This is a genomic window from Vibrio sp. SCSIO 43135 (genome assembly GCF_023716665.1).
GTDB classification, from domain to species: Bacteria; Pseudomonadota; Gammaproteobacteria; order Enterobacterales; family Vibrionaceae; genus Vibrio; species Vibrio paucivorans.
The window spans coordinates 802,850-918,192 of record NZ_CP071859.1; the positions used below are offsets into that span (position 1 = coordinate 802,850).

The 115,343-nt window shown below is 44.4% G+C and carries 111 protein-coding genes, 2 tRNA genes and 1 riboswitch (2 of these 114 running past the window's edge); of the genes, 53 read left to right on the forward strand and 60 right to left on the reverse strand.

Annotation, left to right across the window (positions count from 1 at the left end; translation table 11 throughout):
* The 4 genes from ptsI to cysZ form a co-directional block, all read right to left on the reverse strand.
* A protein-coding gene (gene ptsI / locus J4N42_RS03795) for a phosphoenolpyruvate-protein phosphotransferase PtsI (RefSeq protein WP_252029791.1) crosses the window boundary here: on the reverse strand, positions 1-473 show its 5' end (the start). The gene continues 1,252 nt to the left of window position 1, outside the view; the window shows 473 of its 1,725 coding nt (coding positions 1-473); its start codon is at positions 471-473; its stop codon lies beyond the left edge, outside the window.
* A gap of 139 nt (positions 474-612) precedes the next feature.
* Positions 613-870 (reverse strand): HPr family phosphocarrier protein, encoded by a 258-nt coding sequence (locus J4N42_RS03800; RefSeq protein WP_252029792.1) that lies wholly within the window; start codon positions 868-870, stop codon positions 613-615.
* Positions 871-1,170: 300 nt separating this feature from the next.
* A complete protein-coding gene (gene cysK, locus J4N42_RS03805; RefSeq protein WP_252029793.1) occupies positions 1,171-2,139 on the reverse strand; it encodes a cysteine synthase A in 969 nt (322 codons plus the stop codon).
* A gap of 170 nt (positions 2,140-2,309) precedes the next feature.
* A complete protein-coding gene (cysZ, locus tag J4N42_RS03810) occupies positions 2,310-3,050 on the reverse strand; it encodes a sulfate transporter CysZ (RefSeq protein ID WP_252029794.1) in 741 nt (246 codons plus the stop codon).
* Between the two features lie 227 nt (positions 3,051-3,277).
* On the opposite strand from cysZ, the gene zipA reads away from it, so the two are divergent.
* The 4 genes from zipA (at position 3,278) to J4N42_RS03830 (ending at position 8,811) form a co-directional block, all read left to right on the forward strand.
* Complete coding sequence (gene zipA, locus J4N42_RS03815) at positions 3,278-4,210, forward strand: cell division protein ZipA (protein WP_252029795.1); 933 nt, start codon at positions 3,278-3,280, stop codon at positions 4,208-4,210.
* 60 nt (positions 4,211-4,270) lie between these two features.
* Entirely contained in the window at positions 4,271-6,280 is a 2,010-nt protein-coding gene (ligA, locus tag J4N42_RS03820) for an NAD-dependent DNA ligase LigA (RefSeq protein ID WP_252029796.1), read from the forward strand.
* 509 nt (positions 6,281-6,789) lie between these two features.
* Positions 6,790-7,836 (forward strand): porin, encoded by a 1,047-nt coding sequence (locus tag J4N42_RS03825; RefSeq protein ID WP_252029798.1) that lies wholly within the window; start codon positions 6,790-6,792, stop codon positions 7,834-7,836.
* 147 nt (positions 7,837-7,983) lie between these two features.
* The gene (locus J4N42_RS03830) at positions 7,984-8,811 is read left to right on the forward strand and encodes a DUF2057 family protein (protein WP_252029800.1); all 828 of its coding nucleotides are present in this window, start codon (positions 7,984-7,986) and stop codon (positions 8,809-8,811) included.
* Positions 8,812-8,854: 43 nt separating this feature from the next.
* Here the strand turns inward: J4N42_RS03830 and J4N42_RS03835 are convergent, their stop codons facing one another.
* From J4N42_RS03835 to J4N42_RS03860, 6 genes are all read right to left on the reverse strand, one after another.
* A complete protein-coding gene (locus J4N42_RS03835) occupies positions 8,855-9,031 on the reverse strand; it encodes a hypothetical protein (RefSeq protein ID WP_252029802.1) in 177 nt (58 codons plus the stop codon).
* Between the two features lie 288 nt (positions 9,032-9,319).
* Positions 9,320-9,772, reverse strand: a complete 453-nt coding sequence (locus J4N42_RS03840) for an NfeD family protein (RefSeq protein WP_252029804.1) — start codon at positions 9,770-9,772, stop codon at positions 9,320-9,322.
* Between the two features lie 8 nt (positions 9,773-9,780).
* Positions 9,781-10,704 (reverse strand): SPFH domain-containing protein, encoded by a 924-nt coding sequence (locus J4N42_RS03845; RefSeq protein ID WP_252029806.1) that lies wholly within the window; start codon positions 10,702-10,704, stop codon positions 9,781-9,783.
* A gap of 181 nt (positions 10,705-10,885) precedes the next feature.
* Complete coding sequence (locus J4N42_RS03850; protein WP_252029808.1) at positions 10,886-11,740, reverse strand: thioredoxin family protein; 855 nt, start codon at positions 11,738-11,740, stop codon at positions 10,886-10,888.
* Positions 11,741-12,123: 383 nt separating this feature from the next.
* The gene (locus J4N42_RS03855; RefSeq protein ID WP_252029811.1) at positions 12,124-12,951 is read right to left on the reverse strand and encodes an SDR family oxidoreductase; all 828 of its coding nucleotides are present in this window, start codon (positions 12,949-12,951) and stop codon (positions 12,124-12,126) included.
* A 13-nt stretch (positions 12,952-12,964) separates the two neighbouring features.
* Positions 12,965-13,879, reverse strand: coding sequence for a TIGR01777 family oxidoreductase (locus J4N42_RS03860; RefSeq protein ID WP_252029813.1), 915 nt, complete (start codon positions 13,877-13,879; stop codon positions 12,965-12,967).
* A gap of 219 nt (positions 13,880-14,098) precedes the next feature.
* Between J4N42_RS03860 and J4N42_RS03865 the strand changes: the two genes are divergently transcribed.
* The 5 genes from J4N42_RS03865 to yfcE are packed head-to-tail and all read left to right on the forward strand — an operon-like array spanning position 14,099 to position 16,961.
* On the forward strand, positions 14,099-14,833 hold the full coding sequence (locus J4N42_RS03865; RefSeq protein WP_252029815.1) for a DUF1538 domain-containing protein: 735 nt from the start codon (positions 14,099-14,101) through the stop codon (positions 14,831-14,833).
* A complete protein-coding gene (locus J4N42_RS03870) occupies positions 14,830-15,624 on the forward strand; it encodes a DUF1538 domain-containing protein (RefSeq protein ID WP_252029817.1) in 795 nt (264 codons plus the stop codon). Before J4N42_RS03865 ends, J4N42_RS03870 begins: the two co-directional genes overlap by 4 nt.
* The gene (locus tag J4N42_RS03875; RefSeq protein ID WP_252029819.1) at positions 15,614-15,964 is read left to right on the forward strand and encodes a P-II family nitrogen regulator; all 351 of its coding nucleotides are present in this window, start codon (positions 15,614-15,616) and stop codon (positions 15,962-15,964) included. The genes J4N42_RS03870 and J4N42_RS03875 overlap by 11 nt, the downstream gene beginning before the upstream one ends.
* Positions 15,961-16,368, forward strand: coding sequence for a CBS domain-containing protein (locus J4N42_RS03880; protein WP_252029821.1), 408 nt, complete (start codon positions 15,961-15,963; stop codon positions 16,366-16,368). The genes J4N42_RS03875 and J4N42_RS03880 overlap by 4 nt, the downstream gene beginning before the upstream one ends.
* A gap of 47 nt (positions 16,369-16,415) precedes the next feature.
* Positions 16,416-16,961 carry a phosphodiesterase gene (yfcE, locus tag J4N42_RS03885; RefSeq protein ID WP_252029823.1) on the forward strand — a complete coding sequence of 182 codons (546 nt, stop codon included), beginning with the start codon at positions 16,416-16,418 and terminating at the stop codon, positions 16,959-16,961.
* Positions 16,962-17,271: 310 nt separating this feature from the next.
* Here the strand turns inward: yfcE and J4N42_RS03890 are convergent, their stop codons facing one another.
* From J4N42_RS03890 to J4N42_RS03905, 4 genes are all read right to left on the reverse strand, one after another.
* Positions 17,272-17,550: an Rdx family protein gene (locus J4N42_RS03890; RefSeq protein ID WP_252029825.1), complete on the reverse strand. Its 279-nt coding sequence runs from the start codon at positions 17,548-17,550 to the stop codon at positions 17,272-17,274.
* 18 nt (positions 17,551-17,568) lie between these two features.
* Complete coding sequence (locus tag J4N42_RS03895) at positions 17,569-18,324, reverse strand: sulfite exporter TauE/SafE family protein (protein ID WP_252029827.1); 756 nt, start codon at positions 18,322-18,324, stop codon at positions 17,569-17,571.
* 72 nt (positions 18,325-18,396) lie between these two features.
* Positions 18,397-18,912, reverse strand: a complete 516-nt coding sequence (locus J4N42_RS03900; RefSeq protein WP_252029829.1) for a regulatory protein ToxS — start codon at positions 18,910-18,912, stop codon at positions 18,397-18,399.
* A gap of 11 nt (positions 18,913-18,923) precedes the next feature.
* On the reverse strand, positions 18,924-19,772 hold the full coding sequence (locus J4N42_RS03905) for a winged helix-turn-helix domain-containing protein (RefSeq protein ID WP_252029831.1): 849 nt from the start codon (positions 19,770-19,772) through the stop codon (positions 18,924-18,926).
* 263 nt (positions 19,773-20,035) lie between these two features.
* Between J4N42_RS03905 and htpG the strand changes: the two genes are divergently transcribed.
* From htpG to hemH, 3 genes are all read left to right on the forward strand, one after another.
* Entirely contained in the window at positions 20,036-21,940 is a 1,905-nt protein-coding gene (htpG, locus tag J4N42_RS03910; protein WP_252029832.1) for a molecular chaperone HtpG, read from the forward strand.
* 341 nt (positions 21,941-22,281) lie between these two features.
* Complete coding sequence (gene adk / locus J4N42_RS03915) at positions 22,282-22,926, forward strand: adenylate kinase (protein ID WP_252029835.1); 645 nt, start codon at positions 22,282-22,284, stop codon at positions 22,924-22,926.
* Between the two features lie 167 nt (positions 22,927-23,093).
* The gene (gene hemH / locus J4N42_RS03920; RefSeq protein ID WP_252029837.1) at positions 23,094-24,050 is read left to right on the forward strand and encodes a ferrochelatase; all 957 of its coding nucleotides are present in this window, start codon (positions 23,094-23,096) and stop codon (positions 24,048-24,050) included.
* Between the two features lie 67 nt (positions 24,051-24,117).
* Here the strand turns inward: hemH and J4N42_RS03925 are convergent, their stop codons facing one another.
* Complete coding sequence (locus J4N42_RS03925) at positions 24,118-25,506, reverse strand: peptide MFS transporter (protein ID WP_252029839.1); 1,389 nt, start codon at positions 25,504-25,506, stop codon at positions 24,118-24,120.
* A gap of 295 nt (positions 25,507-25,801) precedes the next feature.
* Here J4N42_RS03925 and rfaH point away from each other — a divergent pair, with 295 nt between their 5' ends.
* Positions 25,802-26,299 carry a transcription/translation regulatory transformer protein RfaH gene (rfaH, locus tag J4N42_RS03930; RefSeq protein ID WP_252029841.1) on the forward strand — a complete coding sequence of 166 codons (498 nt, stop codon included), beginning with the start codon at positions 25,802-25,804 and terminating at the stop codon, positions 26,297-26,299.
* A gap of 41 nt (positions 26,300-26,340) precedes the next feature.
* Here rfaH and asnB read toward each other — a convergent pair whose 3' ends face one another.
* The 4 genes from asnB to nagA form a co-directional block, all read right to left on the reverse strand.
* Positions 26,341-28,005, reverse strand: coding sequence for an asparagine synthase B (gene asnB, locus J4N42_RS03935; RefSeq protein ID WP_252029843.1), 1,665 nt, complete (start codon positions 28,003-28,005; stop codon positions 26,341-26,343).
* 265 nt (positions 28,006-28,270) lie between these two features.
* Positions 28,271-29,860, reverse strand: coding sequence for a cation:proton antiporter domain-containing protein (locus tag J4N42_RS03940; RefSeq protein WP_252029845.1), 1,590 nt, complete (start codon positions 29,858-29,860; stop codon positions 28,271-28,273).
* Positions 29,861-29,941: 81 nt separating this feature from the next.
* On the reverse strand, positions 29,942-31,156 hold the full coding sequence (gene nagC / locus J4N42_RS03945; RefSeq protein ID WP_252029847.1) for a DNA-binding transcriptional regulator NagC: 1,215 nt from the start codon (positions 31,154-31,156) through the stop codon (positions 29,942-29,944).
* Positions 31,157-31,158: 2 nt separating this feature from the next.
* Complete coding sequence (gene nagA, locus J4N42_RS03950; RefSeq protein ID WP_252029849.1) at positions 31,159-32,295, reverse strand: N-acetylglucosamine-6-phosphate deacetylase; 1,137 nt, start codon at positions 32,293-32,295, stop codon at positions 31,159-31,161.
* A 478-nt stretch (positions 32,296-32,773) separates the two neighbouring features.
* On the opposite strand from nagA, the gene nagE reads away from it, so the two are divergent.
* Both nagE and glnS read left to right on the forward strand, forming a co-directional pair.
* Positions 32,774-34,351, forward strand: a complete 1,578-nt coding sequence (gene nagE / locus J4N42_RS03955; RefSeq protein WP_252029851.1) for an N-acetylglucosamine-specific PTS transporter subunit IIBC — start codon at positions 32,774-32,776, stop codon at positions 34,349-34,351.
* A 205-nt stretch (positions 34,352-34,556) separates the two neighbouring features.
* On the forward strand, positions 34,557-36,227 hold the full coding sequence (gene glnS, locus J4N42_RS03960; protein WP_252029853.1) for a glutamine--tRNA ligase: 1,671 nt from the start codon (positions 34,557-34,559) through the stop codon (positions 36,225-36,227).
* Positions 36,228-36,339: 112 nt separating this feature from the next.
* Here glnS and fcrX read toward each other — a convergent pair whose 3' ends face one another.
* Positions 36,340-36,789 (reverse strand): ferric iron uptake transcriptional regulator FcrX, encoded by a 450-nt coding sequence (fcrX, locus tag J4N42_RS03965; protein WP_252029855.1) that lies wholly within the window; start codon positions 36,787-36,789, stop codon positions 36,340-36,342.
* Between the two features lie 205 nt (positions 36,790-36,994).
* Here fcrX and J4N42_RS03970 point away from each other — a divergent pair, with 205 nt between their 5' ends.
* Positions 36,995-37,492, forward strand: coding sequence for a DUF4442 domain-containing protein (locus J4N42_RS03970; RefSeq protein ID WP_252029856.1), 498 nt, complete (start codon positions 36,995-36,997; stop codon positions 37,490-37,492).
* Between the two features lie 50 nt (positions 37,493-37,542).
* On the opposite strand, the gene fldA is transcribed toward J4N42_RS03970, so the two are convergent.
* The 3 genes from fldA to J4N42_RS03985 all read right to left on the reverse strand — a co-directional run bounded on the left by fldA (position 37,543) and on the right by J4N42_RS03985 (position 39,217).
* Entirely contained in the window at positions 37,543-38,076 is a 534-nt protein-coding gene (gene fldA / locus J4N42_RS03975; protein WP_252029858.1) for a flavodoxin FldA, read from the reverse strand.
* Positions 38,077-38,126: 50 nt separating this feature from the next.
* Positions 38,127-38,348 (reverse strand): DUF2788 domain-containing protein, encoded by a 222-nt coding sequence (locus J4N42_RS03980; protein WP_252029860.1) that lies wholly within the window; start codon positions 38,346-38,348, stop codon positions 38,127-38,129.
* Positions 38,349-38,452: 104 nt separating this feature from the next.
* A complete protein-coding gene (locus J4N42_RS03985; protein WP_252029862.1) occupies positions 38,453-39,217 on the reverse strand; it encodes an alpha/beta fold hydrolase in 765 nt (254 codons plus the stop codon).
* A gap of 92 nt (positions 39,218-39,309) precedes the next feature.
* On the opposite strand from J4N42_RS03985, the gene seqA reads away from it, so the two are divergent.
* Entirely contained in the window at positions 39,310-39,852 is a 543-nt protein-coding gene (seqA, locus tag J4N42_RS03990; protein WP_252029865.1) for a replication initiation negative regulator SeqA, read from the forward strand.
* Between the two features lie 103 nt (positions 39,853-39,955).
* Positions 39,956-41,602 (forward strand): phosphoglucomutase (alpha-D-glucose-1,6-bisphosphate-dependent), encoded by a 1,647-nt coding sequence (gene pgm / locus J4N42_RS03995; protein ID WP_252029867.1) that lies wholly within the window; start codon positions 39,956-39,958, stop codon positions 41,600-41,602.
* Between the two features lie 87 nt (positions 41,603-41,689).
* Here the strand turns inward: pgm and J4N42_RS04000 are convergent, their stop codons facing one another.
* Positions 41,690-42,442 carry a DUF1853 family protein gene (locus J4N42_RS04000; protein WP_252029869.1) on the reverse strand — a complete coding sequence of 251 codons (753 nt, stop codon included), beginning with the start codon at positions 42,440-42,442 and terminating at the stop codon, positions 41,690-41,692.
* A gap of 119 nt (positions 42,443-42,561) precedes the next feature.
* On the opposite strand from J4N42_RS04000, the gene J4N42_RS04005 reads away from it, so the two are divergent.
* The gene (locus J4N42_RS04005; protein ID WP_252029871.1) at positions 42,562-43,320 is read left to right on the forward strand and encodes a Nif3-like dinuclear metal center hexameric protein; all 759 of its coding nucleotides are present in this window, start codon (positions 42,562-42,564) and stop codon (positions 43,318-43,320) included.
* Positions 43,321-43,405: 85 nt separating this feature from the next.
* Here the strand turns inward: J4N42_RS04005 and J4N42_RS04010 are convergent, their stop codons facing one another.
* On the reverse strand, positions 43,406-44,695 hold the full coding sequence (locus tag J4N42_RS04010; protein ID WP_252029873.1) for a citrate synthase: 1,290 nt from the start codon (positions 44,693-44,695) through the stop codon (positions 43,406-43,408).
* A 394-nt stretch (positions 44,696-45,089) separates the two neighbouring features.
* Between J4N42_RS04010 and sdhC the strand changes: the two genes are divergently transcribed.
* The 8 genes from sdhC (at position 45,090) to sucD (ending at position 54,724) form a co-directional block, all read left to right on the forward strand.
* The gene (gene sdhC / locus J4N42_RS04015; RefSeq protein WP_252029875.1) at positions 45,090-45,482 is read left to right on the forward strand and encodes a succinate dehydrogenase cytochrome b556 subunit; all 393 of its coding nucleotides are present in this window, start codon (positions 45,090-45,092) and stop codon (positions 45,480-45,482) included.
* Complete coding sequence (gene sdhD, locus J4N42_RS04020) at positions 45,476-45,823, forward strand: succinate dehydrogenase, hydrophobic membrane anchor protein (protein ID WP_252029877.1); 348 nt, start codon at positions 45,476-45,478, stop codon at positions 45,821-45,823. Before sdhC ends, sdhD begins: the two co-directional genes overlap by 7 nt.
* Entirely contained in the window at positions 45,824-47,590 is a 1,767-nt protein-coding gene (gene sdhA / locus J4N42_RS04025) for a succinate dehydrogenase flavoprotein subunit (protein ID WP_252029879.1), read from the forward strand. It abuts the gene before it with no gap.
* Positions 47,591-47,605: 15 nt separating this feature from the next.
* A complete protein-coding gene (locus J4N42_RS04030; RefSeq protein ID WP_252029880.1) occupies positions 47,606-48,319 on the forward strand; it encodes a succinate dehydrogenase iron-sulfur subunit in 714 nt (237 codons plus the stop codon).
* Between the two features lie 100 nt (positions 48,320-48,419).
* Positions 48,420-51,245: a 2-oxoglutarate dehydrogenase E1 component gene (gene sucA, locus J4N42_RS04035; RefSeq protein WP_252029882.1), complete on the forward strand. Its 2,826-nt coding sequence runs from the start codon at positions 48,420-48,422 to the stop codon at positions 51,243-51,245.
* Positions 51,246-51,273: 28 nt separating this feature from the next.
* Positions 51,274-52,479, forward strand: a complete 1,206-nt coding sequence (gene odhB, locus J4N42_RS04040; RefSeq protein WP_252029884.1) for a 2-oxoglutarate dehydrogenase complex dihydrolipoyllysine-residue succinyltransferase — start codon at positions 51,274-51,276, stop codon at positions 52,477-52,479.
* 206 nt (positions 52,480-52,685) lie between these two features.
* A complete protein-coding gene (sucC, locus tag J4N42_RS04045; protein ID WP_252029886.1) occupies positions 52,686-53,852 on the forward strand; it encodes an ADP-forming succinate--CoA ligase subunit beta in 1,167 nt (388 codons plus the stop codon).
* A complete protein-coding gene (gene sucD, locus J4N42_RS04050) occupies positions 53,852-54,724 on the forward strand; it encodes a succinate--CoA ligase subunit alpha (protein WP_005476019.1) in 873 nt (290 codons plus the stop codon). The genes sucC and sucD overlap by 1 nt, the downstream gene beginning before the upstream one ends.
* Before the next feature lie 150 nt (positions 54,725-54,874).
* On the opposite strand, the gene J4N42_RS04055 is transcribed toward sucD, so the two are convergent.
* Positions 54,875-56,200: a Na+/H+ antiporter family protein gene (locus J4N42_RS04055; RefSeq protein ID WP_252029888.1), complete on the reverse strand. Its 1,326-nt coding sequence runs from the start codon at positions 56,198-56,200 to the stop codon at positions 54,875-54,877.
* Between the two features lie 18 nt (positions 56,201-56,218).
* Positions 56,219-56,878, reverse strand: a complete 660-nt coding sequence (gene rnt, locus J4N42_RS04060; RefSeq protein WP_252029891.1) for a ribonuclease T — start codon at positions 56,876-56,878, stop codon at positions 56,219-56,221.
* 179 nt (positions 56,879-57,057) lie between these two features.
* On the opposite strand from rnt, the gene motY reads away from it, so the two are divergent.
* Entirely contained in the window at positions 57,058-57,939 is an 882-nt protein-coding gene (motY, locus tag J4N42_RS04065; RefSeq protein ID WP_252029893.1) for a flagellar protein MotY, read from the forward strand.
* Here motY and J4N42_RS04070 read toward each other — a convergent pair.
* From J4N42_RS04070 to J4N42_RS04115, 10 genes are all read right to left on the reverse strand, one after another.
* Complete coding sequence (locus J4N42_RS04070) at positions 57,936-58,370, reverse strand: DUF2753 domain-containing protein (protein WP_252029895.1); 435 nt, start codon at positions 58,368-58,370, stop codon at positions 57,936-57,938. The genes motY and J4N42_RS04070 overlap by 4 nt on opposite strands.
* Before the next feature lie 105 nt (positions 58,371-58,475).
* Positions 58,476-58,892, reverse strand: coding sequence for a lactoylglutathione lyase (gene gloA, locus J4N42_RS04075; RefSeq protein ID WP_252029897.1), 417 nt, complete (start codon positions 58,890-58,892; stop codon positions 58,476-58,478).
* A gap of 44 nt (positions 58,893-58,936) precedes the next feature.
* Positions 58,937-59,572: an endonuclease III gene (gene nth, locus J4N42_RS04080; RefSeq protein ID WP_252029899.1), complete on the reverse strand. Its 636-nt coding sequence runs from the start codon at positions 59,570-59,572 to the stop codon at positions 58,937-58,939.
* A gap of 24 nt (positions 59,573-59,596) precedes the next feature.
* Positions 59,597-60,289, reverse strand: a complete 693-nt coding sequence (locus J4N42_RS04085; RefSeq protein ID WP_252029901.1) for an electron transport complex subunit E — start codon at positions 60,287-60,289, stop codon at positions 59,597-59,599.
* On the reverse strand, positions 60,282-60,917 hold the full coding sequence (rsxG, locus tag J4N42_RS04090; RefSeq protein ID WP_252029903.1) for an electron transport complex subunit RsxG: 636 nt from the start codon (positions 60,915-60,917) through the stop codon (positions 60,282-60,284). The genes J4N42_RS04085 and rsxG overlap by 8 nt, the downstream gene beginning before the upstream one ends.
* A gap of 3 nt (positions 60,918-60,920) precedes the next feature.
* Entirely contained in the window at positions 60,921-61,967 is a 1,047-nt protein-coding gene (gene rsxD / locus J4N42_RS04095) for an electron transport complex subunit RsxD (protein WP_252029905.1), read from the reverse strand.
* Positions 61,967-64,666 carry an electron transport complex subunit RsxC gene (rsxC, locus tag J4N42_RS04100; protein ID WP_252029908.1) on the reverse strand — a complete coding sequence of 900 codons (2,700 nt, stop codon included), beginning with the start codon at positions 64,664-64,666 and terminating at the stop codon, positions 61,967-61,969. Before rsxC ends, rsxD begins: the two co-directional genes overlap by 1 nt.
* An 8-nt stretch (positions 64,667-64,674) precedes the next feature.
* Complete coding sequence (gene rsxB / locus J4N42_RS04105; RefSeq protein WP_252029909.1) at positions 64,675-65,265, reverse strand: electron transport complex subunit RsxB; 591 nt, start codon at positions 65,263-65,265, stop codon at positions 64,675-64,677.
* Positions 65,265-65,846: an electron transport complex subunit RsxA gene (gene rsxA, locus J4N42_RS04110; protein ID WP_252029911.1), complete on the reverse strand. Its 582-nt coding sequence runs from the start codon at positions 65,844-65,846 to the stop codon at positions 65,265-65,267. Before rsxA ends, rsxB begins: the two co-directional genes overlap by 1 nt.
* 257 nt (positions 65,847-66,103) lie before the next feature.
* Positions 66,104-66,179, reverse strand: a tRNA-Asn gene (locus J4N42_RS04115).
* Positions 66,180-66,745: 566 nt separating this feature from the next.
* Between J4N42_RS04115 and uvrB the strand changes: the two genes are divergently transcribed.
* The 3 genes from uvrB (at position 66,746) to luxU (ending at position 70,807) form a co-directional block, all read left to right on the forward strand.
* Positions 66,746-68,776, forward strand: coding sequence for an excinuclease ABC subunit UvrB (gene uvrB, locus J4N42_RS04120; protein WP_252029913.1), 2,031 nt, complete (start codon positions 66,746-66,748; stop codon positions 68,774-68,776).
* A gap of 292 nt (positions 68,777-69,068) precedes the next feature.
* Positions 69,069-70,463 carry a quorum-sensing sigma-54 dependent transcriptional regulator LuxO gene (gene luxO, locus J4N42_RS04125; protein WP_252029915.1) on the forward strand — a complete coding sequence of 465 codons (1,395 nt, stop codon included), beginning with the start codon at positions 69,069-69,071 and terminating at the stop codon, positions 70,461-70,463.
* 5 nt (positions 70,464-70,468) lie between these two features.
* A complete protein-coding gene (gene luxU / locus J4N42_RS04130) occupies positions 70,469-70,807 on the forward strand; it encodes a quorum-sensing phosphorelay protein LuxU (protein WP_252029917.1) in 339 nt (112 codons plus the stop codon).
* Here the strand turns inward: luxU and J4N42_RS04135 are convergent.
* Positions 70,793-71,683, reverse strand: coding sequence for a YvcK family protein (locus tag J4N42_RS04135; protein ID WP_252029919.1), 891 nt, complete (start codon positions 71,681-71,683; stop codon positions 70,793-70,795). The two genes, luxU and J4N42_RS04135, sit on opposite strands and share 15 nt — an antisense overlap.
* A gap of 192 nt (positions 71,684-71,875) precedes the next feature.
* Positions 71,876-72,018, forward strand: a riboswitch (molybdenum cofactor riboswitch).
* On the opposite strand from J4N42_RS04135, the gene moaA reads away from it, so the two are divergent.
* The 5 genes from moaA to moaE all read left to right on the forward strand — a co-directional run bounded on the left by moaA (position 72,007) and on the right by moaE (position 74,782).
* On the forward strand, positions 72,007-72,996 hold the full coding sequence (gene moaA / locus J4N42_RS04140) for a GTP 3',8-cyclase MoaA (protein WP_252029921.1): 990 nt from the start codon (positions 72,007-72,009) through the stop codon (positions 72,994-72,996). Its footprint overlaps the riboswitch before it by 12 nt.
* 77 nt (positions 72,997-73,073) lie before the next feature.
* A complete protein-coding gene (moaB, locus tag J4N42_RS04145) occupies positions 73,074-73,586 on the forward strand; it encodes a molybdenum cofactor biosynthesis protein B (protein WP_252029923.1) in 513 nt (170 codons plus the stop codon).
* Positions 73,587-73,603: 17 nt separating this feature from the next.
* Entirely contained in the window at positions 73,604-74,080 is a 477-nt protein-coding gene (gene moaC, locus J4N42_RS04150; protein ID WP_252029925.1) for a cyclic pyranopterin monophosphate synthase MoaC, read from the forward strand.
* Complete coding sequence (gene moaD / locus J4N42_RS04155) at positions 74,080-74,325, forward strand: molybdopterin synthase sulfur carrier subunit (RefSeq protein ID WP_252029927.1); 246 nt, start codon at positions 74,080-74,082, stop codon at positions 74,323-74,325. Before moaC ends, moaD begins: the two co-directional genes overlap by 1 nt.
* A 1-nt stretch (position 74,326) precedes the next feature.
* The gene (gene moaE, locus J4N42_RS04160; protein WP_252029929.1) at positions 74,327-74,782 is read left to right on the forward strand and encodes a molybdopterin synthase catalytic subunit MoaE; all 456 of its coding nucleotides are present in this window, start codon (positions 74,327-74,329) and stop codon (positions 74,780-74,782) included.
* Between the two features lie 11 nt (positions 74,783-74,793).
* Here moaE and J4N42_RS04165 read toward each other — a convergent pair whose 3' ends face one another.
* Complete coding sequence (locus J4N42_RS04165; RefSeq protein ID WP_252029931.1) at positions 74,794-75,762, reverse strand: sensor domain-containing diguanylate cyclase; 969 nt, start codon at positions 75,760-75,762, stop codon at positions 74,794-74,796.
* A gap of 381 nt (positions 75,763-76,143) precedes the next feature.
* Between J4N42_RS04165 and J4N42_RS04170 the strand changes: the two genes are divergently transcribed.
* From J4N42_RS04170 to udp, 4 genes are all read left to right on the forward strand, one after another.
* Positions 76,144-76,560: a CBS domain-containing protein gene (locus J4N42_RS04170; protein WP_252029933.1), complete on the forward strand. Its 417-nt coding sequence runs from the start codon at positions 76,144-76,146 to the stop codon at positions 76,558-76,560.
* Positions 76,561-76,653: 93 nt separating this feature from the next.
* Positions 76,654-78,105, forward strand: a complete 1,452-nt coding sequence (locus J4N42_RS04175) for an MATE family efflux transporter (protein WP_252029935.1) — start codon at positions 76,654-76,656, stop codon at positions 78,103-78,105.
* Between the two features lie 76 nt (positions 78,106-78,181).
* Positions 78,182-80,515, forward strand: a complete 2,334-nt coding sequence (locus J4N42_RS04180; RefSeq protein WP_252029937.1) for a zinc/cadmium/mercury/lead-transporting ATPase — start codon at positions 78,182-78,184, stop codon at positions 80,513-80,515.
* Between the two features lie 287 nt (positions 80,516-80,802).
* Positions 80,803-81,561, forward strand: a complete 759-nt coding sequence (gene udp / locus J4N42_RS04185) for a uridine phosphorylase (RefSeq protein WP_008077937.1) — start codon at positions 80,803-80,805, stop codon at positions 81,559-81,561.
* A 110-nt stretch (positions 81,562-81,671) separates the two neighbouring features.
* Here udp and J4N42_RS04190 read toward each other — a convergent pair whose 3' ends face one another.
* The 3 genes from J4N42_RS04190 to metG all read right to left on the reverse strand — a co-directional run bounded on the left by J4N42_RS04190 (position 81,672) and on the right by metG (position 85,345).
* Positions 81,672-82,151, reverse strand: a complete 480-nt coding sequence (locus tag J4N42_RS04190; protein WP_252029939.1) for a YehS family protein — start codon at positions 82,149-82,151, stop codon at positions 81,672-81,674.
* 117 nt (positions 82,152-82,268) lie between these two features.
* The gene (locus J4N42_RS04195; protein ID WP_252029941.1) at positions 82,269-83,081 is read right to left on the reverse strand and encodes a hypothetical protein; all 813 of its coding nucleotides are present in this window, start codon (positions 83,079-83,081) and stop codon (positions 82,269-82,271) included.
* Between the two features lie 203 nt (positions 83,082-83,284).
* Positions 83,285-85,345 (reverse strand): methionine--tRNA ligase, encoded by a 2,061-nt coding sequence (metG, locus tag J4N42_RS04200; RefSeq protein ID WP_252029943.1) that lies wholly within the window; start codon positions 85,343-85,345, stop codon positions 83,285-83,287.
* Between the two features lie 422 nt (positions 85,346-85,767).
* Here metG and apbC point away from each other — a divergent pair, with 422 nt between their 5' ends.
* The 3 genes from apbC to J4N42_RS04215 all read left to right on the forward strand — a co-directional run bounded on the left by apbC (position 85,768) and on the right by J4N42_RS04215 (position 90,010).
* A complete protein-coding gene (apbC, locus tag J4N42_RS04205) occupies positions 85,768-86,844 on the forward strand; it encodes an iron-sulfur cluster carrier protein ApbC (RefSeq protein ID WP_252029945.1) in 1,077 nt (358 codons plus the stop codon).
* A gap of 221 nt (positions 86,845-87,065) precedes the next feature.
* Complete coding sequence (udk, locus tag J4N42_RS04210; protein WP_252029947.1) at positions 87,066-87,707, forward strand: uridine kinase; 642 nt, start codon at positions 87,066-87,068, stop codon at positions 87,705-87,707.
* Positions 87,708-87,847: 140 nt separating this feature from the next.
* Entirely contained in the window at positions 87,848-90,010 is a 2,163-nt protein-coding gene (locus J4N42_RS04215; RefSeq protein WP_252029949.1) for an AsmA family protein, read from the forward strand.
* A 103-nt stretch (positions 90,011-90,113) separates the two neighbouring features.
* Here the strand turns inward: J4N42_RS04215 and cobO are convergent, their stop codons facing one another.
* Positions 90,114-90,719, reverse strand: coding sequence for a cob(I)yrinic acid a,c-diamide adenosyltransferase (gene cobO, locus J4N42_RS04220; protein WP_252029951.1), 606 nt, complete (start codon positions 90,717-90,719; stop codon positions 90,114-90,116).
* A gap of 101 nt (positions 90,720-90,820) precedes the next feature.
* Here cobO and J4N42_RS04225 point away from each other — a divergent pair, with 101 nt between their 5' ends.
* The gene (locus tag J4N42_RS04225; RefSeq protein ID WP_252029953.1) at positions 90,821-91,270 is read left to right on the forward strand and encodes a low molecular weight protein-tyrosine-phosphatase; all 450 of its coding nucleotides are present in this window, start codon (positions 90,821-90,823) and stop codon (positions 91,268-91,270) included.
* Between the two features lie 111 nt (positions 91,271-91,381).
* Here the strand turns inward: J4N42_RS04225 and J4N42_RS04230 are convergent, their stop codons facing one another.
* The 3 genes from J4N42_RS04230 to sodB form a co-directional block, all read right to left on the reverse strand.
* Positions 91,382-92,062 carry an SDR family oxidoreductase gene (locus tag J4N42_RS04230; RefSeq protein ID WP_252029955.1) on the reverse strand — a complete coding sequence of 227 codons (681 nt, stop codon included), beginning with the start codon at positions 92,060-92,062 and terminating at the stop codon, positions 91,382-91,384.
* Between the two features lie 195 nt (positions 92,063-92,257).
* On the reverse strand, positions 92,258-92,779 hold the full coding sequence (locus tag J4N42_RS04235; RefSeq protein WP_252029957.1) for a VC2046/SO_2500 family protein: 522 nt from the start codon (positions 92,777-92,779) through the stop codon (positions 92,258-92,260).
* Between the two features lie 122 nt (positions 92,780-92,901).
* Entirely contained in the window at positions 92,902-93,486 is a 585-nt protein-coding gene (gene sodB, locus J4N42_RS04240; RefSeq protein ID WP_252029959.1) for a superoxide dismutase [Fe], read from the reverse strand.
* A 266-nt stretch (positions 93,487-93,752) separates the two neighbouring features.
* On the opposite strand from sodB, the gene J4N42_RS04245 reads away from it, so the two are divergent.
* Both J4N42_RS04245 and J4N42_RS04250 read left to right on the forward strand, forming a co-directional pair.
* Positions 93,753-94,088, forward strand: a complete 336-nt coding sequence (locus tag J4N42_RS04245) for a Grx4 family monothiol glutaredoxin (protein ID WP_252029961.1) — start codon at positions 93,753-93,755, stop codon at positions 94,086-94,088.
* 95 nt (positions 94,089-94,183) lie between these two features.
* Positions 94,184-96,145 (forward strand): DNA topoisomerase III, encoded by a 1,962-nt coding sequence (locus J4N42_RS04250; protein ID WP_252029963.1) that lies wholly within the window; start codon positions 94,184-94,186, stop codon positions 96,143-96,145.
* A gap of 12 nt (positions 96,146-96,157) precedes the next feature.
* On the opposite strand, the gene J4N42_RS04255 is transcribed toward J4N42_RS04250, so the two are convergent.
* The 3 genes from J4N42_RS04255 to J4N42_RS04265 all read right to left on the reverse strand — a co-directional run bounded on the left by J4N42_RS04255 (position 96,158) and on the right by J4N42_RS04265 (position 98,288).
* Positions 96,158-96,943: an AraC family transcriptional regulator gene (locus tag J4N42_RS04255; RefSeq protein ID WP_252029965.1), complete on the reverse strand. Its 786-nt coding sequence runs from the start codon at positions 96,941-96,943 to the stop codon at positions 96,158-96,160.
* 14 nt (positions 96,944-96,957) lie between these two features.
* On the reverse strand, positions 96,958-97,491 hold the full coding sequence (locus tag J4N42_RS04260; protein ID WP_252029967.1) for a YbhB/YbcL family Raf kinase inhibitor-like protein: 534 nt from the start codon (positions 97,489-97,491) through the stop codon (positions 96,958-96,960).
* A 113-nt stretch (positions 97,492-97,604) separates the two neighbouring features.
* The gene (locus J4N42_RS04265; RefSeq protein ID WP_252029969.1) at positions 97,605-98,288 is read right to left on the reverse strand and encodes an SDR family oxidoreductase; all 684 of its coding nucleotides are present in this window, start codon (positions 98,286-98,288) and stop codon (positions 97,605-97,607) included.
* Positions 98,289-98,609: 321 nt separating this feature from the next.
* Between J4N42_RS04265 and J4N42_RS04270 the strand changes: the two genes are divergently transcribed.
* Together J4N42_RS04270 and J4N42_RS04275 are read left to right on the forward strand one after the other, a co-directional pair.
* Positions 98,610-99,536: a histone deacetylase family protein gene (locus tag J4N42_RS04270; protein ID WP_252029971.1), complete on the forward strand. Its 927-nt coding sequence runs from the start codon at positions 98,610-98,612 to the stop codon at positions 99,534-99,536.
* Positions 99,533-100,015, forward strand: coding sequence for an NUDIX domain-containing protein (locus J4N42_RS04275; protein WP_252029973.1), 483 nt, complete (start codon positions 99,533-99,535; stop codon positions 100,013-100,015). The genes J4N42_RS04270 and J4N42_RS04275 overlap by 4 nt, the downstream gene beginning before the upstream one ends.
* A gap of 78 nt (positions 100,016-100,093) precedes the next feature.
* Here the strand turns inward: J4N42_RS04275 and J4N42_RS04280 are convergent, their stop codons facing one another.
* From J4N42_RS04280 to J4N42_RS04320, 9 genes are all read right to left on the reverse strand, one after another.
* Complete coding sequence (locus tag J4N42_RS04280) at positions 100,094-100,993, reverse strand: DMT family transporter (RefSeq protein WP_252029975.1); 900 nt, start codon at positions 100,991-100,993, stop codon at positions 100,094-100,096.
* Between the two features lie 86 nt (positions 100,994-101,079).
* A complete protein-coding gene (locus tag J4N42_RS04285; protein WP_252029977.1) occupies positions 101,080-101,232 on the reverse strand; it encodes a hypothetical protein in 153 nt (50 codons plus the stop codon).
* A gap of 75 nt (positions 101,233-101,307) precedes the next feature.
* Positions 101,308-102,600 (reverse strand): sensor histidine kinase, encoded by a 1,293-nt coding sequence (locus J4N42_RS04290; protein ID WP_252029979.1) that lies wholly within the window; start codon positions 102,598-102,600, stop codon positions 101,308-101,310.
* Entirely contained in the window at positions 102,597-103,274 is a 678-nt protein-coding gene (locus J4N42_RS04295; RefSeq protein ID WP_252029981.1) for a response regulator transcription factor, read from the reverse strand. Before J4N42_RS04295 ends, J4N42_RS04290 begins: the two co-directional genes overlap by 4 nt.
* Entirely contained in the window at positions 103,271-104,173 is a 903-nt protein-coding gene (locus J4N42_RS04300) for a sterol desaturase family protein (protein WP_252029983.1), read from the reverse strand. The genes J4N42_RS04295 and J4N42_RS04300 overlap by 4 nt, the downstream gene beginning before the upstream one ends.
* A 16-nt stretch (positions 104,174-104,189) precedes the next feature.
* On the reverse strand, positions 104,190-104,717 hold the full coding sequence (locus tag J4N42_RS04305) for a hypothetical protein (protein WP_252029985.1): 528 nt from the start codon (positions 104,715-104,717) through the stop codon (positions 104,190-104,192).
* 398 nt (positions 104,718-105,115) lie between these two features.
* Positions 105,116-105,206: transfer RNA gene (locus J4N42_RS04310), tRNA-Ser, on the reverse strand.
* Between the two features lie 157 nt (positions 105,207-105,363).
* Positions 105,364-107,172, reverse strand: coding sequence for a DUF3413 domain-containing protein (locus tag J4N42_RS04315; protein ID WP_252029987.1), 1,809 nt, complete (start codon positions 107,170-107,172; stop codon positions 105,364-105,366).
* A gap of 24 nt (positions 107,173-107,196) precedes the next feature.
* A complete protein-coding gene (locus tag J4N42_RS04320; protein ID WP_252029989.1) occupies positions 107,197-107,424 on the reverse strand; it encodes a YejL family protein in 228 nt (75 codons plus the stop codon).
* Positions 107,425-107,509: 85 nt separating this feature from the next.
* On the opposite strand from J4N42_RS04320, the gene yejK reads away from it, so the two are divergent.
* From yejK to J4N42_RS04335, 3 genes are all read left to right on the forward strand, one after another.
* A complete protein-coding gene (yejK, locus tag J4N42_RS04325) occupies positions 107,510-108,508 on the forward strand; it encodes a nucleoid-associated protein YejK (protein WP_252029991.1) in 999 nt (332 codons plus the stop codon).
* Positions 108,509-108,609: 101 nt separating this feature from the next.
* On the forward strand, positions 108,610-109,884 hold the full coding sequence (locus J4N42_RS04330; RefSeq protein WP_252029993.1) for an Hpt domain-containing protein: 1,275 nt from the start codon (positions 108,610-108,612) through the stop codon (positions 109,882-109,884).
* 289 nt (positions 109,885-110,173) lie between these two features.
* Entirely contained in the window at positions 110,174-111,358 is a 1,185-nt protein-coding gene (locus J4N42_RS04335; protein ID WP_252029995.1) for a chemotaxis protein, read from the forward strand.
* Between the two features lie 63 nt (positions 111,359-111,421).
* On the opposite strand, the gene nhaC is transcribed toward J4N42_RS04335, so the two are convergent.
* The gene (gene nhaC / locus J4N42_RS04340) at positions 111,422-112,855 is read right to left on the reverse strand and encodes a Na+/H+ antiporter NhaC (protein WP_252029997.1); all 1,434 of its coding nucleotides are present in this window, start codon (positions 112,853-112,855) and stop codon (positions 111,422-111,424) included.
* A 418-nt stretch (positions 112,856-113,273) separates the two neighbouring features.
* Here nhaC and asd point away from each other — a divergent pair, with 418 nt between their 5' ends.
* Positions 113,274-114,389 (forward strand): aspartate-semialdehyde dehydrogenase, encoded by a 1,116-nt coding sequence (gene asd, locus J4N42_RS04345; protein WP_252029999.1) that lies wholly within the window; start codon positions 113,274-113,276, stop codon positions 114,387-114,389.
* Positions 114,390-114,502: 113 nt separating this feature from the next.
* The gene (locus J4N42_RS04350) at positions 114,503-115,036 is read left to right on the forward strand and encodes a prepilin-type N-terminal cleavage/methylation domain-containing protein (protein ID WP_503034215.1); all 534 of its coding nucleotides are present in this window, start codon (positions 114,503-114,505) and stop codon (positions 115,034-115,036) included.
* 29 nt (positions 115,037-115,065) lie between these two features.
* Here the strand turns inward: J4N42_RS04350 and J4N42_RS04355 are convergent, their stop codons facing one another.
* Positions 115,066-115,343: the end of an ion transporter gene (locus tag J4N42_RS04355; RefSeq protein WP_252030000.1), read on the reverse strand. The gene runs 580 nt beyond the window's last position; the window shows 278 of its 858 coding nt (coding positions 581-858); the start codon falls outside the window, past its right edge — the gene reads right to left on this strand; the stop codon is at positions 115,066-115,068.

Here is a 115,343-nt window from a genome sequence, read left to right on the forward strand (position 1 = left end):
AGAATAACTTCTTCATCGATATCGCTTAGCGAGACAATGTTGATGCCTAGTGCATTTTTTACAAAACGTGTACCGATATCGCGGATATCAGTTGCACGCTCTTTTAGGTATTCGTCGTCTAGAGACTCAAGTGCCGTCGCTTGTTCTTCGATAACTGTGTGAATCGCGTTATCAGCGTGCATCTTGTCTTTTTTGATCAGTGCTAGGATTTCTTCTTCTAGCTCTTCGTCTTCAAGAAGCATGATGTGACCTTCAAAGATCGCTTCTTTTTCTTCACCAAACGTCTCAAGAGCTTTCTGCTTGATTGTTTCTAGCTGTGCTGCGGATTTGTTACGCGCATCGAAGAAGCGTTGAACTTCTGCTTCGACTTGATCGTCTGAAATGGAGTTTGTATTTAGGACTATTTCATCTTCTTGAAGAAGTAGTGCTTTACCAAAAGCAATACCTGGAGATGCTAGGATGCCTGAAATCATAGCCTTACCTTAAATTGGTCAACTGTAAACGGGAGAGTGTGAACTAAAGTGCTAACGATAAGTTGTAGCTCAAGTTTTGCCCTATTTCCAACGAAGCCATTTTGCTTTCACAAAATGGCTTCGAAAATAGGAGACCGGATTAGTGTAGTTGGTCCATTAGAGCAACTAGGTGGTCAACAGCTTGTTGAGCTTGTGGGCCTTCAGCTGAAATAGTTACTTTAGTACCTTTTACAAGGCCAAGAGTTTGTAGCTTGAATAGGCTTTTCGCGCTAGCGCTCTTGCCGTTAGAAGTCACAGTGATGTCCGCGTCGAATGCTTTAGCTTCTTTAACGAACTGTGCAGCTGGACGAGTGTGAAGACCGTTTTCTGCAGTGATTTCTACTTGCTTCTCGTACATGTTATATACCCCAATTGATTTATTTTTTGTTAGTTTCTAAGCCAGAATTAGCTTAACTCCTTAAACACGTTTCTGCTAGCAGGGTAACGTTGTTTTCGTGTCAGAACTGATACTGGCTAAAAATTTAACAATCGCAAAGTCAGTCTATGCTGTTTTATGCCATTGTATGAAATTCGTTTTAACTTCTTTTATTTTGAAGCTAAAAATAAAACAGCCCTGATATTACCAAAGGTGAGGCAGGGATCAACAAAAAAGCCCCTGAATGGGGCTTTTTTAAACTAAAAATTGATTTGAGCCATATTACTGTTGGTTCTCTTTTTCAGTAAAAATGCCTGCAAATAGTGCTGTACTTAGGTAGCGCTCACCAGAACTTGGTAGAACAGTTACAATGGTTTTTCCTGCAAATTCAGGTAGTTCCGCTAGTCGGTTTGCTGCAACAACGGCTGCGCCTGAAGAAATGCCGGCTAAGATACCTTCTTCTTCCATTAGGCGACGAGCCATTTCAATCGCTTCGTCTGAAGTGACAGATTCAACTCGGTCTAGAAGCTCTAAATCTAGGTTGCCAGGAATGAAACCTGCGCCGATACCCTGAATTTTATGCGGAGCTGGTTGAATTTCATCACCCGCTAGCGCTTGAGCAATAACAGGAGACTCAGCTGGCTCTACAGCGACAGAAACGATGCTTTTGCCTTTCTCGCCTTTAATGTAACGACTTGTACCTGTAATAGTACCGCCTGTACCTACGCCCGCAACGAACACATCAATTTCACCATCTGTTGCTTCCCAGATTTCAGGGCCAGTGGTCTTCTCGTGGATTTCTGGGTTAGCTGGGTTGTTGAATTGTTGAAGTAGTAGATACTTGTCTGGGTTACTTGCAACGATTTCTTCAGCTTTTGCAATTGCACCTTTCATGCCTTTTGCAGCTTCAGTAAGCTCTAGGTTTGCACCCAGCGCTTTTAGAAGCTTACGACGTTCTAGGCTCATTGACTCAGGCATTGTAAGAGTCAGTTTGTAACCGCGTGCCGCTGCAACAAATGCTAGAGCAACACCAGTGTTACCACTTGTCGGTTCTACTAACTCAACACCAGCTTTTAGCTTACCGTCTTTCTCAGCTTGCCAAATCATGTTTGCACCGATACGACACTTAACACTGAAGCTAGGGTTACGAGCTTCGATTTTTGCCAGTACCTTACCTTTGCTTACTTTGTTTAAGCGGACAAGAGGTGTGTTACCAATAGTCAGTGAATTGTCTTCGTAGATTTTACTCATAGTGATGTTCCTTCATTACACGTTGTACGTGGTTTGCACGTTTGTGATTACGTTTAGAAGAATATTCGCTAACAGAAAAACCGAAAAGGATTAAAAAGTTATAACTTATAGAAGGGAAGGAATTAAGCGCTCTAGCTTATGAAAATGAGATCCCTAGAGCGCATAAATACCTATTTATCTTTGAACTCTGTCACCCACATAGCTGTGGCTCCACATACAGCAACAGGCATGATGATCAAATTGAGAACAGGAATTGTAGTGAATAATGCGACTAACGCACCAAAGCCATATGCTTTTGACTGTTTTTGTTTCAATTTGTATCGCATGTCATTAAAGCTCACTTTGTGATTATCGAATGGATAATCACAGTATTGAATAGCAAGAATCCAAGCCGTGAAAATGAACCACAAAATTGGCCCCACAGTTTGGCCGAGTGCTGGGATCAGTAGTAGCAAAAACAGACCAATGGCCTTTGGCAGTACATAGACTAATTTTCGCCATTCTCTGGCCATAATACGCGGCGTATCTTTGAGCGTGTCAAATAGGCTATCGTCGTTAATTCTGTTTCCTACTAGCTTTTCCTCTACTTTTTCGGCGAGCAATCCATTAAAAGGAGCGGCAATGAAATTGGCAAGGGTGCTGAAGAAATAAGAAAAAGTCCCTAAGATAGTGATTACCACTAACGGCCATAGCAAATAGCTTAACCAGCTTAGAAATTCTGGTAGTTGCCCCATCAATTGATCAATCCAAACCCCCATATTTGAGAAAAGATAAAAAAGCGCGCCACCCACTAATACGATGTTGGCCAATAATGGCATTAGAACGAAGCGCCTGATTCCTGGAGCAAGGGCAAGTTCAATCCCGTAGAAGAAGTAGCCAAACCCGGTGCGTTGCTTAAAACTTGAACTCATAACGGTGGTTTTCCTCATGTTGTGAAGTCATTTTGAGTACGCTTTTAATTGTACTTATCTAATTTGAGAAAAAAAGCGTGGTCAAAATCACATCATTATTGGAACTTCTAACATTAAGTTGTTCTAAAACAGTGGAGAGTTTTGGTAAAGTATCGATAAAGTCATATAAATTCACCTCGCAATAGAGCAAGGACATTGCGCTATCGGTGAGAGTTTGAGAGTGAAGCATGCAGGAATTGCGATTCGTACTTATTATTGTCGGCGCGCTAGCGATAGCCGCGTTACTGTTTCATGGTCTTTGGACAAGTAAGAAAGAAGGAAAAGCCAAGTTTGGTGATAAGCCACTTGGAAAGTTAAAAGTCGAGAACGACGAATCCCAAGATACACCTCAACGAGCGTTCGCTCCGGAAGATGATTTCGAGATTATTCGCAAGGATCGAAAAGAACCTGATTTTGGCGCTGGTGGCGAGCATGCTGAGGTAGACCCTCTGATAGACGGCTATGAACCTGAACGAGATATCGCTGATGAGCCAGCCGTAGCCAGTAAAGAAATCACTGAAGAGCTCGATGTTTTACCTTCTTTTAAAGCGATAGAAGAACCAGAGGGTGATACAGAAGTTAGCTCACTAGTTGCTGAAAAAAGTGATGCCGAAAATGTGAATATTGAACCAGACGTTGCCTCTGACGAAGACGTGCAGCAAACACCAACAAGTGCTGAAAGTCCTGCTGAGCCAGAAATGGAAGTTATAGTGCTAAACGTGCACTGTGCTGGTAATGATGCATTTATTGGTACTAAGCTATTTGATAGCATGCAGCAAAATGGCTTGTTGTACGGCGAAATGGATATTTTCCACCGCCATTCAGATTTGTCCGGAACAGGTAAAGTGCTGTTTAGTGTCGCGAACATGATGCAACCAGGTACCTTAAAGCATGATGATCCTGCTGAATTTAGTACCAAAGGTATTTCATTCTTTATGACCTTACCTTGCTTTGGTGAAGCCGATCAGAACTTTAAGTTAATGCTAAAGACTGCACAGCAAATTGCAGATGACTTAGGGGGCAATGTATTGGATGACGCTCGAAATCTAATGACCCCTGATCGTCTAGCTAAATACCGCCGTCAAATCCAAGATTTTGATAACGCTAGAAAAACAGCTTAAGAATCAGCGAAGGCTCCTAGAGGGAGCCTTTTTTAATGCGATGACCAGTTAGAGTTAAGTATGTCCCAATCAATCAATCAAAAATTGAACCAGTTAAAAGAGACGCTGCATTACCATGCGGTCCGTTATTACGTAGAAGATGCTCCTGAAATTCCAGATGCAGAATACGATCGTTTGATGCGGGAGTTGTTGGAACTGGAAGAGCAAAACCCAGAACTTGTCACTATAGACTCACCAAGCCAAAGGGTTGGTGGTGCTCCTCTTGATGGCTTTGAGCAAGTCACGCACGAAATTGCCATGTTGTCGCTGGATAACGCATTTGATGACGACGAGTTGGATGCGTTTAATAAGCGTATGAATGATCGTCTCGCACCGCTGAAAACAGGTAAATACTGCTGTGAACCTAAACTTGATGGTTTAGCGGTAAGCCTTTTGTATGAAAATGGTGTTTTGGTTCAAGCAGCAACTCGTGGTGATGGCACCACAGGTGAGAATATTACCGATAATGTACGCACCATAAGCGCTATCCCTCTAAAGCTTCAAGGTGAAGGTTGGCCTCAACGACTTGAAGTGCGTGGTGAAGTCTTCATGCCTACGGCTGGTTTTGAAAAGTTGAATCAAGATGCTGCCAAAAAGGGTGAAAAGGTATTTGTGAACCCGCGTAACGCAGCAGCAGGCAGTTTACGCCAACTAGATTCACGTATTACCGCTAAAAGGCCGCTAAGTTTTTATGCCTATAGCGTTGGTGTGGTCGAAGGTGCAGCGTTATCAAACAGCCACTACCATCGTTTTTTACAGCTTAAGTCCTGGGGGCTGCCAATGTGTCCTGAGACTAAGCTGGTTGAATCTATGGAAGATGTGAAAGCGTACTACAAAGACATCTTGGAGCGCCGTGAACAATTGGCCTACGAGATTGATGGGGTAGTAATTAAGCTCGATGACATTGAGCTCCAGCTTCAATTGGGTTTTGTTGCAAGAGCGCCACGCTGGGCTATTGCCTACAAATTTCCTGCACAAGAAGAGCTTACTGTTTTAAATGATGTCGAGTTTCAAGTTGGACGAACAGGGGCAATCACACCAGTTGCTAAACTTGAGCCTGTTTTTGTTGGTGGTGTAACCGTAAGTAACGCGACACTGCACAATGCGGACGAAATTCAGCGCTTAGGAGTAAAGGTTGGTGACACTGTCGTTATTCGCCGCGCAGGTGACGTTATTCCTCAAATTGTCTCTGTTGTACTAGACCGTCGTCCTGTGTCGGCAAGAGATATTGTATTTCCTACTCAATGTCCGATTTGCCAATCTACGGTTGAGAAATTAGAAGGCGAGGCAGTCGCTCGTTGTAGCGGTGGTTTGATATGCCAGGCGCAACGTAAAGAGGCCTTAAAGCATTTCGTATCACGTAAGGCTCTGGATGTTGACGGCTTAGGTGATAAAGTCATTGAGCAGCTTGTTGACCGAGAAATGGTAGAAACACCAGCGGACCTTTTCAAACTGTCGGCTGGTGTTATTACTGTGTTGGAAAGAATGGGGCCAAAGTCGGCGCAGAACATAGTTAATGCATTAAATAAATCTAAAAGCACCACTTTAGCTCGTTTTATTTATTCTTTAGGAATCAGAGAGGTTGGCGAAGCTACGGCAGCGAACTTAGCTCAGCACTTTTTCACACTTGATGCTATTCAAAATGCTGATCATCAACAGTTGATTGAAGTTCAAGATATTGGTGACGTTGTGGCGAAGCATATAGTGGCATTCTTCGCTCAGGACAAGAATCAGTCTGTGATTTCGGAGCTCATTGAGCATGGAGTGCAATGGCCGGAAATCGAAGAGATTGACGAATCTAAGCCTTTACCGCTTGCTGGTAAGACGGTGGTTCTGACGGGATCTTTGTCTCAGTTAACAAGAAGTGATGCAAAGGCTGCACTGCAAGCACTTGGTGCGAAAGTGACTGGAAGTGTATCTAAAAAAACTGACATTTTGTTTGCTGGAGAAGCTGCTGGTTCTAAGTTAACCAAAGCTCAAGAGCTAGGAATTGAAGTTAGAAGCGAACAAGACCTACTTAATTTGATGTAATTATTTAATCAAGTGTCGATTATGAAAGCCTTAGTTCTAATAGAACTAAGGCTTTTTTCTTGTCTGAAATTTACCCTCATATTTCATGAAAACAATCTACAAGTATTTAAAGTGATCCCGCTCATACCTAGAGGTTGTTGTGCAAGGTTCCACAAAATGATGCGACGCACTTCAAATTTAATAAATTATCTTAAGGGGTAAGTTATTGTAATTACGTGATTTATCTTTTTTGATCTTGTTTTTTGTTTGAAATGAGGATGTGGATCACTAACTTGGGAAAACTTTGCAATGGGTCATATTTTTTTAGTTAAAAATTAAGTTCTGATTGATGTTTTTTGATGCGAAGTTAGTCTTCTAATTATGGATACACGGCGTGTATGCAGGAAAAAGAAAATCGAAGTTAATGACTAATTTAGATTTTTAACATAGGAAATGATTTCTCCCTTCGGCGGCCAACTTAAGGCGAGGAATATAAAAAGACAGCTATATCCATTTTTAGGAGTTTTTCCATGGACAAAATGTTTAAACGCACACTTCTAGGCGCGACTATCGCACTTGCATCAACTGGCGTAATGGCTAAGCAAGTAGGTGTTAACTCAGACTTTACTGTAGAAGCATACGGTGTTGCTGCAATCTCGATTGTTAACTACAACACTACTGATAATAACGATTCAAGTGCTGGCTATGCGGTAGAAAACGAATCTCGTATTGGTTTCCGTGCTCATGGTGATATGTACGAAAACTTCAAGATTACAATGCAGATTGAATCTGGCTATGTAGATAACACTGACTGGTCACATGGTGGTGTTTCTGGTGGTGTGCTTGGTTTCCGTGATACATACATTGGAGCATCGGGTGACTGGGGTAATGTTCGTGTTGGTCGTGTTCTTACACCGCTATACGAAATCGTTGACTGGCCTTTCTCTAACCCAGGTCTAGGTTCAGTGTTCGACTGGGGTGGTATCGCAGCTCACTACGATCGTCAATCAAACCAAGTTCGTTACGATTCAGCTAAATTTGGCGGCTTCTCTTTTGCTGCATCTGTAGGTCGTGACGATGGTGCAAATGGCGGTGGTGCAGCAACGCGTGATTCTTCATTCGTAAGTGCTAACGCTAAATACAGCTTCGAAAAAGTAACATTAATGGGTGCTGTAGAAACTGGTTCAGACTACAACGCTGTTGCTGGTCAAGACAACCTAACATACCTTGTTGGTGCTGAAGCATCACTGCCTGGTGGTTTTGGTCTAGCTGCTGCATATAAGCAAGAAGAGTTAGATGGTTACCAAGGAACGGCTGGTAGCGAAATTAGCCAAGGTTCTTACTCTATCATCGGTCAGTACTGGAATGGCCCTCTAGGCATCAAAGTAGGCTACGCTGCGAACCTAGAATCTGAGCTAAATGGTGCAAAACAGGCTGACTCAGATAGTAACACTATCTCTGGCCAGGTTATGGGTGTTATCAACGGTTTCGTACCTTACGTTCGTGTAGCGGGTCGTACTGTTGGCTCAGCAGACACAGATATCGTGACACGTTTTGGTCTTGAATACGGTTTCTAAGCGAAACTATCAAGATAAAAATTTAGATATCTACTGTGTTTTCTCACAGAGTTAAATCAAAACGCTGGCTGTTAGTCAGCGTTTTTTATAATAATAACAAAAGACTAGGTTGGCTTTAGTCACCATCAAATAATAAGGCAGAAGTTTATGCAGAAGACAAGTATTGTATTAATTGCTTTCACATTGAGCGCTTGTTCGTCATTAGATTCTAATAGCGACTTTGTTGATGCAGTGGAGACTATTAAAGACCGTAAAAATTACGTAGAGATTGTCGCGAAAGATCTTACACCTGATTTTAAAGCGGTAGCAGGCCCAAATGTAATGAGGTCTACGCTAGCTTTGACCGCTAATTTCCCCAAATCAGAAACCAAGGTTCCTGAATCTTTCATTTCTTTTGAAGTAAGCTATTTCCAAAATTATGATGAATATGAAACGGTTACTTACAATGGGACTGATTACAAAATTAAGGCTTTAGAGGCAACTAAAAACAGTTGTAATGAACATTGTACTACGACGCAGTACGTTAGCTTTCCTATTGATGTCAGTACGATTGAACAATCTGCGGAAGATGGCTTAGTGTTTACCATGACCTCTGCGGGTAAAAGATTGGTCACGGATTTTGAAATCCCTGCTGGTTACTTCAATGCTGTAGTAGATGAATCAGAGCGATACTTGGCTACAGGTTCATCGGCAGCTGTTGCCGCGCCAGTCGCAGTCGCTGCACCTGCAGTAGTGAAAGAAGCAAAACCTGACCCCGCTGCTGTAAGTAAACCACAAGAGATGGTTGAATACTGGTACCAAGAAGCATCCGATGCAGAAAAGCAGCAGTTCACAGATTGGGCATTCCAAAATCGTAAAGGCGATGTTGCGAAACTTTCGACTGATAGCCAAAGTGCACAAATGATGAGCTACTGGTTTGGTAAAGCGGGTGATAATGAACGCAAACAAATTCTGACTTGGTTATTGAGCCAGTAACTGGTCGCTAATTGCAAGGGAGCACATAGTGCTCCCTTTTTTATTACTGCTTACTATGCTGGCAGATGACAATCGGCAAATACTTCATTGTGCCATCAGGTAACTCACACATAACCAAAGGACCTGTTGCACTGTTTCCATCTTGTGGATCAGCTAGTGCGCTACTGCTAAAAATACTAAAGCTTAGACAGGTAGCGAGGATAAGTATTTTTCTGAACATAACGGACTCCTTGACGAGCATACCTCAACCGCGAGGTTTGCTGTTAAGTATGGACAAAAAAACAACTCTTTCAAAAAAAAATACAAACTTTCAATTAATTACGTAAAAAATGTAACTTTGTTAAGGTGAGTAATTCTAAAGGGTTATTACACGATAAGATAAAATCCTGAGCTATCCCAAATTCACAGCACCAAAATAGAGTTAAGAGCGAGGAGTTCACTCGCTTTATTTTCAGTGCGTATATTTATAACTGATTGTAAATATTGGTTTTGTCACTAGTCAGTTGAGTTATTCCTGCTTGGATACAGTCAGAATGATCCCTTGAACATCAGTAATGACCACTTTATCGCCCGCTTTTATAGGAGTATCAACTTGGGCAGTCCAGGTTGTGTCACCAAGTTGTATTCTATTTTTTCCAGGTTCTAGGTCTTTATCGGCTATCAGTGTTTGACCAATAAGTTGTTTATGCTTGTCATTAAGATTTCGGTTATGGTCCGAGCGACGATCTGATTTAAATTGTCTTCGCCACCATAACCAAGTTGCGACTAACGAAAACACCGCAAATGAGATCCATTGAAGTTGCCAGCTCATTGGGGTGACACTGAGAAGTGCCCCTACTAGTAGAGCAGAAAGGCCTATCCAAAGAAAATATCCGGCGGTTCCCAATAATTCGGCACCGAGTAGCACTAACCCAAGAGCAAGCCAGTGCCAGTGATTGAGAGATTCGAGTAATTCAAACAAGTGAGTACCTACTTACCATTTGGTTCTTTTTGCTTAAACATCTCTGCGATACCCGCTACAGAACCCATTAACCCTGATGCTTCTAATGGTAGCATAATAATTTTTCCGTTTTCTGCTTGACCAATACTCTTCAGTGCATCGGTATAGCCTTGAGCAATAAAGTAATTTACAGCTTGCATGTCGCCCTGAGCGATTGCGGTTGAAACCATTTCTGTTGCCTTTGCTTCTGCTTCTGCTGCGCGTTCTCGAGCTTCGGCTTGAAGTATAGCCGCTTGCTTTTCACCTTCGGCTTTTAGAATTTCAGACTGTTTGTGACCTTCGGCTTTCAGTATCTCGGCTTGACGAACACCTTCAGCTTCTAAAATATCGGCTCGTTTATTTCGTTCTGCTTTCATTTGCGCATTCATAGCAGCCGTTAGATCTGATGGTGGTTGAACATCTTTAATTTCGATACGCGTTACTTTGACACCCCACGGATTGGTCGCTTCATCGACGATGGCCAGTAATTTCGTGTTGATCATATCGCGCTGGCTGAGCATCTCGTCCAGCTCCATAGAGCCTAGCACGGTACGAATATTGGTAAGGGTTAAGTTACGAATAGCGTGTTCTAAGTCGTTGACTTCGTATGCTGCTCTAGCCGCATCAACCACTTGAACAAAGCAAACCGCGTCGATGACTACGTTAGCATTATCTTTAGAAATAACTTCTTGTGCTGGAATGTCGAGTACACGTTCCATCATGTTGATTCGCTGTCCAATACGGTCAATGAAAGGAATGATGATATTTAAGCCCGGTTTTAGGGTATGCGTATAGCGACCGAAGCGCTCGACTGTCCAGTTATTGCCTTGAGGAACGGTTTTTACTGAGGCAAATATCACTGCGAGTGCAACAAGTGTAAATACGCCAATGGTGACTAATGATTCGATAGCCATGGTGATGTTCCTTATCGTATTGAAATGTTTGCCTTCCGCTCAATAGGCTGGGAGGAAGGTGAATCGAGTTGAATATGACTATGATACAGGGGAGTGTGGGCTCAGAAATGAGATGTTAGTTGGTTTTTTACAATAAGAAAGGCCGGTTAAACCGACCTTAAACTTCTGAATTTACGTGTAATTAATAGAGTAGAGAATATAGCTGTCTACGATACTTCGCGGCGATAGTATTGCCTTGGCCAAGTGCACTCAGAATATCCATAAACGCTTTCTTCAGGTCACCGTCTAATGCATTAAGATCTGTTTTTAGATATCCCCATAATAATTCTAGCGCTTCGTCATCACGGTTTACCTGATGGTATTGCAACGCTAAATCGGCGGCCAACTTTACATCTTGTGGCGAAGCCTTTAGCGCTGTTTCTAATGCTTGAATTTCTGGGCTGTCGGCAGCTTGCTTATGAAGCTCTAATTTCGCGACCAATCCTTTGTAATAATTATCTTGGTATTCCAGAGGGATGGTTTGAAGTTGTGATTCTGCTTGATCAAACTGTTGCGTTTCGAGCAAACAGTCTGCGATCGCCAGTTTCACCTCACCTTTAGATTTTAGTTCTTCATTCAACTCATTCAATAGACCTAGCGCTTGAGAATGCAGGCCTTGTTGCATAAATTCTAACGCTTTGTTCAGCGATAATTCGTCTTGGCTTGGCAGGTGTTTGGTCAACATAGTTTGAATCGCTTCGATAGTTTGTGGGCCGCCCAACCCATCTACTGCCTGACCATTAATAAATAAAGCGATAGTTGGTAAAGCTTGAACCCCGAACTGCGCAGCGATGGCTTGTTCTTGTTCGCAGTTTAGTAGTGCTAATGTGAATGCACCATTGTATTGCTGGGCTAAGCCTTGAAGCTGAGGAATGATATCGGCGCTTTCTTGACTCATCGATGCCCAAAAGTGGATTAAGACGGGAGTCTGCATTGAGCCTTCTAATACTTGACGAAAGTTCTGCTCATTTAGTTCCACAATAAATGGTGATTGCATTGGTATACCTTGAGTTGAATTATGTGTTACCTAAGAAATAAGGTTAAGTAGTGGATTTATCAAGGGCAAAAATAAAAAACGCCGCGTGAGCGACGTTGATTATTTCCTCGAGTGTGAGGAAGGCAAGCAAAGGTGTTTACAACATGATAAACAAAGTTAGCGCAACACCCACACTTAACCAGTTTAGTTGGTTTAATGTCATTTGTGTCCACCGAATGTAACGCTGATATACAGGTGAGCAGCATGGGGTTTCAGCCATTTGTTTTAGTGCTAGGTGCTCTTAACAATGACACTGTGTCCACTTCATGGAGCGGTTTAGCCACGCTACGAGACTTATAATGCCTTCTCATTATTACGAAATAATTACAGTGGAAAATATTTTTTTATGCCGCCTTTCGCAAAATTTTATCTAACCAAGCGCCTGGTAATAGCCTTTTGAGTATTGCGAAAACTTTGGTCGGCGTTGTTACTCGGTAGCGGAGCTTAGGCTTGTTGCTTTCCAACGCATGAATCAGTGGTGGAATACAGGACTCTGGTGGCAAGACGAAAGCATTTTTGGATTGAGTATCACTAAGTCGGTCCATTTGCTGTTGATAGTGATGCTGGTGAACACTTCCCTCAATTGATACCCATTTTTTAAAAGCAGTTAGCGCGTTGGCTCGAAACGCGGTTTCTATCGGCCCTGGTTCTATTAAAGCGATATGGACACCACTGCCGATAAGCTCTAAGCGCACAGTATCGGTCCAACCCTCCAGTGCAAATTTAGAGGCATTGTAAGCGCCGCGGTATTTCATTGCTGCAAATCCTAACACCGAACTATTTTGTATAATCCGACCCTGATTATTACTGCGCATTAAAGGAATCAGCTGGGTAGTTAAATGATGCCAACCAAAAAAGTTAGCTTCAAACTGCTCGCGTAGTCCTTCTGTGGGTAAGTCTTCTAGCGCACCGGGTTGTCCGTAAGCACCGTTGTTGAATAGTGCGTATAAGTTTCCCTGAGTGATTTCAATCACTTCGTTGACAGCTCTATCGATGGAGCCCTGATCTGCTAAGTCGAGAACCAAACTAGTAAAACCTTGTTCAATCAATCTATCAACGTCTTTTTGTTGACGGCAAGAGGCAATGACCTTGTAGCCTCTATTTTTAAGTGCATGTGCGGCGGTATAGCCAATCCCGGTAGAGCAACCGGTGATTAAAATCCATTTGTTCATATAGGTAGGAGTTCTATTCTTGATGTTGAAGTAGGTTTCTTAAAGCTGGCTCGATTCTAGAGTAGCTAAATCGAAAACCTAACTCGGTCAGTTTTTTCGGTTTTGCTCTAACGCTATCTAATAGCAGTGATGAGCTTTCACCCATGATAAGTTTGATACCCCATTTAGGCACAATTCCCAAGTGAGGTCGGTGAAGGGATTTCGCGAGTGTTTGGCTAAATTCTTTATTTGTAACAGGATGGGGAGCGCTCAGGTTGAACTCTCCATTGGCGTGTGAGGTATTAAGCAAGAAGGTGATGGCTTTGACTGCATCTAGTATGTGAATCCAAGGGATATATTGTTTTCCACTCCCAATCGGTCCACCTAGGCCAAACTTATAGGGAGGTAGCATTTTTACCAGCGCTCCACCCTCTAGTGATAGCACCACGCCGGTACGTAATAGACAAACCCGAGTATTCTCGGAACGAGCTCGTTTAGCAATAGTCTCCCATTGATCGCATACCTCATGGGCAAATCCTGTGCTGCTAGAGTGTAGGCTTTCGTCAAAGGGATGAGCTTGTTGATCGCCGTAATAGCCTACGGCTGAACCGCTAATAAACACGGAAGGCGGCTCAGTACTTGCGTGAATGAGCTCTACCAACTTTTCAGTAAGATTCCAGCGGCTATTGCAGATTTGTTTTTTTTGGGTGGCATTCCACCGTTTATCAGCGATCGGCTCTCCTGCTAAATTGATCACTGCGTCGAAGTCATTGAAGTCATGCAATTCATCTAAACTGGATAGGTAGGAGATATTGCCAAGGTCCACATGGGCGAGCTTACGTTTGGCGTTTGAAATATTTCTACTGAGTACGACAACTTGGTATGTTGTAAGATGTTTTAGCAGTTCCCGACCGATAAGCCCTGAACCTCCTGTTAACAGTATCTTCATTTACCCCTCCTTTTGTCGTAATTATAGCAACTTAGCTCAGTTTTGCTGGCAACAGTATAATCTCAGTATGTGGCAAATTTATTAGTTGGAAACAGATTGGCATAGAAGTGTTCACACTTTAAAGCATTGTTTTGATTTTATTCTTGAGCCGTAACGGTTATCACATCGACACGCCTTTCTATTTGCCATGATAAAAATAGGCAATCAAGAGGGGCAAGTATGGATACGCTGCGAGCGCTGTTACGGGCGATGTTGAGTAGTGCGAGGGATCTACTCCCGATTGTAGCGGTTATTGCGTTTTTCCAACTTGTAGTGCTGCAAGAACCCCTTCCCAACATTGTATCCATTGCATTTGGCCTATTGCTGGTGGTATTAGGCTTAACTTTTTTCATCTTTGGATTGGAGATGGGGCTATTTCCTATTGGGGAAGCAATGGCACAAGCTTTTGCTCGCAAAGGAAGTGTAGTTTGGCTACTTATTTTTGCTTTTTGTTTAGGATTTGGCACAACGGTTGCCGAGCCTGCTTTAACCGCGGTTGCTGATGAAGCCGCGGATGTGGCGGCTGAAGGTGGGATGATCGAAAGCAGTGAACTTGGTAAAGAAGAGTATGCTAATGGTTTGAGATACACCGTTGCGTTATCGGTCGGTATTGCAATCATGGTGGGCGTGCTTCGAATCCTAAAAGGCTGGCCAATTCACTACATGATTATTGGTGGTTATATTGGTGTCGTTATTCTCACCGGGTTTGCACCAGATAACATAATCGGTATCGCCTATGATTCTGGTGGTGTTACGACGTCTACTATCACTGTTCCTTTGGTTACTGCGTTAGGTGTTGGGCTTGCATCGTCAATTAACGGAAGAAATCCGATGATCGATGGCTTTGGCCTTATTGCTTTCGCGTCGCTATTACCGATGATGTTTGTAATGATCTATGGGATGGTGCTGGCATGATTGCGTTGACCACATTCACTAACACCCTGTTTGATACCATTATGGATGTGATACCTATTGCATCGATTCTTTTCGGTTTCCAATTCGCAATTTTACGCCGCCCAATCAACAACCTTTCGAGTGTTTTGTTGGGCTTTGTCTATGTCATCTTGGGGTTGTCCCTGTTTCTAATAGGTTTAGAACTCGCTTTGTTTCCGTTAGGCGAGACTATGGCAAAGCAGCTTACCGCTCCCCATTTTTTAGCAAATTTCAAAGTCACGTTACAAGGTGCCTTGAGCTGGGTGGATTACTACTGGGTTTACTTGTTTGCTTTTTGTATTGGCTTTAGTACCACAATTGCAGAGCCTTCCCTTATTGCAGTCGCAATGAAAGCAAGTGAAGTATCAGGAGGCAGTATTAGTGTTAATGGGTTACGCGTTGCTGTTGCGATTGGTGTGGCGGTTGGTATTTCATTGGGCTGTTACCGTATCGTAGTCGGCGATCCTATTCACTATTACATCATCGCTGGGTATGTTGTTGTAGTGATACAAACTTTCTACGCACCCAAACTCATTGTGCCGCTGGCTTATGATTCGGGGGGAGTGACAACCTCAACGGTGACGGTGCCATTGGTTGCTGCATTAGGCTTGGGGTTAGCTTCTACTGTTCCTGGGCGAAATCCAATGATCGACGGCTTTGGCTTAATTGCTTTTGCTAGTTTATTTCCAATCATCTCGGTGATGGCGTATGCCCAAATCACGCAGTGGCTGAACCGAGGTGCCAACCCTAAGGAGAGCAACAATGCGCTTTAAATTGATTTTGGCCTTTGTCGAAGAAGCTAAAACTGACATCGTTCTTGATGCTGCGCGAAGTGCTGGAGCGACAGGGGCAACAGTCATTAATCACGCAAGAGGTCAGGGCCTAAACAAAAAGCGAACCTTTTTTGGGCTCACGCTAGAGGTGCAAAAAGACGTTCTGTTGTTTGTTGTAGAAGAGCATCTAGCACGGCACATATTGGAAACTATTAGTGAAGTAGGGGAGTTTGATCAGGAATCAGGGCAGGGGATTGCGGTTCAGATTGATGTTGAAGATGCGGTTGGTGTTGCCCACCAAGTTGAGACATTGACTAAAGTGGTTGAGGATGAGTTATGAACAATCGAGATACAGTCAAAGTACAAGATGTAATGGCCAATACATATGTCATTGTGGATGGTTTAACTACGGTACATGAAGGCATCGAGTTGGCGAGAAAGCATAGCGTGAAAGCGCTTATTGTAAAGAAACGTCACGATGATGATGAATTCGGCATTGTATTGATGAATGACATCGCGAAAAAGGTGTTGGCGAAAAACCGCTCCCCGAAACGAACCAATATTTATGAGATTATGACTAAACCAGCGTTGTCGGTAGACCCAGACATGAACGTCAAGTACTGTGCTCGTCTGTTTGAACGTTTTGGTATTAGTAGAGCGCCTGTGATTCGGCAAGGCGAAGTCCTTGGTATGGTCAGTTACAACAATATTGTCGTGAATGGCATGGCAAGGGATGACGAATAGGAATGAACGCCGTAGAATGCCCTCAATTAATTTGAGGAGATAGTGGCGTGAAACTCTTTTTTGCCTCTGACCTACACGGTTGTTTAGTTGCAACTGAACGTGTGCTTGAGAAGTTCGAACAATCGGGTGCACAAACGTTAGTATTATTAGGTGATACGCTCAATCACGGACCACGAAACCCTGTTCCTGAAGGGTATAACCCACCTAAAGTGGCCGAGCGTCTTAATCAATATACCGACTCCATCATCGCGGTACGCGGAAACTGCGACAGCGAAGTGGATCAAATGTTACTCGAGTTTCCAATGATGACTGATTACTCATGGATACTGCTCGAAGAGCATAAACGGATCTTTCTTACTCACGGGCATTTATACAACCAAGATAAACGTCCAAATCTCAAATCTGGAGATGCCATTGCACATGGACATACACACATTCCATGTGCTGAGTGGGTTGATGATATTGTAGTGTTTAACCCTGGTTCAGTGACGTTTCCTCGGCAAGAGTTCCCGGCTAGTTATGGTCTGTATGATAATGGTCCGTTTCAGGTAGTAAGCTTTGAAGGTGATATTATCGCAGAGACTGATTTTTAAAATTGAGCAACTAGGGTCTGTTGACCTTTCGAGCTGATTTTTGCAGCACTTTGTGGGAAATTTCTATTTCTTTACAAACAAGAGCAGGCAGAGGCTTTGATGTGTAGCTAGCCTACATGAGAAGCTGATAACGCAGTAGAAATGAACCACAAAGGCTGCCCAAGGGTTCGGCTACGCGCCCCGGACTAAAATCGTTTTATACTTTGTTGAAGACTATTTGCTTAGAATGACTAGGCTACACAGTCTTCGCCTCGCCTAAAACTATTTTATCTCGAACAAAATTTAACCGCGAAAGATCAACAGACCCTAATTATTTAGTGTCGACATGCCCTAGGTCTAGATCTGGGGCAATGATATTCCGGACTCTTTGTTTTAGAACTTTTGCTTCTGGAAATCCGCCATCCTTTTTCCGTTCCCACACTTGGAGCCCGTTACACACGATTTCAAATCGCCCACCAGTATCTGGATGTAGAGAGACAGAGTCAATTTCTTCACTAAACGTGTGTAAGAGCTCTTGGGTTAGCCATGTTGAGCGGAGCATCCAATTACATTGTCGACAATAGTGTATTTCAATTTTGGCTTTTATCATGGTATGACTTTCCTTGTTTTAAACCAGCAGCTTGATACCGACGGCAAAAGTGAGCACTTCAAAGCAGATTTTAATCGTTTTATTGCTTTGTTTGGTGGCTATGGCTGCACCAAGTGAACCACCTAAAAATGAGCTAACAAGCAGAATTGGAATCCATGGCCAGTAGATGGGGGCGCCTGCTTGCGCGACTGCAATCCCCCCCATGCCATTCCAGAAAATACCAACACAAACCATAGTGTAAGCGACTGCTTGCTTGTAGCTATACCCAAACCAACGTACTAGGAAGAGCGTGACCAATAGCCCAGAACCTGCGGTTAACGAACCATTAATTATTCCTATTACAACCAGCACAATAGCGCCGACAACCCATCCAGATAAAGTTCTGTTGATCGGAGATTCAGTTTGCCCGAGCTGCTTTTTAAAACGAGAGTATATCCCAAGAGCTAATATCATGGTGCCAAGTAGCTTTTCTGCAATAACTTCAGGAATGGCCAGTACTATATTCGCACCGACAATTACGCCAATACAGCCAATAACTATGATGGCTAATGCGCTAGGGTAGTGGAGGGTACGTTGCTTGATATGGGTGTAAGCTGCACCAACACCAAGTGCGACACTGGCCACTTTGTGCGTGCCTAGCGCAATAGAAAAGGGCAGACCAAGAAAAATCAGTAGTGGGAATTGAAGTAGGCCAGCCCCACCGCCTGACATCGCTGCTAATATATTTGCAATGAGTGAGCCGAAAAATAATGTGAGTGATTGTAGCCATTCCATGCTGAGCAATATTCCTATAAACAAAAGGGAGCATTAAGCTCCCTATTGGTATGTCATTAAACTTCACAAAGACTAGTTTGTGAATAGCACCGTTGAACCATGACTTAAGCTGGTAAGTAGAAGCGCTTTTTCGTTGATCACATCGATGCGACGGCTTTGCTGTGCATCCATTTTAAACAACTGTGTAATCAAGTTAAGCTGCTCTTCAGTAAAGTCTTTAGATTGTGCTGAAGAGACATCTTTAAATTCTTTTGGTGACACGAGCAAGTAGTTGTCGCTGATATCCCATTCTCCCGACTCTGAGATGTTAATTAAAACTTCATTGTCGGTGTTTTCTGCAAACAAACGAACGGTAGAGACTCGAATGTAAGTACCGTTTGGCAGGTATTTTACATTCGAATTTACGTCTGCTTTGCGTAAAGGGCCAACTGACTCTTCTTGAGCGGCTTCAGTTAGTACTGTTACCATACGTGATTGCCATTCGTTAGAAGTCAGGACTTGCTCTACTTTAAGGTCGCTGCCCCAGTATAACCATCCGCTAAAAATCGCAGAAAGTAGCAAAATAATAGATGCAATTTTTTGAGTCATTTCTACGTTTCCTATTTACACACTTTGCCAAGGTCTTCTTGTTCAGCAACCATTCTTACTGTCACATTTTCACCTGAGTAGTCTATGCCGTGTATATAGTTGAGGATCAGTTGGTTGTTTTGACCACCAGTTGCAATGACTTCAACTGGAGCAAGCTCGTTAGTATGCGTTTCTTTGTAACGAAGAATACATTGCTCAATTGAAGGCAACCAAGACTTGATTTCTGGGTGGTTGGTTGGAGTCATAACCGGTACGTTATGGTAAACCGCCACTTCTCTAAACTTGGATTCAGCTGGGTTCGTAAACAGTACTACACACAAAGGTAGCAACACAGCAAGCGCTAGCAGAATACGAGTAGGCATGCTCATTTTTGCTTTCGCAACGGGCGTTGCTTGAGTTGGCGTTTGTACTTTAGGTGCTTCTACTGACTCAGTTGCTTCTTCGACAACAGTAGCTGTCGTAGTTGCGATAGGCTCTTCAACTGGCTGTGGCGCATTTTCGCCACCTGAAAGTGGTGAAGATTGTTCAACTGAACAGATTAACTGGTAGCCACGTTTAGGCACAGTTTTGACAAACTGAGGAGATTTAGTGGAGTCTTTCAGCATTTTGCGCAAAGTCGAGATGGCTTGAGTCAAGCTTGAATCATCAACCTCAAAGCCTTGATCACGCCAAACAAACTCATGAAGATCATTACGCGTTACGACTTCATTTGGACGTTCTGAAAGCAGTAGGAGAATTCGGCTTTCATTACTTCCTAAGCGAACTATTTCCGAGTCATTTTCTTGATCAACCAGCGAATTACTGTTGGGATCAAAAGTGAACCGACTTGCAAGAATAAATTTAGTGCCTATGTTGCTCATTGATTTCTTCTTTATATATCACGTTGCAGGCTGCTAACCCCATAGTTTGAGATTGATCACGGTAAATCTCAATCGAATGGTTTTAGCTTCTTTGATAAATTTTGCGCATAGCATAAACAAAATTGATCAAAAAAACAGTGTTTTTATGATTTTTGACCTTGAATTTACATTTGTCATCCTCATGTTAACTAGCAAATCTTAATTAATCGCGTTTGGGCAATTTTTGAACCAACGCCATCATTATTGATTGTTATGGAGCTAACATGAGCGAAACAGCAACAACAAATAAAGAAACTCGCGGCTTTCAATCTGAAGTAAAACAGTTACTTCACTTGATGATTCACTCTTTGTACTCGAATAAAGAGATTTTCCTACGTGAGTTGATTTCAAACTCATCTGATGCCTCTGACAAGTTGCGATTTCAAGCACTTTCTAATCCAGATTTATACCAGGGCGATGCTGATCTTGGCGTAAAACTGTCGTTTGACGAGTCGACAAATACTCTAACGATCTCAGATAACGGTATTGGTATGAGCCGTGATGATGTCATTGAACACCTAGGTACCATTGCGAAATCAGGTACTGCTGAGTTTTTCTCAAAGTTATCTGAAGAGCAATCTAAAGACTCGCAACTGATCGGTCAGTTTGGTGTTGGTTTCTATTCTGCGTTTATTGTGGCTGATGCAGTAACGGTTCGTACTCGTGCAGCAGGTTTGAGCGCTGATGAAGCGGTTCAATGGCACTCTGAAGGTGAGGGTGAGTACACCATTGAGAGCATTTCTAAGGAAACTCGTGGTACCGATATCGTTTTGCATATGCGTGAAGACGGTAAAGAGTTCTTGAATGAGTGGCGCTTACGTGAAGTGATCGGCAAATACTCAGATCATATTGGAATTCCTGTTTCTATCTTAACCAAAGTAAAAGATGAAGAAGGGAAAGATACCGACGAGACTAAATGGGAACAGATCAACAAAGCTCAAGCGCTATGGACTCGTAACAAGTCTGATGTTAGCGACGAAGAATACCAAGAGTTCTATAAGCACGTGTCTCACGATTTTGCCGATCCTCTACTTTGGAGCCACAACCGTGTAGAAGGTAAGAATGACTACACGAGCTTGCTGTACATTCCAGCTAAAGCACCTTGGGATATGATGAATCGTGATCATAAGTCAGGTCTTAAATTGTATGTGCAACGTGTATTCATCATGGATGACGCCGAGCAGTTCATGCCGTCATACTTACGTTTCGTTCGCGGCTTAATTGATTCAAATGATCTTCCTTTAAACGTCTCTCGTGAAATTCTGCAAGACAACAAAGTAACTCAATCGCTACGTGGTGCGTGTACTAAGCGTGTTCTGTCAATGCTTGATAAATTGGCTAAGAAAGACGAAGAGAAATACCAAAGCTTTTGGAAAGAGTTTGGCCTTGTAATGAAAGAAGGCCCAGCAGAAGATATGGCGAACAAAGAAAAGGTCGCTGGTCTACTACGTTTCGCTTCTACAGAAGTGGACTCTTCAGAGCAAACAGTGTCTTTGGCTTCCTATGTTGAACGTATGAAAGAAGGCCAAGATACTATTTACTACCTAACTGCTGATAGTTACGCAGCGGCGAAAAACAGCCCGCACCTTGAGCAGTTCAAAGCAAAAGGCATTGAAGTTGTTCTGATGTTTGATCGCATCGATGAGTGGTTGATGAACTACTTAACTGAGTTCGATGGTAAGCAATTCCAGTCGATCACAAAAGCGGGCCTAGATCTAAGTAAATTCGAAGACGAAGCTGAAAAAGAGAAACAGAAAGAAACAGAAGAAGAGTTCAAATCGGTTGTAGAGCGCACAAAAGAGTACTTGGGCGACCGTGTTAAAGAAGTACGTACTACCTTTAAACTGGCTTCAACACCGGCAGTGGTGGTAACGGATGATTTCGAAATGGGTACTCAGATGGCTAAGTTGCTAGAAGCGGCGGGCCAAGAAGTTCCTCAAGTGAAATACATCTTTGAGATTAACCCTGAGCATGAGCTTGTTAAACGTATGGCTGATGAAGCCGACGAACAAGCGTTTGGTCGCTGGGTTGAAGTATTGCTTGGCCAAGCGATGTTAGCGGAACGTGGAGCGATGGAAGATCCGTCACAGTTCTTAGGCGCTATTAACACGCTTTTGACTAAGGTGTAATTGCCAACGGACCTCAAAAGCTCGCATTTTTGCGAGCTTTTGGGTTTAAATGTCGCAAACATCGCTGAAATGAAGGCAACATTCAGGTCTATGTGGTGATTTGCAACAACCGATAGCATTCTTTAGTCGTAAGGCAAGCCCATACCGTGAAATGTATGGTAGAATGCCGCACTTGAATACTGTTGGTCTTGAATACAACAGGTAACGCGTGTATTTTTGCCCGCAGTTATCGAATCCATAAATTAAAAACCTTATACCGAAACTTATCGTCGCAAACTGTTATTAGTAAGTGCTTACTGTGAGCTTCGGTATAAATCATTATTGTCTAAAGAGGATTAAACATGCGCATCATTCTTCTAGGTGCTCCAGGTGCAGGTAAAGGCACACAAGCTAATTTCATCATGGAAAAATACGGTGTTCCGCAAATCTCTACTGGTGATATGCTGCGTGCTGCTATCAAAGCCGGTACTGAGCTTGGTAAGCAAGCTAAAGCAGTAATCGACGCTGGTCAGCTAGTTTCTGATGAAATCATCCTTGGTCTAATCAAAGAGCGTATTGCTCAAGATGACTGCGAAAAAGGTTTCCTACTTGATGGTTTCCCGCGCACAATCCCTCAAGCTGATGGCCTAAAAGAAATGGGCGTTAACGTTGACTACGTTATCGAGTTTGACGTAGCTGACGATGTAATTGTTGAGCGTATGGCTGGTCGTCGTGCTCACCTAGCATCTGGTCGTACATACCACGTTGTGTACAACCCACCTAAAGTTGAAGGTAAGGATGACGTGACAGGTGAAGACCTAGTTGTTCGTGATGACGACAAAGAAGAAACTGTACGTGCTCGTCTAGGTGTGTACCATGATCAAACTGCACCGCTAATCTCTTACTACGGTAAAGAAGCAGAAGCAGGTAACACTAAGTACCTTAAATTTGATGGTACTAAGCAAGTTGCTGAAGTTAGTGCAGATATTGAGAAAGCACTAGCATAATTTGCTTCATAGCGAATTTATTATTTTGATATATTAAAGCGACCTCTTTGAGGTCGTTTTTTTATGCTCAATCTTCTCAATATTGATTGCTGATTACCGCAATTCGCAGAGTGATCTGAGAATGCCTTTTTTACGTATCAACGGCTTTACTAAAGCAATAGAGAACTATGAATAACAATAAAAAACAGGGTGTGTTGTTAGTAAATCTGGGCACGCCTGATGCAGCGACACCGGCTGCTGTGAAACGATTTTTGGGTGAATTCCTACACGATAAGCGCGTAGTTGATATGAATCGTTTTCTTTGGTGCCCACTTTTACATGGTGCTATTTTGCCGATTCGTGCTCCTAAAGTCGCCAAGCTCTATCAGAGTGTCTGGATGGATGAGGGCTCACCACTGCTGGTTTATTCAAAACGACAAGCAAAGAAACTCGAAGCGATACTGACGATCCCAGTAGAGTTGGGGATGACGTATGGCTCACCAAGTTTACGAAGTGGCGTTGATGCATTGCTCGCTAAAGGTGTAGAAGACATTATAGTGCTTCCTTTATACCCGCAATACTCAGGAACTACGACGGCAGCAGTGGTTGATGGGTTGGCAAAAGTGTTTAAGCAAGTCTCAGTAGTGCCAGGCCACCGTGTTGTTCGTGATTACCATAACCACCCTTTGTATATTAAGGCATTGGCAGCGACGGTACGGCGCTCATGGGAGAGCAATGGTAAGGGGGATTATTTATTGTGCTCCTATCATGGTATTCCTAAACGCTTTGCTGACAACGGTGACATTTATCCGAGGCACTGCCAAGTTACGACAGAGCTTCTAGCAAAAGAGCTAGGTTTGGAAGATCACCAGATTGGGATGACTTATCAGTCTCGTTTTGGCCGAGAAGAATGGCTTCAACCGTACACTGACAAAACGCTAGAAACCTTGCCTTCTAACGGTGTTAAGAAGCTTGATATTATGACTCCAGCATTTTCATCCGACTGCTTGGAGACGCTAGAAGAGATCTCTGATCAATGTAAAGAAACCTTTATTGAAGCGGGAGGAGAGTCGTTCAATTATATCCCGTGTTTGAATGACTCTGACGATCACATAGCGATGATGGTTTCACTTATCGAAGGCTGAAAATAGCCCAAAAGGGCACCTAGAGTGCCCTGTTTAATTCTCGTTGTCACCGTACTTGGTTAAGACATTAAGCGATTTGAGTTTGTTGCTCCTCAATTTCCTGTGCAGAGCTAATTGTTGATTCGGCACCATGCATCCAACGGACAAGGGTATTTGAAAATAACAGCAGGATCACACCGCTGATCAGCGCTGTTACTGCAATACCACTGAATATAGCAAGTGCTCCTAGCTCGCCAACGTGCGAACCTACATACCCAGCAACATAGTTAGCGATAGCATTACAACCAAACCATGCCCCCATCATAAGTGATGCCAAACGAAGTGGCGCTAATTTGGTTACCAGTGATAAACCAATTGGCGATAAGCATAACTCACCCAGAGTGTGGAAGAAGAAAGCGCCGACTAACCACAGCATTGAAGTTTTCACGCTAGTGTCACCACCTTGTTCCATTACTGCACCCACCATGCACAAGAAACCTAAAGCGAGGAAGAACATTGCTAGCGCAAATTTAACGGGAGAGTTTGGCTCGCGCTTGCCCAATTTAACCCATAGAACAGCTAATACCGGCGCAAGAGTAATAATGAAGAACGGGTTGAGCGATTGGAACCAAGCCGCAGGAACTTCAAAGCTTCCGATCATTCGATCCGTATATTGTTGAGTATAGATATTCATCAATCCACCGGCTTGTTCAAAGCCTGCCCAGAATACAATAGTGAACAAGCTCATAACGAGAATGACTTTGATGCGGTCTACTTCTTCTTTGGTCAACGGCTCTTTCTTGGCTGCTTTTTTTATCGCAAGTTCGCGTTTAGCTGCAGGAACTTTACCGATATCGCCTAACCATGATTGAGCGAATGTCATTTGCATCACTAAGCTGATCAACATACCTGTACCAGCAGCAATGAAACCAGCTTTCCATCCGAATGAATTTGTAACTGAGCCAGAAACTACGCCGGCAAGAAGAGCCCCCAAGTTTATGCCCATATAGAAGATAGTAAACGCACCATCGCGTCGATTATCACCTTCTTGGTACAAATCACCCACCATAGTCGAAATGTTAGGTTTGAATAAACCATTACCGGCAATCAGTAGCGCCAAACCAAGATAAAAGGTATGAAGAGATCCTAGTCCTAGAGCATCTGCTGGTAGAGCAAGAGTGAATTGGCCAATGGCCATTAGCGCACCACCAATCAAAATCGAACGGCGCTGGCCAAGGTAGTTATCAGCTAGGTATCCCCCAATCAATGGGGTGATATATACTAAGCCTGTGTAAATCCCGTAGAGGTCGAGAGCATCTTTGGTGGACCAACCGAGTCCGCCATGCATTGTGGCATCAGTAAGGTATAGAACCAAAATGGCACGCATTGCATAGTATGAGAATCGCTCCCAAAGTTCAGTGCCAAACAGTAAAAACAGCCCCCGTGGGTGACCTAATATTTGATGTTGGTTTGTCATAAATATTGCTTATTTTAGTTATTAGAGAATTTAATGTGGTGTTACGTATACAATGTGGTGGACTTATCTGCAATGAGGTGGATTGATAGACTGCGTCAATGCTGTGTTGTAAGTTATTAATAAATAGGCGTTTCTATCTCAAATAGAGGCAAAAAATTCGTGTTACAAACTTATTTTTCAGTTTTGAATGTGATTAGTGGTTGAATTGGCAATAAACTGCTCGACGGTAAGGGAATGGCTGCATTGCGTAGCATGATGGTGTTAGGATTAAGCAAAAGGATAAAATGGCTTAACGATGAAGCGTTGGTACCTCTTATATTGTAAGCGTGGAGAGCAACTTCGCGCCAAGTTACACCTAGAAAATCAAGGAGTAGAGTGCTACTACCCTGAAATAGAGGTAGAGAAAATCGTGCGAGGGAAAAGGCAAACTAAGACAGAGCCTTTGTTCCCTTGCTATGTATTCGTCCGGTTTGATTTTGAAATTGGCCCAACTTTTACCACTGTTCGCTCAACGCGAGGTGTTGTTGATTTTGTGCGTCAGGGCCCTCAGCCACAAGAGCTTCAGGGGGATCTGGTATATGGGCTTAAGCAAATTGAAAGAGAAGCGGTTGAACCGAATACCGAAGCATTACCTGAAAAGGGGCAGACGGTACGGGTTAAAGGCGGTCAGTTCGCTGGTATAGAAGCTATTTACCAAGAAGCTGATGGTGAAGCTCGTTCTATTATGTTGGTTAAGATGATCAGTCAGGTCGTCCCAATGAGTATAAAAAACAGTGATTTAGACTTAAATTAAAAAAGGCACCGAAAGGTGCCTTTTCTTTTTCTTAGCTATTTTTAGTAAGAGTCGTTGTGAACGCTCTGTACCGCGCGGCCAGAAGGGTCAGCCATGTTCTTAAATGACTCATCCCACTCAATGGCTTTTGCAGATGAACAAGCGACAGATGGACCACCAGGCACACACTGCGCCGCTGACTCTAGCGGGAATAGCTCCTCGAAGATTTCGCGATATACATAGCCTTCTTTGGTTGTTGGCGTGTTGTATGGGAAGCGATAAGCCGCAGTCTCCATTTGCTGATCAGTAATCTTCGATTCAGCAACTTCTTTTAGCGTATCAATCCAGCTGTAGCCTACGCCATCAGAGAACTGTTCTTTCTGGCGCCAAGCGATTGACTCAGGCAGATAATGTTCGAAACACTCACGTAGGATGTGTTTCTCCATTTTGCCATTACCACACATTTTATCTTGTGGGTTTAGGCGCATAGCAACATCGATGAACTCTTTATCCAAAAATGGTACACGACCTTCGACACCCCATGCCGCAAGTGATTTATTCGCTCGCGCACAGTCAAACATGTTTAGAGCGAGTAGTTTACGAACAGTTTCTTCGTGGAACTCTTTCGCGTTTGGCGCTTTATGGAAGTACAGGTAGCCACCAAAGATTTCATCTGCACCTTCACCTGAAAGCACCATCTTAATGCCCATAGCTTTGATCTTACGACCCATTAGGAACATAGGAGTCGATGCGCGAATCGTAGTGACATCGTAGGTTTCGATGTGGTAGATAACATCGCGAATGGCATCAAGGCCTTCTTGAATGGTGTAAGTCATTTCATGGTGAACAGTACCGATTTGATCCGCCACTTCACGAGCGGCTTTTAAATCTGGTGCACCTTCAAGGCCAACTGCGAATGAGTGTAGCTGTGGCCACCAGGCCTCGGATTGCTCGTCATCTTCGATACGCATTGCCGCGAATCGTTTAGCAACAGCGGAAGTGATAGATGAGTCTAGGCCACCGGATAGTAATACACCGTATGGTACGTCCGTCATTAGCTGACGTTTTACTGCAGCTTCGAGAGCTTCAGTAAGATCTTCTTTACTTGTGCTGTTACCTTGAACTGCAGCGTATTCGTTCCAATCACGTTTGTAGTAACGTTGCGGTTCACTGTCTGCAGAACCGTAGTAACAACCTGGAGGGAACTCGCTAACAGTTTTACATACTGGAACGAGTGCTTTCATCTCAGAGGCAACGTAGTAGTTACCGTGCTCATCGTAACCTTGGTAAAGCGGAATAATACCAATATGATCGCGCCCAACTAGGTACTGATCTTTTTCTTCATCATAAAGAACAAACGCAAAGATGCCGTTTAGTTCTTCCAGTAGATCTGCACCCATTTCTTGATACAAGGCTAGGATGACTTCACAGTCAGAGTCTGTTTGGAACTCATATTTACCTTCGTAACGAGCACGAATTTCTTTGTGGTTATAGATTTCGCCATTTACAGCAAGAATGTGCTTCTTATCTTGGCTATAAAGTGGTTGTGCGCCACTGTTTAGGCCAACGATAGCTAAGCGTTCGTGTGCGAGAATTGCTTTATCAGATGAGTAGATTCCAGACCAGTCCGGACCACGGTGACGTAGCTTTTTTGACATTTCTAGTGCGATTGGTCGCAGTGCAGATGCATCACTTTTTATATCTAAGATGCCAAATACTGAACACATAAAACTTCCTTTTAAAAATTCTTTAACCTGTTGCCTTCAATTTGCCAGTTTGGTTAAGAAAAGCAACAGCAAAGGAGAAAAAAAATGGCATTAAAAGCTTGGTGGTGAATTTTATCTAATTAAAAGTATTGTTTGGTATATGAAATCTAAATTGTGTCGTGATAATAACCAGTTTAGTGGTTCAGATTGACAGATTTGACGGGGAAGTGATGATGACATTTAGCAAAACGGGTAAACCAATTCTGGTTTACCCGTTGATTTTTATCTAGTTAGGTTTGGTAAAGCTGGGGTTAAGCTGCTCGCACACGTGTCTAGCAAAGCCACTACCGGCTTCACTGTAGATGTTGAATGCGGCATCGACACCATTTTCTAGCAAACCTTCCAATTGATCGGGGTATTCGGCAATCGCTGCAATTTGCCCTTGGAAATTACGCCTTCTTAACTGTTCTAATGCTATCTGGTTTCCTTGGTGGTGAGGCATCGCTAAAAGAACTAGTTTTACATTAGCTGTGTCTAATATACGCTCCCAAAAATCTGGGTCGGTTGCATCGCCTGCAATGACATTCCGTCCTTCAGAACGATGTTGGTGAGCAGCGTCTTCTCGAACCTCTACACCTAAACTGATTTTTCCGTATCGAGTGCGAAGTTCATCATAGGCACCACTACCAATCCGGCCCATACCTAAGATCAAAATTTGGGCATGGCCTGGGTTGATTAACTGGTCTTTGGTATGCAACTTCTCGGCGGCATGTTCTTTGAGCCATCGACTTGAACGTTGGTATAGCTGGTGGCCTTTACGGTTGATAGGCGCTGCGATAACAAAAGAGATAGAAACGGCGATGGCAAGTGCGACTAGAATATCACCTGACATCCAACCCATTTTGAAGGCTAATCCACCGACAATCAGTCCAAATTCACTGAAGTTAAACAGTGTTAAAGACGCGAGGAGCGAAGTGCGTACACGAAATTTGAAGTGATTAAGTACTAAGAAATAAAGCACACCTTTGATAGGAAGTAGAGTTAAAAACAGAATAGCGAGAGCAAGGCCAGATAGAGTCGGTTGTTCTGATAAACCTATGTTTAAGAAAAAGCAGACTAAGAATAGTTCTTTAAGGTTGAATAATGATTTTGAAAGTTCTGAAGCTTTTTTATGTCCAGCTAGCATCATCCCAAGGATCAGCGCGCCTAAGTCTGGCTTCATACCCACAAACTCGAACAGGCCAGCACCAACCACTAAAGCAAAAAATACGCCCAGCAAAACTAACATTTCGCCATGGCCTACTTTATCGAGGAGTTTGAAGAATAGAGGCTTCAGTAAAGGTAAAGCAAATAGGGCGATGGCATACCATTCGGGAACCTTTCCGGTAGAAGCGGTTAAGAACAGCACGGCGAAGATATCTTGCATAACCAAGATACCAATTGCGAGTGTACCGTACGTCGCATTCATTTCCCCCTTTTCTTGTAATGCTTTAACGGCAAATACGGTACTTGAAAATGACAAGGCAAATGCCAGTAGAACGATTTGTTCAATGGCCATTGCACCAAGGCTAGACACGCCTAATAGCTTGAAAAACAGTAGCGCGGCGACAAAAAATAAGGTGGAGACTAAATTGTGTATGGTGGCGCCGGCCCAAATCTCTCTGGAGAGAAGCGTCTTGATATCGAGTTTAAGTCCAATCGTAAAGAGAAGCAGAGTTACACCCAAATCAGCGAGTGTGATGATGGCTTCACTGGATTGATAGCCGTAAGCACTTAAACCAAACCCTGCTAAAAGAAAACCGACTAAAGGTGGCAAGTTGCATTTCAAGGCGATGAGGCCAGCCACAAAGGCTGCGGAAATTAAAATGATATCCATAACGTAAAACTGAATCCAAGCTAACAAAAAGGCTGTGTAATACACAGCCCGGAATTGTACATCAAATTGTAACTAAGCTGCTCAGTCTTCGAGCAATTTTTGTAACAAAACGCCATTCAGCATAGCGCGTTTTATCATTGCAAAGGCGCCCATAGTTGGCTGGTGATCGATCTGGGAAACGACGATTGGGAGATCTTTGTGGAAAGTAGTTAGAGACTGGTTTTCAACGTTTCTATGGATAGCAGGGAAGACTATATCTTCACATTCCGTAATGTCACCAGCGATAACAACTTTTTGAGGGTTAAATAAGTTGATGGTGATGGCGATCGCTTTACCAAGTTGGTTTCCGACTCGAACTAAGCTTTGTTTCGCCAGTTCATCGCCATTATTGGCGTGTTGGCAAACATCTTGAATCGAGATGCTTTCTAGGCTTGATAGCGAAGATTCATACCCTTGCGCGATGAGTTTTTTAACTCGTTCAATGATCGCTGGGTTAGCTGCAACGGTTTCTAGACAACCAAAATTACCGCACTGGCATTGTTCGCCGAGTGGGTCGATCTGAATATGTCCAATTTCGCCTACGTTTCGGTTGTAACCGAGGAACACTTGCCCATTTACAATGATACCTGAACCAGTACCACGGTGGACGCTGACTAAGATGGAATCTTGGCAGTCTTGAGTAGCGCCGAAGTAGTGCTCTGCTAACGCCATCCCGCGAACGTCATTACCAACGAAACATTCTACGTGGAACGTATCTTTAATGAGATCGCTCAATGCTAGGTTATCGATATCCGTATTCGGCATGTATTCAACCACACCGGTCTCTGGATTAACTAGGCCAGGCAGGGCAATACCGATTGCCACCAGTTGGTTTATGGTCGATTGGTGGCTGGATATGAACTGTTTAAGGTGGCTAATAAGCCCATCAGACAATTCATTTTGGTTGGTGTAGTAAAGCTCGTGATGAGTGGAGACAAGTTCACGACCGCCTAGATCGTATAGGCTAATTTGAAGGTAGTCGCGGCCCAAACGCACCGCGACAGAGTGGAAAGGTTCCACTTCGGTAGTCAGAGAAATCGCTCTTCGACCACCAGTTGAAGCTTGTTGGGCAACCTCTTTAATCAGGCCGCGCTCTAACAATTGGCGGGTTATTTTTGTAACACTAGCCGGTGCAAGTTGGCTCACATCAGCGACTTGGATCCTTGAGATAGGACCTTGCTGGTCGATAAGGCGATAAACCGCTGCACTGTTTAGTTGTTTAACTAGATCTACGTTACCTATTTGTCCGCCATTCATTCTCAACTTTGCTCGTATTGTCCGTTTACAACAGTCGCTTGAACATTGAAGTCACGGTCAAATACAGTTAGGTTCGCAACCATGCCTTTCTTAATTCGGCCTAGTTGGTCTTCGACACCCATTGCAGTTGCTGGATACAAAGTAGCCATTCGTAGAGCTTCGTCCAAAGCGATACCGACGTGCTCAACAGTATTTTGTACTGCCTCAATCATTGTGAGAGCTGAGCCGCCCAGTGTGCCGTTTTCATCAACACACTTACCATCTCGGTAATATACTTTCTTGCCAACAAAAATAAAGTAATCCATGTCAGCACCTGCAGGAGCTGTGGCATCGGTCACTAATACGAGCTTTTCACCCTTGATTTTGTGGGCAATTCGAATGTTCGCGTAGTCGACATGGAATCCATCGGCAATGATGCCTGCGTATACTTCAGGTGTGTCGTAAATAGCGCCAACCACGCCAGGTTCACGACCAACCATTGGCGTCATAGCGTTGAATAGGTGAGTTGCAAATGAAATGCCTGCTTCGAAGCCTTTACGAGCTTCAGTGTAAGTCGCATTTGTGTGGCCGATTGATACAACAATGCCTGCTTTCTTCAGGCGCTCAATATGTGCTGGATCGTTATGTTCTGGCGCAAGTGTTACTTTAGCCACCAAGTCTGCATTTTCGCAGATTAAATCAATCATACTGTCGTCAGAAGGACGAATGTAGTCAACGCTATGAATACCTTTCTTCATGACATTGAGGTAAGGCCCTTCGAGGTGTAGACCTAGAGACTGGTTTTGATACTTGTCGTGGTATTCGCGAGCTGCAGTAATTGCTTGGCGCATGTCTTCGTCGGAAGAGGTAATCAGAGTCGGTAAGAAACTCGTACAGCCGGACTTAAGGTTGGCCTCATGCATGATTTGCATGGTTTCTGCAGTAATCTCATCATTTAGCATTACGCCACCACAACCATTGAGCTGAAGGTCAATAAAACCAGGGCTTAGGTTTGCTCCATCAAGGTCGCGTAACTCGATATCTTGTGGTAATTCAGCTGCTGGGCAAACTGATTCGATCAGCCCATCTTTTACAATAACAGCGTGCTCCGTTAGAACGTCGCTGCCAGTGAAGATTTTACAGTTAGTTAGCGCGTACATAGTCAGCTAATCCTTATGAAATTGAGTAATTATTAAATACTGAACGGCTTATATTTGAGTGAGATCCTAACTTTATTCGTATAGTTCAATTAGGTTGCAAAAAATCTTCTATTCGTCTCTCAAAATGTAGAGCTGTTCTTTCCTCTCTGGCGAAATCGTCACCACTGTTAATGCAGTGAAAATATCTATCGGAATTCGGTATGAACCCTTTATACCTATACTCTCAACTAAGATTGTTAGAGCAATGAAATAACCAAATATTATCGCCAATTAGTCATTTTTTTGAATTGTAAAATAAGTTTTATGATCTAGCTAGCAAAAACCTTGAGATTTGCCTGTTTCTGGTGATTAGGATCACAAATGGTAAGGTTTTAATTTGCGGAGCAAAATTAATATCATAAACTGATGAGGACTAAATTGAGGGACTAAAAAAAGTGTCTCGAGCAAAATACAAAAAATCCTATAGGGGGAACTTAAGGTGAATATTCTTGGATATGCGCAGAAGTTAGGTAAAGCTCTTATGCTACCTATCGCAACGCTTCCTGTTGCGGCGCTTTTACTACGCTTGGGTCAGCCAGACCTACTTGATATTGCGTTCATGGCTTCGGCTGGTAATGCAATTTTTAGCCAATTACCTTTGCTATTTGGTTTAGGCATTGCAATCGGCCTTGCTAAAGATGGCTCTGGTGCAGCTGGTTTAGCAGGTGCTGTTGCTTACTTTGTATTGACTGCAACTGCTACAAACATCGATGCGAGCGTTAATATGTCGTTCTTCGGTGGTATCTTTGCAGGTATTATCGCAGGTCACGCATACAATGCATTCCATGCAACTCGCCTTCCTGAGTGGTTAGCTTTCTTCTCTGGTAAACGCCTAGTGCCAATTATGGCTGGTCTGTTTGCTTTAGTTGCGGGTGCTATCTCTGGTGTGGTATGGCCAGCTATCCAAGGTGGTCTAGACGCACTGGCGCACGCGGTATCTTCTTCAGGCGCAATTGGTCAGTTTGTTTACGGTACTCTTAACCGCGCTCTTATCCCTGTAGGTCTGCACCACGTACTGAACTCTTACTTCTGGTTCGGTATGGGTACATGTCAAGAGATCGCGATTACTGGTGCACAGGCTGCTGGTCAAGCTCTTCCTGCTCTACAGCAACTTTGTGTAGACCCTGCACTAGCGAAAACTCTAGTGGCTGGTCAAGAGCACACGTTTACATTTGCAAACTCTGTGACTCCTGAAATCACAGCAACAGTGAAAGAAGTGACTGAAACAGTTAAATCTGGTGACCTGCACCGCTTCTTCGGCGGCGACAAAGGCGCTGGCGTATTCATGAACGGTTTCTTCCCTGTAATGATGTTTGGTCTACCTGGTGCTGCATTAGCAATGTACCTAGCTGCTCCAGCTGAAAAACGTAGCCAAGTGGGTGGTGCACTATTCTCAGTAGCATTCTGTTCATTCCTAACGGGTATCACTGAGCCGCTAGAATTCATGTTCGTATTCCTAGCTCCAGCACTATACGCAATGCACGCTGTATTTACTGGTCTATCTCTAGTTGTTGCAAACATGTTTGGTACGCTACACGGCTTTGGTTTCTCTGCTGGTCTAATCGACTTCGTATTGAACTGGGGTCTAGCAACTAAGCCGTTCGTTCTACTACTAATCGGTCTAGCTTTTGGTGCTCTATACTTCTTCACTTTCAGCTTCGCTATCCGCGCATTCAACCTGAAATCGCCTGGTCGTGAAGACGATGACGAAGAGCAAGCTGCAGCACCAGCAGCAGGTGATGCTGCTAAAGGTGACCTAGCTCGCCAATACCTAAAAGCACTAGGTGGTCACGAAAACCTAACAGCTATCGATGCTTGTATCACTCGTCTACGTCTAACTCTTAAAGACCGCTCAATCGCAGATGAAGCAGTTCTTAAGAAGCTCGGTGCGAAGGGTGTTGTGAAACTAGGTGAGAACAACCTTCAAGTTATCCTTGGCCCACTAGCTGAAATCGTTGCTGGCGAAATGAAAGCAATCGGTGCTGGTGAAGACCTATCGGATGTGAAACTTCCATAATCACTACGCTGATTAGTAAGTTCTTCTTAAAAGCCTCCCAATGGGAGGCTTTTTCTTTATCTATTTCTACAGTTCGGTGTATTCTTCAGCGAACAGCATAAAAGATTACGATTTTGGCTATGGTTCTAGTTGTGCTAGGGCAAAGAATTGTGGATCATTAGCTGCTATATATTCTGACAATACTAAATACATTGAGGTGCTATAGATGAGTGAAGCTGAGGCTCGTCCATCGAATTTCATCCGTCAAATTATCGATAAAGATCTTGCGGATGGTACACACACAAGCGTGCATACTCGTTTCCCGCCGGAGCCAAATGGTTACCTGCATATCGGACACGCTAAATCAATTTGCCTAAATTTTGGTATTGCTCAGGACTATCAGGGACAGTGTAATCTTCGCTTCGACGATACAAACCCTGAAAAAGAAGACGTTGAATACGTTGAGTCAATTAAGAATGATGTAAGCTGGTTAGGCTTCGAATGGTCGGGTGACATTTGTTACTCATCAAACTACTTCGATACGCTTTACGCTTATGCTGTGGAATTAATTAATAAAGGCTTAGCGTACGTTGACGAGCTAAGTCCTGAGCAGATCCGCGAATACCGTGGCACGCTTAAAGAGCCTGGTAAAGCAAGCCCATACCGCGACCGCAGCCCTGAAGAGAACCTTGCGCTATTTGAAAAAATGCGTGACGGCGGCTTCGAAGAAGGGAAAGCGTGTCTACGTGCTAAGATCGATATGTCTTCTTCATTCATGGTGATGCGCGATCCTGTGCTATATCGTGTTCGTTTTGCTACCCACCACCAGACAGGCGACAAATGGTGCATTTACCCGATGTACGATTTCACTCACTGTATTTCTGATGCGCTGGAAGGAATTACTCACTCAATCTGTACATTAGAATTCCAGGACAACCGTCGTCTGTATGACTGGGTTTTGGATAATATTACTATTGATTGTCAGCCTCGCCAGTACGAGTTTAGCCGACTAAACCTTGAATACACGGTAATGTCTAAGCGTAAGCTTAGTCAGCTAGTGACTGAAAATTTAGTTCAAGGCTGGGACGACCCACGTATGCCAACAATATCTGGTTTACGTCGCCGCGGCTTCACTCCTGCATCTATCCGTGAGTTTTGTAAGCGTATTGGCGTCACTAAGCAAGAGAACATGATCGAGTTTGGTTCATTAGAGTCTTGTATTCGCGATGACCTAAATGAAAACGCACCTCGTGCGATGGCTGTGCTCGATCCGGTTAAGATTGTTATCGAAAATTACGACGCAGACAAAGTGGAAACGCTTACGGTTGCTAACCACCCGAATAAGCCAGAAATGGGTAATCGTGAAGTACCATTTACACGCGAAGTTTGGATTGAACGCGATGACTTCCGCGAAGAAGCGAACAAGAAATACAAGCGCTTAGTACTGGGTAAAGAAGTCCGCTTACGTGGTGCGTATGTAATCAAAGCTGAACGTATTGAAAAAGATGCAGAAGGTAATATCACGACGATCTTCTGTTCATACGATGCCGAAACTTTGGGTAAGAACCCTGCTGATGGCCGCAAAGTGAAAGGTGTTATTCACTGGGTATCAGCGGATAAAGGTCTTCCGGCAGAAATTCGCTTGTACGACCGTTTATTCACAGTGGCTAACCCTGCTGCGGCTGACAACTTCGCTGATACGATTAACCCAGAATCACTTGTTAAGGTTCAAGGCTACGTTGAGCCTAGCTTAGCGGCAGCATCTGCAGAGCAGGGCTTCCAATTTGAGCGTACTGGGTATTTCTGTGTTGACTCTAAAGACTCAAGTGCTGAATCACTTGTTTTCAACCGCACTGTCGGGCTACGTGATACGTGGGCTAAAATAGAAACTAAGTAATTAGTTTGAAATACGAAAATGCCAGTCTTATGACTGGCATTTTTTGATTATACAAAATAGGTAATCATAGCGGCGCACAAACAAAAACGTCAGCCGAAGCTGACGTTTTTAATTATTTCTTAGGTTTGTGTGCATCAGGGTTGTCTTTACAACTTCCATCACTGCATTTGCCATAAAGATACAAGCTGTGGTTAGTTAAAACCACATTGTATTGAGAAGCGATCTCTTTTTGGCGTTCTTCAATAATGTCGTCTGAAAATTCAATTACTTCACCACAGTCGAGACACACTAAGTGGTCGTGGTGGTGCTGAGTAGAAAGCTCAAATACAGACTTACCACCTTCAAAGTGGTGACGAGTGACAATGCCTGCGTCATCAAATTGGTTCAATACACGGTATACCGTTGCTAAACCGATCTCTTCGCCTAGATCAATCAGCTTTTTGTAGAGATCTTCCGCACTGATGTGCTGGCATTCAGGTTGCTGTAATACTTCTAAAATCTTGAGTCTTGGTAAGGTAACTTTAAGACCAGCATCCTTGAGTGCTTGGTTATTATCTGACATATACTTTCCTGTTGATGATCTGCAGCGATAACAGAATTCATAATTACCCTCATTATAGGGTAGACGTACGGAACAATAAACCACGAACTTCAAAGGGTTACTATGATTTTTTTGTAAATTCGTTTTAAGTCACTTTATAAACTGATTAGACCAGTTACAATTATGTAACAAATATGGATAATTACAAAAATCAGGCCCAGCTAAGATGAACAAATCTCTCGCTAAAGTATATAAACCCGGCATCGTTAAGTTTGCACTCAACGTCTGGCCACCCTTTTGGGGAGCAGGTATTAGAATACTGTCGATCAGTGATGATTTTCGTGAAGTTCGCATGAAGTTGAAACTACGTTGGTGGAACAAAAATGCGAATAGGACCCAATATGGCGGCAGCATCTTTTCACTAACTGACCCAGTTTATTCATTAATGCTAATGGGTATTTTGGGTGAGCAATATTACGTATGGGACAAAGAAGCTAGCATTAACTTTATCAAACCGGGACAAAGTGATTTGTTCGCAGAGTTTCAGGTGTCTCAGCAACAATTGGAAGAGATATTATCGATTACCGCTAGTGGTGAAAAGTGCTTCCCAGAGTTTATAATTTATGTCAAAGACGCTCAGGGGAACGTTGTGTCGGAAGTGCAACGCAAGTTGTACGTGAGGAAGAAACCGCAGTATAGAGAAACCGAAGCCCTACAAAGCTAGCGCGAATAAAAAAGCCTCCCAATGGGAGGCTTTTTGCGAATACGTACTATTTAGTCTTCTAATTCAGACAAGCACATTTCTTCGTGGATTTGGCTAACCCATGTATTTACACGTTGCTCAGTTAGTTCTGGTTGGCGATCTTCATCGATACATAAACCAACGAACTGGCTGTCATCGCCTTCAACTAGCGCTTTGGAAGCTTCGAACTCATAGCCGTCTGTTGAAGTGTATCCAAGGATTGTGCCTCCTTTTGCTTCTACGATATCGCGAATAGTACCCATCGCATCACAGAAGTACTCAGCGTAATCTTCTTGGTCTCCACAACCAAATAGCGCAACTAGCTTGGTCGAAAAGTCGATCGCTTCCAGTTCTGGGAAGAAATCATCCCAGTCACACTGTGCTTCGCCGTAATACCAAGTTGGAATGCCAAGCAGCAACAAATCGAAGTTATCGATATCTTCTTTGCTACTTTTTGCAATGTCTTGAACGTGAACTAGCTTTTTACCTAGTTGCTTTTGAATCATCTTAGCAACAGCTTCAGTGTTGCCTGTGTCGCTACCAAAGAAGATACCTACACTTGCCATAGAATCATTACCTTTAATATTGTCTGTTGTCAGCAGTTATGGAGAGGTGCTCAACCGAGACCTGAGCCTTCCATTGTGATTTGGATAATACCTTTTGAGATAAATCCAAAACAACCTAGGAATAGCACTAACCATACAATACGACGGCCAAAAGGAGGAACATTACCCTGTTTCAGCACATCTTTTATCGCCATACCAATTAGAAAAAAGATAGACGCAAAAAGTAAATCGAGCCCGACGGATTCGAGTATGTTCATGTAGTCGTAAAGCATGGGTTTCCTTTATGCCAATTTGCTTGCGCGCACTATACCACTGTTATCTATCAATGTTAATGCGAGAGTATTTACGAAGTTCTCATTAACCAAGCTCAACACGTTTAAGCTATGAAGTTTCGAATTACTCGAAGTACTTCTTTGGGCTTTTCGGCGTGTAACCAGTGGCCTGTATTCGCGATAATGTGCGCTTTTGATTGTGACATTTGTTTTTGGACATCAGCTTGATGTTCTGGGAGGAGGTAATCCGAGTCTGCTCCCTTAACAAACAAAGTAGGGGTATCGATGGGTTCAATAGCCTCCCAACCTAGGATGGACTCATAGTTTTCAACGATAGACTTTACGTTGAATCGCCACTGCATGATGTCATCTTGTTTATAAAGAGACTTACTCAGAAACTGCCTAACACCGTCGATTTCGATGTGCTGTGCGAGAATGTCTAATGCTTGAGAGCGAGAGCTTGGATTCTGTTCACTGACGGCAACCAACCCTGAAATAACGTTATCATGTCGGCGCGTAGTGTAATGGACAGGGGCCATATCGAGGACAATGAGTTTGCGAACTTGTTGTTTGAGTGTCTCGGCTACTTTGATTGCCACTTTACCGCCCATAGAGTGGCCTACCAGAGTAAAGTCGCTAATTTGTAAATGCGCTAATAAACGCACGACGTCGTCGGCCATCAGTTGGTAGTTATGCTCGTCACTATGGAAAGAGATACCATGATTACGAAGGTCGACACTAAGCACTTGATGATCGGCTTTCAAATCGCGCGCAAGTACACCAAGATTGTCCAAATTACCAAACAATCCGTGGATCAGTACAATGGTGTGACCCTCACCTTCGAGTTTGTAGTTGAGCAGTTCTGACATTTTATCTTATTCGTGATTGGTTTAACGTAGAGTATCAGCAAAGATCTCGCTATAATCCCCGAGAGTTTAAACATAGAGATTGTGAAAAGCGAATGAAAACAATTGAGGTTGATGAGGATCTATACCGTTACATTGCTGGCCAGACCGAACATATTGGTGAAAGTGCTTCAGACATTCTTCGTCGTTTACTAAACGTAGATGGAAAAGTGTCGGCAAACGCACAGCCTAAGCCGATGTCGGAGCCGAAAGGCATTGTAGTCAGTAAAGATGCAGTAAAAGATGTCCAAGTAGATAGCGTGAAAGAGATGCGCGCTCTATTGATATCGGATGAATTTGCAGGCCTGAAGAAGGCGATTGACCGCTTTATGCTAGTGCTTTCAACGTTACATCGAATCAACCCAGAGAGTTTTTCTGAAGCGACTCAAGTAAAAGGCAGAAAGCGTGTTTACTTCGCGGATAATGAGCAAACTCTATTGGCTAGCGGTAATACAACTAAACCGAAAGCGATCCCCAATACACGCTTTTGGGTAATAACGAATAACAATACGAGCCGCAAGCGCCAAATGGTTGAGCAATTGATGGTCAGGATGAACTTCCCTGCTGATTCCATCGAGAAAGTGACCAACTCAATTTAAAAATCTAAATTCAAACCTCATGATGCGTAACAAATGCCAAGTATTATGAGGTTTTTTCATTTTCGTAAGACAAGAATTCTGTAATTTTTATAAGGATGTCAAAATGGCTATGCACCCTAGAGCGGGACAAAAAGCTCGACAAGAAGATCTACATAATATTCCAGCGTTAGTGGCAAACTACTTTTTACTTCAGCCTCAAGTAGGTAACCCAGACCATAAAGTGGCATTCGGGACTTCAGGTCACCGTGGGAGCGCGGATAAATCAACCTTCAATGAAAATCACATTCTGGCTATTGCACAAGCTGTTGCAGAAGTACGAGCGGAGCAAGGGACGACAGGACCACTTTTTGTCGGCAAAGACACCCACGCGCTGTCAGAGCCTGCCTTTTCTACAGTTGTTGAAGTATTGATTGCTAATGGCGTACGTGTTGTCGTGCAAGAAAACAACGGCTACACGCCAACACCGGGTGTATCTCACGCTATTCTCACTTACAACTTAGTCAACGATGAGAAAGCAGATGGCATCGTCATCACGCCTTCTCATAATCCACCACAAGATGGTGGCATTAAGTACAACCCTGTGCACGGTGGTCCAGCAGAAGCTGAGCTTACCCAGGCGATTGAAGACCGTGCTAACGCTCTAATTGCAGAAGAGCTACAGGGAGTGAAGCGACTTCCTCTGGCGCAAGCGAAGGCTTCAGATCTGTTTGTTGAGATGGATTTAGTTAAGCCTTACATCGACGACCTAGTGAATGTTGTTGATATGGATGCCATCCAAAAAGCAAATCTTAAGATTGGAGTTGATCCATTAGGTGGCAGCGGTATTGATTACTGGCGTCAGATTGGTCAAGCCTACGATCTTGACTTAACCTTGGTCAGCGAAGCCATAGACCCATCGTTCCAGTTTATGTCCTTAGATAAGGACGGGGTCGTTCGTATGGACTGTTCGTCTCCTTATGCAATGGCAGGGCTGCTTGAACTTAAAGATGAGTATGATTTAGCGTTCGGTAATGATCCTGATTATGATCGCCACGGCATAGTGACACCAAAAGGTTTGATGAATCCTAACCACTTCTTGGCGGTATGTATCGATTACTTATATCGTCATCGTGAAGGGTGGGGCAAAGAAGTCGCTGTTGGTAAAACGCTCGTATCAAGTGCAATGATTGATCGCGTTGTTGCCGACCTAGGTAGAGAACTATGTGAAGTGCCAGTTGGCTTTAAGTGGTTTGTCGATGGATTGTACGAAGGTAAGTTTGGCTTTGGTGGTGAAGAGAGTGCTGGTGCTTCTTTCTTACGTAAAGATGGCACTCCATGGTCGACGGATAAAGATGGCATTATCTTGTGTTTGCTCGCTGCTGAAATCACTGCGGTAACCGGCAAGAATCCACAAGACTACTATGAAGAATTGGCCTCTAAGCATGGTGAGTCACAGTATAATCGCATTCAAGCGGTTGCTAATGGCCCACAAAAAGAAGTACTGAAGAAGTTGTCTCCAGAAATGGTATCAGCTGAGATGCTGGCGGGTGATGCAATTACCGCTCGTTTAACTCATGCACCAGGCAATGGAGCAGCAATTGGCGGATTGAAAGTGACGACTGACAATGGATGGTTTGCCGCGCGTCCATCGGGTACGGAAGACATTTATAAGATTTACTGTGAAAGCTTTAAAGGTGCTGAGCATCTTAAGCAAATCGAGTCTGAAGCTCAGGACATTGTAAACCAAGTTTTTGCTGAGGCAGGGCTGTAAGCCTGAAACGTAGTTCTCGGTATATAAAAAGAGCTGATGTTTTTACATCAGCTCTTTTTGTTTAGTCTCAATAAACTGAGTTGATACCTAATTGTTCGGCCAGCTATCAGGCACGATAAACCAAAATTGACCATCTTCAGCTTGAGCATGGACAAATCGCCCATTTGGTTTTCCGATGGGGTTGCTATATTTAGCCAAACCAGTTGCCCATAAAGGTTTACTCAATTCATATATTGGTGTGTTCACCTGCTCCCACTGACTTTGATAACACCAAAAACCAGAGATCTGCTGCTTGTTAATCCGAAAGCCAAGGCAGTCAGTTGGCACAGGCTCTGGAGAGAAAGGATTGATATACAGCCTTCCCTGTATAAGTAGGTGCTCTGATAGGTTATCAAACTGAGGGTACTGAGACAGGAAATGTGGATTGGTGCTCATTTTTAGCTGATGGTTCAGCATTCTATTCAGTTTTTTATCAAGTTGGTCGTGAGCGTTCGGTCCATACCAAATCCCTTGGTGCAACAAGTAAAACTTAATCGCGACTTCCCAATGTTCGTTTTGCCCGGTGAATTGATTGTTCAAAATAAGATCAATTGCACCTAGGGTTTGTCCGTTATCACGATTGATTTGAATCTCTTCCAGTTCCAAAGTGTACTGGTTACTAGATGTTAGCAATTGTGTACAGAGGTGTTGATATAGAAACCCTAGCCTAGGATTGCCATCGTAGCCGAGATCTTGAGGAAGCAAGGTGTTCAGGTGCTGCAAAGACTCAAACGGTGGTGTGATTTCAAATAATGGTTCGGTATTCGCTATCCAATGGTAGAAGCGCTGTTGAGAGTTCATCCATAGACCTCAATGAAAGCAATTGTTTGTATTGTACCCGCGCGCTATCATCACTGCCATGTTAGGGAGCACTTAGTTTCGACCTAAACTAAGTTGGAACAATGTAACTGGAAATTAGAATGAACAATTTGCAGCTAGAACAAATTCTAAATGAAAAGCTTTCTCCGCAGTTAATTAAAGATTATGCGCCCAATGGGTTGCAGGTAGAAGGCACACAGACAATCAAGAAAATCGTTACCGGTGTAACGGCTTCACAAGCTTTGATCGACAGAGCTATCGAGCTCAATGCTGATGCATTATTGGTACATCATGGTTATTTTTGGAAAGGAGAGCCTGAGCCTATTAGAGGTATGAAAGGCAATCGCATTCGCTCATTAATCAAAAATGACATTAACTTGTTTGGTTACCACCTTCCTCTTGATATTCACGCCGAGCTTGGTAATAACGCTGAGTTAGCGCGCCTGTTAGATATTCAAGTAGAGGGAGGAATGGAAGGTAACCCCCAGTCAGTTGCTATGTACGGTCGGCTCAAAACTCCTCTATCGGGTGCCGAGTTTGCGAGCAAGATCAATACAGCCCTGAATAGGCAACCGCTTCATATCGCTCCAGAGTCAGAAGATAAACTGATCGAGACAGTTGGCTGGTGTACCGGTGGTGGACAAGATTATATAGAGCTTGCGGTTAAGCTTGGCTTAGATGCTTTTATTTCGGGGGAGATCTCCGAGCGAACCACATATACAGCTAGAGAAATGGGTGTGCATTATTTTGCTGCAGGTCATCATGCAACAGAAAGGTATGGGGTCAAAGCCTTAGGTGAGTGGTTAGCCAAAGAGCATGGACTCGATGTTGAGTTTGTCGATATTGATAATCCTGTCTAGCAGGATAGGGCTTTTCAAAAAAATGAAGTAAAAAAGGGGTTGATGTCAGACATCAACCCCTTTTTAGATTTCGATTGCTCAACCGTTATTCACGTTCGTGAAGTGGCTGAAAATCACGGATTTCTTCACCAGTGTAAAGCTGACGAGGACGACCGATACGGTTTGCTGGGTCACTGTGCATTTCGTTCCAGTGTGCAATCCAACCGATAGTACGAGACATCGCGAAGATTACAGTAAACATTGATACTGGGATACCAATTGCTTTCAAGATGATGCCTGAGTAGAAGTCAACGTTAGGGTATAGCTTCTTCTCAACGAAGTATTCGTCAGAAAGGGCAATTCGCTCAAGTTCCATCGCTACATCTAGTAGTGGATCTTTGATGTTTAGTTCTTTCAATACTTCATGACAAGCTTCGCGCATTACTGTCGCGCGAGGATCGTAGTTCTTGTAAACGCGGTGACCGAAGCCCATTAAGCGGAATGGGTCATCTTTGTCTTTCGCTTTAGCTACATACTCTTCGATATTATCTACGCTACCGATTTCCTCAAGCATACGTAGACATGCTTCGTTAGCACCACCGTGCGCTGGTCCCCAAAGAGAGGCGATACCCGCTGCGATACATGCAAATGGGTTAGCACCAGAAGAACCGGCTAGACGTACTGTAGACGTTGACGCGTTTTGCTCGTGGTCTGCGTGAAGCGTGAAGATTTTATCCATCGCACGCGCTACAACTGGGTTTACTTCATATTCTTCACATGGGTTTGCAAACATCATGTGTAAGAAGTTTTCCGCGTAGTTAAGGTCGTTACGTGGGTAAATAAATGGCTGGCCGATAGAGTACTTGTAACACATTGCTGCAAGCGTCGGCATTTTAGAAAGTAGACGATATGCTGCGATTTCACGGTGCGTATCGTTATTGATATCTAATGAATCATGGTAGAAGGCTGCAAGAGCACCAACTACGCCACACATAACCGCCATTGGATGAGCGTCACGTCGGAAGCCGTGGAAAAAGCTTGCGATTTGCTCGTGTACCATAGTATGGCGAGTTACTGTTGTTTTGAACTGTTCGTATTGCTCACGATTTGGGGCTTCACCGTAAAGAAGGATATAACATACTTCTAAATAGTCAGCATTGTTTGCTAACTGATCGATTGGGTAACCACGGTGTAGCAGCACACCTTTACCGCCATCGATATAAGTGATTTGAGATTCACAAGATGCAGTGGCAAGAAAACCAGGGTCAAATGTAAAGTATCCGTTTGCTCCTAGTTTACGAACGTCGATTACTTGAGGGCCAACAGTCCCGTCCATAATCGGCAGCTCGATTGGCGCTTTGCCTTCAATATGAAGGGTAGCTTTCTTATCCGCCATGACAATCTCCTTTGTTTATTATTTAATCCGTCCAGGATGTTTATGTGCCATTTTTGTACGTGTGTTCGTTAATAAAGTCAATTCTTCTCCTCTGATGTGTGCACTTGTTATGATTTTTTAAACATGTAACGTTAAAAATCTGTTCTGTGTAGCAAAAATTGTTACATCAATTGTATTAGAATGTTGCCAGCCGTATAGTGGCGCTGTAATTTTTGGTGGAAACCTTATAAATTCAAGGCTAGAAACAAATGTGAGGTGACGTTTTTAATCTTGTTGTTAACAATTGTTTTACATTTATCTTTTTAAAAATAGCGGATTACTGTTAAATAAATGTTAACTTTTGTAGGTTTGTCGTCAAAATTCGTTCATAACTATAAATGCTCAATGGAGCTGAGTGAGCAAGCCCGTGAAAGAAAGAAAGTCAAGACCTGTTAATTTAGATTTGCAGACTGTTAGCTTTCCGATCACCGCCATCGCATCAATCCTACACCGTGTGTCAGGAGTGATTACGTTTGTCGCGATCGGAATTTTGCTTTGGTTACTATCCATCTCATTAGAATCCCCAGTAGGCTTTATGGAAGCGAGCGACATCGTCGATGGCTTCTTCGTTAAGTTTATTCTGTGGGGGATTTGTACTGCGTTGGCCTACCATATTGTTGGCGGTATTCGTCACCTACTTATGGATTTAGGTCATTTTGAAGAATTAGAATCTGGCGCGCTGAGCGCTAAAGTTGCTTTTGCAGCAACAGCAGTATTATCGCTTCTTGCAGGAGTTTTGGTATGGTAAGCAATGTTTCCTCATTTGGTCGTAATGGTGTTCACGATTTCCTACTGATTCGTGCAACTGCCATCATTATGACTCTATACACTATTTACCTAGTGAGCTTTTTTGCGTTCTCTGGTGATATCTCTTACGTATCTTGGACCCAATTCTTTGGTGGTACCTTCACTAAAGTCTTCACTATGCTGGCCCTAACCTCCGTACTTATCCACGCTTGGATTGGTCTATGGCAGGTACTGACTGACTACATCAAATGTACAAAACTACGTGGCGGTCTTCAGCTAGGTGTTATTGCTGTTCTTATCGGATATTTCTTCTCTGGTCTGTTTATTCTGTGGGGTGCGTAAGTGACTATTCCTGTTCGTGAATTTGATGCCGTTGTTATCGGCGCAGGTGGTGCAGGTATGCGTGCTGCACTACAAATTTCAGAGCAAGGCCTTTCTTGTGCTTTGCTGTCAAAAGTATTTCCAACTCGTTCTCATACTGTATCTGCTCAAGGTGGTATTACCGTTGCTCTTGGTAATGCGCACGAGGATCACTGGGAACAGCATATGTACGATACGGTAAAAGGTTCTGACTACATCGGTGACCAAGATGCTATCGAGTACATGTGTAAAAATGGTCCTGAATCAGTCATCGAATTAGAGAAAATGGGACTACCATTCTCTCGCTTTGATAACGGTACGATCTATCAGCGTCCATTTGGTGGCCAGTCAAAGAACTTTGGTGGTGAGCAAGCTGCGCGTACTGCAGCAGCAGCTGACCGTACTGGTCACGCACTACTACATACTCTTTACCAGCAAAACATTAAGCACAAAACGACGGTATTCTCTGAGTGGTACGCGCTTGATTTAGTGAAAAACGAAGATGGTGCAGTGCTTGGCTGTACAGCTCTTTGTATGGAGACTGGTGAAGTATGCTACTTCAAATCTAAAGCAACCATTCTTGCTACTGGTGGTGCTGGCCGTATTTACGCGTCTACTACCAATGCACACATCAACACGGGCGATGGTGTTGGTATGGCGTTACGTGCTGGTGTACCAATGCAAGATATGGAAATGTGGCAGTTCCACCCAACTGGTATTGCTGGTGCAGGTGTACTGGTTACTGAAGGCTGTCGTGGTGAAGGTGGTTACCTTCTAAATAAAGACGGCGAACGCTTCATGGAGCGTTATGCTCCTAACGCTAAAGACCTTGCTGGTCGTGATGTTGTTGCTCGCTCAATGATGATCGAAATCCGCGAAGGTCGTGGCTGTGACGGCCCATGGGGTCCGCACATCAAACTGAAACTTGATCACCTAGGTAAAGAGACGCTTGAGTCTCGTCTTCCTGGTGTTTGTGAACTTTCGCGCACGTTTGCTCACGTCGATCCTGTTAAAGAGCCAATCCCTGTAATTCCAACATGTCACTACATGATGGGTGGCGTACCAACACAAGTTTCTGGTCAGGCAATTAAGCAAGACGAGAACGGAGCAGATGTTGAAGTACAAGGTTTGTTTGCTTGTGGTGAAATTGCTTCAGTATCGGTTCACGGTGCAAACCGTCTTGGCGGTAACTCACTACTAGACTTGGTGGTATTCGGGCGTGCAACTGGTCTACATCTGGGTGAAACTCTGAAGAAACAAGCGGAAGCGAAGCCTGCAACCGAAGCTGACATCGAGCGTTCACTTGAGCGTTACAATCGTTGGGAAAACAGCACAGGTGGTGAAGACCCTGCACAAATCCGTAAAGACCTTCAGCAATGTATGCAAAACAACTTCTCGGTGTTCCGTGAAGGTGATGCTATGGCCAAAGGTTTAGAAGAGCTAAAAGCGATTCGTGAGCGTTTGAAAAACGCGCATTTATCTGACAAGTCTACAGAGTTCAACACACAACGTATTGAGTGTTTAGAGCTAGAAAACTTGATGGAAACAGCTTATGCAACCGCTGTTGCAGCAAACTACCGCACAGAAAGTCGTGGTGCTCATGCTCGTTTTGACTTCCCAGACCGTGATGATTCTCAGTGGCTATGTCACTCGATTTACAACCCTGAAACAGAAGGGATGGCAAAACGTGACGTAAATATGGAACCTGTGCATCGTGAAGCGTTCCCACCTAAAGCACGTACGTACTAAGGAGAGGGCTAGATTATGAAACTGAATTTCTCTTTGTACCGTTACAATCCGGACGTCGACCAAAAGCCATACATGAAAGACTATGTGCTCGAAGTGGAAGAAGGCTCGGATATGATGCTTTTGGATGCGTTGATTCTGCTGAAAGAGCAAGATCCAACGATATCTTTCCGTCGTTCTTGTCGTGAAGGTGTTTGTGGTTCAGATGGCCTAAACATGAACGGTAAAAACGGCCTAGCATGTATTACACCGTTGTCAGCATTGTCTGGTAAAGACAAGATCGTGATCCGTCCACTACCTGGGTTGCCAGTAGTGCGTGATTTAATTGTTGATATGACGCAGTTCTACGATAACTACGCTAAAGTTAAACCGTTCTTAGTGTCGGACGGCAACGTACCACCTGCACGCGAAAACTTGCAGACACCTGATGAGCGAGCTCATTTGGATGGTTTGTATGAATGTATTATGTGTGCATGTTGTACGACTTCTTGTCCTTCATTCTGGTGGAACCCAGACAAATTCATCGGACCAGCAGGCCTATTGGCAGCGTACCGTTGGCTAATTGATAGTCGCGATACAGCAACAGATGAACGTTTATCTAATCTTGATGATGCATTTAGCGTTTTTCGTTGCCATGGCATAATGAATTGTGTAAGTGTTTGTCCTAAGGGATTAAATCCGACGAAAGCTATTGGCCACATCAAGTCGATGTTGGTAAATCGTTCGGTTTAATAAATAACAAAAATTGCCGGTCGCTCCGTATGGAACGACCGGCTCTTAATAGCTCGGCATAGACCGAAGCAAACGTGAAAACTACTGGTTAAGGGAAAATATGCACAACGGCGTGATGAAGGCATGGCTCGAGTCTTCACACTTGGCTGGCGCCAATGCAACTTATGTAGAAGAACTCTACGAACTGTATCTAAGTGACCCCGATCAGGTAAGTGAGGAGTGGAGACGTGTATTTGATGGTTTGCCTGTGCAAGCCTCTGAAGTGGTAGAACAACCACATTCACGTGTCCGTGATTACTTCCGACGACTCGCTCAAGAAACAAAGCATTACAATGTCCAAGTTAGTGATCCTGATGTCGATGCTAAACAAGTAAAAGTTCTACAGCTTATCAATGCTTACCGTTTCCGTGGGCACCAAGCTGCAAACCTAGACCCTCTAGGTCTATGGAAAAGAGATGCAGTACAAGATCTCGATCCTTCCTTTCATACTCTCACCGAAGACGACTTCCAAGAAACCTTCAACGTAGGCTCTTTCGCTATTGGTCAAGAAACCATGGTGCTAAAAGATCTATACGATGCACTGAAGAAGACTTACTGTGGCTCTATCGGTGCTGAATATATGCACATGACAAACACAGAGCAAAAACGTTGGATTCAACAGCGTTTAGAGTCTGTAGTCGGTCAACCATCATTTAACGACGAAGAAAAGCGTTCATTCCTTGAGGAGCTAACAGCTGCAGAAGGTTTGGAACGATACCTAGGTGCAAAATTCCCAGGTGCTAAGCGTTTCTCGTTGGAAGGTGGTGATGCATTGATCCCAATGACGAAAGAAATCATTCGTCATGCTGGTGGTCAGGGTATGCGTGAAGTCGTGATTGGTATGGCTCACCGCGGACGTTTGAACATGCTTGTCAACGTTCTAGGTAAAAAGCCACAAGATCTATTCGATGAATTTGCGGGTAAGCATGACGATACATGGGGAACGGGTGATGTTAAATACCACCAAGGTTTCTCTGCTGATTTTGCTACTCCTGGCGGCGATGTGCACTTGGCATTGGCGTTTAACCCATCACACCTTGAGATCGTTAACCCTGTAGTTATTGGATCTGTACGTGCTCGTCAAGACAGACTCGACGATAAGAACGGCGATGCTGTTCTACCAATTACTATTCATGGTGATTCGGCAATAGCTGGACAGGGCGTTGTTCAAGAGACATTTAATATGTCTCAAGCTCGTGGCTTCTGTGTAGGTGGTACTGTTCGTATCGTAGTAAATAACCAAGTTGGCTTCACTACTTCGAACCCTCGTGATACACGTTCAACAATGTACTGTACCGATATCGCGAAAATGGTTCAGGCGCCTATTTTCCACGTCAATGCTGACGATCCGGAAGCAGTAGCATTCGTTGCACGGCTTGCTCTAGATTATCGTAATACGTTTAAACGTGATGTTGTAATTGACCTTGTCTGTTACCGCCGTCATGGTCATAACGAAGCAGATGAGCCAAATGCAACTCAGCCGTTGATGTATCAAAAAATCAAGAAGCATCCGACTCCACGTAAGCTGTACGCAGACGTGTTGATCGATCGTGGTGAATTCGATATTGAAACGGCTACTCAGTTAGTTAACGAATATCGTGATGCTTTAGACCATGGTGAAGTTGTTGTAAAAGAGTGGCGTCCAATGGCACTACACTCAGTTGATTGGTCCCCTTACCTAGGGCATGACTGGAATATCGACTGGGATAGTAAAGTAGACTCAGAACGCTTGAAAGAGCTTGGCAACAAAGTATGTCAGTTCCCAGAAAGTCACAAGCTGCAAAGCCGAGTGAACAAGCTTTACAACGATCGTTTGTCTATGATGAACGGCGAGAAGCAGATTGACTGGGGTATGGCAGAAACACTTGCGTATGCAACGCTGGTGGATGATGGAAAACGCATTCGTATCTCAGGTCAGGATTCTGGTCGTGGTACTTTCTTCCACCGTCACTCGGTACTTCACAATCAGTCGGATGCAAGTACTTTTATCCCTCTTGCTAATATTCACGATAAGCAGGGGCCATTCCAAGTGTTTGACTCTGTGTTGTCTGAAGAAGCGGTACTCGCATTCGAATATGGCTACGCAACAGCAGAGCCAAGTGGCTTAACCCTTTGGGAAGCTCAGTTCGGTGACTTCGCAAATGGTGCACAAGTTGTGATTGACCAATTCATTTCATCTGGTGAGCAGAAGTGGGCACGTCTATGTGGCCTAACTATGCTTCTGCCTCATGGTTATGAAGGTCAAGGCCCAGAGCACTCATCAGCTCGTCTGGAGCGTTACCTACAATTATGTGCTGAGCAAAATATGCAGGTTGTTGTGCCTTCAACGCCAGCTCAGGTTTATCACATGATTCGTCGTCAAGTTGTTCGCCCAATGCGCCGACCTTTGATTGTTATGTCTCCTAAGTCTTTGTTGCGTCACCCGCTATGTACCTCTTCGATTGAAGAGTTAGCTGATGGTACGTTCCAAGCTGCAATTGGTGAGATTGACAACATTGAAGCAAGCAAAGTGAAACGCGTCGTGTTCTGTTCGGGTAAGGTTTATTTCGATCTGCTTGAACAACGCCGAAACAATGAGCAAGACGATGTAGCTATCGTTCGTATTGAGCAGCTTTACCCATTCCCACTTGAGGAAGTACAAGCAACAATCGCTCAGTACAAGAACGTTACAGACTTTGTTTGGTGCCAAGAAGAACCACAAAACCAAGGTGCTTGGTACAGCAGTCAACATAACTTCCGCGCAGCTATTCCAGCGGGAGCAGACCTTAAATATGCAGGCCGCCCGGCTTCTGCTTCGCCAGCAGTAGGCTACATGTCGGTACACTTGAAACAACAAAAAGCGTTAATTGAAGACGCTCTTAACTTAGATCCAAAAGTCTCAGCTTAAGAACTAGAAGCGAAAGGATGAAATAGATATGACAATTGAAATTCTGGTTCCAGATTTACCTGAATCAGTTGCTGATGCAACCGTAGCAACTTGGCACAAGAAACCGGGTGAAGCGGTTGCTCGTGACGAAGTTATTGTTGATATTGAAACTGATAAAGTTGTTCTAGAGGTACCTGCTCCTGAAGCTGGTGTACTAGAAGCGATTATTGAAGAAGAAGGTGCAACAGTACTGTCTAAGCAGCTGATTGCTAAGCTTAAGCCTGGTGCTGTTGCGGGTGAACCTACATCTGACACAACAGAAGAGACAGAAGCTTCTCCAGACAAACGCCATAAGGCTGCTTTGACGGAAGAAAGCAATGATGCGCTAAGTCCAGCTGTACGTCGACTACTTGCAGAGCATGGCCTAGAAGCTAGCCAAGTTAAAGGCACCGGTGTTGGTGGTCGAATCACACGCGAAGACATTGAAGCTCACCTAGCTAACGCTAAAGAAGCACCTAAAGCTGATGCTCCAGCTGTTGAAGCTCCAGCAGCAGCACGTAGCCAAAAGCGCGTACCTATGACTCGCCTACGTAAGACGGTAGCAAACCGTCTTCTAGAAGCGAAGAATAGCACAGCAATGCTGACGACTTTCAACGAAGTAAACATGAAGCCAATCATGGACCTTCGTAAGCAGTACAAAGACCAATTCGAGAAGCGTCACGACACGCGTCTTGGTTTCATGTCTTTTTACGTGAAAGCGGTAACTGAAGCGCTTAAGCGTTACCCAGAAGTAAACGCCTCTATCGACGGTGATGATATCGTTTACCACAACTACTTCGACATCAGCATGGCGGTATCTACGCCACGAGGTCTAGTGACTCCAGTACTAAAAGACTGTGACACACTAGGTTTTGCTGACATCGAAAAAGGCATCAAAGAGCTAGCGATCAAAGGCCGTGACGGCAAGCTAACTGTTGATGAGCTAATGGGTGGTAACTTCACTATCACAAACGGTGGTGTATTTGGCTCTCTAATGTCTACGCCAATCATCAACCCGCCTCAAGCGGCAATTCTTGGTATGCACAAGATCCAAGAGCGCCCAATGGCAGTGGATGGCAAGGTTGAAATCTTGCCGATGATGTACTTAGCGTTGTCTTACGACCACCGTTTAATCGATGGCCGCGAGTCAGTAGGCTTCCTAGTAACAATTAAAGAGCTACTAGAAGATCCTGCACGTCTGTTATTAGACGTTTAATATCGCTAAAACGTCTAGTTGCTATAGTCGGCTAGACGTTTGATATTTTTCAAGGCTAGACTGGCTCAACTGTCTGGCCTTCACTTGAGCCATATTTGTATACGATACACGTATGGTTGAATTGAGAAGACCCTACAGACGTTTCGCAGTGTATGCGGCGTCATGGAAATAATAATCCCTTAAGGGATAACAAACGGAATATCAAAATGAATTTGCATGAATACCAAGCCAAACAGCTGTTTGCAGAATTCGGTTTGCCTGTACCAGAAGGCTACGCGTGTGACACGCCACAAGAAGCGTTCGAAGCTGCAGGTCGTATTAGTACTGACAAAAAAGTAGTGAAATGTCAGGTTCACGCTGGTGGTCGCGGTAAAGCGGGCGGCGTAGAACTACACGATACTAAAGACGGTGTAAAAGAGTTCGCTCAGAAATGGCTAGGTAAAAACCTAGTAACTTACCAAACAGATGCAAATGGTCAGCCTGTTACAAAAATCCTAGTTGAAGAAGCATCGAACATCGCTAACGAGCTTTACTTAGGCGCAGTTGTAGACCGTGCTACTCGTAAAGTTGTCTTCATGGCTTCAACTGAAGGTGGTGTTGAAATCGAGAAAGTTGCAGAAGAAACGCCAGAGTTGATTCACAAAGCAGCTATCGATCCATTAGTAGGCCCTCAAGCGTACCAAGGCCGTGAACTTGCGTTCAAACTGGGTCTTGAAGGAGACCAAATCAAACAATTTGTTAAGATCTTCATGGGTCTTGGCAACATGTTCTCTCAGTACGACCTCGCTCTACTAGAGATCAACCCTCTTGTAATCACTGGCGAAGGCAACCTTCTATGTCTTGATGGTAAGATCAACATCGACTCAAACGCGATGTACCGTCAGCCAAAACTTCGTGAAATGCACGATCCTTCACAAGAAGATGAGCGCGAAGCACACGCTGCACAGTGGGAACTAAACTACGTAGCACTAGACGGTAATGTTGGCTGTATGGTTAACGGTGCAGGTCTAGCAATGGGTACGATGGATATCGTGAACCTACACGGCGGCAAGCCAGCTAACTTCCTAGATGTAGGTGGCGGCGCAACCAAAGAGCGTGTAGCAGAAGCATTCAAGATCATCCTATCTGATGACAATGTAAAAGCAGTACTAGTAAACATCTTCGGTGGTATCGTTCGTTGTGACATGATCGCTGAAGGTATTATCGGTGCAGTTAAAGAGGTAGGCGTGAGCGTACCTGTAGTTGTTCGTCTAGAAGGTACTAACGCGGACCTAGGTCGCGAAGTTCTTGCTAATTCTGATGTTGATATCATTGCAGCTGAGTCGCTAACTGACGCTGCTCAGAAAGTTGTTGCTGCTGCGGAGGGCAAATAATGTCTGTACTAATTAATAAAGACACTAAAGTAATCTGTCAGGGTTTCACTGGTGGTCAAGGTACTTTCCACTCTGAGCAAGCTATCGCATACGGTACACAGATGGTTGGTGGTGTTTCTCCAGGTAAAGGTGGTCAAACTCACCTAGGTCTACCTGTATTTAACACAGTACGTGAAGCAGTAGAAGCAACTGGCGCAACGGCAACAGTTATCTACGTACCTGCACCTTTCTGTAAAGATGCAATCCTGGAAGCGATTGATGCAGGCATCGAGCTAATCGTAACAATCACTGAAGGTATCCCTACAACAGATATGATCGACGTTAAAGTGAAGCTAGAAGAGACTGGCGTTCGCATGATCGGTCCTAACTGTCCGGGTCTAATCACTCCAGACGAGTGTAAGATTGGTATCATGCCTGGACATATCCACAAGAAAGGTAAAGTGGGTATCGTATCGCGTTCAGGTACACTAACTTACGAAGCAGTTAAGCAGACAACAGACGAAGGTTTCGGTCAGTCTACTTGTGTTGGTATCGGCGGTGACCCAATCCCTGGTTCAAACTTCATTGATATCCTAAAACTGTTCCAAGAAGATCCAGAGACTGAAGCAATCGTAATGATTGGTGAAATCGGTGGTACAGCTGAAGAAGAAGCTGCAGCGTTCATTAAAGAGAACGTCACTAAGCCAGTTGTTTCTTACATTGCTGGTGTAACGGCTCCTCCTGGTAAGCGTATGGGTCACGCAGGTGCAATCATCTCTGGTGGTAAAGGTACTGCGGAAGATAAGTTTGCTGCATTAGAAGCTGCAGGCGTTAAGACAGTGAAGTCTCTTGCAGACATCGGTAAAGGTCTACGCGAAATCACTGGTTGGTAATAACCACTGTGATCAAACAAAGGCTTGATGAGAGATCATCAAGCCTTTTTCTTTTTTGCCTGACAACGGTCAATTAGATGTTTTTCGCGCCCAAAATAAAAGGCTGCCATTAGGCAGCCTTTCGTTACTCAAGATATTAACTGCGCTTTGCTAAAGAACCATTGCAGCTAACCAACCAAACGCGATCAACGGAATATTGTAGTGAATAAAGGTTGGAACTACTGTTTCCCAAATGTGTTCGTGTTGTCCATCTGCATTTAGGCCAGATGTTGGACCTAGGGTTGAATCAGAAGCTGGCGAGCCTGCATCACCAAGTGCAGCTGCAGTGCCTACTAACGCGATAGTTGCCATTGGCGAGAAACCGAAAGCGGCTGCTAGCGGAACATAAATGGTCGCGATGATAGGGATGGTTGAGAACGAAGAACCAATCCCCATGGTTACTAGTAGACCAACAACAAGCATAAGAAGTGCTGCTAGAGGTTTGTTGTCTCCAATGCTGGTAGACAGTGCTTCAACCAGTGATTCAACGCCACCCGTTTGTTTCATTACTGCAGCGAAGCCGGCCGCTGAAATCATAATAAAGCCAATCATTGCCATCATGTGAACACCTTTAGTGAACACATCATGTGTTTCTTTCCACGCAATGACACCACCAAAAGTGAACACCATAAAGCCAGCAAGTGCACCAATGATCATTGACCCAGTGCTTAGTTGAACTGCGAGCGCTGCTACGATACCAGCTGCTGCGACTAGGATATTTTTCTTGTTGATGGCTGTAGGTTCTGTATCAACATGAGTAAGTTCAGTTTCTTTGTATTCGCGAGGCTTGCGGTAACTAAAGAAGATTGCTGTTAGTAGACCGAACAGCATACCTGCAGCAGGAAGAAGCATCGCCGTAGGGACTTGGCTAGCGACCACGTCTTCTAAGCCGTTATCGTGTAAGTTCTTAAGCAGGATATTGTTTAAGAAAATTCCACCAAAGCCAATTGGAAGTACCATATAGGGAGTAATTAAGCCAAAAGTCAGCACACAAGCGACTAAACGGCGATCCAATTTAAGTTTAGCGAACACGCCCAATAGAGGTGGAATCAAAATTGGGATAAAGGCGATATGGACAGGAATAACGTTCTGAGAAGACATAGTGACGAGTACAAGTGCGATAAGTACCGCGTACTTAAGTCCTGTGCTCGCAGTACCGTTTTCCTTACCATGAATTCGTTTGATAACTGACTGTGCCAGTAAATCAGTGATCCCGGAGCGTGATATGGCAACGGCGAATGTCCCTAACATAGCGTAGCTTAGCGCGATGGTTGCACCACCACCTAGGCCACTTTCAAAAGCAGAAACGGCGTCATTTAAACTCATTCCTGATACTAGACCACCAACGATAGCGGCGAATGTCAGTGCTACTACGACATTCACCCTCATCAGTGCAAGTACCAGCATGATACAAACAGAAATAACAACAGGGTTCATAATAATCTCGATGTGTGTTTACTTATTATCGTTGTCGCTCTCGTCAACTAATGGCCAGCCGCCTAAGGCTTTCCATTTATTGACGATGCCACAGAATAGCTCAGCGGTTTTTTGAGTATCGTAAAGTGCTGAGTGGGCTTCTTTATTGTCGAATTCCATCCCAGCTGTTTTACACGCTTTAGCTAAGACGGTTTGTCCATAGGCCAACCCGCTAAGCGCAGCTGTATCAAATGTTGCAAAAGGATGGAAAGGGACTCTTTTGAGCTTGCAGCGTTCACTTGCTTCCATAACGAAGCTCAGATCAAAAGTGGCGTTGTGTGCGACCATAATGGCCCGGCTACAATCGGCATTCTTTTGTTCCTTACGAACAAGCTTATAAATTTCTTTTAGGGCTTCAGATTCTGTCACAGCACCACGAAGAGGGCTAAAGGGATCACGAATACCATTGAACTCAAGCGCAGCAGGCTCAAGGTTTGCACCTTCAAATGGTTCAACGTGAAAATGTAGAGTGGATGCAGGGTGAAGGTCGCCATTATCATCCATCTTTAAGGTGATAGCGCAAATTTCTAATAGAGCATCTGTTTTGGCATTGAATCCAGCGGTTTCGACATCAATTACGACGGGGAAATAACCGCGAAAGCGTTTTTTGAGCGTCAATGCTTCATTTTCTACAGTCATGGTGGTCCAAGGTTTTGTGACAGGGCGTGCATTATTGCAGATTCTCTAAGTGATCAAAAGCAAGCTCTGGGATTTAATCCCCCATCTTATTGGCTAGCTTTTTGCATCAGTACCAAGGGTAAGATAAAGCGGCAATCAATCACCGCTCGATAGCAGTATTAAACGAGATGAAATTGACTATGAATAAGTGGCTAGTGACAACAATATGTTTGACCAGCGCAACCGTATCTATGGCCTTGAGTGCTATGGAAAAGCGCTACGTTGCTACGCCTATGCAATCAACTTGGCAGATGGTTGCAAACACTCCTCTAGAGTGCCGTTTAGTTCACCCTATTCCTAATTATGGCGATGCGGTGTTCTCTTCTATTGCAAGTAAAAAAATCAACCTCGATTTTGAGTTAAAAATGCGTAGGCCAATGGGTGAAACTCGTAATGTAAGTTTAGTTTCAATGCCGCCGCATTGGCGTCCAGGCGAGAGCGCTGAACGCATAAGTAATATTAAGTTCTTTAAGCAGTTTGATGGTTATATTGGTGGTCAAACCGCTTGGGGCATATTGAGTGAGTTAGAGAAAGGGCGTTATCCAACTTTTAGTTACCAGGACTGGCAGAGCCGTGATCAGCGAATTGAAGTTGCGTTATCATCAGTATTGTTTCAGCAAAAATATAACGCGTTTAGTGACTGTGTTGCTAATCTGCTGCCGTATTCATTCGAAGATATCTCGTTTACGATTCTTCACTACGACCGAAGTAGTGTTCAACTCAACAAAGCTTCACAAAAGCGCTTAGCTCAAATCGCAGAGTATATTCGCCACAATCAAGATATTGACCTCGTACTGGTATCGACCTACACCGATTCAGTTGAGAGCAAAAGTGTTAGTCAAAATTTATCAGAGCAGCGCGCAGAAGTGCTAAGAGATTATTTTGAATCTCTCGGATTGCCAGAAGACAGAATTCAAGTTCAAGGTTATGGCAAACGTCGCCCTGTAGCGGATAATTCGTCACCAATTGGAAAGAACAAAAACCGACGAGTCGTTATTTCACTAGGTAGAACACAAGTCTAGTGCAGTGAAAAACGAGCGATAATATTGCAGTTAGTAAACGAATCGATGTCCTGAACCTGTTTTGCAATTTTTGGGTTAGGGTGTCGCTTCATGAACTCCACCAAGGCTTTTTTGCAGCAGCCTAAAGAATCCACGAATGCATCGCAATCGGTATTTGGGCATTGAGGCACTAAAGTGAGCACTTTTTCGGAAGCCAACTGAAGATATTTGAGCTCATACTTCACCTCGCCAACCTGACGCCAGAAAGACGCCATGTTATGGCAAGAAATGACCGAGACTACTAAACGATCTTCTAACGCCAGATCTTGTTCGTGAGATAGCTCCTCACTAAGAGTGAGGGCCTGTTGGTAGTGAAGAATACTACGCAGATGGTCGTCTTTTTGCATCGCGATATCAGCGAGTAGTGTGTGCTTTTCCCATTCTTCCATCATTTGCTATCCCTCACTTTAGATAAAGTAAGTGGATATTAAATGATAATTATTATCATGTAAAGATTGAAATAAAGGCCACTATTGAGTGGCCTTTATTCGATTAAGTTAGCCTTCTAAACCCGAAGAAGCCTGCTTGTTTTGAATGAGCTCTATCATGTACCCATCTGGATCTTTCACGAAAGCGATATGGGTACTGCCACCTTTCACTGGGCCTGGCTCTCGCGTGACATTGCCGCCCGCAGCCTTAATGGCATCACAGGTAGAGTAAATGTCTTCGACACCGATAGCGATATGGCCAAACGCAGTCCCCATGTCGTACTCGGATTTACCCCAGTTATAGGTAAGTTCGATCACTGCACCTTGGGATTCGTCACCGTAACCTAGAAAAGCGAGAGTGTACTCATATTCCTTGTTTTCATTGGTACGTAGCAGGCTCATGCCCATCACTTCGGTGTAAAATGAAATTGATTTATCAAGATCTCCAACTCGTAACATGGTGTGGAGAATACGGCCGTTAGACATTTCTTGCTCCTAGCTTTTTAGTATTAGTAATAAAACTGAAAGTACTACACTTCAGTCTTTTCTTTAAACTCACACAAGTCCTCGATGATACAACTACCGCACCTAGGCTTGCGAGCGACACAGGTGTAGCGCCCGTGTAAGATCAGCCAATGGTGTACATCGAGTTTGAACTCTTTAGGCACAACCTTGAGTAGTTTTTTTTCGACGTCGTCGACGGTTTTGCCCATCGCAAACTTGGTTCGATTTGAAACTCGGTAAATATGAGTGTCGACAGCGATAGTAGGCCAGCCAAAAGCGGTATTGAGTACAACGTTAGCTGTTTTGCGTCCTACTCCAGGTAGGGCTTCTAGTGCTTCTCGGTTTTCTGGTACTTCACCACCATGTTGGTCGAGCAGGATGCGGCAAGTTTTTATGACGTTTTCAGCTTTAGAGTTAAATAGGCCAATCGTCTTGATGTATTCCTTAACCCCATCGACACCTAAGTCAAACATTGACTGGGGAGTGTTCGCAACTGGGTAAAGCTTATCCGTAGCTTTGTTAACGCTCACATCGGTAGCCTGTGCCGATAAAAGTACGGCGATTAACAGTTCAAATGGTGAATTCCAGTTCAACTCGGTTTGAGGGTTCGGGTTGTCGTCTCTCAATCGAGTGAGTATCTCGACTCTCTTGGTATTGTTCATGTTGAGGCTTGCTTCCAGTTTTTATTATTGATTGGTCACTCGAGCGCGTTCAATAGACGGCTTTTCTTGTTTTGGTTGGCGAGCTTCCAACTGATTATCGAAAATATTTTTTAACGCGATAAGTAGTCCAACACCGATGAATGCTCCTGGTGGGAGCAGTGCCAGTAAGAAACTGTTATCAAATTGGAATACTTCGATTTTTAGTGATGTTGCCCACTCACCTAGTAGTAGGTCGGCACCATCAAATAATGTCCCATTACCTATCAGTTCTCGCATTCCACCCAGTACGACTAAAACGCTGGTCATTCCTAGTCCCATCCAAAATCCATCTTGAGCCGACGGGATCACATCGTTTTTAGATGCGAAAGCTTCAGCACGGCCTATGATGATACAGTTGGTGACAATAAGCGGAATGAAAATACCGAGAGAGAGATAAAGCCCGTAAGCATAAGCATTCATCAGCAGTTGAACGCAGGTTACGAGTGAGGCGATGATCATAACGAACACTGGAATACGCACTTCCTTTGGTACATAGTCGCGGACCAAGGATACCGTTACATTGGATCCTACAAGAACCAATAGTGTCGCTAAACCAAGACCTAGCGCATTAGTGACAGTCGATGAAACGGCTAGGAGTGGGCACAAACCTAGTAGCTGAACCAGAGCTGGGTTATTGTCCCACAAGCCATTTTTTATCAGTGTCTTATGTTCAGTCATTTGAGCCTCCACAGTTACGTGGCTGAGCCAATATCGACTCTTTATTTTGATTAACGTATGTTACGGCTTGTTTTACCGCTTTTACTACTGCTCTTGGTGTAATGGTCGCACCGGTAAATTGATCAAATTGACCACCGTCCTTGCGAACCTTCCAAGCCGAGATATTCTCATCATTCACCGACTTTCCGGTAAAGCTTAGAATCCAGTCGGTTACACGTAAGTCAATTTTATCACCTAGCCCAGGGGTTTCCTGATGAGAAAGGACGCGGGTACCAGTGATCGTGCCGTTATCTTGAATACCGACAATAACCTTAATAGCACCATTATAGCCGTCTGGCGCGATCGCCTCGATGGCAATTGCGCTTGGTTTTCCATCTATAGTGGCGATATAAGCAGGCATTGATGCGTCTGTACCTAATTCAGGAGACGACACTAACGTGCAGGCTCGATACAGTTCATTATCATGTAGGTCGTGCGGAATCACTTGATTCAACACTGATAGTAGTTGAGCTTGTTCCTGTTGCTTGATCTGATCTTTAGTTAAGTATTGAGTCAGGGCGACCAGACCTGTAGAAGCACAAGCAAAAAGAGCGAGTGTAAGGCCGTTTTTCTTTATTGCGTTTAACATACCTTAGTGCCCGTAAGTTCTTGGTTTAGTGTAATAATCAATCAGTGGGACGCACATGTTAGCAAGTAACACTGCGAACGCCACACCATCGGGGAAACCACCCCAACTACGGATAATAAACACCATAACGCCGATAAACGCGCCGAAGATAAGTCGGCCTTTAACCGTAGTGGATGCTGATACTGGGTCAGTAGCAATAAAGAAAGCACCTAACATAGTAGCACCAGAAAGTAGATGGATAAGCGGTGATGCTGTCTCCCCAGGAGTGAACAGCATAAATAGTCCACTAGAGACGATTAGTCCAACTAGAAAGCTAACTGGAATATGCCAGTTGATGACACGTAATTTGATCAGCAGCAGGCCACCCGTTAAGTATGCAAGATTAACCCACTCCCAACCGATACCGGCAATACCATTAAATTGAGGTTGTGCTAAAGCTTCCTGTACGGTGCTACCGGAATGCAGAGCTGTTTTAAATGAATCTAGAGGGGTAGCCATGGTGACACCATCGATACCGGTACGAATTTGTTGCAATGATAAGCCTTCACTATTGAATCCAGTAAAGATCATTGAAAACGCATCAACAAATGAAATTGGGTCATTTGAAAGTTGAACAGGCTCTATCCAGCTGGTCATTTGCACTGGAAAGGATATGAGTAGTACTACATAAGCGACCATCGCTGGGTTAAATAGGTTTTGGCCAATTCCCCCATATAAATGCTTTGCGATGATGATAGCAAAGATAAGACCGATGACGATTACCCACCATGGTGAGAGTGGAGGGATAGCAACCGCTAGTAGCCATGCGGTCACAATTGCACTGTTATCTCTAAGAGCAAATAGCGGATGGCGTTTGCGTGAGACCATCACCAGTGCTTCTAATGCCATGGCGACCATAACGGCAAAAATTAACTGAATAATTGTGCCCCAACCAAAGAAATAAGTTTGTGCCACGAGCCCCGGAAGGGCACAAATTGCAACCCATTTCATTAGATCTGGTGTACTGCGCTTACTATGGGCGTGCGGTGAGCTGGCAATGAAAAAGGCCACTACTCTTTCTCCTCAAAATTTTGCTCTTGTTTTTCGAGCTGTTCTTTTTCAGCTTTACGCGCTTTGGCTCTTGCAATAGCAGCAGCGACAGCGGCTTTCTTTGGATCTTCGGATTCTTCAGCTTGCACTTCAGTCGCGTCGGCTTCAGCAGCTTGTGCTTTACGCGCTTTAGCTCGTGCAATAGCAGCAGCGACAGCAGCCTTCTTTGGATCTTCCGATTCTTCAGCTTGCACATCAGTCGCGTCGGCTTCAGCAGCTCGTGCTTTACGCGCTTTAGCTCGAGCAATAGCAGCAGCGACAGCGGCCTTCTTTGGATCTTCCGATTCTTCAGCTTGCACATCAGTCGCCTCGGCTTCAGCAGCTTGTGCTTTACGCGCTTTAGCTCGTGCAATAGCAGCAGCGACAGCGGCCTTCTTTGGATCTTCTGATTCTTCAGTTTGCACATCAGTCGCCTTGGCTTCAGCAGCTTGTGATTTACGCGCTTTAGCTCGTGCAATAGCAGCAGCGACAGCGGCCTTCTTTGGATCTTCAGATTCTTCAGCTTGCACATCAGCCGCCTCGGCTTCAGAAACTTGTGATTTACGCGCTTTAGCTCGAGCAATAGCAGCAGCGACAGCGGCTTTCTTTGGATCTTCTGACTCCTCAGTTTTCACTTCAGTCGAATCTGGCTCAGTAGCTTGGGCTTTGCGTGCCTTAGCTCTTGCTATAGCAGCGGCGACAGCAGCTTTCTTCGGGTCTTCCGATTCCTCAGTTTGTTCTTCAGCCGACTCTGGCTCAGACGTTTGCGCTTTACGCGCTTTAGCTCGAGCAATAGCAGCAGCGACAGCGGCTTTCTTTGGATCTTCCGATTCCTCAGTTTTCACTTCAGTCGACTTTGGCTCAGCAGCTTGGGCTTTACGCGCCTTAGCTCGTGCTATAGCAGCAGCCACTGCATCTTTTTTGCTGTCTCCTGATTCTGACGTGTCAGGAGTCGAATCTGACTCTTGTGCTTTTTCTGCTTTACGTGCTCTAGCTTGCTGCTTTCTTTCTTCGCGCAGTTTTGCCATTTCTGAATTGTCGGGCTCGGCTTTCCCAGTCTCCATCGCTGCAGCTTGTTTGGCTTTAGCTTTGGCGATCGCAGCGGCTACAGCTGGTTTTACAGCTGGCTTTTCTTCTGTTTGGGTTTGCTCTTTTTGAGCTTTAACTCTTGCGATGGCGGCAGCGATAGCATCGTCACCAGCAGACTGCTTCATGTCCTTACGACGATTTTCTGCGGCTTTCTTAAATCGGTTTTCCCGTTCGGCTTTATCACGCTCCATACGAGCATTTTTTTCTTCAAATCGTTGTTTCGCTCGCTCGGCTGATTCGGCTTCAAGCTTGCGTGTACGAATTTCTGCTTTTGCTTGGCGATAGTATTGAACAAGTGGAATTTCACTCGGACATACATACGCGCAGGCACCACACTCGATACAGTCTTTTAGGTTCAGCTCTTCACATTTATCTAACTCTTGAGCTTTTGCATGCCATTGAAGCTGCTGAGGAAGCAGTGATGCAGGACAGACTTCTGCACATTGACTACAACGGATACATGCCATTTCAAAGCGATCCGGCGCAATCTCTTTTCGTGTGGGTGCAAGAATACAGTTGGTCGTCTTGGTTATCGGAACGTTGGAGTGGGGCAGAGTAAAGCCCATCATTGGGCCGCCAAGAATCAGTCTTTGGTTCTTCTTCTCGGCCTTATGGTTAAACTCAGCAAGTAGTGATTGTACCGGAGTTCCTATTGGAGCCCAGACATTACGTGGTTGCTTAAACGTACTACCGGTTAAGGTAACAATTCTTTCGATAAGCGGCTCGCCATCACAGACTGCACGTTTGGCTGCGTATAGAGACCCTACGTTTTGAACTAAAATACCGATGTCTGCAGGAATACCGCCATTTGGCACTTCTTTATTGGTCAGTATCTTAATTAATTGCTTCTCACCACCGGATGGGTATTTGGTTGGGATCACGCGGACAACAATTTGGCTGTCATGTGCCGCTTGAGTCAGGGCTTCAACGGCTTCTGGCTTGTTATCCTCAATACCTATAATCGTCAGCTTAGGTTTGAGGATGTGTTCAACAATCTCAATACCTTTAATGATCTCTTCTGCATAATGACGCATTAATGTGTCATCAGCAGTAATGTATGGCTCACATTCGGCCGCATTGATGATCAGAATTTCGGTACGGGCCAAGCCTGATTGAATTTTTTTAGCCGTCGGAAAGCCTGCGCCGCCCATGCCGGAAATCCCTGCTTGTCGAATACGCTCGATTAGCTCCTCAGGGGACTCCTGAGTGAAATCTGGTGATGGTTTAAGTTCGCACCATGTGTCTTGCATATCTGGGCGAATGACGACACACAATTCTGATAGGCCTGAAGGGTGAGCGGTGGTGCGTTGTTCAATTGCACTAATGGTACCAGAAGTTGGTGCATGAACTGGCAGCATAAAGCTTGTGTCGTATTTGGTTAAAGGCTGACCTTTCAGCACTTTTTCACCGACAGCGACGATGAGGTCTCCTGGCTTACCAATGTGTTGCTTGATCGGCAAAACGATTTCATCCGCAATAGATGCGCGTTCAATCGGTTGGCTCAGAGATTGTTGTTTGTTCTCTGGCGGGTGTACGCCACCAGGGAAGTCCCATAATGCACCCGATTTTATTTGTTCAATTAGTGACAACATACCAGTCCTTAACTCCCGCTATTCTGCGACTGCGATACGGCAGAATCGGTGATATCAACAACAGGAATGGCGTCCAATTGCCACTTCCAATTATCAGTAGTGGTGGCTACTGGAATCATTTCAATACAATCTGTTGGGCATGGGGCCACACATAAGTCACAGCCCGTACACTCATCTTTAATGACGGTGTGCAGCGCTTTTGTACCACCAACAATTGCGTCAACAGGGCAAGCCTGAATACATTTGGTACAGCCAATACACATATCTTCATGGATATAAGCTACAGTCTTAACAGCATTGTCTAGGTCATGTGCAGACTCTTCGGCTTCTACTCCCATCAGATCAGCCAGTTTTTCGATAGTCGCCTGACCACCTGGAGGGCATTTATTGATCTTATCGCCATTTGCAATGGCTTCAGCGTATGGACGACAACCTGGGTAGCCACATTGTCCACACTGTGTTTGAGGCAAAATGCCGTCGATTTGGTCGACGATAGGGTCTGCTTCAACTTTAAATCGGATAGAAGCAAAACCAAGTACAGCACCGAAAATGGCTGCGAGTACCGCAATGGCAATAACCGCAATTAATATAGAGCTCATTACAACTTCACCAACCCAGTAAAGCCCATAAAGGCAAGAGACATAAGGCCTGCAGTGATCATGGCAATCGATGCGCCTTTAAATGGAGTCGGGACATCAGCCGCGGCGATACGTTCGCGCATCGAGGCGAATAAGATAAGCACTAGTGAGAACCCCACTGCAGCACCAAAGCCATAGACGATTGATTCGACGAAGTTGTGGTTCTCGTTGATGTTTAACAACGCGACACCAAGTACGGCACAGTTGGTGGTGATCAATGGCAAAAATATACCAAGTAAGCGGTAGAGAGTCGGGCTTGTTTTATGTACCACCATTTCAGTGAATTGCACCACAACTGCAATCACTAAGATGAAGCTCATGGTTCTTAAATACTGAAGGCCTAAAGGTGCCAAAACATAGGTTTCAACAAGATATGCGCACACTGATGCGAGAGTTAGCACAAATGTTGTGGCTAACCCCATACCTATCGCGGTTTCTAGCTTTTTAGAAACGCCCATAAATGGACATAAGCCCAGAAACTTTACCAGTACAAAGTTGTTGACTAGGACTGTGCCTACCAACAACAAAAGATATTCGGTCATAGTTATATAGTTTAGAAATTCCGATCCCAATATTATCGTGCTTTGCAAGCGCAATAACAACCAAGGAAAGCTAAGGTTTTATATCAATGGATAAAATTTAGCCGCGTTTAAGAGGTTTTGTTGGCAAAGTACTGCTTGAATGAGCTCAGAATAGGAAGCGCGATAGCTCGGCTCACTCTGTTGTGTTGGTTTGGATCAGCAACTGGTTGATACAACGAAAAAAGCCCAATCTTTCGATTGGGCTTTTTTCTAGAATATGGCTCCCCCTGCGGGACTCGAACCTGCGACATACGGATTAACAGTCCGCCGTTCTACCAACTGAACTAAGGGGGAAAAGTGATTCTGGCTATTGCCGGAAGCGGGGCGAATATTATCGGCACCTTAATTTGATGTCAACACTCGAGAGGACGAAAAAAGTAAAAAAACACGATAAAAAAGTCTTTACTTTTCTGTATCCCTTACGAGTTTTGGGCTCGAATTACTTATCCACCAATTTTGTGGATAACTATGTTAATTAACCTTGAAAAACCAAATGATCGTAGAAGATGAATACTGAATTAGCGAGCAAGAAGTAGATGGTTAGCTATTGAAAATGTTGATGTTAACAAGCGAAAACCAAGATAAAGAAAGCAGCAATAAGAGTAGGCGCTTAAAGGTGGTTTTTAGATAAAATGGGGAAAAGCTGTGAATGAAAATCCACGTATTAAAAGCAAGACTACGCATTGTAAAATGCATATTGCGGTAGCGAGGGCGAAAGATATTATCAAAGTTGCAATCGATGATCTAGAGCTGAAATCAATCATTCAACAAAATAGTGAGATATTTTGCTAACACTGTCATTAGAGTGTATATATGTACAGTGAAAAGAATCAATAACGATAGCGCTTGTAGAGGCAGAAATGAGCAAACTCTTTGATTTGGTGTCTGATTACCAACCGTCTGGGGATCAACCAACGGCGATTAATCAACTACTTGAAGGTCTAGATGCAGGATTAGCACATCAAACATTGCTTGGTGTTACGGGCTCAGGAAAAACGTTTACCTTAGCTAACGTGATCGCACAAGCTCAGCGTCCCGCTATATTGCTAGCGCCAAACAAGACGCTTGCGGCGCAGTTGTATGGAGAGATGAAATCATTTTTTCCTAACAACGCAGTCGAGTATTTTGTCTCGTATTATGATTACTACCAGCCTGAAGCTTATGTCCCAACCACGGACACCTTTATCGAAAAAGACGCATCAGTGAATGCCCATATTGAGCAAATGCGACTTTCCGCAACCAAGGCTTTGCTAGAGCGTAAAGACGCCATTATCGTAGCGTCGGTTTCAGCTATTTATGGCTTGGGCGACCCTGATTCGTATTTGAAGATGATGCTGCATATACGCCGTGGTGATGTGATGGATCAGCGCGACATTCTAAGACGACTGGCTGAGCTTCAGTATTCACGAAATGATGTGGCGTTTGAGCGAGGGCAATTCAGAGTGCGTGGCGAGGTGATCGATATATTCCCTGCGGAATCTGATCAAGATGCGGTGCGTATAGAAATGTTTGATGATGAGGTTGATTGTATCAGCGTGTTCGACCCGTTGACTGGCGCTGTTAAGCAGCGCGATCTACCGCGGTACACCATCTACCCTAAAACGCACTACGTTACCCCAAGAGAAAAAATTCTAGATGCGATTGAACTGATTAAAGAAGAACTTCGAACTCGTCAAACGTACTTAAAGGACAACAACAAGCTGCTTGAAGAGCAAAGAATTAGCCAAAGAACGCAGTTTGACATCGAAATGATGAATGAACTTGGTTTTTGTTCCGGTATAGAAAACTACTCTCGCTATTTAAGTGGTCGTGCAGAGGGTGAGCCGCCGCCGACCTTGTTTGATTATTTACCTCATGACGGTTTGTTAGTCATTGATGAGTCGCACGTGACAGTTCCACAAATCGGCGCGATGTACAAAGGTGACCGTTCACGTAAGGAAACGCTGGTGGAATTTGGCTTCCGGTTGCCTTCAGCTTTAGATAACCGTCCAATGAAGTTTGAAGAGTTTGAGTCGATTGCACCCCAAACGATTTTTGTATCGGCTACCCCAGGTAACTATGAACTCGAAAAGTCCGCCGATGAAATAGCGGATCAAGTAGTTAGGCCAACGGGCCTGTTGGACCCTGAACTAGAAGTGCGCCCGGTTGCGACGCAGGTTGATGATTTGTTATCAGAAATCAGAATTCGCTCGGCGAAAGATGAACGCGTGCTCGTGACTACTTTAACGAAGCGAATGGCGGAAGATTTAACAGAGTATCTCACTGAACATGATGTGAAAGTTAGATATTTGCATTCTGATATCGACACGGTTGAGCGCGTTGAGATTATTCGCGATTTGCGACTAGGTGAGTTTGACGTTCTAGTAGGGATCAACTTGTTACGAGAAGGTCTTGATATGCCAGAGGTTTCTCTTGTCGCGATTCTTGATGCTGATAAAGAAGGTTTCTTACGTTCAGAGCGTTCTTTAATTCAGACCATTGGTCGTGCAGCTCGTAACCTTGAAGGTAAAGCGATCTTGTACGCTGATTCGATTACTAAATCGATGAAAAAAGCGATGGATGAAACCAATCGTCGTCGAGAGAAACAGCAAGCCTATAACGAAAAAATGGGTATATCACCGCAAGCATTGAAACGTAATGTCAAAGACATCATGGAGCTGGGTGATATCACTAAGTCGAAGAAGCAACGTACAAATAAACAAGTACCGCTATCAAAAGTTGCTGAGCCTTCGCAGACTTATCAAGCTCTCACTCCTCAGCAGCTAGATAAAGAGATCAGTAAGCTCGAAGCGCAGATGTACAAGCATGCACAAGATCTAGAGTTTGAATTGGCGGCACAGAAACGTGATGAAATAGAAAAGTTACGTCAGCAGTTCATTACTAACAGTTAATGTTATCGTTCACATTGAAGCTGGTTAAAGAAAGTAAGGTATTTGAAGCAAAAAAATAGCCAATAGAAATCAATTCTATTGGCTGTAATTTGTGAATACTAAGTTCACTAACAACGTCAGTTGGCTAGGTGACCCGTTAGGGTCATTATTGATTTTGCAGTATTTGTGCCAGCCTCAAATGGCCATAATTGAGGCTATTTCACCATTTTTAAGTCAATCTTTGTCATAAATTTGCAAAATGCAATTCGTAATGCAATCATTTAAACAAAATGCAAATAACTATGGCTAGGCTATGCAACAATCTACGGATGTTCACAAATCTAAATATCTATTGATGGTCGAAGATACGGCATCTGTAGCCGCATTGTACCGTTCTTATCTAACCCCACTTGGTATTGATATCAACATTGTGGGCACGGGTCGTGATGCCATCGATAGCTTATCACGTCGTACACCAGACCTTATCCTACTCGATCTCCGACTACCTGATATGACGGGGATGGATGTGTTGTATAACGTTAAGCAAACACACCCAGACGTCCCTGTTATTTTTATGACGGCTCATGGCTCTATCGATACTGCTGTTGATGCGATGCGCCATGGTGCACAAGACTTCTTGATTAAGCCATGTGAAGCAGACCGACTGCGTGTTACGGTCAATAATGCGATTCGCAAAGCGACCAAGCTACGAAATGAAGCCGGAAATGTCAGCAATCAGAATTACCAAGGCTTTATAGGCAGTAGCCAAACCATGCAAGCGGTATATCGCACTATCGACTCGGCAGCATCCAGTAAAGCCAGTATTTTCATTACCGGTGAAAGTGGTACTGGTAAAGAGGTGTGTGCGGAAGCGATCCACGCAGCGAGTCAGCGCGGTGATAAGCCATTTATTGCCATTAACTGTGCTGCGATACCGAAAGACTTGATTGAGAGCGAACTGTTTGGTCACGTGAAGGGTGCATTTACTGGTGCTTCCACAGATCGTCAAGGTGCAGCAGAGCTTGCTGACGGTGGTACGCTATTTTTGGATGAGCTGTGTGAGATGGACTTAGACCTTCAAACTAAGCTGCTTCGTTTCATTCAGACTGGTACATTCCAAAAAGTAGGCTCTTCAAAAATGAAGAGTGTTGATGTGCGTTTTGTTTGTGCAACCAACCGAGACCCATGGAAAGAGGTTCAGGAAGGGCGCTTTCGAGAAGATTTGTACTATCGACTTTACGTGATCCCACTGCATTTGCCGCCTTTGCGTGAACGTGGGGAAGACGTGATTGAAATCGCTTATTCGTTGCTGGGTTTTATGTCGAATGAAGAAGGAAAAGGTTTTGTTCGAATGGCTCCAGAAGTCGTGGATTGCTTCAATCGATATGCGTGGCCGGGGAACGTTCGACAATTGCAGAACGTATTACGCAATGTGGTTGTGCTAAATAATGGAAGAGAGATCACTCTGGAAATGCTTCCTCCACCACTAAACTTACCATCAGACAATCAAATCCGTATTCAACCTCAAGTGAAGGAACAAGTGTCGGTACACGACATATTCCCTCTCTGGTTAACGGAAAAAACAGCCATAGAGCAGGCAATCGAAGCGTGTGAGGGGAACATCCCACGTGCTGCTGGTTACCTAGACGTAAGCCCCTCAACGATCTACCGTAAACTCCAAGCTTGGAACGCAAAAGAAGAGCAATAGAACCCATGACTATTATGAATCAGGAAAAAATCGACCACTTAGCCGACGAAATCGGTAAAGAAAACGTCCCTGTTTTATTGGAAATCTTCTTAGGTGAACTCAAGATGTATATCGACAACTTGGGTGATGATGGAGTAGATAATCCGAGTTATCTAAAAGAAATCAGTCACGCATTGAAAAGCAGTGCTGCAAGTTTTGGTGCAGAAGCTTTGTGCCAACTGGCTATCGAAATGGATGCCAGAGCAAAAACTGGTGAGCTATTGGATAAAGAGAGTGATGTAGAAACAATGGTGGTATTACTCAAGGATACCCAAGAGCAATACCTGCGCTTAGTTGCTCAATAGCGTTTCGATAGCCGACTGCAGTTTGCTGCGATCATGACGCCAATCTCGATTTGGCGAGGCTAATTCAGTGGTTACACAGTTCCAGCGCTCGGCTAACTCTGGATGAGGCTCGTCGCCTAGGACAATATCAATTTTCCGTGCTTGGCATGAGCGCTCACACCACTCTAATTTTTGTTCAAGTGTCATTCTTCCCGCAGGACCAAATTCCGGAGATAGGTTTTCAATAAACACCAGTTTTGCTTTTTGATTGTTCGCGATGGCTTTACCTATTTCAGGTAGAAGTAGGGGAGGCATAATACTTGTTAAAAAGCTGCCTGGACCAAGTACGATACAATCAGCTTGCTCAATAGCGAGAACCCCTTCCTTCGTTGCTGGAACTTCTGGTGATAAATCTAAGCGAAGCAAGTCTTCTTCCATTTCATCGACGCTGGTTTCACCAGTGACCCAACGACCATCGACTGATAAAGCCGCGAGATCTGACGGGTGCTCAGACATAGGCACGATATTCACGTCGACTTTCAACATACTTCTGATGAGTTGAATCGCCTCTAGTGGACGAACCGAAAGGTTATCAAGTGCGGTGAGCATCAGATTTCCCAGGTTATGGCCATCTAGCTCTCCTGCACCTTTAAATCGGTATTCAAACATCATTGAGCTTATAGACGGCTCAGTAATCAACTGATTAATACAATTGCGGGTATCCCCCCACGCAATGCCGCCCTGACAATGGCGAATACGGCCCGTTGAACCACCATTGTCCGTGGTAGTGACTATGCCAGTGGCGTTACTACCAAAGTCCTTCAGTGCGGCCAGCATACGACCTAGACCATGCCCACCACCAATAGCGACAACTTTGTTAGTTTTATACACAGACATCTAATTCTTCTTATTCGTTTAAACTGAACTACAATCTAGATTAATTCATTCACAAACCCTACTCAATAGTAGGTAATTTGAGTAGTCGACGCGATTTTTTGACCCAGAGGGTAGAAACACGCACAATTATTAAGTATTTTATTGGTACAAAGTGTTTAATTGATTTAGCTACTATCACTCCACAATGAGTGGTAGTTGCCATAACTCCGAGCTCTGCAAGCTAAGTTCAGTAGTTAGATGGATAAGCGTGCAAAGCCAGTGACATATTGTCACAAGGGCATAATTGGAAATGATTCTGCCTCCCGTGTTTGGAAAGGTGTTCCGTGGCGCAACAATTCGAAGATAGATTCCATCGCAAGTTTTATTACTTGCGCTTGTCTGTTACAGATGTCTGTAACTTTAAATGTACATATTGTTTACCTGATGGTTACAAACCGTCGGGTAAGAAAAACTCGTCCTTCTTAAACCTCCCTGAGATCAAACGTGTTGTACGTGCGTTTGCCGATTGTGGTACGTCGAAAGTTCGCATTACCGGTGGTGAACCAAGCTTGCGTAAAGACTTTACCGATATTATCCATACTGTCGCGCAAACTGATGGCATAAAAAAAGTCGCAACGACAACCAACGGCTACCGTATGGAAAAGCAGGTTGCCGACTGGAAAGAGGCTGGCCTGACTCATATCAATGTTAGTGTCGATAGCCTAGATCCTCGCATGTTTTATCAAATCACAGGCGAGAACAAGTTTAGCCAAGTGATGGCAGGTATCGACCGCGCGTTTGAAGTCGGTTATGAGCAAGTCAAAGTGAATGTGGTATTGATGAAAGACCTCAATCACAGCGAGCTCCCCGCTTTCCTTAATTGGATTAAAGACAGACCCATCCAGCTCCGCTTCATTGAATTAATGCAAACTGGCGAAATGGATGATCTGTTCCACCGTCATCATGTATCTGGTGTAGCGATTCGAAACCAACTGATTGCCAATGGTTGGTTACTCAAAGTTAGAGCCGCAAATGATGGCCCTGCACAGGTGTTCGTTCACCCAGACTACAAAGGTGAGATTGGCCTTATCATGCCGTACGAAAAAGACTTCTGCGAAAGCTGTAATCGTCTTCGTGTCTCGGCAACAGGTAAATTGCACTTATGCTTGTTTGGCGATCATGGTGTCGAGCTAAGAGACTTGCTTGAAGATGATACGCAAGAAGCTGCGTTGATCGCTCGTATTCAAGATCAGTTACAAACTAAGTCGGTGAGTCATTTCCTTCATGACGGTAACTCGGGCATGACGCCACATCTCGCTTCCATCGGCGGTTAGCACAAACCAAACCATTCAGCGGCTGAGTTTGTGACTCGGCCTGCACAGTAATAATTAGATTAAAAGTAGGTGAACAAATGGGTCACGCAGAAAGCAAATTCCAACCAGCGAACATCGCAGTATTAACCGTTTCTGACACTCGTACAGAAGAAAATGACACATCAGGTGGCTACTTAGCTGAGCAAGCGAAAGAAGCGGGCCACAATGTTGTTGATAAGCAGATCGTGATTGATGACATGTACAAAATTCGTGCAATTGTTTCTCAGTGGATTGCTGATGAAAATGTACAGGCTGTGATGATCACTGGTGGTACGGGCTTTACGTCTCGTGACAGCACGCCAGAAGCCCTGATTCCACTATTTGATAAGCAAGTAGAAGGTTTTGGTGAGCTATTCCGTATGGTTTCTTACGAAGAGATCGGTACATCGACGATTCAATCTCGTGCAATCGCTGGTTTCGCTAACCACACTGTTATCTTTGCTATGCCTGGTTCAACAGGTGCGTGTCGCACTGGTTGGACTAAGATCATCAAGCAGCAAATGGATGCGAGCCATCGTCCTTGTAACTTCATGCCACACCTATCGGTATAGCTAGGAGTGGGACTACAATGAGCCAATTTACTCATATCAATGCCTCTGGTGAAGCGAACATGGTGGATGTGTCTGCAAAAGCAGAGACAGTCCGTGAAGCGCGCGCTGAAGCGTTTGTACATATGGCGCCAGAAACGCTAGAGCTTATCGTCTCTGGTTCACACCATAAAGGCGATGTATTTGCGACGGCCCGTATTGCAGGTATTCAAGCGGCGAAAAAAACATGGGATTTGATCCCTTTATGTCACCCACTTCTATTGTCTAAAGTCGAAGTTCAACTTGAGGCAATCGAAGCGGAAAATAAAGTACGTATTGAGTCAGTTTGTAAGTTAGCTGGTAAAACAGGTGTTGAAATGGAAGCGCTGACTGCAGCTTCTGTTGCAGCTCTTACTATCTACGACATGTGTAAAGCGGTGCAAAAGGATATGGTGATTAGCCAAGTTCGTTTGCTAGAAAAGACCGGTGGTAAATCTGGTCACTTTAAGGCGGAATAATGATTAAAGTCCTTTTCTTTGCTCAAACTCGTGAGTTAGTCGGTACTGATAGCGTGGAGCTAGAAGCTCAGTTCGAGACTGTTGAAGCGGTACGTGCTCATCTAGCAGTGCAACAGGGTAAATGGGAGCTGGCGCTTGAGCAAGGCAAATTGCTCTGTGCCGTAAACCAATCGATTGTTCCACTGGATACTCAGATCACTGATGGCGATGAAATTGCGTTCTTCCCACCAGTAACGGGAGGTTAACATGGACTCTCGAGTATCGGTTCAATACGAAGATTTTTCACTTGCACAAGAGTATGACCAGCTAGCACAGGGAACGTCAGCGGGGGCTGTGGTAACTTTTGTTGGTAAAGTTCGCGACATGAACCTAGGTGATGATGTTACGGGGTTGTCACTTGAGCATTATCCAGGAATGACTGAAAAGTCACTGCTGGAGATTTGTGACCAAGCCGAAAGTCGATGGCCACTTCTTAATATTCGAGTTATTCACCGTGTGGGCGATTTGGATATTGGCGACCAAATAGTGTTTGTTGGTGTATCAAGCGCACACCGAGGTGCCGCTTTTGAAGCATGTGAGTTCGTGATGGACTACCTAAAGACCAAAGCGCCGTTCTGGAAGAAAGAGCGGACGACAGAGTCGACACGCTGGGTAGAATCGAGAGAGTCAGATGCCACCGCCGCACAGCGCTGGGAAAAATGATTGAAGGTCAGCTACATAGCTGACCTTTTTATTACATGTATTGTGCCGCGTTGAGAGTTTTTTGCCCGGAAAAGAGCGTTGTCGGCGATGCCAACGAATTTTTCTACTGTCATAATTTCAGGGATATGTTCACAGTGCTCGATGCCTATGGTGACGGACAGTATGTCTGATACTTTTGAGCTTTCGTTAGGTATGGCCAACTTTTGAATCTCTCGTTGCAGTTGCTCGGCACGCTCAATGCAATCTGATTCTCTGAGCCCAGTCACGAAGACTAAAAACTCATCGCCACCGTAGCGAAAACACAGCTCTCCTTTCGTTCCCCACTTCAACATCGCGGCGCTGATCGAGCGTAACACTTCATCGCCTTTTAAATGGCCGTACTGGTCGTTGTAGCCCTTAAAGCTATCAATATCGATCATCAGTAAGGTCGCGCTAGTTTGCTTGAGTTTGGCTAATTCCAAAGCATCGGGGAGCAGGGCATCAAGAGCGTAGCGGTTATAAACTTGGGTAAGATGGTCGACATAAGTTAACTTTTCTAGTTCTAGTTGCTGCTTAGCTAGAGTGTCTAGAGCGCGTTTGTACTCGGAAATGTTACGTACTGTCCAAATGACACAGTCCAAGCCGGGAAGGGGAATGATCAGTGCGCTGAAAGATTGCACTTCCGTTGGGCCTTCAATACCGTCAAAACAGGAGAGCGATTTAGGGTCCAAATCGTATTCTAGCTCTGTGGGTGTACCGGATTCGATGGTGTCGACAATCACTTGACTAAACCATATCGCTTTATCGGCTGGAAGCACCTCGTATTGGGTGAGGCCAACAATTGCTGAAGGGTTGTGATGACGTTTGGTATCTGTGCCTCCCCATGCTTCGATATACACGCCGGCTTTATTGATTAAAAACGTCGGCTCAGGGAGTGATTCAAAAATCACGTGCATCATATCTGGGTTATCGGCGAGCGCAGCAGAAAATGTCGATTTCACTTCAAATTTCCCTCTACGTTTTCCAATTCCTTATATAAAGATATAGCGTAGCTTTAGGCGAAAATCTTGTGCGAATTGGCAAAAATATCAACAACGATAAGGGCTAGGTTGCGTCGACGAAGAGTTAGCAAATTCGCAGAGATTACTGTATTGCCTCTACTCATTTTTTACTGAGGTGTAGTGTGACGGCGTTAAAACAAATACAAAATAGCCCAACTGGTGCGGAGGTTGCGACTGCTTGTCAGGGTCGGTGATATAAGGCTTTTCTAATTAATCGGTATTGCCTATCAATAAAATTGCTCAATTCCATTTAGTAAAATCAAGAAATTAGACAACAATTATCTTATAGGCAGCGTAACGTTGCGGGTTAAGGAGAACAGTATGGAATCATTAAAAGTAAAAGACTACATGACGCTGCAGGCGATCACTTTTAAGCCTGAAATGTCACTCAGCGCCGCACTTGAGAAGGTGATGAAATCTGATCACTTAGGCGGTCCGGTAATCAACGAAAAAGAAGAAGTGATAGGGTTCCTTTCTGAGCAAGACTTATTGGATAAGCTGGTTAAAGTGAGCTATTTCTGTCAAGACACGCATATCGTGAGTGACTGTATGCATGGTGAAGTGCTGTCAGTCTCGCCTGATACCACCATTATTGAGATGGCGGACAAAATGCAGGTCGGTAAGCCAAAAGTGTATCCGGTGATAGATAATGGCAAGCTGGTGGGGATTATTACACGTCGTGACGTACTCCGAGCGATCGGTAAGAGTATTGATGATTGCTTTAAGCACCCAGTATGATAATTTGTAACAAAATATAAAAGGCGCGTTCAGCGCCTTTTGTCGTTTACGCGCTCAGCGCAGATCTTATCGTTGCCATCATTGGAGAACTCTATGTCCGATCAAAACGCCAAATTTGTTGAAGGCTCAACCATGCGACACATCCTTGTGATGTCAGGAACGGGCTCAATAGGTTTGATGGCGCTATTTGTGGTCGACCTACTGGATATGTTGTTCATCAGTATGCTTGGGCAAGTTGAACTCGCGGCCGCCGTGGGCTTTGCGGGCACGTTGGTATTCTTTTCTACGTCTATCTCGATTGGTACGTCGATCGCAATGGGGGCATTGGTTTCAAAGGCGATAGGGGCCAAACAGCGAGAACACGCTAGGCAGCTCAGTGCCAGCATTATGGTAACGGCATTTGCTATCAGTAGCGTGGTGAGTGCGACTATGTTTGTTTACATTCCCGAACTACTGCAAAGCATCGGAGCGCAAGGTTATGCTGCTGAAAGGGCCGAAGCGTATTTAAGAATCCTGCTACCAAGTAGCCCGGTGATTGCACTTGCTATGGCTGCAGGAGCGGGGCTTCGAGCCGCAGGAGATGCAAAACGTTCGATGTGGGCAACCTTATCTGGTGGGATTGTTAATGCGGTTCTTGATCCACTGTTTATCTTTGGCTTTGGCTGGAATGTTGAAGGCGCAGCGTTAGCTTCTGTTGTAGCCCGATTTACGGTGCTGTATTTCTCAATCGCACCTTTGATTCGTTTTCATCAGTTGGTGGCTATCCCTTCATTCATCAATTGGCGCCGTAATTTGAAAGTGATTTTGGCGATTGCAGTACCTGCCATCATTACCAATATTGCTACTCCGATTGGGAATGCGATTGTCACTTCCTCCATCGCGCAATTTGGTGAAGATTTTGTCGCAGGCTATGCCGTCATCGGTCGCCTTATTCCGGTATGTTTTGCGGTGATCTTTGCTTTGTCTGGTGCTGTAGGGCCAATTATTGGCCAGAACTTTGGGGCTGAGCGTTTTGATAGAGTCAAAGAAACGCTGAACAACTCTTTGATTGTCACCACTGTGTATACCATTGCGGTGTGTCTCATCCTTTATTTGGTCCAAGATTTAATCATTCTAGGCTTCAGTTTACAGGGTGATGCACGTGTGATTGTGTCTGCGTTTTGTACTTATGTTGCTGTTAGCTTCATTTTCAACGGTACTTTGTTCGTCGCCAATACGTCTTTTAACAACTTAGGGAAACCGCTCTATTCAACTGCGCTTAACCTTGGCAAAGCGACAATCGGTACTTTGCCATTTGTGTATTTAGGTGCCCAGTGGTACGGCGCATTAGGTGTACTTTATGGTCAGGCTGTCGGCACTATAGTATTTGGTTTGATCGCGATGCTAGTCCTTAATAAACATATCGCTGACGTGATGAAAGGGCAGGAACCAGAACCTGTTGAAGATGATCCTTCGATTACCTGCGTCAACACCCAACCTTTTTGTTCTCACGATGCTGTGTTGATTGATGAAGTGGCCGCGAATGCAGATAAACTGGATAAATAATTGTAATTGATGCTTGACCTTGGAGTAGGCTCCAAGGTTTAAGCTAAAGGTGTACATGAAGAATGGAGAAAGAAATATGTGCACTAAACATGACGCGTGTCGCTCAGACAAAACCGCGATGACACCCCATCAATCTGGTTCATGCGCGAGTCCAAAAATCAATTCGATTCAAATGGCTGGTGTTGTAACCGCAGAACCTGGCTGCTGTGCTTCTGATTCTTGCTCTAGTGGTACCGATCCCGCCGATGAGGAAAGTGACTCCGGTCTCGCCACTGGACTTAAATCAAATCAACCTCAACTGACTCAGAGCTGGAAAATTGGCGGAATGGACTGCCCGGCTTGTGCTCGAAAAATAGAAACAGCAGTGGGTAAAGTTGAAGGTATATTAGAGGCCAAAGTACTGTTTGCCACAGAAAAGCTGGTGGTTAAATTTAATGACACCTCTGTCGCCGAACAAGTAGAACAAACGATCACTGCCACAGGCTTTACTTTCCACAGTGGCCCATCAAACTCTAAAGCCCCGCAGCCGACAGGCTGGAAAGTGACGATTCAACAGAATGCCCAGATTATCACAATAGCCAGTGCAATGGCTGTGGGTGCGATGATCAAACCCATATTCCCAATAGCCAGTGAATGGATCTTTATTCTTACCTGTTTGGCTGGTTTATATCCGATTGGTAAAAAAGCCATCCAGCTTGCTAAGTCGGGTACACCTTTCGCTATCGAAACTTTAATGAGTGTTGCTGCTCTCGGAGCCCTTTATTTAGGGGAGACGATCGAAGCTGCAATGGTTCTGTTGTTATTTCTCATTGGTGAGCGACTTGAAGCATTCGCCGCCTCACGTGCTCGCAGTGGCGTTCAAGCCTTAATGGCGTTAGTGCCAGAGACAGCGACAAAGATCATCAATGGAGAGCGCGTTGAAGTGTCGGCGAGTGAGCTAAATCCTGGTGATGTGATTGAAGTATCTCCAGGTGCTCGTTTACCTGCAGATGGCAAGCTGCATGATGATGTTGCGAGCTTTGATGAAAGCGCATTGACTGGCGAATCACTGCCAGTAGAGCGATACAAGGGCGAGTCTGTGATGGCTGGCGCTGTTGTTGCTGATCGAGTGGTCCGTTTTACTATCACTTCTAAACAAGGTGAAAATGCAATCGATCGCATTTTACACCTGATTGAAGAAGCCGAATCACGCAAAGCGCCACTTGAACGATTCTTAGATAAGTTTAGCCGTTGGTATACGCCGCTTATGATGGTGGTTGCGTTAGCAGTCATAATCGTGCCACCAACGTTATTTGCTCAGCCATGGGAAACATGGGTGTATCGTGGATTAGCGCTTCTTCTGATTGCTTGTCCGTGTGCGTTGGTGATATCAACCCCAGCTGCGATTACCTCTGGATTGGCCGCTGCCGCGCGTCGAGGAGCCTTGATCAAAGGGGGCGCTGCGTTAGAACAACTTGGTCGAGTAGAAACTGTCGCATTCGATAAAACCGGCACATTGACCAAAGGTAAGCCTGAAGTCACCAATGTCATAGCACTAAACGGTTGGGATGAGGAACGTTTACTGACCGTGGTCGGTGCGGTCGAAGTGGGGTCGAGTCACCCGCTCGCGGTATCTCTGGTAAGAAAAACAGAGCAATTAGGCCTGACGCTTCCTGAAGCAAACAACAAACAAGCTTTAGTCGGCAGTGGTGTAATAGGCGAAGTTGATGGTGACACGTACTTGGTTAGTGCTCCTAGTAAACTTGAACTGGTTCTTCCAGCGCAAATCTCAGAGCAAATTCAACAGCTAGAAGATCATGGTAAAACCGTTGTGGTGGCAGTTCGAGGTAGCAAAGAAGTCATTGGTGTCATCGCATGGCAGGACACGCTTCGTGAAGACGCTAGGCAAGCGGTTGAGGCTTTAAACGCTTTGGGCGTTAACTCGATTATGCTGACGGGGGATAACCCGCGCAGCGCTGCTGCAATCAGTAGTCAAATTAATATCGACTTCAAAGCAAGCCTGTTGCCAAAAGACAAAGTGACGTACGTAGAGCAGCTATCTCAAAGTGCGAATGTGGCGATGGTCGGTGATGGCATCAACGACGCTCCAGCGATGAAAGCAGCGAGTATCGGTATTGCGATGGGAGGGGGAACGGATGTCGCGTTGGAAACCGCTGACTCTGCGATCACCCACAATCGTTTGGTTGAACTGGCGGGTATGATTGAGTTATCTCGCGCAACACTGAGTAATATCCGTCAAAACATCATTTTGGCTTTGGGGCTCAAGGGAGTGTTTCTAGTAACGAGCCTACTGGGTATAACCGGGCTGTGGGTAGCAGTGCTAGCCGATAGTGGGGCGACTGCGATAGTGACGCTAAATGCACTTCGTCTACTGAAATTTAAATCTAAACAAGATGGAATAGCGGGATAGAGTATCTCCACTAACTGCTGATCTTCTTCAAACGCCTTGTTGATCGATACTGAGAAGTAATCTGATGACAAGGCGTTTTTTTATGCAACTATGGCTATCACTCGACAGTAAAGTGTGATCTAAACCGTTTTTATTTGTAATTTATAATTCTATTGCGATCTTTATTGTGACATTGAGCACTCTTTGTCGTGGGTGAGTTGGTTAAAGTATTCCTGTACCCAATACATTGATAGAGCGAAAAATGAACCCAGAGTGTTCGATTTATTTCGCCATGAAAGGAGCCCCCTATGTCTCAAGCTGTATTCCACCTTGGTGTTACTGAAGCCGATCTAGCAGGCGCGACTCTAGCGATCATCCCTGGTGATCCTGCACGCGTACAAAAAATTGCAGAAGAAATGGAAAACCCAGTTTTCTTAGCAAGTCACCGTGAATACACACTTTACCGTGCTGAGCTGGATGGCAAGCCAGTGGTTGTTTGTTCAACAGGTATTGGTGGCCCTTCTACATCTATCGCAGTTGAAGAACTTGCGCAGCTAGGTGTTCGCACTTTCCTACGTGTAGGTACAACTGGTGCAATTCAACCACATGTGAATGTCGGCGATATGATTGTATCAACTGGTTCAGTTCGTTTAGATGGCGCGAGCCTTCACTTTGCTCCAATGGAGTTTCCTGCAGTAGCCGACTTTGAAGTAGCAACAGCAATGAAAGCAGCCGTTGAGGAATCCGGCGCTACCGTTCATATGGGCGTGACTGCTTCAAGTGATACTTTCTACCCTGGTCAAGAACGTTACGATACGTTCTCTGGTCGCGTGGTTAAGCGTTTCCAAGGATCGATGCAAGAATGGCAAGATATGGGCGTACTGAACTTCGAAATGGAATCAGCGACGCTATTGACCATGTGTGCAAGCTCTGGCCTGAAAGCGGGCTGTGTAGCTGGTGTTATTATCAACCGTACACAGAAAGAGATCCCAGATCACTCTACATTGAAAGAGACAGAAGCTCGCTCTATTAAAGTAGTAGTAGAAGCTGCACGTAAAATGCTTTAAGGACTCAGCAGAGTCATAAGCACTTTAAGATGAAGAAAAACCTCAATTGGGTAGCCCAGTTGAGGTTTTTTGTCTTTAGTGAGATAAGTAAGAGTTAGATGAGTAAGCGCTTATGCGACAAACTCTTCTGAATCAGGGCGATGTGTGAATTGTACGCCGCATAAGAAATCGCATAGCAATTGATCTTCACACGCTTTGTAATTTTTGTTGTTTGGCTTACGAAAGTAAGCACCGATTTCATATTTACTCAGGCTAATACCAACCACTTCTAGTACATCCAATACATCTTCTGCTTTCATATTCAGCGCAATACGTAGCTTCATGAAAATCATGTTGTTTGTCAGTGTTTGCTCTGGTTTTGGTTGCTCGCCTTCTTTCTTACCGCGCTTTAAGTTAATGAAACCATTAAGAAATAGAGCAAGCTCTTTGTCTTTCATCTTAGTCATTGACTTATCTGAGTCTGCCTTTAACCAGTCGTTAACTTGATTAGGTGCTACCTTGGTATCTACCTGCTCAAAAGCTTTCATTATTTGAGTGTTTTTTAAATTAAGTGAATGCTGGATACGGCGTAAGATTTCGTTATTAGTCACAAGATTCTCTTTGTGGTAAGTCGTCGCTGACGAGATATAGTAGCGCGTGACTTTAACAGAGTTACCTATCTAGTGATAGAAGTAAAAGGGCACATACCGTGCCCTATAACGACGGAGTTACGAATAGGCGATGGAAGGAAGCGGAAGGTATAGACTTTCTGACATTTCAGAGATCATTTGGTCATAAACATGAGAGATTGTTGCTGAAATGTCACTAGTCACGTCATACATCTCTTGGGTACTAAGCGGCAGACTCATCGCTGAAGAAACCTCGGTGAGCTGACGAATCGAATCGACACTTGCAGGTGAAGCCACTGATAAAGGGCTGATTATCGACAGTTGATTGAGCTTGCGTCTTGTTTTGTCGCAGTAATGTTTAAGTCGCATAAACCCTTCAGGGGTGTCACTATCCGGAATGGAGAGGCGTAACTGGGTTAACACTTCCATACTATCCAGTACCTGCTGCCAGTTTAGATGGTACTCATCGCTTAGGTCGTCTCGTTCAGAGTCAACTAGCCAGGCCAAAGCGATTTCGTCCATCAAGAACATTGAGTGACGAATAGTCTTACCGTGAATGATTTGGTTGCGAGAAACAGAGCGGGTATGCCAGTCGTCATGCATTGCTTTTAGTTTCAGCTGATAGATTCGATACATGGGTTTATTGTCAAAGGGTACCGTAGCGATGAGGCTATTCGAGCACTCGATCATCTTGGCATACAGTGAATTAGTATCGCGCAGACACTGATCGGTTACTTCGGAACTGAGTGCTTTATGACTGACCTTACGATGGTCACGACATAATTGAAGTAGTGTGCGTAACTGAACTAGCGTGTCGAACTTACGTTTTAGTATGACTTGGCGCTTTTTCGAGTGATGAAATAGCAGCGCTAAGATGACGCATGAACAAAGTAATGAAAATAGTACAAACATAGCCAACTCCTTTATATGCTTTACCTATAAAGTGGTAGGCATGTTTAGTGCCACTGATAGATTTCCTTATATTTCAATGTCTTGGTTTCTATGTGCTGAGTGGGTTGTCCCTATTTGGTGCATTTATTTCCCAAAGTAGTGAAACTTAAGTGATAAAAAACCCCGCGATCAAAGCGGGGTTTCGTCTTTTGGTTAACCTAGGCTTACATGACACGCATGCCAGGCTGTGCACCTTCGTGCGGCTCAAGAATCCACAGGTCGCTGCCTCCTGGGCCAGCAGCTAGGATCATGCCTTCAGACATACCAAATTTCATCTTACGAGGTTTAAGGTTTGCTACCATTACTGTTAGCTTACCTTCTAGCTCTTCAGGTTTGTACGCTGACTTAATGCCAGAGAATACCTGACGAGTTTCACCGCCGATGTCTAGTTGGAACTTAAGCAGTTTGTTTGCTTTTGGCACTTCTTCACAAGAGATGATACGAGCAATACGCATATCAACAGCTGCGAAAGCGTCAAATTCAATCTCTTCTGCGATTGGATCTTTGTCTAGCTCAGTTTGGCTTGCTTTGTTCTTTTCCGCTTCTGCTTTTTCTTTCGCTGCTACTTCTGCTGCTGCGTCTTCTTTAGAAGCTTCAACCATCGCTTCAACCTTCTTAGGATCGATACGGTTGAATAGCGCTTTGAACTTAGTGATCTCATGATCAGTTAGCGGTGCTGCGATGCCTTCCCAAGTTAGCTCTTCGTTTAGGAATGCTTCAGTACGTGCAGCAAGCTCTGGCATTACCGGTTTCAGGTAAGTCATCAGAACGCGGAATAGGTTGATACCAACAGAACAGATGTCTTGTAGCTCTTGGTCTTTACCTTCTTCTTTCGCAACAACCCACGGTGCTTTCTCATCAACGTATTGGTTTGCTTTGTCTGCCAGTGCTGTGATTTCACGGATTGCACGGCCAAATTCACGCGTTTCAAATAGCTCTGCGATACGGTCGGCTGCCGCAACGAATTCGTTGTATAGCTCAGGTTCAGCGAAGTTAGCAGATAGTTTGCCTTCGAAACGCTTGCTGATAAAGCCTGCGTTACGAGACGCTAGGTTAACAATCTTGTTTACTACGTCTGCGTTAACACGCTGAGTGAAGTCTTCAAGGTTAAGGTCTAGATCATCGATACGGCTGTTTAGCTTAGCGGCGTAGTAGTAACGTAGACACTCAGGGTCTAGGTGATCTAAATAAGTCGCAGCTTTAATGAATGTGCCTTTCGACTTAGACATCTTGGCGCCGTTTACCGTTACGTAGCCATGTACGAATACGTTGTTTGGTTTACGGAAACCACTGCCTTCCAGCATTGCTGGCCAGAATAGAGAGTGGAAGTAAACAATATCTTTACCAATGAAGTGGTAAAGCTCAGTGGTACTGTCTTTCTTCCAGTATTCGTCGAAGTCTAGGTCATCACGCTTATCACATAGGTTTTTGAATGAGCCCATGTAGCCGATAGGTGCATCTAGCCATACGTAGAAGAACTTGTCTTTTTCACCTGGGATTTCAAAGCCGAAGTAAGGCGCATCACGAGAGATGTCCCACTGCTGAAGGCCAGACTCAAACCACTCTTGCATCTTGTTCGCTGTTTCAGCTTGAAGAGAGCCAGAGCGAGTCCACTCTTGTAGCATGCTTTCGAACTGAGGTAGGTCGAAGAAGAAGTGCTCAGAGTCTTTCATGATTGGTGTTGCACCAGAAACCGCTGACTTTGGATTGATCAGTTCAGTCGGGCTGTACGTTTCACCACAGTTGTCACAGTTATCACCGTATTGGTCTTCTGACTTACACTTAGGACAAGTACCTTTTACGAAACGATCCGGTAGGAACATCTCTTTTTCAGGGTCAAATAGCTGAGAGATAGTACGACTAGAAATGAAGCCGTTTTTCTTAAGCTCTAGGTAGATGTGTGAAGCCAGCTCACGGTTCTCTTCCGAGTGTGTGCTGTGGTAGTTATCAAAGCTAATATCGAAGCCAGCGAAGTCTTTTTGGTGCTCTTCACTTACTGCAGCGATCATCTCTTCTGGCGTAATACCCATCTGTTGTGCTTTTAGCATGATTGGTGTGCCGTGAGCATCGTCAGCACAGATGAAGTTTACAGTGTTGCCACGTAGGCGTTGGTAGCGAACCCAGATGTCAGCTTGAATGTGCTCAAGCATGTGACCTAGGTGAATCGAACCGTTAGCGTACGGGAGGGCACAAGTTACCAGTAATTTGCGTGGATCGTTTGCCATACTTAATATTCGCTTCTTAAGGTGTATGAAAAAATAGAGAGTAATACTACCTCATCAGGCTAGTGACTCCAAGGTGTGAGCTAGGGTCTGATGACCTTTTGAGCTGATTTTTGCAGCAATTTGTGGGTTCTTTATACAAGGCAGAGGCTTTGATATGTAGATGCCCTACCTGAGAAGCCGATAACGCAGTAGAAAGGAGCCACAAATGCTGCCCATAGGGTTCGGCTAAAAGCGTTTTACTCTTTGTTGATAGGTATTTTGCTTAGAATGCTAGGCGACAAACCTCTCGCCGCGATTAAAACGCTTTTATCTCGAACAAAATTTAACCGCAAAAGGTCATCAGACCCTATGTATCCCCCTAGTTTTTTCAGGGTTCAGTCTAGGCTGGTGGAGTGTTACGATTAGATGCATAAGGAGGACCTATGCGTCAGTTCACTTCAAAGCAAGATTTCTGTGATTGGTTGAACGAGTTTTCACACCCTAACCTCATTGAAGGTTGGGCGAATCAGCCATCTATCGTTACGGTTTCCGCAAGCGGCGTGTTTGGTATCGCACTGCCTTTTGCTGCGAAATCTTTACAAGCTACTCTTCAAGAATGGATCACGGCCCAGCATGAAAACAAGCAGGTTGCGCCATTTGATTTCGACATTAGCATTGCTCCTAAAGCCCTTGAAACCGTTGTCGCTAACTCGGTTAATGGCGTTAAAAACATCATTGCAGTGACGTCTGCAAAAGGCGGTGTAGGGAAATCAACCACAGCCGTTAACCTAGCTCTGGCGATTTCTCAATCCGGCGCCAAAGTGGGATTGTTGGATGCGGACATTTATGGTCCGTCTGTACCTATGATGATGGGCGAAGTGGATGCCAAGCCAGAAGTTCGTGACAACAAATGGATGCAGCCAATTACCTCTCACGGTATTCACACCCATTCAATTGGCTATTTAGTGTCTAAAGACGAAGCAGCGATTTGGCGTGGACCTATGGCATCTAAGGCGCTTGCTCAACTGTTGAACGAAACCGAGTGGCCTGAACTGGATTACTTGGTGATTGATATGCCGCCGGGGACGGGTGATATTCAGCTGACCTTGTCTCAACAAATCCCAGTGACGGGCGCTCTCATTGTCACAACGCCACAAGATCTTGCTTTGGCTGATGCTCGCAAAGGCGCTGCGATGTTTGAGAAAGTCGATGTCCCTGTGATTGGTATGGTCGAAAACATGAGCTATCACATCTGCAGTCATTGTGGTGAAAAAGAGCATATCTTTGGGGCAGGAGGCGCGGAGAAGCTGGCTGGTGAATACGGTTTAGCGCTATTAGCGCAAGTGCCATTGCACATTTCTATGCGCGAAGATATCGATAAAGGTACGCCGACTGTGGCCGCGAGGCCGGATAGTGAGCACTCCCAAACTTACCTAAAGCTTGCAGAAACCGTGTGTAGTCGAATGTACTGGCATGGAAAAGCGAAGCCTGAAGCGATCAGCTTCACGATGGTGGAGTAGTCTTTTCGTCCAGTAACTGCACTTGGTGGCAGTGCAAAAACGTATAATTTGAAGTAAAAGCAGAGCCATGTATTCGAGGTAATCGATTGCATGGCTTTTTGTTATTCTATTTACGTAAAACCTGACATTTAACCCTATCCGCGACTAGTATCTAACTAGTGAACTCCCTATAATCAGGCGGTTTATCTGTTTCCACCAAAACCATCATCGGGTGCAAAAAAATGTCTGATAATAATCAATGTGTCATCGTAGGTATCGCTGGCGCTTCCGCTTCTGGTAAGAGTCTAATCGCAAGTACGATTTACAACGAACTGCGTGCAAAGGTTGGCGATCACCAAATTGGTGTTATCACGGAAGATTGCTACTACAACGACCAAAGCGACCTAAGCATGGAAGAGCGTGTGAAAACAAACTATGACCACCCGAATGCGTTGGATCATGACCTGCTTTGTGAGCACCTAGAAAAGCTAATCAAAGGTGAAGCGGTAGAAGTACCGGAATACAGCTACACAGAGCACACTCGTACTGAAAACACCACGGCGATGACACCTAAGAAAGTGATCATTCTAGAAGGCATCCTTCTTCTTACTGACCCTCGCTTGCGTAAGTTAATGCATGCAACGGTATTTATGGATACGCCACTTGATATTTGTCTTCTTCGCCGTGTTAAGCGTGATGTTGAAGAACGTGGTCGTACGATGGATTCTGTGCTTAAACAGTACCAAGAGACCGTTCGCCCAATGTTTATGCAATTTATTGAGCCGTCTAAACAACATGCGGATATCATCGTTCCACGTGGTGGTAAAAACCGCATCGCAATCGATGTATTGAAAGCACACATTGCGAAGTTATTGAAAGCTTAAAAGTAATTAACGATTCAAAGCTTTATTTTTTCTATGATAAGTGGCACTTTTAGTGCCACTTTCTTTTTATTGATGCAGACGAAACGTTTGTTTATCTCTATCTTTTTAAGAGTCCGACGAATTAAGCAAGGATACTGCTGATGAAAAAACTGCTATTAGTTGTCGCCATTCCCGTCGTTGCCATTGTATTGGCTATGTTAGCCCTCGTCTTACTGGTTAACCCTAACCAATTTAAACCACTGATTGTGGAGCAAGCTAAGCAGCACACTGGGTTAGAGCTGGTTATTGAAGGTGACATAAGCTGGCAATTTTTCCCGTCTATTGGGTTTGAGCTAGGTAAAACCGAGCTGCGTAACCCTCAAGGGTTTACTAATCCCAATTTATTTAAAGTTGACTCCATTGGTATCGATGTGTCGGTCATGCCGCTATTTAGCCAACAGCTAGAAATTGGCAACGTATCGCTAAACGGTGCTGAGTTCGACTTAGAAACACTAAAAGATGGTAGCAAGAACATCGACGCTTTAACGGCATCGAATACACAACCAGAAACGAGCACTAGCGAACCTAAAGGTGCAGTAGAAGAAAGTGCAACGTCTACAAGTGAAGTTGCTACCATCGACTCAGCAGCTTCTGCCTGGACGATTAACCTTGCGGGCGTCACTGTGTCTAACGCAGTACTAGAAATCCAAGATCGACAAGCTGGTACGTACACTAAACTCTACGATGTAGCGTTTGAGCTCTCGGAGTTTGCTGCTGAGAAGTGGACCAAAGCAACGTTTGCGGCTAAAGGTGAGAACAACCAGCAGAAGTTTTCTGCCAAAGGCAGTGCCGAGTTCAAATTAGCGAAAGGTTTTTCTGAGTATGCTCTGCGTAATATTGAACTGGATGCAAGCTTTAATGACCCTGCTACGCAAATTGACTCTGCTAAGATTGGCCTTGAGACGTTTGAGTTCGATAAGGCCAATAAGATGAGCTATGCCGTTAAAGGGCAAGCAGCGGGCCTAGGTATCGACATGAATGGTTCTGGCGTCTTAACCGTCGATAAGGCTATCTCTCTGGTTAATATTGCGACGCTGACTTTGGATGCCAACTTTACAGGCGATACGCTTCCTCAGAATCCTATGAAAGTGGATATGGCGTCAGACCTAAGCTTTGATCTGACCAAGAGTCACTTAACCTTTGTTCTAGAGAAACTCACTGCCAACGCGATTGCATTAGATGGTAAAGCGGAAGTGACATTGGCAGACATCCCTAAGGTGCGTTTTGCGCTGCACAGCCCAAATATTGATTTAGATGAGTTCTTAGGGCTAAACAAAGCCAGTGAGCAGAGCGGATCTTCAGACCAAAAAGGGACGAGCACAACGAGTAGCTCAGACAAGGCAGTAAAAACGTCGCCGGCTAAACCTCAAAAAGAAGTTGAGCCAGATTTATCTGCGCTAAAAACCCTTGATGTGAAAGGCTCGGTCACCATCGATAAATTCAAAGCCAATAACGCCAGAATGCAAAACGTGAAAGCGAAGTTTTATGTGAATCGCGGTGTTGCAGAATTAACGTCTTTCAGCTCGAACCTATACCAAGGCTCAATTACAGCAAATGCGAAGTTGGATGGACGTAAAACGCCTGCGACGTACTCGGCTAAGAAGCGTATCAAGGGTGTACAGGTACAGCCACTGTTAATGGATGTTGCTAACAACGACATGTTGGAAGGTACGGGTAATATCGATGTTGATGTGAAAGGTCGCAGCCTGACGCCAACGGGTATAAAGAAAAACCTAGTGGGCACAGTGAAGATCAACTTTGAAGATGGTGCGGTGAACGGCATCAACGTTGCGCAGATGATCCGAGAAAACTACGCCAAAATAAAAGGTGAAAAAGTCGAAGGGACTAACGAACCGAAGAAAACAGACTTTAGTGCAATGAAGGCAACTTTAAAGTTAAACAAAGGCAATGTTTCGACTAATGATCTTCATATGCAGTCTCCTTTGCTACGTATTCGTGGCCAAGGAAGTGCAAACTATCTAAAAGAAACAGTCGACTTTACGGTCAGTACGTCGATAGTGGGTTCTTTGAAAGGTCAAGGTGGTAAAGACATCGATGAGTTGAAAGGAGTAACGATTCCTATCAATGTGTCTGGCAAATGGGCTGAACCTAAATTCAAACTCGTTTTTGATGACGTCTTGAAACAGAAAGCGGAAAAAGAAATTGACCGCGGCTTGGATAAGCTTGAAGAAAAGTATGGCGACAAACTAAAGCCAGAAGATAAAGATGCAGTGAAAGGTCTGCTTAAAGGGCTATTTAACTAGTTCAAGACTCTTTAAATGAAATAAAAAGGTAGGCTTTATGCCTACCTTTTTTATTTTGTATCACTAGATAAAACGCGCTGAAGAATGTTAGATGCGGTGAGAATTACCAATCGACACCTTTGAGCGCTTTTACACCCGACTCAAAGGCATGTTTTACGTTCTTCACTTCAGACACTGTATCGGCCATTTCTATTAACGAGCGATGCGCACCGCGGCCTGTGATGATCACCGACTGCATTTTTGGGCGATTTGCCAACGCTTCGACCACTTCATCAAGCTCTACGTAGCCATAACTAACCATGTAGGTGAGCTCATCGAATAATATGACGTCGATGGAGTCATCCGCTAGCATGCGTTTGCATTCTTGCCAAACTAACTGGGCTGCCTCGGTATCTGCTGCTTTGTTTTGTGTTTCCCAAGTAAAACCCGTTGCCATTACTTGAAATTCAACACCGAGCTTTTCTAATAGGTTTCGCTCGCCATTATCCCAAGTACCTTTGATAAATTGTGCAACGGCACATTTTTTTCCGTGTCCAACTGCGCGTGCCACAGTACCAAAGCCTGATGTAGATTTACCTTTACCGTTACCGGTGATAACTAATAGCAAGCCTTTCTCTTTCTGTGCAGCTGCGACTTTGGCATCAACTTGTTCTTTGACTTTCTGTTGGCGAGCTTTATGACGTTGTTCTTTGTTACTATCTGTGGACATCGGAAATCCTTTTTTAATCACTGACTTTATCGGTATGATAACTGAAGTTGTGAATAGCAAAAACCTACGACTTTTCTGGGAATTAGGTTCGGGTAAATAAAATGAAACGGATTTTGGTTGTCTGTATGGGCAATATTTGCCGCTCGCCGACAGGGGAAGCGGTGTTGAGAGCGAAGGCCGCTCAACTTGGCGTTGATGTTGAAGTGGATTCGGCTGGCACGATTGGTTATCACCAAGGTAACCCGCCAGATAGTCGTTCACGTAAGGCTGGAGAAAGACGGGGTTATTCGTTTAAAGGCATAAGTTCCCGCAAAGTGGTGATGCAAGACTTTACCGATTTTGATTTGATTTTAGCTGCAGATAAAGCCAATTTGGCCGATCTTTATGACATTTGCCCTGCGCAATACCAGCATAAGCTATCACTGTTTTTAAGCTATTCTGATGGGAAATTCGATGAAATACCTGACCCATACTATGGCGGAGACAATGGATTTGAGTTGGTACTCGATCTCATTGAAGAGGCATCGGAGCAAATATTAAGTAAGCTGTAGTTCTGAAAAAGCACTGATGTGTACTTCGTTGACACAAAAAGAAGAAGGTCATCAAGCAAATTGATGACCTTCTTTGTCATTTGAGGTGTTTCTTGTTAGTAGAACTCGACTCTAAGCTTCGGCTGCCATCACTCGCCCACTGAAATACTCGTTAGAGACAATGTATTCTGTATTTCGTATCAACTCATCTTGGACTTCTGCCCAGTGGTAATCGTCATCGTTAGTCACATGGCTTAGGGCTGGTACTACACCTCCGACTCGAATATTAAATGGTGTTAACTCTTTCGCCCAGCTTTGGGTAAACCCTGCCACCATTGATGACGCATTTTCAAACCCAGAGAGATCTCGGTAGTCTTCATAAGAAACGATATTGACGATCACCCCTTTCTTTTTCTCCTGCATCATACGCTCGGCAGTGGCTTGGCCGAATCCAAACAGCGAGGATGCCATCACTGAAAGCTTTTTGGTGAACAGATCAGCAGAGCGTTCACTCATTAATGTCGGGAGAGGATTGCTGGTCCAATTGTTTACCAGTACATCGGGCGAGGAGTGGAACATTTCATCGACATAGTCAAAAAGTTTATCTATCGACTCATATGAATAATCAGCGACTGGGAAAGAATAAACATGGTCTGACACCATTCGACAACGTGAAAGAGTTTCATTAAGTCGGTGGATATCTTGATCGCACAGAATCAGCTTCGCACCTAGTGATGCAAAGTGTGTTGCAAGCGTACCGCCTAGCAGAGAACCAGCAGAAGTAATTAATATTACGGCACTTTTTATGTCCATATTTAACCTCACCCAATATGATTTGTTCTTTTTGGTGGATGTTTTTTGTCCACATAGCATGGTTTATTGGCTGTGATTTAGGTGTGAATAACCTCAAATTAATCGGTCGAAAAATCAGAAAGTTTTTTGTTTTATGCAGTGATTCACACAAAGCGATGTCATGAATGTACGCGTTTAAAAAGTGAGACGTAGATCTTATGCCTGAGTTTGTATTTGATAGTTTCGTTGAGCTACGACCAGTTGATTGTAGATGTCAGCGGACATCAAATTCCGTGGCTTAGTTTCGGCCAACTGGCGTCGTTGATGACCCGAAAGGTTGTGGTATACCTCTTCAGGTAAATCAAAGGTTTCTGACGGCAAGTAAGTCAGTGGTTCGGGGGTGAGGTAGTGGCTGAGCTTGGCACTAGGTAACCCTGCAGCATGGAACATATCGGCATGCCGAGCTGAAATAGGGTAGGAGGTGGGATCCGAGCGCAGTGGCTGTGGTTCCTGAAGTTCAAAGCGCTGTCTGAGTACAGCATCCGTAACTTCGGGTGGATCTATTTGTTCTACCGGTGTGTTGTCACGAACATCATCCGAAAACATAGATAAAATCAACGCAAAATCAGAGCGACGACCGGCATGAACGGCATGATTGATACCGTTGCCAAATCGCAACTCATTAATGATGGTTGCTTTGTCTAATGTATGAATGGTGTCTACGTTATCGGCGTACATGAAGTCCCTCGCTTGATGCACTTATAACGGCTTAAAGGCGAGAAACTTGAGAGTCTTCAAGAAATAAAGATCAAAAAAAAGCCTGCATAAGCAGGCTTTTAAAATCATTGTAGTAATTTACATTACTTAGCTAGGTTTTCTTCAACGAATGCCCAGTTAACTAGAGCCCAGAAACCGTTCATGTAATCTGGACGAACGTTACGGTAATCGATGTAGTAAGCGTGTTCCCACAGGTCAACAGTTAGAAGTGGAGTAGTCCCTTCTTCTGTTAGTGGTGTCGCTGCGTTAGAAGTGTTAACGATTTCTAGAGAACCGTCAGCTTTTTTAACTAGCCAAGTCCAAGAAGAACCGAAGTTGTTGATTGCAGAATCAGTGAACTTCGCTTTGAACTCTTCGAAAGAACCGAATGCAGCATTGATTGCATCAGCAACTGCACCTGTTGGTTCACCGCCAGCGTTTGGCGCTAGACAGTGCCAGTAGAACGTGTGGTTCCAGATTTGTGCAGCGTTGTTGAATACGCCACCAGTAGAAGTCTTAACGATTTCTTCTAGCGTTTTGCCTTCGAACTCAGTTCCTGGGATAAGACCGTTTAGCTTAACAACGTAAGTGTTGTGGTGCTTACCGTGGTGGAAATCTAGAGTTTCTGCTGAGATGTGTGGTTCTAGCGCGTCTTTCGCGTAAGGAAGAGCTGGTAGTTCAAATGCCATTGCTCGATTCTCCATATATATGAAAGGCTTAGCCTTTCGATTGCTTCCGATGTTTTTTGTTATGTGTAGTCGATACGACTGACTTGCGATTCATTTTAGCAAGTTTTTACTTTATTAAAAGAGCTTGCACCCAAATAACTTGTGATCGTTATGTGAAACTGCATCCATTTGACTGCTTTATAACCATACACTTTATGTGCTTTATATTCTCGTCTAATGGTTTAGAATGAAGCAAATCTTTGCAGTACATCCATTAAGAGGAAGAAATGGAAACTATCGACAAAATCAAACAGCAAATTTCAGAAAACTCGATCCTTCTATACATGAAAGGGTCGCCAAAACTACCTAGCTGTGGTTTCTCTTCTCAAGCTTCACAAGCTCTAATGGCATGTGGAGAAAAATTTGCTTACGTAGATATTCTACAAAACCCAGATATCCGTGCTGAGCTACCAGCATACGCTCAATGGCCAACTTTCCCACAACTATGGGTAGAAGGTGAGCTAATTGGCGGTTGTGACATCATTCTAGAAATGTTCCAGAAAGGTGAACTTCAGCCACTAATTAAAGAAGCTGCTGCACGCGTTGAAGGTGATGCAGAGTAATTAACTGTATATTTAAACAGTTTTCTCTTGCCTTATTAGAGCCACATTCGATAATGTGGCTCTAATTATTTGTGCCAAAGAAAATACCATCGCTTATGTCCCGTTTATTCATCGCCGAAAAGCCTAGCCTCGGGCGTGCTATTGCGGCAGCACTGCCAAATCCTCAGAAAAAAGATCAAGGCTTTATTCGTTGCGGTAATGGTGATGTAGTGACATGGTGCATCGGGCATTTATTAGAGCAAGTGGAGCCCGATGCGTATGACGAACGTTATAAAAAGTGGAACTTGGCTGATCTCCCGATAGTTCCTGAACAGTGGCAGCTTAGGCCAAGGAAGTCGGCCAGCAAACAGCTTTCGGTGGTGCGCAAACTATTGAAAGAGTCCTCCCAGATTATCCATGCAGGTGACCCTGATAGAGAAGGTCAGCTGCTGGTGGATGAAGTCATTGATTATTGTAAAGTCTCCAAAACCAAAAAGGAGTCGATTCAACGCTTATTAATCAGCGACTTGAACTTACCAGCCGTCAAGCGTGCACTCTCTCAAATGCGCAGTAATCGAGATTTTATTCCGCTCTCTGTTTCGGCATTGGCGCGCTCTCGCGCCGATTGGCTGTATGGCATGAACATGTCTCGGGCCTATACATTGCTTGGTCAAAAAGCGGGTTATCAAGGCGTACTGTCGGTTGGTCGAGTACAGACACCAGTGTTAGGGCTAGTCGTACGCAGAGATGAAGAAATCGAAAACTTTGTACCTCGTGATTACTTTACACTTCATGCACTTATTCCCTATCAGAATGGCAGTCATCAGTTCGATATTCGTGCTCGCTGGAAGCCAAGTGACGCATGCAAGCCGTGGCAAGATGAGGAAGGGCGAGTTCTCAATCGTAAATTGGTTGAGAATGTGGCTAATCGAATTGCAAATCAGCCCGCCAAAGTGGTGGAATCTGAACAAAAGCAGACCAAGCAAGCTCCTCCATTGCCGTATTCATTATCTGCCCTACAAATTGATGCCGCCAAACGATTCGGTATGAGTGCACAACAGGTTCTTGATACTTGCCAAAGCCTATATGAAAAGCACAAGTTAATCACTTATCCCCGTTCAGACAGCCGTTATTTGCCTAAAGAGCATTATGCTCAAGCGGGAAGTGTGTGTGACGCGATCTCCAATAACGCGAAAGATTTGGCCACAGCAGTGAACGAGTCGGATCTTAGTCTGAAGTCAAAGGCTTGGAACGACAGTAAAGTGGATGCTCACCATGCGATCATCCCAACACCCAAAAAAGCATCGATGAATGCTCTATCAGCCAATGAAATGAAAATTTACCAGCAGATTGCTCGGCAGTATTTAATGCAGTTTTATCCGGCTGCGGTATACGCAGAAGCAAAGCTTGTGTTTGATATCGCGGGAGGAATGTTCATTGCGAAAGGTCGACAGCTTGTTTCGGCTGGTTGGAAAGTGCTGATGGGCAAAACAGATGACGACGATGCTAATGTCGATGCGGTTCCTCCTCTGGAGCAAGGCTCGGTCCTTACCTGCCGAGAAGGTGAAATTAAAGACCGTAAAACAGAACCTCCCAAGCACTTTACTGAGGCGACATTGCTGCAAGCGATGACAGGAATTGCGAGGTTTGTCGAAGACAAAGAACTGAAAAAAATTCTTAAAGAAACGGATGGTCTTGGTACGGAAGCAACAAGAGCAGGTATCTTAGATACCTTATTCAAACGGCAACTGCTTAAACGTCAAGGCAAGACTATTTTGAGCAGTGAGGCAGGCAGAGGTTTGATTCATGCGCTTCCATCAGATTCTACCTTTCCAGACATGACGGCTCATTGGGAGCATCAACTACAAGGGATGGCAGAAAGAAATCAAGCCTACCAACCCTTCATGCAAACCTTACAACAGCGTATCGATAGCTTAATGCAACAAGTCAAAACGGGCCCCATACCGGATTCGCTGCGCTCGTTGCCAAAAGTTGAGCGACCAGCGTTTAAACGAAAAAAAAGAAGCGGTACAAAATCAGCATCACCAAAACGTGGAGCTCGTCGTACTAGCAGCTAGTGACTCTGGTTACTAATGGTTTTGGTTAATTGTGCGCTGATATTCTGTCGGTGTTAAACCAAATTTATCTTTAAATCGACGTCTAAAGCGTTGTTCTGACTGATAGCCACACATTTGGGCTAACAGATAGCCGTCATAATGATGTTTTCGCATAAGCTGAAGCGCGTGGTTAAGCCGAACTTGAGCAAGCAGATGACGGTATTGATGTCCTTCCTGTTTAAGTTTTCTAATCAATGTTGCTCGGCTCATAGCAAAATGTTCTGCAACGTTTTCTAACGTATGTTCTTGCGCTGGCGAAGCCGCAAGGTACCGAGCAATCATTTCACTGTAAGATGACTTGGATGAAGGGTATATCCTGTGTAACGCTCCGCGTTCTGCAAGCTGCTGGAAAAGTGCCATCAGCCAAAAATGCTGTGTTTGGTGGCTCATCGAGTTCAAGTTGAACCCTGCCAGAGCATTGAGCGTTTCTTGTATTGCTTGGTCGGTCAAAGAGTGAGTAGAGTCTGTTATCGACGTATTGTTTTCGCTCAGTGTTAGCATTTCTTGGCTAGGGTTGCAGTGAAAACTGAAGACACGAGAAAGAAATGGCCCTTTTTCTGGGACGTTGGCGAAGCTAAATGAGGCGGATGCAGGGCTAAGCAATAGTGAACTTGGTGTGAGTGTTACCGACTCTTCTTGCCCAAAAAGCCGTTTGTTACCAGAGATAATCTGAATGATGCTTGGGGAGTGAATCGTCACGTTTCTTAATGCCTGTAACTGCTGGGCTCGAAACTCAGATATCTGAAGCTTGTGAGTCATCACTCATCCTTATTTTAGCGTGTGTACGTTGCCGTGAGTGTGGTTTTAGCCAAGGCAACACTATTTAATGTAAAGCCAACAACTGCCGCGGGTGTGTTTTCGGTCAGGCTTAATGTTGTTTCAGGTATGGCCCAGACTGTGAACTGGTAACGGTGCATGCCATCATCAACAGGGGGACAGGCCCCGCCAAACCCCTTGATACCATAGTCAATACCTGACTCTAAACCACCTAGTTTTTGTATGTCTGCTCCACGAGGTAGTTGACTTACATCGGCTGGGATATTGAAAGCAACCCAATGCCAGAATCCGCTACCGGTTGGGGCATCAGGATCGTACGCAGTTATAGCAAAACTTTTCGTCCCTTTCGGTGCACCTTTCCAGCTTAGCTGAGGTGACAAGTTTTCCCCAGAGCAACCCCATCCTGAAAACTCAAAGGTTTTGGCCATAGGGTAGCCTTCTTTAATATCTTGGCTGGTGAGTTCAAAAGCGAGCACCTGACCAGATATCATCATGCTCGATAGTGAGAGAGTTAGAATGGTTTTCTTCATGTTACGCTCCTTAGTTGATATTAATCAGTCTATAGAGCGGATAATGAAGCTATGCTCCAATAAGTATCACTGTTGGTGGTTTTTTAGTTTATTTTGATACTTATTGTTTTATGTTACCAAGGGATAGATGTACCATCGTAGTTAATGAACTCACCTGAATGGCTTGGGTTAGCTTGGTTAATCACCTTCATTAATCCTGCTGCTGAGGTGGCGGTATCGATTAGCGCATTTGGCCCGCCCATTTCTGTTTGTACCCAACCAGGGTGTAGTGCCAAAACCGTAAACCCTTGCGGGGACAGATCGTTGCTTAAGCTCTTTACTACTGAGTTTAACGCGGCTTTAGAAGAGCGATAAATATAGCCTCCCCCTGAAGTATTCTCTGCCATACTGCCAACTTTAGAAGATAAGCAAGCGACTTTTTTATCATCACTTTTGTCCAAGTTAGCGTGAAAAGCTTCGACCAATTTCAGCGGGGCAATTGCATTAACTTCAAATACTTTTCGCCACTGCTCAACATCGGTATTACCGAATCCATAGCCTTTAGGCCCATAGTAGCCTGCATTATTAATCAGTAGGTCGATGGTGGGTAGAGAAGCAGATAATGAGTTTACCATCGTATAGTCAGTCACATCTAACTGGTGGCAAGTGACAGAATTTTTCTCGGCTAATTCAAGCAGTTCGGTAGCGGTATTTGCTTCCCTGTATGTCGCATGAACATGCCAACCTTGAGACAAATATCCTTTGACCAAGCTCAAGCCGATCCCTCTATTGGCGCCGGTGATAAATACGGTTTTCATATTGGTTCCTAACTCAGAAATTTGGAAACAGTTTGCTAAGCAATCAAGACAAAATCAACTACCCACCAACTGGAAAGCAACATAAATGAAAAGAGAGCCATTGCGCAGAGAGATCCAACCAGCAGACCTAGAATCAAGAAAAAATGAGATTGAGACATATTAAATTTAAATGATATTGAGAATTAATATCATTTAAATGTCTTTTGAATTCAATTACAAGCTTAATATTAAAGAGACCAACAATATTCCCTAACAGGATGATCAGTTTTGGGAGATAACTGGTATAACATAAACAAAGATTGTCACCACATAACGAACACCATGATCCCGCTAATTTATCATCCGATATACTCGGAACTCCCTTTGCCGGAAGGGCATCGATATCCGATTAACAAATATCGTTTATTGTACGAAGATGTTGAGAGGTTGCGTCGTGAACATAAGGAGTGGGAGGAAGGCTTCTGTTTTGAGCACCCCGCACCTATTACCACAGATGAGGTCATGCTTACGCATTGCCGTCAGTACATTGCGTCTTTGACCGACGGCACGTTAGCGGCAGCGAAAATGCGAAGAATTGGGTTTCCTTGGAGTACACAACTTATAGAGCGTACTCTTACGTCAGCCGGAGGCACTTGTTTAACCGTTGAACAGGCTATTGAGCATAAGGTAGCGATCCACTTAAGTGGTGGTTACCACCATGCGCATTATGATTTTGGTAGTGGGTTCTGTTTAATCAATGACTTAGTGCTAGCAGCCAAGCGGGCTTTGCAGTTTGAACATATAGATAAAGTCCTAATAGTAGATAGTGATGTCCATCATGGGGATGGAACCGCAACGTTATGTGCCGATGATGATGAGATAATCACCCTCTCATTCCACTGCGATAAGAACTTCCCCGCGAGAAAACCAGATTCAGATTTAGATGTGGCAATGGCAAGGGAAACCGATGATGAACGTTATCTACAGTCATTTACTTCGGTAGTGGAAATGGCCGTTAATCTCCATCAGCCTGACCTGATTTTGTACGATGCGGGCGTCGATATTCATCAAGATGACGAGCTTGGTTATTTCAATGTATCGACTCAAGGGATCTATCAACGAGACAAGTTTATGTTTCAGTTGGCGAAAGACAAACAATTGCCAATTGCCTGTGTGGTTGGAGGGGGGTATCGCACATCACATCAGGATTTGGTTCCTATTCACTTGCAGCTGCTAGAAGCGGCATTAGACACCAAGGAAGAGTCATGAAGCACCGAATTCGCTCAGCGGGCATACTGATCCAAAACCAGTCTATATTAATGGTCCGAGTTAAAGACTTTTCGGGTGAATACTGGATTCCACCGGGTGGTGGTATGGAGAAAGGCGATCGCAGTAGTAAAGATGGTTTGAAGAGAGAGTTCCTAGAGGAGACAGGGCTAGAGGTTGAAGTCGGTGAACTCATTTGTGTTCGGGAGTTTTTAGAGACTCATACTGAGCGCTACCATGCGGAGTTTTTCTACCAAATCACCGCCTTCAGCGGTGAACCTCATACCGATAATCTAGTCGGATTGAATGACGAGCAGTACATACAGTCGGTAGAATGGATAGCAATTAACGAGCTAGATGGGAAGAGGGTCTACCCAGCCGATTTAAAGAGTAAAGTGATTGGCATGGTTGAGCAAAAAAACTTTTCAACTCACCTTGGCAGTTATGTCCAAGGTGAAGATGAAAAGACCAACTATTTATGAATGTTTTTATCTGGCTACAGTCACAAATGCTCGAGCTGAGTCGTTTTAAGTCAACATCTTGCCAACTCCATGAGCACTTTACTTTGCCGTTGAATGGTTAAATAGCTTAGGCCCAAATACATTGATAAGCGCACCAGCAACAATCAGTGAGCCACCGATGTAAGTCCAAACGGACGGGATCTCATTAAAAATCACCGCGCCTAAAATGGCCGAAAATACGATCTGCACGTAGGAGTAGGCTGATGCTTTGCCAGCGGATTGGGTTTGCATTGCTTTGGTTAGCCCTAACTGGCCTATTTGTGTAAATATGCCCACCAGAATAAGCATTAGCGTGATATATAGGCTAGGCCATACAAAGTCATTGGCTACCAGCAGAATAGAGGCTGGGAGAGCGACCAAAGGAAAATAGAAGATGATGACTGAACTGTCTTCGGTTTGGCTGAGCTTTCTTACGATGACATAAGCTATCGAGCTACCAAATGCACCTAATAGAGCGATCATGACGCTGAACATCGGAAGCTCATAGCCCTCCTGATGAGAGACGCTCGGTTGTACTATGACCAGCAAACCAACCAAACAAAGTACGATGCATATCATTGTCGACTTTTGGATACGTTCTTTGAGAAATAACACACCTAGCAAAGCAGTAAATACCGGGTGAACGTATTGCAAAATAGTGGCTTCCGCTAAAGGTAAGCTGGTGACAGAGTAATACACACACATTAGTGCCAATGTTCCGACAAGGCCGCGTGCGAAGAGCAGTGGTTTATTATTCCCCCAGATCGAAATCTTTTTTCGTTTTACATCAAGGTAGCTAATGATGAGCGATACCAAAGCTCTTGCTGCCACAATTTCGAACACCGGAATACCGTAGTTACTGACGTATTTCACGCAGGCAGACATAAGTGCGAAACCCAGCGCGGAGATAAGCATAAACTTAACCCCGCTAGGGATAGAAAAAGTGGACTGTGAAGGCATGTCTAGGTTCGGGGGAGAAATGAGTGATTGCCGCACTTTAGCATAATCGCTACGAAATGGGTTATTTAGTCCGCTTTCAAAAATTATTAGCTTCTCCAGCTATTACCAAGTATTAGTGAAACTGCGACTGAGATGCCTAACGCGATCAAGATATTGGGTAACGAGAAGCCCCAAATAGCGACACAAACTGCAACTGTAACCACTGCCCATAGTGTTGTCTCTAATAACCAAATACCCATACTGGTTCTCCTTATGATTGATGCGACTAGAGTAACGAATAGGTGGTTAACATTTGGTTATCTCGGTATGGAAGCCTAGATGTCAGATGAACATGGCCCGATAAAATGGACGCTGACATTGTAGCGACTGGCTTCTTCAGAGTGAGTGAACTGCCAGCCATTGTTTGCACAAATGCGCTCGATCAATAGTAAACCAATACCGAATGAGGGCTCTGGTGAAGTTGAGCTTTGATGTTCGGTAGAATTACTGACCGATATTTTATCGCTCGATACAATGATGTGGATATTGCCTTGAGATGAATGTTGGAAAGCATTACGGATAAGGTTAGTGATGACTATCTGAACCAAAGTATGGGGTAGGGGCTTGCTTTGCAGCTTCTCTGGGGAATCGATATGGACGGTTAACTCTTTACCTTCTATCAAATATTGGTGGTTCGAAACGGTATCTAATAGCAGTGCTTCCATATCAAAAGAGTCTAAATCTAATGGCGTACGCTTCTCTCTACTCATCCAGAGTAGAGTGTTTATCAGGTTGTGCATGGTTGTGACTGAACGATTGATCCGAGCAATCGCTCTCTGCCCACCTTTACTGAGAGAAGGAGAGAGGCGAGATAGCATTGCCCCACTAGCTGAAATCGTTGTGACAGGTGTGCGTAACTCATGGCTTGCAGTACGAAGGAAAAACTCTTCCCTCTCTATTGCTGCTTGCTGGTGGCGAACGCTGCTGATTAATTGATTGGCAAGGCGCTGCACCTCCGTGTAGCGAAGCTTTTGTAGTGAACCTGTTTCGTTCAAATTCAGATCTTTACTCCATTGAGACAACTCTAAAATTGGTTTAGTAATTCGGTATACGAGAATGCGGCTGATTAGAAATATACCCAGCAGTAAGACACCGAGTATTACGAAGGAAGAGTTCAATTGGTCAATAGATTCTGGTGGATGTTGCTCTAGTAAATCTGCATAGATCTTTTCATCGTACTGAGAGACCACATACAGGTATTGAGCTTTACTGGACACATAGTGCTTAGCCGCATAGAGATAGTGGCCGTATTCATCAGTACTTGGTGATAAATAATTCTCATAGATTTGGTCGTTCGAAAAATTTGCCCAATCAAAAACCTTTTGAAACTTGTCTGGTACATCGTCTAGGTGAGTAAACACTTGAAAAGTGTTGGTCTGGGTAACGGCTCCTGTTTCAACAAACTCTGCTTCAGCCTGTTTTAACTCATAAAGAAAGCCATACTTGGCCGACTCATTGAGCCCGACTTGATAGCTGTGATTGACCATCAAGGCGTAAATAGCGGTTAAAGTGAGTACCATTCCGAATAGATATAGATAAACATCCCGCTTGATACTGACTGGTGTCATTGGTTTTCTTCCCTGAATGCAATCCCAACCCCGTGGACGGTTTGGATCAACTTGGTGTCAAATGGAGCATCGATAGCTTGGCGAAGCTTAAACAAGTGTACTTTTAGGCTATCTGCATTGGGGACATCTTCTCCCCAGACTGCCTCTTCGATTTGAGCTTTGCTGACCACGTTCGGGCTATGTTGCATTAAGCAGACAAGTATTTTCCAGCAGACTGGAGCCAGCCTTATGGTTTGGTTCGCTCGAGAAACAAGGTGTTGTTCCAAATCTACACTGACGTCACTGATACTCAACGAAGTAACTGCCCCTTTTCCGCGCCGAGTAAGTGCTAACATACGGACTTTCAGCTCTTCCATTGCAAATGGCTTAACTAAGTAATCATCAGAACCTACAGAGAATCCAGTGAGCTTATCATCGAGCGTATCTCTTGCGGTGAGCATCAACACAGGAGTATTTATCCCTTTTTCTCTGAGCTGTTTACAGAAGCGAAACCCATCCATTTTGGGCATGTTAACGTCGGTCAAGATGATATCGTACGGGTGGGACTGTGCGAGAGTGAGCCCTGCTGAGCCATTGTAAGCAAAATCGAATTCGAACCCATCCAGTTCCATATAATCACTGATGGCTTCGGCGAGATCTTTGTCATCTTCAATGAGCAGGGCATTGATTTTCATCGCTGTTCTTGTTCCTTCATCTGTTTTTGCTGCCAAGCCCAAATAGGGGGCTTAATAAGTAGCTGTAAGCGATACTTCCAATTAGGCGCGTACCATATCTGTCTTAGTAGCCTGCCATACCCATGAAAGTACACTTTAAGCGGATTAACCGAATTAACGTGAGGGTATATTCCATATTTAACCGATTCTTCTTCCTTTGCAAAAGTACCAAACATTCGGTCCCAAATAATCAAGATGCCCGCATAGTTTTTATCGAGGTATTGCTTATTGGTTGCATGATGGACTCTATGATGTGACGGTGTGTTGAATATTGCCTCTATGGGTCTAGGCAATTTTTTAACCGTCTCTGTGTGAAGCAGCGTCTGGTAGAGTTGAACGAAGGTCTCGCACATCAGAACGACGAAAGGGTTAAAACCAAGTAACACCAATGGGATATGGAAGAAGAATGGGAAGAACCAATCGAGTGGGCCAAATCGGTACGCCACTGAAATATTAAAGTAAGGTGAGCTGTGGTGTACGGAATGTGTCCCCCATGCAAACCCGTTGCTGTGCAAAAAACGATGCTCCCAGTAATACGCTAAGTCAGCCAGTACCAAGCAACCCAATATAGTCCAGCCGGTTATCGGCAGTTGAGTAATGCTAAAGTGTTCGTACGCAAAGATAAATGCTCCAACATAAGCCAAACCAATGACGAATACCGTCGTAAGTAGGAACAACAACGTAACGAAGTTGGTTGCGCTGTCGCCGACCATGTTCCAGCTTAGTTTCTTCTTAATAGCGTAGCGGACGAGCTCAAACACAAAAACAGCTAGGGCGATAAGTACAAAGTTATCGTCTACCCAAGTTTCGGTAAAAATGATGGTGCTCTCGGTGAACACTTGAGACATAAAATCAAACATGACTGTTTCCTCAAAGCTATTGTTCATAGTAGACGCTTACTTCACTGCTGTCCGGTAAGCCGTGCTGATTGAGATAATGAACTTCCACCACTGCTGAAATTGGTTGATGGAAGTCGATTTGATGCCAAGCTTGTTCCAACACTGAAGCTGAGTGTTGTCCTTTGGGGAGCAAAACCTGACGAGTAGAATCAACGGATAACTGAACAGAAAGTGATTGTTTAGCATCTTGAGCGTAGCCAATGGTGACTTTCGCGTGGGTGAAGCTTTTATCTATTTGCTGGTATATGACTATCAGTGTATTTACGTCGCTAGGGATAGTGGGGTTGTCGGTATAAAACTGATGCCACAATGCTGGTAGCTCTTGTAAATGAATGGTTTTACTGACTCCCGTAACAGAGTCTGGTTTTTCGTTATTGAGAGATGAGGTGAGGTTGTTCAAAGCGGTGGCTGGCGCAGTTTCCGCAGTCGCTGGCTGTAGGGTTACAGCGCTCCATATCACACCAGTAATAAGTATGGTTGTAGTTATTGAGGCAAGTAGTTTCATGCTTCCTCCCTGAACGGTGAGTGATGTTTGTTCAGGAAAGAGGATAATAGAGTAGGGGTTAACAAAAGGTTATCAAAGAAGTTAACCCACTAGGCAGTTGAATCAAGGGGTACGGCTGAACTCAGGTAAACCGTTCAAGTTATCAAATACAAAAAACTCCACGAGCTACTTAGTGGGCTTTTAAATGTGGCGGAGTGCTGGGCTTGCATTCAAGGAGGGATTTGGGCAAATCCCGTTTAATCCTTTGAAATACGAAAAGGCCCACTAATTTCTTAGCGGGCCTTTCTAAATGTGGCGGAGTGCTGGACTTGCATTCAAGGAGGGATTTGGGCAAATCCCGTTTAATCCTTTGAAATACAAAAAAGCCCACTAATTTCTTAGCGGGCTTTTTCTAAATGTGGCGGAGAGATAGGGATTTGAACCCTAGATACGCTATTAACGTATGCCGGTTTTCAAGACCGGTGCTTTCAACCACTCAGCCATCTCTCCGTTGTTGAGGCGCATAATATAGGGCTTGGAAAACCTTGTAAAGTCCTTAAATGACTGTTTGCTGTTTTTCTATGCGCTTTTCAAAGATAACGCTCTTTTTTCAATCCATTAGATACAAAATAAGCACTCAATGAGTGCTTATTTTTGGAGTCGGCCGCTAGTTAGAGTGGGGGCTCTTTACATAAAAGCGCTGCAGTTCTGTTAAGCCTTGCATCAAGACTGGTAGTTTAGGGTTTTCTTCTTTCAAGCGGTTGTAGTCTTTATCGTAAAGTTTGAAGTTACCAAACTTATCTATCACAGTTGTACGATCTGCGGTTATAAGTGCAAGCTCTCGAGAGTCGCCGGCCAAAATCCAGCGGCGTTTGCGTTCACTAAATAGGTTACGACCACTACTAAAGTCAGTTGGATTCGATGAGACGCCCAATAGATCTTGAAGTAGAGTGACAGATAAATCTAGGTGACTCGACCTGTGGGTGTAAGTCGCAGCCAACTTACCTGGCCAATGAATAACCATAGGAACTTGAAGCTGGTAACGACTATAGTTGGAGTTTGAACCCCAGCTATTAGTATTGGTTTCATTGAACTCGGTGCCGTGATTAGAAGTAATGATTACTACGGTGTTATTGTCGAGTTCAAGCGCTTCTAGTTGCTGATAGAGCTTAGCAAGTTCAGCATCAACTTGTTTGACCGATTCTGCGTAGCTAGCGCGCAAAATATCGTTGGCAGAGCCTTGAGCACTGCTGTAGTCGCTGAAGTTATCTACCGTGGTGAGCTCAATGTAGCTAAACCAAGGTTTCTTTGCGCCATCATTGACCCATGCACTCCAAGCATCAATTGCCTGACCATCGGCCGACTCTTTGCTATCGAATGCAATACCAGTGAACTGCAGGCCACGGAAAATGGTTTCTGCGTAAAGATCATCCGAGAAGTTATCGCCACTGAAGAGCCCGAATTCATAGCCTTTGTCAGCTAGAGTCGTCATTAACAACGGCAATGTGCCTTGAGATTTAATGCTACCTGCATAACTACTTGGAAGCCCGTAGAACAGGCCAAATGTACCAAAGGCATCGTTGCTTGAGCTGTAATGATTGGTGAAGTTCAGGTTCTGTTCGGCATAAGCGTTGGTTGATGGCATTGCCTCAGCATTGAGGGCGTCACCGCGCAGATTGTTTACACTAACCATCAAGATATTCAAATTGCCAGCACGGCGATCGAATGTAATTTCTTCTAACGGGTAACGAACTAAATCGTTGTTGCCTTCGTTTTCTTTCAGGCGCTTCAAGTATTCTTCGCGATCCAGTAAGCCATGCTTTTCCATAAAAGATTTTGCTGTCATAGGGTAAGACAGCGGGAAATTCGCTTTCTGGTTCGTTACCGGGTTGTAGAAATACGCGTCCGACCAAACGTAAATTAAGTGGCTGGTAATAAAGCTGACAAAAAATACCGCAGCAATTGGGCGACCGACGTGTTTGTGAGAAAGTTTACGTTGCTTGCGCCATACCCATTCAGACAACCCCAGTTGAAGCAAAAAGATCAAAGGCAGAACAATGAAAAGGTGCTGTAAGTCGGCGCTGAGTGCGCTGTCTTCGGTGCTAAATAGAAGCTCCCACACTACAGGGTTTAAGTGCAGGTTAATCGACTGGTAAGCTTGGGTATCAACCAGAAGTAGGGTTAGACCAACGGTCGCGAAGCAGACCGATACCAAACGAAATAACTTACGCGACGGTATTAAAAACGTCAGTGGGAATAAGATAAGTAGATAGAGGGCGAATACAAGGAAGCCAAAGTGGCCAATCCAAGAAACCGCTAGGTAAAATTGACCCAGCAGTGTCTCCGGCCAAGGAGACTGGACGATGTATCGCGTTCCGATTAACAGTGCAGCAATAATGTTGAAGAAAGCAAACCAATGCCCCCAACCCACTAAGCGTGATACGCGATCGCCGTATGTATTTCCGCTATCTACCATTTATCTTTTTGTAATCCGTTTTTATTAGTGTGTTGTATTGTCTTCAATAGAAGAAATTAACGCTTGAGCAAATTTTTCAGCAATTGCTTTGCGTTGTGAAGCAGCAACATTTTGATTTAAGACATTGGTTGCGATATTTCCCGCAATCATCAGTGATAGCTCAGGCGTTGCTCCGTGTTTTTCTAAAATGGCAGCTACTTCTGCAAGGATGTTTTCAACTTGGTCGTCACTGTATTTAGATGTAATCGGCATAAATACTCTATAGATGATAGTAAAAGCGGCTTATGATAACCTACTATGCCTTACAACTGAAACCTAGAACGACGATAAATTCATTATGAGTCTTCATCTTTCCAATGTCATTTTACATCAGCTGTCTAAAAACGATCAGGACGAGCTGGTAGTAAATTTCCGTGCTGAATCATTAGCTAATGATGCATCGAGCGAAAATCTTGTGGCAGAGCTGCATCGTGTTTTTAATTCCAAAGCTGGAAAAGGCTTTGGAGCTTTTAAGTCTGACAGCGATTTTCAGATCTGGTTGCAAGAATTTCGTAAAAATGAACGATCTTTCAACGACTTCTCACAAGACAGTGCAAACCGCCTCAAAGAAGAGTTGGCGAAGTACCCATTTGCCGATGAAGGCATTTTGGTGATTGCAGAATACCAAGCGTTAGCAACGGATTATCTGTTCATTGCTTTGCTGCCATCAAATCAAAGCCTTAAAGTCACCGAAGGGTTGGATATTAGCGCGACTGACTATTTGGATATCAATAAGATGGACATCGCAGCTCGTATTGATTTGTCTAGTTACGAGACAGACAAAGAATCTAATCGTTACTTGGCGTACATCAAAGGGCGTGTGGGCCGAAAAGTTGCCGATTTCTTCTTGGATTTCTTACAAGCTGAAGTCGGGCTTGACACTAAGCAGCAAAACCAAGTGTTAATGCAGGCCGTGCAAGATTTTTGTAGCGATTCAAAGCTCGAAAAAGATGAAGCTACCAACTACAAAAAACAAGTTTATGACTACTGCAATGAGCAGATTAAAGCTGGTGAGGAAGTTCAAGTTCAGGAGCTGTCGGGCGAATTGCCAGCAAGCTCGGACGGCACAAGCTTCTTAGATTACACCAAGGAGCAAGGCTATGAGTTGGAAGAAAGCTTCCCAGCAGATCGCTCAACCATGCGTAAGCTAACTAAGTACGTTGGTGCTGGTGGTGGTTTGAACGTGAGTTTCGATAGTTTGCTATTGGGTGAGCGTATTTTTTACGATCCAGAAACGGATACGCTAACGATTAAAGGGACACCGCCTAATTTGCGTGACCAACTTACAAGAAATTAATCAAATTTGAGAGAGCCATGGCTCTCTCTTTTTGTATTTGTGCTCAATGGGTCATAACATGTAGAGAGAAGGAAAAAAGGACTTTTCAAAAGGTTAGCGATATGTCGAAGGAATCGGTTAAGAACAAATACAAGCTCCTGGCAGTGATTTTCGGCCTGTGGTTGGCTGTGGTAATAGGAACCATCATGATGGTTCGCACCACAATGGCAACGCTGGAAACCATTGAAGAATTAGGTAATGGTGTCGAGGAGCTTAGAAGTGAGCTGTATTTTGATTCTCCGTTTCGTATTCAGCATGCCGACGACATTTCATTGAAAATTCAACTCATCTACTCGCTGCGCTTGCAGCTGGAAGCTAACGACAAAGGAAGTTGGTTCCAACCTGATATTAACCAACTGCTCTTCACGACGGACCGATTCTTAGATTTGGTAAGGCAGTTTGTTGATACTGAAGTTGAAGTGGTCAACTTAGTGAACAGTTTGCAACAAGTGCGTGAGAACTACACTGATCAGCCTGAAGTGAGTGCGCTCTATTACCAACTAAGCGCAAGAGTGTTCGAAGCTATGTTCAGTGACTCTGCGAACAGCCCTAAGGTGTACCGCTCGCTCGACCAACTTTTCATTACTTCCCAACAGTTACCCAATGAAGATAGGGAAAGACTACAGCAATTGCTTGCTCAAACGTCTTCTGTACTGGGTGGTTATGCGAAAGGTAGCTATTTAGTTGAAAAGTTACTCAGTCACTCGCTGAACTATCAGGTTTATCAGATGGAAGAGGCGTACCACCACTCCATTTCTCGCAGTGGACTTTTCCTAGTGACATTAAGTGGTTTTACGTTGTTGTTGGTTGCATTCATCGCTGTTCGCACTGAAGACTCAGAGGCAGAGCAAATCGTAATGCAGGCCGAGCTTGCAACCGTCAGCGAAGTAAAAGAGCCCGTGAAAGTTACTGTAGAGCAGCCAGCTCCTGAAGTAGTGAAGCCAGTTGAAGTGTTACAGCCTGAACCAAAACCTGAGCCGAAGCCCGTAGAAGCCAATTTGGCGACCGTTGATATCGACCACATGTTGAATTCGCTGAACGGAGATACTGAGTCAGTGAAGTTGCTTTTAGAGGTATTCATTCAGGATCATCAAGATGACGCCAATCAGCTACCAGACTTACTAGACTCAGATAAAACGTTGGCAATGCGCAAAGCGCACAGCCTGAAAGGCGTTGCGGGTAACTTAGGTGCTATGACTTTACGCGACATTGCGACTCAGATAGAAGCAGACATCAAGAATGATGTTGACGTGGCGCCAGAGAAACTGCAGCAACTTAAGGAAAACTTGGCGTCGGCGGTTGAGAGCGCTCAAGTGTATCTTAAAAGTAAGACATAGTTGATTTACCGTAATACATGATATTCCTCTGACTTTAAAATCGGATACTAGATAATTGATACCTAAATGACATCAAGATACTGATTTAAGAAACAATTGCTGTTGAATAAACTTCGAAAACGTTTTATTTCCTAAAGCCCTAAACAGGCTTTAAAAACTAGCCCACTCACCAAGGGCTACTGACGCAATTTCTACTTAGATTAACTTGAACCCGTGTTTTGACTCTGAGTTCTGATTCTTACGGTCATTTCGGTATGTTTAAAATCAATGAGCTAGGCTAGAGGTAAAAATGTTTCTCCGTCATTTCTATAAGGTACTCACGTTAATGGTTATTGTGAGTGTGAGTGGTTGTTCTTTGCTTGAGGTGAAGCTCGACAGCCAAACAACGCCTTTGACCAAACAAGAGTTGAATATGCGTATTTTGACGCGAGAGTATGCTCAGCTATTTTTTACTCAGGTCGAACAGTCTGCCGATGAAATTTCCGCTACGTACGATAGCCAAGATACCGTGCACCAATCCTATGTTCTGCTTTGGAAGATTAACGCAGAAGAGGGACTGCAAAGTGCCGCATATCAAGCCTCTCCAACAGCCGCGTTGATCGACAGCTGGGTATTTACTTACCAGATGGACCAGTTTTTCCAATCTGAAGCGGGCTCAACGCTCTTTTTAGGAGATTCAGCCCAAGCCACTTCTGCTCGTTTGCTAACAGAGATTGATGCATTGGCGAAGTCGCTGCTCAAAGGGGATGTGTATCGTTCAAGTAAAGAGTTTGTAGAGCAGTTTTCCTCTGAGCAACCATTTACCGATCTTACTTTTTTCCGCACGCCTGCTTACCGACCATGGCTAGCTCACAGCGGTATTGCGGAAGATGAAGCGGTGACGACTTTAGGGACTATGCCTGAAGCCATGGGCGATGTGTCTGACAGATTGAGCCTTGTAACCGAGCAAACACCAAAGATCATGAACTGGAAAGCCCAGCTGATCGCGATGAATAGCAGTGTCAGTGGTGAAGAGTTTACCGCAACGATGGAGAGTTTCCGTAAAACGTCAGAGTCTTTCCAGGATTTTGTGGCGAACAATCCCGAATATATGCGTAATTTAGCCGAGCAAATGGCGATAGAACTTCAACCTTTGGTTAATGATATCGACGCAAAAACGGATGCTAAGTTGGTTCAACTTAGTGGCGAGCGTGCAGCGTTAGAAGCTATGGTTGCTCGTGAGCGAGCTGAACTGGTGGATATGATTGAACGAGAACGGAAAGCGATTGCGGTAATTGTCGCAACAGAGCGTGAGAAGTTCACTCAAGATATCGATAAAGTCTCGCAAGATGTGTTGACGTTAGCGATGGATAAGTTAGTCAGCTTGATTAAGAGTACTATCATCTACTTTGTCTTGTTTATCATTGCGATTTTCTTTGCTCCACTTGGCTTAGGCTACATGCTAGGTAAGCGGGCTGCAGTGAAAGCGAAGTAAACCTTAAACATGAAAAAGAGCGCCGAATAGGCGCTCTTTTTGTATCCATAACGCTATTGTCAATTAAGCGCTCTGCTTCTCTAACTGGACTTCTTCTTCAGCAGTTGCCTCTGCGGTTGGTTCGCACTTATCGACAAACCAGCCCATGTAAGAAGAGAGGATCGTGACGATGATACAAATAAAGCTTAACCACATGAATGGCGCGTACGAGAGTGTAGCGACACCCAAAATGCTTGCCATATAGATACCGTTATCACTCCAAGGCACCATTCCTGACGTGAGTGTGCCTCCAAACTCAGCATTTCGAGATAAGTTCTTGCGTTGGTAGCCTAAACGATCGTAGTTCTTAGCACAGATTTTTGGCGTCAGAATGAGTGATACGTACATAGCCGAACCAAACACATTTCCCATGAAGGCTGTACCAATTGTGCTGGTAGCTAGTGAACCGGCGCTGTTGACCCTACGCTCGAACAACTTGGCGATAGTTTCAAGCACCCCAACTTTGTCTAGTAGTCCCCCGAAGCCTAAACCGAAAACAATAACTGCGACGGACCCCAGCATCGAAGACATACCGCCACGGTTGAGAATAGAATCAATAAACTCTACCCCTGATTCGATCGAGTAAGGTGCCCATGCCGTGTTGAAAGCACGCAAGAAATCGACATCTTGAATCATCACTGCCCAAATGATCCCCAGTAGAGAGCCAAAACTGATGACAGGGAAAGAAGGCATACGCATCGCAAGCAAGCCAAGCACTATTAAGACCGGAACAAATGAATAAGGGGTAATGTAAAATTGTTCATCCATCGCATTTATCACCGACTGAACCTGAGACATATCGACGTTGCCAGCGTAGTGGAAACCAAATGCGGTGAATAGAATCCCAGTGATGATGTAGCTGATCAATGCTATAGGCAGCATGCCCTTGATGTGTTCTACCACTTCAACGTTCGACATAGATGAAGCGAGAATAACCGAATCAGACAAAGGAGATAGCTTATCGCCAAAGTAACATCCTGACAGTACCGCACCTGCCGTTATCGGTGCAGGCACACCAAGGCCTTGACCAATCCCCATCATCGCAATACCTGCTGTGCCTGCTGCTCCCCAAGAAGTACCTGTCGCAAGTGCTGTCAAAGAACAAATGATCATAGTCGCGAGGAGGAAAATTGACGGGTGGATTGCCTGTAGACCGTAATAGATGATAGTTGGAACAATACCGCCAGAAATCCACGTACCAACCAAGGCACCAACCGCCAGCAGAATCAGTACCGCACCTAGCCCGTTAGAAATACCGTTCAAGGCGGCTTGTTCTAATTGTTTGTAGCTGTGCCCAAGGCGAACGCCAAGTAACATGATGATAAACCAGCCAATATATAATGCGAGCTGAATGGGAAGATCGAGCTTGGCAGTGAATGAAAACGCCAATAATAGAAACAAGCCAAGCGAAATAATCACTTGCAGCAAGTTAGGTAAACGAGGAGTAATGTGCTTCATAAGAGCCTCAGATCCGATTGAAATATTGTGAACACTACCGCGCTCATCAGGATGTGAGGTGTACTTTACAGTGCTTGGAGTAATATATCGATAAATCCTCGCTCTATTGTGATTGTAGTCTGCGTAAACGTTTGTATTTAGTTTATTGTTTTATTATTGGTTAATATTCATGGTTTGAAATGTTTTGTAATGTAAATTTTATGTGTCACAAGTGATTGTGAAGAGCTTAGTGGTGAGTAAAAAGCGGATTCATCCATGAAAATATCGACTTATTCGCCTTTCAAGCAAAATGGACAGGCAATAACTCGAAATTAGAAAGAAAAAGTTACGAGTTAGGGCATTTTTTGCTTGAGATTTTGTGTAGAAAATTGAAGTATGGAGGAAGTCGTTTTTTAAAGAATACACGGAGAGTAATGTGATGAGAGTAGGTTTAGTTGGTTGGCGCGGTATGGTTGGTTCCGTATTGATGCAACGTATGGTTGAAGAGAAAGACTTTGATCTTATCGAACCAGTATTTTACAGCACCTCTCAAGTAGGTATACCTGCACCTAACCTTGGTAAAGATGCAGGTATGCTTCAAGATGCATTTGACATCGAAAGCTTAAAGCAGTTGGATGCTGTGATTACATGTCAGGGCGGTGGATACACTGAAAAAGTGTACCCAGCACTGCGCCAAGCAGGCTGGAAAGGTTACTGGATTGATGCAGCGTCAACACTTCGTATGGATAAAGACTCCATTATTACGCTTGACCCTGTTAACTTAGCGCAAATCCAACAAGGCATTCATTCCGGAACCAACACTTTCGTTGGTGGTAACTGTACAGTGAGCTTGATGCTGATGGCACTTGGCGGCCTATACGAAAAAGGTATGGTTGAGTGGATGAGCGCAATGACGTACCAAGCCGCATCGGGTGCAGGTGCGAAAAACATGCGTGAGCTTATCTCTCAGATGGGCGTTGTGAATGACTGTGTAAGCTCTGAGCTAGCTAATCCTGCAAGTTCTATCCTAGATATCGATAAAAAAGTTGCCGACACGATTCGTTCATCTTCTTTCCCAACCGATCAATTTGGTGCACCTCTAGCTGGTTCATTGATTCCTTGGATCGATGTGAAGCGTGAAAATGGGCAAAGCAAAGAAGAATGGAAAGCCGGTGTCGAAGCAAACAAAATTCTTGGCCTAGATGGTCAGCCTATTCCGATCGATGGTACATGTGTTCGAATTGGTGCAATGCGCTGTCATGCTCAAGCTCTCACCATTAAGCTGAAGCAAAATGTACCAATGGATGAGATCGAAGAGATCATAGCAACGCACAACGATTGGGTGAAAGTGATTCCGAACGATCGTGATATTACTGCTCAAGAGCTTACTCCAGCGAAAGTCACGGGTACTATGTCTGTACCAGTAGGGCGACTACGTAAGATGTCTATGGGTGATGACTTCCTCAATGCCTTTACTGTTGGTGACCAACTGCTATGGGGTGCTGCTGAACCACTTCGTCGTACGCTACGCATCATTTTGGCAGAAAAGCAGTAACTGCTAGTAAGAAAACTCTGAAAAAGCGCCAAATAAGGCGCTTTTTTTATATCCCGCCAATTTGTTGAACCGTATTCATTTAACCTGTCGCTCTGTTATTCGGCGAGGTAGGTATGATGAAAGGTGAGTTGGGCTTTACTCTTATTGAATTGGTCGTTGTGATTGTGATTTTGGGTGTTTTGTCTGTGGTCGCGGCACCGAGGTTTCTTAACTTCAACCATGATGCAAAAGCCGCAGTCATAGAGGGCATGAAAGGGTCAGTTGATGCTGCCGCTCAATTTGCGTACTCACGTGCCGCGATAGACAACGAAGAAAATAATCCGAGTTATCACATTGAAGTGGGGGGTAAAAGCGGCAACGTCGCCTTTGGTTACCCAACGGTAGAAAGGGGTGGGATGGAAAACTTTCTCAATGCTGAAAGTGGTTACCATGACCTAGACGCAGAGTGGACTTGGGCGGCATACAATAGTGGTGGAAGCGTATCCGATCCAGACTATTGGCTGGTGACGCAATCGAAGTTTATTGCGAATTATACGGGCTCCGACTTTAACAGTGCGATTGAGGATAGTGGTTGCTATGTTAAGTACACTGCTTCGATGGAACAAGGTGCGTCATTCGAAACTCAAGCATATACTGACGGTTGTTAGCCTTCATTAATTGATTATAAAGCGCTCCTTTAAGGAGCGTTTTGTGTTTCATCAACTGGGACGACTCTTTGATCGGGATCGGCCAGTTCACTACCGCAATGCTTACAAAAAGTGGCATCGGCTTCGTGCCCTGATTTCGAACAATTTGGGCATTTTACTAGCTGTCGATGAGAGTTCATCTCTTGGTTGAGCTCTGCGGTTATGATACCGGTGGGAACTGCAAGAATGGAGTAGCCAAGAAGCATGGTCATGGAAGCGATTGCCTGACCAAATGGGGTCTTGGGTACCAAATCTCCGTAGCCTACCG

What these genes read in the sequence shown, in the direction of transcription:
- J4N42_RS03800 (WP_252029792.1), bottom strand. Translation starts at nt 870, where the DNA reads ATGTACGAGAAGCAAGTAGAAATCACTGCAGAAAACGGTCTTCACACT.
- cysK (WP_252029793.1), bottom strand. Translation starts at nt 2,139, where the DNA reads ATGAGTAAAATCTACGAAGACAATTCACTGACTATTGGTAACACACCT.
- cysZ (WP_252029794.1), bottom strand. Translation starts at nt 3,050, where the DNA reads ATGAGTTCAAGTTTTAAGCAACGCACCGGGTTTGGCTACTTCTTCTAC.
- zipA (WP_252029795.1), top strand. Translation starts at nt 3,278, where the DNA reads ATGCAGGAATTGCGATTCGTACTTATTATTGTCGGCGCGCTAGCGATA.
- ligA (WP_252029796.1), top strand. Translation starts at nt 4,271, where the DNA reads ATGTCCCAATCAATCAATCAAAAATTGAACCAGTTAAAAGAGACGCTG.
- J4N42_RS03825 (WP_252029798.1), top strand. Translation starts at nt 6,790, where the DNA reads ATGGACAAAATGTTTAAACGCACACTTCTAGGCGCGACTATCGCACTT.
- J4N42_RS03830 (WP_252029800.1), top strand. Translation starts at nt 7,984, where the DNA reads ATGCAGAAGACAAGTATTGTATTAATTGCTTTCACATTGAGCGCTTGT.
- J4N42_RS03835 (WP_252029802.1), bottom strand. Translation starts at nt 9,031, where the DNA reads ATGTTCAGAAAAATACTTATCCTCGCTACCTGTCTAAGCTTTAGTATT.
- J4N42_RS03845 (WP_252029806.1), bottom strand. Translation starts at nt 10,704, where the DNA reads ATGGCTATCGAATCATTAGTCACCATTGGCGTATTTACACTTGTTGCA.
- J4N42_RS03850 (WP_252029808.1), bottom strand. Translation starts at nt 11,740, where the DNA reads ATGCAATCACCATTTATTGTGGAACTAAATGAGCAGAACTTTCGTCAA.
- J4N42_RS03855 (WP_252029811.1), bottom strand. Translation starts at nt 12,951, where the DNA reads ATGAACAAATGGATTTTAATCACCGGTTGCTCTACCGGGATTGGCTAT.
- J4N42_RS03860 (WP_252029813.1), bottom strand. Translation starts at nt 13,879, where the DNA reads ATGAAGATACTGTTAACAGGAGGTTCAGGGCTTATCGGTCGGGAACTG.
- J4N42_RS03865 (WP_252029815.1), top strand. Translation starts at nt 14,099, where the DNA reads ATGGATACGCTGCGAGCGCTGTTACGGGCGATGTTGAGTAGTGCGAGG.
- J4N42_RS03870 (WP_252029817.1), top strand. Translation starts at nt 14,830, where the DNA reads ATGATTGCGTTGACCACATTCACTAACACCCTGTTTGATACCATTATG.
- J4N42_RS03875 (WP_252029819.1), top strand. Translation starts at nt 15,614, where the DNA reads ATGCGCTTTAAATTGATTTTGGCCTTTGTCGAAGAAGCTAAAACTGAC.
- J4N42_RS03880 (WP_252029821.1), top strand. Translation starts at nt 15,961, where the DNA reads ATGAACAATCGAGATACAGTCAAAGTACAAGATGTAATGGCCAATACA.
- J4N42_RS03890 (WP_252029825.1), bottom strand. Translation starts at nt 17,550, where the DNA reads ATGATAAAAGCCAAAATTGAAATACACTATTGTCGACAATGTAATTGG.
- J4N42_RS03895 (WP_252029827.1), bottom strand. Translation starts at nt 18,324, where the DNA reads ATGGAATGGCTACAATCACTCACATTATTTTTCGGCTCACTCATTGCA.
- J4N42_RS03900 (WP_252029829.1), bottom strand. Translation starts at nt 18,912, where the DNA reads ATGACTCAAAAAATTGCATCTATTATTTTGCTACTTTCTGCGATTTTT.
- J4N42_RS03905 (WP_252029831.1), bottom strand. Translation starts at nt 19,772, where the DNA reads ATGAGCAACATAGGCACTAAATTTATTCTTGCAAGTCGGTTCACTTTT.
- htpG (WP_252029832.1), top strand. Translation starts at nt 20,036, where the DNA reads ATGAGCGAAACAGCAACAACAAATAAAGAAACTCGCGGCTTTCAATCT.
- adk (WP_252029835.1), top strand. Translation starts at nt 22,282, where the DNA reads ATGCGCATCATTCTTCTAGGTGCTCCAGGTGCAGGTAAAGGCACACAA.
- hemH (WP_252029837.1), top strand. Translation starts at nt 23,094, where the DNA reads ATGAATAACAATAAAAAACAGGGTGTGTTGTTAGTAAATCTGGGCACG.
- J4N42_RS03925 (WP_252029839.1), bottom strand. Translation starts at nt 25,506, where the DNA reads ATGACAAACCAACATCAAATATTAGGTCACCCACGGGGGCTGTTTTTA.
- rfaH (WP_252029841.1), top strand. Translation starts at nt 25,802, where the DNA reads ATGAAGCGTTGGTACCTCTTATATTGTAAGCGTGGAGAGCAACTTCGC.
- asnB (WP_252029843.1), bottom strand. Translation starts at nt 28,005, where the DNA reads ATGTGTTCAGTATTTGGCATCTTAGATATAAAAAGTGATGCATCTGCA.
- J4N42_RS03940 (WP_252029845.1), bottom strand. Translation starts at nt 29,860, where the DNA reads ATGGATATCATTTTAATTTCCGCAGCCTTTGTGGCTGGCCTCATCGCC.
- nagC (WP_252029847.1), bottom strand. Translation starts at nt 31,156, where the DNA reads ATGAATGGCGGACAAATAGGTAACGTAGATCTAGTTAAACAACTAAAC.
- nagA (WP_252029849.1), bottom strand. Translation starts at nt 32,295, where the DNA reads ATGTACGCGCTAACTAACTGTAAAATCTTCACTGGCAGCGACGTTCTA.
- glnS (WP_252029853.1), top strand. Translation starts at nt 34,557, where the DNA reads ATGAGTGAAGCTGAGGCTCGTCCATCGAATTTCATCCGTCAAATTATC.
- fcrX (WP_252029855.1), bottom strand. Translation starts at nt 36,789, where the DNA reads ATGTCAGATAATAACCAAGCACTCAAGGATGCTGGTCTTAAAGTTACC.
- J4N42_RS03970 (WP_252029856.1), top strand. Translation starts at nt 36,995, where the DNA reads ATGAACAAATCTCTCGCTAAAGTATATAAACCCGGCATCGTTAAGTTT.
- fldA (WP_252029858.1), bottom strand. Translation starts at nt 38,076, where the DNA reads ATGGCAAGTGTAGGTATCTTCTTTGGTAGCGACACAGGCAACACTGAA.
- J4N42_RS03980 (WP_252029860.1), bottom strand. Translation starts at nt 38,348, where the DNA reads ATGCTTTACGACTACATGAACATACTCGAATCCGTCGGGCTCGATTTA.
- J4N42_RS03985 (WP_252029862.1), bottom strand. Translation starts at nt 39,217, where the DNA reads ATGTCAGAACTGCTCAACTACAAACTCGAAGGTGAGGGTCACACCATT.
- seqA (WP_252029865.1), top strand. Translation starts at nt 39,310, where the DNA reads ATGAAAACAATTGAGGTTGATGAGGATCTATACCGTTACATTGCTGGC.
- pgm (WP_252029867.1), top strand. Translation starts at nt 39,956, where the DNA reads ATGGCTATGCACCCTAGAGCGGGACAAAAAGCTCGACAAGAAGATCTA.
- J4N42_RS04000 (WP_252029869.1), bottom strand. Translation starts at nt 42,442, where the DNA reads ATGAACTCTCAACAGCGCTTCTACCATTGGATAGCGAATACCGAACCA.
- J4N42_RS04005 (WP_252029871.1), top strand. Translation starts at nt 42,562, where the DNA reads ATGAACAATTTGCAGCTAGAACAAATTCTAAATGAAAAGCTTTCTCCG.
- J4N42_RS04010 (WP_252029873.1), bottom strand. Translation starts at nt 44,695, where the DNA reads ATGGCGGATAAGAAAGCTACCCTTCATATTGAAGGCAAAGCGCCAATC.
- sdhD (WP_252029877.1), top strand. Translation starts at nt 45,476, where the DNA reads ATGGTAAGCAATGTTTCCTCATTTGGTCGTAATGGTGTTCACGATTTC.
- J4N42_RS04030 (WP_252029880.1), top strand. Translation starts at nt 47,606, where the DNA reads ATGAAACTGAATTTCTCTTTGTACCGTTACAATCCGGACGTCGACCAA.
- sucA (WP_252029882.1), top strand. Translation starts at nt 48,420, where the DNA reads ATGCACAACGGCGTGATGAAGGCATGGCTCGAGTCTTCACACTTGGCT.
- odhB (WP_252029884.1), top strand. Translation starts at nt 51,274, where the DNA reads ATGACAATTGAAATTCTGGTTCCAGATTTACCTGAATCAGTTGCTGAT.
- sucC (WP_252029886.1), top strand. Translation starts at nt 52,686, where the DNA reads ATGAATTTGCATGAATACCAAGCCAAACAGCTGTTTGCAGAATTCGGT.
- sucD (WP_005476019.1), top strand. Translation starts at nt 53,852, where the DNA reads ATGTCTGTACTAATTAATAAAGACACTAAAGTAATCTGTCAGGGTTTC.
- J4N42_RS04055 (WP_252029888.1), bottom strand. Translation starts at nt 56,200, where the DNA reads ATGAACCCTGTTGTTATTTCTGTTTGTATCATGCTGGTACTTGCACTG.
- rnt (WP_252029891.1), bottom strand. Translation starts at nt 56,878, where the DNA reads ATGACTGTAGAAAATGAAGCATTGACGCTCAAAAAACGCTTTCGCGGT.
- motY (WP_252029893.1), top strand. Translation starts at nt 57,058, where the DNA reads ATGAATAAGTGGCTAGTGACAACAATATGTTTGACCAGCGCAACCGTA.
- J4N42_RS04070 (WP_252029895.1), bottom strand. Translation starts at nt 58,370, where the DNA reads ATGATGGAAGAATGGGAAAAGCACACACTACTCGCTGATATCGCGATG.
- gloA (WP_252029897.1), bottom strand. Translation starts at nt 58,892, where the DNA reads ATGTCTAACGGCCGTATTCTCCACACCATGTTACGAGTTGGAGATCTT.
- nth (WP_252029899.1), bottom strand. Translation starts at nt 59,572, where the DNA reads ATGAACAATACCAAGAGAGTCGAGATACTCACTCGATTGAGAGACGAC.
- J4N42_RS04085 (WP_252029901.1), bottom strand. Translation starts at nt 60,289, where the DNA reads ATGACTGAACATAAGACACTGATAAAAAATGGCTTGTGGGACAATAAC.
- rsxG (WP_252029903.1), bottom strand. Translation starts at nt 60,917, where the DNA reads ATGTTAAACGCAATAAAGAAAAACGGCCTTACACTCGCTCTTTTTGCT.
- rsxC (WP_252029908.1), bottom strand. Translation starts at nt 64,666, where the DNA reads ATGTTGTCACTAATTGAACAAATAAAATCGGGTGCATTATGGGACTTC.
- rsxB (WP_252029909.1), bottom strand. Translation starts at nt 65,265, where the DNA reads ATGAGCTCTATATTAATTGCGGTTATTGCCATTGCGGTACTCGCAGCC.
- rsxA (WP_252029911.1), bottom strand. Translation starts at nt 65,846, where the DNA reads ATGACCGAATATCTTTTGTTGTTGGTAGGCACAGTCCTAGTCAACAAC.
- uvrB (WP_252029913.1), top strand. Translation starts at nt 66,746, where the DNA reads ATGAGCAAACTCTTTGATTTGGTGTCTGATTACCAACCGTCTGGGGAT.
- luxO (WP_252029915.1), top strand. Translation starts at nt 69,069, where the DNA reads ATGCAACAATCTACGGATGTTCACAAATCTAAATATCTATTGATGGTC.
- luxU (WP_252029917.1), top strand. Translation starts at nt 70,469, where the DNA reads ATGACTATTATGAATCAGGAAAAAATCGACCACTTAGCCGACGAAATC.
- J4N42_RS04135 (WP_252029919.1), bottom strand. Translation starts at nt 71,683, where the DNA reads ATGTCTGTGTATAAAACTAACAAAGTTGTCGCTATTGGTGGTGGGCAT.
- moaB (WP_252029923.1), top strand. Translation starts at nt 73,074, where the DNA reads ATGGGTCACGCAGAAAGCAAATTCCAACCAGCGAACATCGCAGTATTA.
- moaC (WP_252029925.1), top strand. Translation starts at nt 73,604, where the DNA reads ATGAGCCAATTTACTCATATCAATGCCTCTGGTGAAGCGAACATGGTG.
- moaD (WP_252029927.1), top strand. Translation starts at nt 74,080, where the DNA reads ATGATTAAAGTCCTTTTCTTTGCTCAAACTCGTGAGTTAGTCGGTACT.
- moaE (WP_252029929.1), top strand. Translation starts at nt 74,327, where the DNA reads ATGGACTCTCGAGTATCGGTTCAATACGAAGATTTTTCACTTGCACAA.
- J4N42_RS04170 (WP_252029933.1), top strand. Translation starts at nt 76,144, where the DNA reads ATGGAATCATTAAAAGTAAAAGACTACATGACGCTGCAGGCGATCACT.
- J4N42_RS04175 (WP_252029935.1), top strand. Translation starts at nt 76,654, where the DNA reads ATGTCCGATCAAAACGCCAAATTTGTTGAAGGCTCAACCATGCGACAC.
- J4N42_RS04180 (WP_252029937.1), top strand. Translation starts at nt 78,182, where the DNA reads ATGTGCACTAAACATGACGCGTGTCGCTCAGACAAAACCGCGATGACA.
- udp (WP_008077937.1), top strand. Translation starts at nt 80,803, where the DNA reads ATGTCTCAAGCTGTATTCCACCTTGGTGTTACTGAAGCCGATCTAGCA.
- J4N42_RS04195 (WP_252029941.1), bottom strand. Translation starts at nt 83,081, where the DNA reads ATGTTTGTACTATTTTCATTACTTTGTTCATGCGTCATCTTAGCGCTG.
- metG (WP_252029943.1), bottom strand. Translation starts at nt 85,345, where the DNA reads ATGGCAAACGATCCACGCAAATTACTGGTAACTTGTGCCCTCCCGTAC.
- apbC (WP_252029945.1), top strand. Translation starts at nt 85,768, where the DNA reads ATGCGTCAGTTCACTTCAAAGCAAGATTTCTGTGATTGGTTGAACGAG.
- udk (WP_252029947.1), top strand. Translation starts at nt 87,066, where the DNA reads ATGTCTGATAATAATCAATGTGTCATCGTAGGTATCGCTGGCGCTTCC.
- J4N42_RS04215 (WP_252029949.1), top strand. Translation starts at nt 87,848, where the DNA reads ATGAAAAAACTGCTATTAGTTGTCGCCATTCCCGTCGTTGCCATTGTA.
- cobO (WP_252029951.1), bottom strand. Translation starts at nt 90,719, where the DNA reads ATGTCCACAGATAGTAACAAAGAACAACGTCATAAAGCTCGCCAACAG.
- J4N42_RS04225 (WP_252029953.1), top strand. Translation starts at nt 90,821, where the DNA reads ATGAAACGGATTTTGGTTGTCTGTATGGGCAATATTTGCCGCTCGCCG.
- J4N42_RS04230 (WP_252029955.1), bottom strand. Translation starts at nt 92,062, where the DNA reads ATGGACATAAAAAGTGCCGTAATATTAATTACTTCTGCTGGTTCTCTG.
- J4N42_RS04235 (WP_252029957.1), bottom strand. Translation starts at nt 92,779, where the DNA reads ATGTACGCCGATAACGTAGACACCATTCATACATTAGACAAAGCAACC.
- sodB (WP_252029959.1), bottom strand. Translation starts at nt 93,486, where the DNA reads ATGGCATTTGAACTACCAGCTCTTCCTTACGCGAAAGACGCGCTAGAA.
- J4N42_RS04245 (WP_252029961.1), top strand. Translation starts at nt 93,753, where the DNA reads ATGGAAACTATCGACAAAATCAAACAGCAAATTTCAGAAAACTCGATC.
- J4N42_RS04250 (WP_252029963.1), top strand. Translation starts at nt 94,184, where the DNA reads ATGTCCCGTTTATTCATCGCCGAAAAGCCTAGCCTCGGGCGTGCTATT.
- J4N42_RS04255 (WP_252029965.1), bottom strand. Translation starts at nt 96,943, where the DNA reads ATGACTCACAAGCTTCAGATATCTGAGTTTCGAGCCCAGCAGTTACAG.
- J4N42_RS04260 (WP_252029967.1), bottom strand. Translation starts at nt 97,491, where the DNA reads ATGAAGAAAACCATTCTAACTCTCTCACTATCGAGCATGATGATATCT.
- J4N42_RS04265 (WP_252029969.1), bottom strand. Translation starts at nt 98,288, where the DNA reads ATGAAAACCGTATTTATCACCGGCGCCAATAGAGGGATCGGCTTGAGC.
- J4N42_RS04270 (WP_252029971.1), top strand. Translation starts at nt 98,610, where the DNA reads ATGATCCCGCTAATTTATCATCCGATATACTCGGAACTCCCTTTGCCG.
- J4N42_RS04275 (WP_252029973.1), top strand. Translation starts at nt 99,533, where the DNA reads ATGAAGCACCGAATTCGCTCAGCGGGCATACTGATCCAAAACCAGTCT.
- J4N42_RS04280 (WP_252029975.1), bottom strand. Translation starts at nt 100,993, where the DNA reads ATGCCTTCACAGTCCACTTTTTCTATCCCTAGCGGGGTTAAGTTTATG.
- J4N42_RS04285 (WP_252029977.1), bottom strand. Translation starts at nt 101,232, where the DNA reads ATGGGTATTTGGTTATTAGAGACAACACTATGGGCAGTGGTTACAGTT.
- J4N42_RS04290 (WP_252029979.1), bottom strand. Translation starts at nt 102,600, where the DNA reads ATGACACCAGTCAGTATCAAGCGGGATGTTTATCTATATCTATTCGGA.
- J4N42_RS04295 (WP_252029981.1), bottom strand. Translation starts at nt 103,274, where the DNA reads ATGAAAATCAATGCCCTGCTCATTGAAGATGACAAAGATCTCGCCGAA.
- J4N42_RS04300 (WP_252029983.1), bottom strand. Translation starts at nt 104,173, where the DNA reads ATGTTTGATTTTATGTCTCAAGTGTTCACCGAGAGCACCATCATTTTT.
- J4N42_RS04305 (WP_252029985.1), bottom strand. Translation starts at nt 104,717, where the DNA reads ATGAAACTACTTGCCTCAATAACTACAACCATACTTATTACTGGTGTG.
- J4N42_RS04315 (WP_252029987.1), bottom strand. Translation starts at nt 107,172, where the DNA reads ATGGTAGATAGCGGAAATACATACGGCGATCGCGTATCACGCTTAGTG.
- J4N42_RS04320 (WP_252029989.1), bottom strand. Translation starts at nt 107,424, where the DNA reads ATGCCGATTACATCTAAATACAGTGACGACCAAGTTGAAAACATCCTT.
- yejK (WP_252029991.1), top strand. Translation starts at nt 107,510, where the DNA reads ATGAGTCTTCATCTTTCCAATGTCATTTTACATCAGCTGTCTAAAAAC.
- J4N42_RS04330 (WP_252029993.1), top strand. Translation starts at nt 108,610, where the DNA reads ATGTCGAAGGAATCGGTTAAGAACAAATACAAGCTCCTGGCAGTGATT.
- J4N42_RS04335 (WP_252029995.1), top strand. Translation starts at nt 110,174, where the DNA reads ATGTTTCTCCGTCATTTCTATAAGGTACTCACGTTAATGGTTATTGTG.
- nhaC (WP_252029997.1), bottom strand. Translation starts at nt 112,855, where the DNA reads ATGAAGCACATTACTCCTCGTTTACCTAACTTGCTGCAAGTGATTATT.
- asd (WP_252029999.1), top strand. Translation starts at nt 113,274, where the DNA reads ATGAGAGTAGGTTTAGTTGGTTGGCGCGGTATGGTTGGTTCCGTATTG.
- J4N42_RS04350 (WP_503034215.1), top strand. Translation starts at nt 114,503, where the DNA reads ATGATGAAAGGTGAGTTGGGCTTTACTCTTATTGAATTGGTCGTTGTG.